The organism is Nonomuraea angiospora, from assembly GCF_014873145.1.
Taxonomy (GTDB): domain Bacteria; phylum Actinomycetota; class Actinomycetes; order Streptosporangiales; family Streptosporangiaceae; genus Nonomuraea; species Nonomuraea angiospora.
Map to the genome: position 1 here is coordinate 7,321,940 of NZ_JADBEK010000001.1, position 114,085 is coordinate 7,436,024.

The 114,085-nt window shown below is 71.0% G+C and carries 102 protein-coding genes and 1 pseudogene (2 of these 103 cut by a window edge); 51 read left to right on the forward strand and 52 right to left on the reverse strand.

Translation table 11 applies throughout. The features are described 5' to 3' along the window. Positions 1–148, forward strand: the end of a protein-coding gene (locus H4W80_RS33260) for a hypothetical protein (protein ID WP_225963809.1). Its footprint begins 239 nt before the window's first position; only the last 148 of its 387 coding nucleotides appear in the window; its start codon lies off the left edge, out of view; its stop codon occupies positions 146–148. A gap of 6 nt (positions 149–154) precedes the next feature. Further along, positions 155–439, forward strand: coding sequence for a hypothetical protein (locus tag H4W80_RS33265; protein ID WP_192788694.1), 285 nt, complete (start codon positions 155–157; stop codon positions 437–439). Here the strand turns inward: H4W80_RS33265 and H4W80_RS33270 are convergent. Beyond that, the gene (locus H4W80_RS33270) at positions 423–1,964 is read right to left on the reverse strand and encodes an FAD-dependent monooxygenase (RefSeq protein ID WP_192788695.1); all 1,542 of its coding nucleotides are present in this window, start codon (positions 1,962–1,964) and stop codon (positions 423–425) included. The two genes, H4W80_RS33265 and H4W80_RS33270, sit on opposite strands and share 17 nt — an antisense overlap. 107 nt (positions 1,965–2,071) lie before the next feature. Here H4W80_RS33270 and H4W80_RS33275 point away from each other — a divergent pair, with 107 nt between their 5' ends. From H4W80_RS33275 to H4W80_RS33285, 3 genes are all read left to right on the forward strand, one after another. Beyond that, on the forward strand, positions 2,072–3,265 hold the full coding sequence (locus H4W80_RS33275; protein WP_192788696.1) for a cytochrome P450: 1,194 nt from the start codon (positions 2,072–2,074) through the stop codon (positions 3,263–3,265). A gap of 78 nt (positions 3,266–3,343) precedes the next feature. Then, positions 3,344–5,737 carry a M28 family peptidase gene (locus H4W80_RS33280; RefSeq protein ID WP_192788697.1) on the forward strand — a complete coding sequence of 798 codons (2,394 nt, stop codon included), beginning with the start codon at positions 3,344–3,346 and terminating at the stop codon, positions 5,735–5,737. A gap of 42 nt (positions 5,738–5,779) precedes the next feature. Beyond that, positions 5,780–6,241: a hypothetical protein gene (locus H4W80_RS33285; protein ID WP_192788698.1), complete on the forward strand. Its 462-nt coding sequence runs from the start codon at positions 5,780–5,782 to the stop codon at positions 6,239–6,241. A 34-nt stretch (positions 6,242–6,275) separates the two neighbouring features. Here H4W80_RS33285 and H4W80_RS33290 read toward each other — a convergent pair whose 3' ends face one another. Further along, complete coding sequence (locus tag H4W80_RS33290; protein ID WP_192788699.1) at positions 6,276–7,229, reverse strand: NAD-dependent epimerase/dehydratase family protein; 954 nt, start codon at positions 7,227–7,229, stop codon at positions 6,276–6,278. A gap of 78 nt (positions 7,230–7,307) precedes the next feature. On the opposite strand from H4W80_RS33290, the gene H4W80_RS63880 reads away from it, so the two are divergent. After that, a complete protein-coding gene (locus tag H4W80_RS63880; RefSeq protein ID WP_192788700.1) occupies positions 7,308–8,231 on the forward strand; it encodes an AEC family transporter in 924 nt (307 codons plus the stop codon). Positions 8,232–8,374: 143 nt separating this feature from the next. Here H4W80_RS63880 and H4W80_RS33300 read toward each other — a convergent pair whose 3' ends face one another. From H4W80_RS33300 to H4W80_RS33315, 4 genes are all read right to left on the reverse strand, one after another. Next, positions 8,375–9,907 carry an ATP-binding protein gene (locus H4W80_RS33300; RefSeq protein WP_192788701.1) on the reverse strand — a complete coding sequence of 511 codons (1,533 nt, stop codon included), beginning with the start codon at positions 9,905–9,907 and terminating at the stop codon, positions 8,375–8,377. A 65-nt stretch (positions 9,908–9,972) separates the two neighbouring features. Next, positions 9,973–11,103 (reverse strand): ATP-binding protein, encoded by a 1,131-nt coding sequence (locus H4W80_RS33305; protein ID WP_192788702.1) that lies wholly within the window; start codon positions 11,101–11,103, stop codon positions 9,973–9,975. 130 nt (positions 11,104–11,233) lie between these two features. Next, positions 11,234–11,938, reverse strand: a complete 705-nt coding sequence (locus H4W80_RS33310) for an ATP-binding protein (protein ID WP_318787178.1) — start codon at positions 11,936–11,938, stop codon at positions 11,234–11,236. 177 nt (positions 11,939–12,115) lie between these two features. Then, positions 12,116–12,301, reverse strand: a complete 186-nt coding sequence (locus H4W80_RS33315; protein WP_192788704.1) for a hypothetical protein — start codon at positions 12,299–12,301, stop codon at positions 12,116–12,118. Positions 12,302–12,575: 274 nt separating this feature from the next. On the opposite strand from H4W80_RS33315, the gene H4W80_RS33320 reads away from it, so the two are divergent. From H4W80_RS33320 to H4W80_RS33345, 6 genes are all read left to right on the forward strand, one after another. Further along, the gene (locus tag H4W80_RS33320; RefSeq protein WP_192788705.1) at positions 12,576–13,403 is read left to right on the forward strand and encodes a helix-turn-helix domain-containing protein; all 828 of its coding nucleotides are present in this window, start codon (positions 12,576–12,578) and stop codon (positions 13,401–13,403) included. After that, entirely contained in the window at positions 13,394–13,600 is a 207-nt protein-coding gene (locus H4W80_RS33325; protein ID WP_192788706.1) for a DUF397 domain-containing protein, read from the forward strand. Before H4W80_RS33320 ends, H4W80_RS33325 begins: the two co-directional genes overlap by 10 nt. Positions 13,601–13,805: 205 nt before the next feature. Continuing rightward, entirely contained in the window at positions 13,806–14,936 is a 1,131-nt protein-coding gene (locus tag H4W80_RS33330; protein ID WP_318787179.1) for a sensor histidine kinase, read from the forward strand. A 20-nt stretch (positions 14,937–14,956) separates the two neighbouring features. Further along, complete coding sequence (locus H4W80_RS33335) at positions 14,957–15,628, forward strand: response regulator transcription factor (protein WP_318787180.1); 672 nt, start codon at positions 14,957–14,959, stop codon at positions 15,626–15,628. 99 nt (positions 15,629–15,727) lie between these two features. Further along, positions 15,728–16,711: an NAD(P)-dependent alcohol dehydrogenase gene (locus H4W80_RS33340; RefSeq protein WP_192788707.1), complete on the forward strand. Its 984-nt coding sequence runs from the start codon at positions 15,728–15,730 to the stop codon at positions 16,709–16,711. Positions 16,712–16,768: 57 nt separating this feature from the next. After that, on the forward strand, positions 16,769–17,518 hold the full coding sequence (locus H4W80_RS33345; RefSeq protein WP_192788708.1) for a sulfite exporter TauE/SafE family protein: 750 nt from the start codon (positions 16,769–16,771) through the stop codon (positions 17,516–17,518). On the opposite strand, the gene H4W80_RS33350 is transcribed toward H4W80_RS33345, so the two are convergent. Together H4W80_RS33350 and H4W80_RS33355 are read right to left on the reverse strand one after the other, a co-directional pair. Further along, on the reverse strand, positions 17,519–18,220 hold the full coding sequence (locus H4W80_RS33350; protein WP_192788709.1) for a hypothetical protein: 702 nt from the start codon (positions 18,218–18,220) through the stop codon (positions 17,519–17,521). It abuts the gene before it with no gap. A gap of 124 nt (positions 18,221–18,344) precedes the next feature. Further along, positions 18,345–19,679, reverse strand: coding sequence for an RNA-guided endonuclease InsQ/TnpB family protein (locus tag H4W80_RS33355; protein ID WP_192788710.1), 1,335 nt, complete (start codon positions 19,677–19,679; stop codon positions 18,345–18,347). Between the two features lie 67 nt (positions 19,680–19,746). Here H4W80_RS33355 and tnpA point away from each other — a divergent pair, with 67 nt between their 5' ends. From tnpA to H4W80_RS62955, 5 genes are all read left to right on the forward strand, one after another. Continuing rightward, positions 19,747–20,163: an IS200/IS605 family transposase gene (gene tnpA, locus H4W80_RS33360; protein WP_192788711.1), complete on the forward strand. Its 417-nt coding sequence runs from the start codon at positions 19,747–19,749 to the stop codon at positions 20,161–20,163. A 168-nt stretch (positions 20,164–20,331) separates the two neighbouring features. Continuing rightward, positions 20,332–21,675: an ATP-binding protein gene (locus tag H4W80_RS33365; protein WP_318787181.1), complete on the forward strand. Its 1,344-nt coding sequence runs from the start codon at positions 20,332–20,334 to the stop codon at positions 21,673–21,675. After that, on the forward strand, positions 21,672–22,874 hold the full coding sequence (locus H4W80_RS33370; protein ID WP_192788713.1) for a tetratricopeptide repeat protein: 1,203 nt from the start codon (positions 21,672–21,674) through the stop codon (positions 22,872–22,874). Before H4W80_RS33365 ends, H4W80_RS33370 begins: the two co-directional genes overlap by 4 nt. Positions 22,875–22,985: 111 nt before the next feature. Next, positions 22,986–24,551, forward strand: a complete 1,566-nt coding sequence (locus H4W80_RS33375; protein ID WP_192788714.1) for a cellulase family glycosylhydrolase — start codon at positions 22,986–22,988, stop codon at positions 24,549–24,551. 336 nt (positions 24,552–24,887) lie between these two features. Beyond that, positions 24,888–27,758, forward strand: a complete 2,871-nt coding sequence (locus H4W80_RS62955; RefSeq protein WP_192788715.1) for an ATP-binding protein — start codon at positions 24,888–24,890, stop codon at positions 27,756–27,758. Here H4W80_RS62955 and H4W80_RS33385 read toward each other — a convergent pair. After that, on the reverse strand, positions 27,755–30,301 hold the full coding sequence (locus H4W80_RS33385) for a M4 family metallopeptidase (protein WP_192788716.1): 2,547 nt from the start codon (positions 30,299–30,301) through the stop codon (positions 27,755–27,757). The genes H4W80_RS62955 and H4W80_RS33385 overlap by 4 nt on opposite strands. Before the next feature lie 251 nt (positions 30,302–30,552). Here H4W80_RS33385 and H4W80_RS33390 point away from each other — a divergent pair, with 251 nt between their 5' ends. From H4W80_RS33390 to H4W80_RS33400, 3 genes are all read left to right on the forward strand, one after another. Then, on the forward strand, positions 30,553–33,810 hold the full coding sequence (locus H4W80_RS33390; protein WP_192788717.1) for an AfsR/SARP family transcriptional regulator: 3,258 nt from the start codon (positions 30,553–30,555) through the stop codon (positions 33,808–33,810). Positions 33,811–33,889: 79 nt separating this feature from the next. Beyond that, entirely contained in the window at positions 33,890–35,032 is a 1,143-nt protein-coding gene (locus H4W80_RS33395) for an FAD-dependent monooxygenase (RefSeq protein ID WP_192788718.1), read from the forward strand. A 33-nt stretch (positions 35,033–35,065) separates the two neighbouring features. Next, complete coding sequence (locus H4W80_RS33400) at positions 35,066–35,638, forward strand: hypothetical protein (RefSeq protein ID WP_192788719.1); 573 nt, start codon at positions 35,066–35,068, stop codon at positions 35,636–35,638. Here H4W80_RS33400 and H4W80_RS33405 read toward each other — a convergent pair. Continuing rightward, positions 35,628–36,446 carry an SAM-dependent methyltransferase gene (locus H4W80_RS33405; RefSeq protein WP_192788720.1) on the reverse strand — a complete coding sequence of 273 codons (819 nt, stop codon included), beginning with the start codon at positions 36,444–36,446 and terminating at the stop codon, positions 35,628–35,630. The two genes, H4W80_RS33400 and H4W80_RS33405, sit on opposite strands and share 11 nt — an antisense overlap. A 139-nt stretch (positions 36,447–36,585) precedes the next feature. After that, the gene (locus H4W80_RS33410) at positions 36,586–37,533 is read right to left on the reverse strand and encodes an NAD(P)H-dependent flavin oxidoreductase (protein WP_192788721.1); all 948 of its coding nucleotides are present in this window, start codon (positions 37,531–37,533) and stop codon (positions 36,586–36,588) included. Between the two features lie 155 nt (positions 37,534–37,688). Here H4W80_RS33410 and H4W80_RS33415 point away from each other — a divergent pair, with 155 nt between their 5' ends. Further along, complete coding sequence (locus H4W80_RS33415; RefSeq protein WP_139629749.1) at positions 37,689–37,874, forward strand: hypothetical protein; 186 nt, start codon at positions 37,689–37,691, stop codon at positions 37,872–37,874. Between the two features lie 21 nt (positions 37,875–37,895). On the opposite strand, the gene H4W80_RS33420 is transcribed toward H4W80_RS33415, so the two are convergent. After that, a complete protein-coding gene (locus H4W80_RS33420) occupies positions 37,896–38,996 on the reverse strand; it encodes a serine hydrolase domain-containing protein (protein ID WP_192788722.1) in 1,101 nt (366 codons plus the stop codon). Positions 38,997–39,091: 95 nt separating this feature from the next. Here H4W80_RS33420 and H4W80_RS33425 point away from each other — a divergent pair, with 95 nt between their 5' ends. Beyond that, the gene (locus H4W80_RS33425) at positions 39,092–39,739 is read left to right on the forward strand and encodes a TetR/AcrR family transcriptional regulator (RefSeq protein ID WP_192788723.1); all 648 of its coding nucleotides are present in this window, start codon (positions 39,092–39,094) and stop codon (positions 39,737–39,739) included. Here the strand turns inward: H4W80_RS33425 and H4W80_RS33430 are convergent. Continuing rightward, positions 39,720–40,514 (reverse strand): N-acetylmuramoyl-L-alanine amidase, encoded by a 795-nt coding sequence (locus H4W80_RS33430; protein ID WP_192788724.1) that lies wholly within the window; start codon positions 40,512–40,514, stop codon positions 39,720–39,722. The genes H4W80_RS33425 and H4W80_RS33430 overlap by 20 nt on opposite strands. 151 nt (positions 40,515–40,665) lie before the next feature. Between H4W80_RS33430 and H4W80_RS33435 the strand changes: the two genes are divergently transcribed. The 9 genes from H4W80_RS33435 to H4W80_RS33475 all read left to right on the forward strand — a co-directional run bounded on the left by H4W80_RS33435 (position 40,666) and on the right by H4W80_RS33475 (position 50,673). Next, the gene (locus H4W80_RS33435) at positions 40,666–41,259 is read left to right on the forward strand and encodes a GNAT family N-acetyltransferase (protein WP_225963811.1); all 594 of its coding nucleotides are present in this window, start codon (positions 40,666–40,668) and stop codon (positions 41,257–41,259) included. Positions 41,260–41,356: 97 nt separating this feature from the next. Next, on the forward strand, positions 41,357–43,867 hold the full coding sequence (locus H4W80_RS33440; RefSeq protein WP_192788725.1) for a glycoside hydrolase family 9 protein: 2,511 nt from the start codon (positions 41,357–41,359) through the stop codon (positions 43,865–43,867). A gap of 77 nt (positions 43,868–43,944) precedes the next feature. Next, positions 43,945–44,265, forward strand: coding sequence for a PadR family transcriptional regulator (locus H4W80_RS33445; protein WP_185069235.1), 321 nt, complete (start codon positions 43,945–43,947; stop codon positions 44,263–44,265). Continuing rightward, entirely contained in the window at positions 44,262–45,173 is a 912-nt protein-coding gene (locus H4W80_RS33450) for a hypothetical protein (RefSeq protein WP_192788726.1), read from the forward strand. The genes H4W80_RS33445 and H4W80_RS33450 overlap by 4 nt, the downstream gene beginning before the upstream one ends. 34 nt (positions 45,174–45,207) lie before the next feature. Continuing rightward, positions 45,208–46,119 (forward strand): hypothetical protein, encoded by a 912-nt coding sequence (locus H4W80_RS33455; RefSeq protein ID WP_192788727.1) that lies wholly within the window; start codon positions 45,208–45,210, stop codon positions 46,117–46,119. Between the two features lie 29 nt (positions 46,120–46,148). Further along, a complete protein-coding gene (locus H4W80_RS33460) occupies positions 46,149–47,036 on the forward strand; it encodes a hypothetical protein (protein ID WP_192788728.1) in 888 nt (295 codons plus the stop codon). A gap of 7 nt (positions 47,037–47,043) precedes the next feature. Next, entirely contained in the window at positions 47,044–48,756 is a 1,713-nt protein-coding gene (locus tag H4W80_RS33465; protein WP_192788729.1) for a peptidoglycan-binding protein, read from the forward strand. Then, positions 48,749–49,495, forward strand: a complete 747-nt coding sequence (locus tag H4W80_RS61370) for an ABC transporter ATP-binding protein (RefSeq protein WP_318787182.1) — start codon at positions 48,749–48,751, stop codon at positions 49,493–49,495. The genes H4W80_RS33465 and H4W80_RS61370 overlap by 8 nt, the downstream gene beginning before the upstream one ends. Next, positions 49,495–50,673 carry an ABC transporter permease gene (locus tag H4W80_RS33475; RefSeq protein WP_192788730.1) on the forward strand — a complete coding sequence of 393 codons (1,179 nt, stop codon included), beginning with the start codon at positions 49,495–49,497 and terminating at the stop codon, positions 50,671–50,673. The genes H4W80_RS61370 and H4W80_RS33475 overlap by 1 nt, the downstream gene beginning before the upstream one ends. On the opposite strand, the gene H4W80_RS33480 is transcribed toward H4W80_RS33475, so the two are convergent. From H4W80_RS33480 to H4W80_RS33500, 6 genes are read right to left on the reverse strand one after another with little or no spacing between them, the layout of a single operon-like run. After that, the gene (locus H4W80_RS33480) at positions 50,666–52,081 is read right to left on the reverse strand and encodes a pyridoxal phosphate-dependent decarboxylase family protein (protein ID WP_192788731.1); all 1,416 of its coding nucleotides are present in this window, start codon (positions 52,079–52,081) and stop codon (positions 50,666–50,668) included. The genes H4W80_RS33475 and H4W80_RS33480 overlap by 8 nt on opposite strands. Beyond that, positions 52,078–52,728, reverse strand: coding sequence for a TetR/AcrR family transcriptional regulator (locus H4W80_RS33485; protein WP_192788732.1), 651 nt, complete (start codon positions 52,726–52,728; stop codon positions 52,078–52,080). Before H4W80_RS33485 ends, H4W80_RS33480 begins: the two co-directional genes overlap by 4 nt. A gap of 57 nt (positions 52,729–52,785) precedes the next feature. Beyond that, positions 52,786–53,205 (reverse strand): hypothetical protein, encoded by a 420-nt coding sequence (locus tag H4W80_RS33490; protein WP_192788733.1) that lies wholly within the window; start codon positions 53,203–53,205, stop codon positions 52,786–52,788. A gap of 47 nt (positions 53,206–53,252) precedes the next feature. Continuing rightward, complete coding sequence (locus tag H4W80_RS61375; RefSeq protein WP_225963812.1) at positions 53,253–54,158, reverse strand: D-ribose ABC transporter substrate-binding protein; 906 nt, start codon at positions 54,156–54,158, stop codon at positions 53,253–53,255. An 11-nt stretch (positions 54,159–54,169) separates the two neighbouring features. Beyond that, positions 54,170–55,135, reverse strand: a complete 966-nt coding sequence (locus H4W80_RS61380; protein ID WP_318787183.1) for an ABC transporter permease — start codon at positions 55,133–55,135, stop codon at positions 54,170–54,172. Next, positions 55,125–56,627 (reverse strand): sugar ABC transporter ATP-binding protein, encoded by a 1,503-nt coding sequence (locus tag H4W80_RS33500; RefSeq protein ID WP_192788734.1) that lies wholly within the window; start codon positions 56,625–56,627, stop codon positions 55,125–55,127. Before H4W80_RS33500 ends, H4W80_RS61380 begins: the two co-directional genes overlap by 11 nt. A gap of 89 nt (positions 56,628–56,716) precedes the next feature. Between H4W80_RS33500 and H4W80_RS33505 the strand changes: the two genes are divergently transcribed. Continuing rightward, on the forward strand, positions 56,717–57,691 hold the full coding sequence (locus tag H4W80_RS33505) for an ABC transporter substrate-binding protein (RefSeq protein WP_192788735.1): 975 nt from the start codon (positions 56,717–56,719) through the stop codon (positions 57,689–57,691). A gap of 67 nt (positions 57,692–57,758) precedes the next feature. Here H4W80_RS33505 and H4W80_RS33510 read toward each other — a convergent pair whose 3' ends face one another. The 4 genes from H4W80_RS33510 to H4W80_RS33525 form a co-directional block, all read right to left on the reverse strand. Further along, positions 57,759–58,898, reverse strand: a complete 1,140-nt coding sequence (locus H4W80_RS33510) for a monooxygenase (protein ID WP_192788736.1) — start codon at positions 58,896–58,898, stop codon at positions 57,759–57,761. Positions 58,899–58,990: 92 nt separating this feature from the next. After that, positions 58,991–60,082: a tetratricopeptide repeat protein gene (locus H4W80_RS33515; RefSeq protein ID WP_192788737.1), complete on the reverse strand. Its 1,092-nt coding sequence runs from the start codon at positions 60,080–60,082 to the stop codon at positions 58,991–58,993. A 36-nt stretch (positions 60,083–60,118) separates the two neighbouring features. Beyond that, positions 60,119–61,039: a hypothetical protein gene (locus tag H4W80_RS33520; protein WP_192788738.1), complete on the reverse strand. Its 921-nt coding sequence runs from the start codon at positions 61,037–61,039 to the stop codon at positions 60,119–60,121. Further along, on the reverse strand, positions 61,030–61,350 hold the full coding sequence (locus H4W80_RS33525) for a hypothetical protein (protein WP_192788739.1): 321 nt from the start codon (positions 61,348–61,350) through the stop codon (positions 61,030–61,032). The genes H4W80_RS33520 and H4W80_RS33525 overlap by 10 nt, the downstream gene beginning before the upstream one ends. Before the next feature lie 139 nt (positions 61,351–61,489). On the opposite strand from H4W80_RS33525, the gene H4W80_RS33530 reads away from it, so the two are divergent. Both H4W80_RS33530 and H4W80_RS33535 read left to right on the forward strand, forming a co-directional pair. After that, positions 61,490–61,876, forward strand: coding sequence for a YbaB/EbfC family nucleoid-associated protein (locus tag H4W80_RS33530; RefSeq protein WP_192788740.1), 387 nt, complete (start codon positions 61,490–61,492; stop codon positions 61,874–61,876). Positions 61,877–61,890: 14 nt separating this feature from the next. Next, on the forward strand, positions 61,891–62,268 hold the full coding sequence (locus H4W80_RS33535) for a YbaB/EbfC family nucleoid-associated protein (RefSeq protein ID WP_192788741.1): 378 nt from the start codon (positions 61,891–61,893) through the stop codon (positions 62,266–62,268). A gap of 1 nt (position 62,269) precedes the next feature. Here H4W80_RS33535 and H4W80_RS63885 read toward each other — a convergent pair whose 3' ends face one another. Further along, the gene (locus tag H4W80_RS63885) at positions 62,270–63,346 is read right to left on the reverse strand and encodes a sensor histidine kinase (RefSeq protein WP_192788742.1); all 1,077 of its coding nucleotides are present in this window, start codon (positions 63,344–63,346) and stop codon (positions 62,270–62,272) included. Positions 63,347–63,399: 53 nt separating this feature from the next. Beyond that, the gene (locus H4W80_RS33545) at positions 63,400–65,343 is read right to left on the reverse strand and encodes a family 10 glycosylhydrolase (protein ID WP_318787184.1); all 1,944 of its coding nucleotides are present in this window, start codon (positions 65,341–65,343) and stop codon (positions 63,400–63,402) included. 248 nt (positions 65,344–65,591) lie between these two features. Between H4W80_RS33545 and H4W80_RS33550 the strand changes: the two genes are divergently transcribed. After that, positions 65,592–67,106, forward strand: a complete 1,515-nt coding sequence (locus H4W80_RS33550; RefSeq protein ID WP_192788743.1) for a golvesin C-terminal-like domain-containing protein — start codon at positions 65,592–65,594, stop codon at positions 67,104–67,106. Between the two features lie 135 nt (positions 67,107–67,241). On the opposite strand, the gene H4W80_RS33555 is transcribed toward H4W80_RS33550, so the two are convergent. From H4W80_RS33555 to H4W80_RS33565, 4 genes and pseudogenes are all read right to left on the reverse strand, one after another. Continuing rightward, a complete protein-coding gene (locus H4W80_RS33555) occupies positions 67,242–67,607 on the reverse strand; it encodes a DUF2809 domain-containing protein (RefSeq protein WP_192788744.1) in 366 nt (121 codons plus the stop codon). A gap of 186 nt (positions 67,608–67,793) precedes the next feature. Further along, positions 67,794–67,929, reverse strand: a pseudogene (locus H4W80_RS64700) (helix-turn-helix domain-containing protein); the annotation flags it as partial. Between the two features lie 64 nt (positions 67,930–67,993). Beyond that, positions 67,994–68,218, reverse strand: coding sequence for a DUF397 domain-containing protein (locus tag H4W80_RS33560; RefSeq protein WP_192788745.1), 225 nt, complete (start codon positions 68,216–68,218; stop codon positions 67,994–67,996). Then, complete coding sequence (locus tag H4W80_RS33565) at positions 68,205–68,996, reverse strand: helix-turn-helix domain-containing protein (protein ID WP_192788746.1); 792 nt, start codon at positions 68,994–68,996, stop codon at positions 68,205–68,207. The genes H4W80_RS33560 and H4W80_RS33565 overlap by 14 nt, the downstream gene beginning before the upstream one ends. A 235-nt stretch (positions 68,997–69,231) precedes the next feature. Between H4W80_RS33565 and H4W80_RS33570 the strand changes: the two genes are divergently transcribed. Beyond that, complete coding sequence (locus tag H4W80_RS33570; protein WP_192788747.1) at positions 69,232–69,615, forward strand: ATP-binding protein; 384 nt, start codon at positions 69,232–69,234, stop codon at positions 69,613–69,615. A 50-nt stretch (positions 69,616–69,665) separates the two neighbouring features. On the opposite strand, the gene H4W80_RS33575 is transcribed toward H4W80_RS33570, so the two are convergent. From H4W80_RS33575 to H4W80_RS33595, 5 genes are read right to left on the reverse strand one after another with little or no spacing between them, the layout of a single operon-like run. Continuing rightward, positions 69,666–70,424 carry an SDR family NAD(P)-dependent oxidoreductase gene (locus H4W80_RS33575; protein WP_192788748.1) on the reverse strand — a complete coding sequence of 253 codons (759 nt, stop codon included), beginning with the start codon at positions 70,422–70,424 and terminating at the stop codon, positions 69,666–69,668. Positions 70,425–70,444: 20 nt separating this feature from the next. Further along, positions 70,445–71,023: a TetR/AcrR family transcriptional regulator gene (locus H4W80_RS33580; protein ID WP_192788749.1), complete on the reverse strand. Its 579-nt coding sequence runs from the start codon at positions 71,021–71,023 to the stop codon at positions 70,445–70,447. Positions 71,024–71,060: 37 nt separating this feature from the next. Then, positions 71,061–72,284, reverse strand: coding sequence for a hypothetical protein (locus tag H4W80_RS33585; RefSeq protein ID WP_192788750.1), 1,224 nt, complete (start codon positions 72,282–72,284; stop codon positions 71,061–71,063). Next, positions 72,281–72,796: a SigE family RNA polymerase sigma factor gene (locus H4W80_RS33590; RefSeq protein ID WP_318787185.1), complete on the reverse strand. Its 516-nt coding sequence runs from the start codon at positions 72,794–72,796 to the stop codon at positions 72,281–72,283. The genes H4W80_RS33585 and H4W80_RS33590 overlap by 4 nt, the downstream gene beginning before the upstream one ends. A gap of 59 nt (positions 72,797–72,855) precedes the next feature. Beyond that, positions 72,856–74,394 carry an IucA/IucC family C-terminal-domain containing protein gene (locus H4W80_RS33595; RefSeq protein ID WP_192788751.1) on the reverse strand — a complete coding sequence of 513 codons (1,539 nt, stop codon included), beginning with the start codon at positions 74,392–74,394 and terminating at the stop codon, positions 72,856–72,858. Positions 74,395–74,475: 81 nt separating this feature from the next. Between H4W80_RS33595 and H4W80_RS33600 the strand changes: the two genes are divergently transcribed. Next, the gene (locus H4W80_RS33600; protein WP_192788752.1) at positions 74,476–76,080 is read left to right on the forward strand and encodes an IucA/IucC family protein; all 1,605 of its coding nucleotides are present in this window, start codon (positions 74,476–74,478) and stop codon (positions 76,078–76,080) included. A gap of 4 nt (positions 76,081–76,084) precedes the next feature. On the opposite strand, the gene H4W80_RS33605 is transcribed toward H4W80_RS33600, so the two are convergent. Then, positions 76,085–77,173, reverse strand: coding sequence for a sialidase family protein (locus H4W80_RS33605; RefSeq protein WP_192788753.1), 1,089 nt, complete (start codon positions 77,171–77,173; stop codon positions 76,085–76,087). A 167-nt stretch (positions 77,174–77,340) separates the two neighbouring features. Here H4W80_RS33605 and H4W80_RS63890 point away from each other — a divergent pair, with 167 nt between their 5' ends. Further along, positions 77,341–78,747, forward strand: coding sequence for a dihydrolipoyl dehydrogenase family protein (locus H4W80_RS63890; protein WP_318787186.1), 1,407 nt, complete (start codon positions 77,341–77,343; stop codon positions 78,745–78,747). Positions 78,748–78,753: 6 nt separating this feature from the next. On the opposite strand, the gene H4W80_RS33615 is transcribed toward H4W80_RS63890, so the two are convergent. Genes H4W80_RS33615 through H4W80_RS33630 form a run of 4 tightly spaced genes read right to left on the reverse strand, consistent with a single transcriptional unit; the run spans position 78,754 to position 82,012 of the window. Further along, on the reverse strand, positions 78,754–79,167 hold the full coding sequence (locus H4W80_RS33615) for an STAS domain-containing protein (RefSeq protein WP_318787187.1): 414 nt from the start codon (positions 79,165–79,167) through the stop codon (positions 78,754–78,756). A 30-nt stretch (positions 79,168–79,197) separates the two neighbouring features. Continuing rightward, complete coding sequence (locus H4W80_RS33620) at positions 79,198–79,719, reverse strand: MarR family winged helix-turn-helix transcriptional regulator (RefSeq protein ID WP_192788755.1); 522 nt, start codon at positions 79,717–79,719, stop codon at positions 79,198–79,200. Between the two features lie 41 nt (positions 79,720–79,760). After that, positions 79,761–80,759, reverse strand: a complete 999-nt coding sequence (locus H4W80_RS33625; RefSeq protein WP_192788756.1) for a hypothetical protein — start codon at positions 80,757–80,759, stop codon at positions 79,761–79,763. Then, a complete protein-coding gene (locus H4W80_RS33630) occupies positions 80,756–82,012 on the reverse strand; it encodes a hypothetical protein (RefSeq protein WP_225963813.1) in 1,257 nt (418 codons plus the stop codon). Before H4W80_RS33630 ends, H4W80_RS33625 begins: the two co-directional genes overlap by 4 nt. A gap of 333 nt (positions 82,013–82,345) precedes the next feature. Between H4W80_RS33630 and H4W80_RS33635 the strand changes: the two genes are divergently transcribed. The 5 genes from H4W80_RS33635 to H4W80_RS33655 all read left to right on the forward strand — a co-directional run bounded on the left by H4W80_RS33635 (position 82,346) and on the right by H4W80_RS33655 (position 88,742). Next, the gene (locus H4W80_RS33635; RefSeq protein WP_318787188.1) at positions 82,346–84,490 is read left to right on the forward strand and encodes a transglycosylase domain-containing protein; all 2,145 of its coding nucleotides are present in this window, start codon (positions 82,346–82,348) and stop codon (positions 84,488–84,490) included. A 202-nt stretch (positions 84,491–84,692) separates the two neighbouring features. Continuing rightward, the gene (locus tag H4W80_RS33640; protein ID WP_192788759.1) at positions 84,693–85,664 is read left to right on the forward strand and encodes a LacI family DNA-binding transcriptional regulator; all 972 of its coding nucleotides are present in this window, start codon (positions 84,693–84,695) and stop codon (positions 85,662–85,664) included. Beyond that, entirely contained in the window at positions 85,651–86,907 is a 1,257-nt protein-coding gene (locus H4W80_RS33645; protein WP_192788760.1) for a serine/threonine-protein kinase, read from the forward strand. Before H4W80_RS33640 ends, H4W80_RS33645 begins: the two co-directional genes overlap by 14 nt. A 243-nt stretch (positions 86,908–87,150) precedes the next feature. Further along, on the forward strand, positions 87,151–88,218 hold the full coding sequence (locus H4W80_RS33650; protein ID WP_192788761.1) for a lytic polysaccharide monooxygenase: 1,068 nt from the start codon (positions 87,151–87,153) through the stop codon (positions 88,216–88,218). Next, complete coding sequence (locus H4W80_RS33655) at positions 88,215–88,742, forward strand: hypothetical protein (protein ID WP_192788762.1); 528 nt, start codon at positions 88,215–88,217, stop codon at positions 88,740–88,742. Before H4W80_RS33650 ends, H4W80_RS33655 begins: the two co-directional genes overlap by 4 nt. Positions 88,743–88,863: 121 nt before the next feature. Here the strand turns inward: H4W80_RS33655 and H4W80_RS33660 are convergent, their stop codons facing one another. The 3 genes from H4W80_RS33660 to H4W80_RS33670 all read right to left on the reverse strand — a co-directional run bounded on the left by H4W80_RS33660 (position 88,864) and on the right by H4W80_RS33670 (position 95,971). Then, positions 88,864–90,447, reverse strand: coding sequence for a cellulase family glycosylhydrolase (locus tag H4W80_RS33660; protein ID WP_192788763.1), 1,584 nt, complete (start codon positions 90,445–90,447; stop codon positions 88,864–88,866). 65 nt (positions 90,448–90,512) lie between these two features. Further along, a complete protein-coding gene (locus H4W80_RS33665; protein ID WP_378526790.1) occupies positions 90,513–93,020 on the reverse strand; it encodes a glycoside hydrolase family 9 protein in 2,508 nt (835 codons plus the stop codon). Then, the gene (locus tag H4W80_RS33670; RefSeq protein WP_318787189.1) at positions 93,017–95,971 is read right to left on the reverse strand and encodes a glycoside hydrolase family 48 protein; all 2,955 of its coding nucleotides are present in this window, start codon (positions 95,969–95,971) and stop codon (positions 93,017–93,019) included. The genes H4W80_RS33665 and H4W80_RS33670 overlap by 4 nt, the downstream gene beginning before the upstream one ends. Positions 95,972–96,238: 267 nt before the next feature. On the opposite strand from H4W80_RS33670, the gene H4W80_RS63895 reads away from it, so the two are divergent. Further along, on the forward strand, positions 96,239–98,593 hold the full coding sequence (locus tag H4W80_RS63895) for a glycoside hydrolase family 6 protein (protein WP_192788764.1): 2,355 nt from the start codon (positions 96,239–96,241) through the stop codon (positions 98,591–98,593). Between the two features lie 118 nt (positions 98,594–98,711). Here the strand turns inward: H4W80_RS63895 and H4W80_RS33680 are convergent, their stop codons facing one another. From H4W80_RS33680 to H4W80_RS33700, 5 genes are all read right to left on the reverse strand, one after another. Further along, positions 98,712–99,107 (reverse strand): DnaJ family domain-containing protein, encoded by a 396-nt coding sequence (locus H4W80_RS33680; RefSeq protein WP_192788765.1) that lies wholly within the window; start codon positions 99,105–99,107, stop codon positions 98,712–98,714. Positions 99,108–99,117: 10 nt separating this feature from the next. Continuing rightward, positions 99,118–100,017: a dihydropteroate synthase gene (gene folP, locus H4W80_RS33685; RefSeq protein WP_192788766.1), complete on the reverse strand. Its 900-nt coding sequence runs from the start codon at positions 100,015–100,017 to the stop codon at positions 99,118–99,120. Between the two features lie 43 nt (positions 100,018–100,060). Continuing rightward, entirely contained in the window at positions 100,061–100,531 is a 471-nt protein-coding gene (locus tag H4W80_RS33690; protein WP_192788767.1) for an ATP-binding protein, read from the reverse strand. 95 nt (positions 100,532–100,626) lie between these two features. Next, a complete protein-coding gene (locus tag H4W80_RS33695; protein WP_192788768.1) occupies positions 100,627–101,682 on the reverse strand; it encodes an NAD-dependent epimerase/dehydratase family protein in 1,056 nt (351 codons plus the stop codon). A 52-nt stretch (positions 101,683–101,734) separates the two neighbouring features. Beyond that, positions 101,735–102,916 (reverse strand): zinc-dependent alcohol dehydrogenase, encoded by a 1,182-nt coding sequence (locus tag H4W80_RS33700; protein WP_192788769.1) that lies wholly within the window; start codon positions 102,914–102,916, stop codon positions 101,735–101,737. A gap of 195 nt (positions 102,917–103,111) precedes the next feature. On the opposite strand from H4W80_RS33700, the gene H4W80_RS33705 reads away from it, so the two are divergent. From H4W80_RS33705 to H4W80_RS33720, 4 genes are all read left to right on the forward strand, one after another. Next, the gene (locus H4W80_RS33705; RefSeq protein ID WP_192788770.1) at positions 103,112–104,161 is read left to right on the forward strand and encodes a polyprenyl synthetase family protein; all 1,050 of its coding nucleotides are present in this window, start codon (positions 103,112–103,114) and stop codon (positions 104,159–104,161) included. A 12-nt stretch (positions 104,162–104,173) separates the two neighbouring features. Continuing rightward, positions 104,174–105,115: a 4-hydroxy-3-methylbut-2-enyl diphosphate reductase gene (locus H4W80_RS33710; RefSeq protein ID WP_192788771.1), complete on the forward strand. Its 942-nt coding sequence runs from the start codon at positions 104,174–104,176 to the stop codon at positions 105,113–105,115. A gap of 30 nt (positions 105,116–105,145) precedes the next feature. Further along, positions 105,146–106,564: a family 2B encapsulin nanocompartment shell protein gene (locus H4W80_RS33715; protein WP_192788772.1), complete on the forward strand. Its 1,419-nt coding sequence runs from the start codon at positions 105,146–105,148 to the stop codon at positions 106,562–106,564. 68 nt (positions 106,565–106,632) lie between these two features. Then, a complete protein-coding gene (locus H4W80_RS33720; RefSeq protein WP_192788773.1) occupies positions 106,633–108,774 on the forward strand; it encodes a terpene synthase family protein in 2,142 nt (713 codons plus the stop codon). On the opposite strand, the gene H4W80_RS33725 is transcribed toward H4W80_RS33720, so the two are convergent. After that, complete coding sequence (locus tag H4W80_RS33725; RefSeq protein ID WP_192788774.1) at positions 108,759–109,100, reverse strand: STAS domain-containing protein; 342 nt, start codon at positions 109,098–109,100, stop codon at positions 108,759–108,761. The two genes, H4W80_RS33720 and H4W80_RS33725, sit on opposite strands and share 16 nt — an antisense overlap. Positions 109,101–109,374: 274 nt before the next feature. After that, a complete protein-coding gene (locus tag H4W80_RS33730) occupies positions 109,375–109,641 on the reverse strand; it encodes a hypothetical protein (RefSeq protein ID WP_192788775.1) in 267 nt (88 codons plus the stop codon). 429 nt (positions 109,642–110,070) lie between these two features. Here H4W80_RS33730 and H4W80_RS33735 point away from each other — a divergent pair, with 429 nt between their 5' ends. Next, positions 110,071–110,592 carry a C40 family peptidase gene (locus H4W80_RS33735; RefSeq protein ID WP_192788776.1) on the forward strand — a complete coding sequence of 174 codons (522 nt, stop codon included), beginning with the start codon at positions 110,071–110,073 and terminating at the stop codon, positions 110,590–110,592. A gap of 179 nt (positions 110,593–110,771) precedes the next feature. Here H4W80_RS33735 and H4W80_RS33740 read toward each other — a convergent pair whose 3' ends face one another. Further along, positions 110,772–111,038 carry a hypothetical protein gene (locus tag H4W80_RS33740; RefSeq protein WP_185069285.1) on the reverse strand — a complete coding sequence of 89 codons (267 nt, stop codon included), beginning with the start codon at positions 111,036–111,038 and terminating at the stop codon, positions 110,772–110,774. A gap of 405 nt (positions 111,039–111,443) precedes the next feature. On the opposite strand from H4W80_RS33740, the gene H4W80_RS33745 reads away from it, so the two are divergent. Next, a complete protein-coding gene (locus H4W80_RS33745) occupies positions 111,444–111,908 on the forward strand; it encodes a SirB2 family protein (protein ID WP_192788777.1) in 465 nt (154 codons plus the stop codon). Between the two features lie 204 nt (positions 111,909–112,112). Here the strand turns inward: H4W80_RS33745 and H4W80_RS33750 are convergent, their stop codons facing one another. Together H4W80_RS33750 and H4W80_RS33755 are read right to left on the reverse strand one after the other, a co-directional pair. Beyond that, positions 112,113–112,559 carry a MarR family winged helix-turn-helix transcriptional regulator gene (locus tag H4W80_RS33750; protein ID WP_192788778.1) on the reverse strand — a complete coding sequence of 149 codons (447 nt, stop codon included), beginning with the start codon at positions 112,557–112,559 and terminating at the stop codon, positions 112,113–112,115. Further along, positions 112,556–113,173, reverse strand: coding sequence for a type 1 glutamine amidotransferase family protein (locus tag H4W80_RS33755; RefSeq protein WP_192788779.1), 618 nt, complete (start codon positions 113,171–113,173; stop codon positions 112,556–112,558). Before H4W80_RS33755 ends, H4W80_RS33750 begins: the two co-directional genes overlap by 4 nt. Positions 113,174–113,234: 61 nt before the next feature. Here H4W80_RS33755 and mads6 point away from each other — a divergent pair, with 61 nt between their 5' ends. Next, positions 113,235–114,085 carry the 5' portion of a methylation-associated defense system protein kinase MAD6 gene (gene mads6 / locus H4W80_RS33760; protein ID WP_192788780.1) on the forward strand. It continues 496 nt past the right edge of the window, so the window shows 851 of its 1,347 coding nt (coding positions 1–851); it begins with the start codon at positions 113,235–113,237; its stop codon lies off the right edge, out of view.

The following is a 114,085-nucleotide window of genomic DNA, read 5'->3' on the forward strand; positions in this document are numbered from 1 at the left end:
CGGTAACTCCACCAACAGCGGGAACTACCACAATGAGGGAAATCCCATCAACAGCGGCAACTTCGAGAATGCGAACGGCTCCGTGGACAGCGGCAACACCATCGGCGGCGGCAACAACGCCGACGGCTCCCAGTCCATTTCCCGGTGACCGGCGATGAGCGTCTTCAGGCGGCGAACCGGGACGGTCGCGGCACAGCTCGCGCTGATGTTGGCGCTGCCGCCCGCCCTCCCCGCTCTCGGGCACGGGATCCCCAAGGACAGCGGCAACTCCTGGAAGAGCGGCAACTACCGGAGCGTGGGCCGGCAGCTGAACAGCGGTAACTTCGCGAACACGAACGGCTCCGTGAACAGCGGCAACACCATCGCCGGCAGCAGCAACAACGCCAACGGGCCCCAATGCGTCGTCGTACGCAGAGCCGTCGTCAAGGGCGGCTGCTGACAGCGGGGCCGTGACCGAGCGCCCGCCTCAGAGCGCCGTCGGGGTGCTCGCCGCGCCAGGCCACGTGCTGGTCGGGGCGGACCAGCGTCAGCGGCGTGCCCGGCAGGTCCACCGCCCGCAGCGGCACCCCCAGCTCCCGCGCCTGCTCGGCCAGCGCGGCGGCCCCGGGCAGGCGCTGGTCGCCGACCACGCTGAAGCCCCGGCCCAGCCGGTCGTACAGGGAGACGCCGGGAGCCAGCCACCGGTGCGGCAGCCGCTCCCCGGCGCCGTCGGCGACGATGGGCGAGCCCTCGTACGTGTAGCCGAGCACCAGGTCGAGGCTGTGGAACTCGCTGTCCTTCGTCCTGCGCACCGCCTGCGCCACGGCGGGCCGCACCCTCTCGAACTCGGCCTCCTCCCCCATCAGCGCCGGATCGGCCAGCTCGGGGGCGAGGGTGGCCATGTTCGCGGCGGCGGCCTCGATGGTGTCGGCGGCCACCGGGCGGCGCTCGGTCTCGTAGGTGGCCAGCAGCGTCGCGGGCGCCCATCCGTGCAGCACGGCGGCCAGCTTCCAGCCGAGGTTGACCGCGTCCCCGATCCCGGTGTTGAACCCGTGCCCGCCGTACGGCGGATTCTGGTGCGCGGCGTCGCCCGCCAGGAACACGCGCTCGCTCCCGTACCGGTCGGCCAGGAGCATGCGCGCGGTCCACGGGTCGGTGGCCAGAATCTCCGCCTCGATGTCGGCGCCCGCCAGGTTGCGGACCAGCCGCGTCGGATCCGCACCGGCGGCGGGGACGCCCTGGGCGATGCACCACCAGGTGTCCGCCAGGTCGAGGCGGCCGACGATGCCGGGCTGGGCCGGGTTCAGGACCCAGTAGTGCACGGCGGGGCCGTGCGGCATCCGCTCGGCCAGGCCGGGGGCGCGGAAGACGATGTTGAAGTTGGGCCTGGCGTCCTGGCGGCCCTCGTAGCGGGCGCCGATGGCCTCCCTGGTCACGCTGCGCGGGCCGTCGCAGCCGACCACGTACCGGGCGCGCACCTCACGCTCCTCGCCCCTGGCTGAACGGTCCTCGCCCCTGGCGGACACGAGGCGCACCGACACCCCGTCGGCGTCCTCCCGCAGCCCGGCCACCTGCCATCCGGTCAGCAGCGCGTCACCGACGGCCTCCCGCAGCACCTCCTCCACCAGCGGCTGCGGCACCTGCTGGCCCGGCTCGGCCGCCAGCTCCGAGCCGGCCAGGTCCAGCCCGAAGCACCCGCCGATCCTGGTGATCTCCCGTCCGAGCAGGCTGCTGACGAACACCGCCTGGTCCGACCACCCGACCGCCAGCGGGGCGCGCTCCCGCACCCGCTCCGCCAGGCCCCATCTGCGCAGCAGCTCCATCGAGCGCGCCGACGTCGTCTTCGCGCGCGGCCGCAGCCACGACACCTCCTCGCGCGGCTCGACCACCAGGCACCTCACGCCCTGGTACGCCAGCTCCACGGCGACCGCCAGCCCCACGGGCCCGCCTCCGGCGACCAACACGGGCACATCCACAGGGGGCATGTTGTCCCTTCCCTCACACCACCGCAACCCCGTGCGGGGGCCTATGGAGACCGGGCCAGAGGGTTGTTACGGTTTACGCCTCAACCGACGATCATCAAGGGGTTTGCATGACCGAGTCCTCGACGATGCCGCTGCACATGCGGCGGGTGGGGTTCGACCCGGCTCCCGAGCTGGCGGCGCTCAGGGACGAGGAGGGGATCAGGCGGATCACGACCCCGTTCGGCCTGGACGTCTGGCTCGTCACCAGGTACGCGGAGGTCCGCGCGGTCCTCGGCGACGCCGAGCGGTTCAAGATCGCCCAGCAGACGGTGGCGCGCCTGCCCGGAGCGCCCGAGATGACCCCCGAGCAGTTAGCCAAGATCCAGGCGGGCAACCTCCTCGGCGTGGATCCGCCCGAGCACACGCGGCTGCGCAAGATGCTGACCCCCGAGTTCACGAACCGGCGCATGCAGCGGCTGGAGCCCCGGATCAGGCGCATCGTGGACGACCACCTGGACGCCATGGAGGCCGCCGGTTCGCCGGCCGACCTGGTGCCGTCGTTCTCGCTGCCGATCCCGTCGCTGGTCATCTGCGAGCTGCTCGGCGTCCCGTACGAGGACCGGGACGGCTTCCAGCGCCGCACCAGCAGGATGCTCGACCTGTCGGTGCCCGGCGAGGAGCGGCTGGGGCTGCAGTTCGAGGCGCGCGCGTACATGGAGGCCCTGGTCCGCCGCATCCAGCAGGACCCGGGCGAGGAGCTGCTCGGCATGCTGGTGCGCGAGCACGGCGACGACCTGAGCACGGACGAGCTCGTCGGCATCGGCAGCCTGCTGCTCTTCGCGGGCCACGAGACCACCTCCAACATGCTGGCCCTGGGCACCCTGGCCCTGCTGCGCCACCCCGAGCAGCTCGAACTCCTCAGGAAGGAGCCCGAGCGCATCGACGCCACGGTGGAGGAGCTGCTGCGCTGGCTGAGCATCGTCAACTCGGGCACGACCAAGGTCGCGACGGCGGAGGTCGAGCTGAGCGGCCGTACCATCCAGCCCGGCGAGCTGGTCCTGTGCGCCCTGCCCGCCGCGAACCGCGACCCCGCGCTCATGCCCGACGCGAGCACGTTCGACATCTCCCGCGGCGCTCCCGGCCACGTCGCCTTCGGCCACGGCATCCACCACTGCCTGGGCGCCCCGCTGGCGCGCATGGAGCTGCGGATCGCCTTCCCTGCGCTGCTCCAGCGCTTCCCGGGCCTGCGCGAGGCGGGCGCCGCGGACTTCCGCGCCTCCCACATCGTGTACGGCATGAGCTCCCTGGAGGTCGCCTGGTAGACCTGCGGAAAACCGCAGGTCGATCCGGGCACGCGCATCATTCCGCCGCCATGGCCCGCGTACCTAGCGTTCCTGGCCATGACGGGAAAGTTGTTCGACGTCCCCCGCCGGGCGCTGGCGGGGCTGTGCGCCCTGCTCGCGCTGGCCGGCGTGATCGTGCTGTCCGCCATGGCGGACAGCACCATGCAGCCCCTGCCCGCCTCGGCGCCGGACGGGGAGTTCAGCGCGGAGCGGGCGCTGCGCCACCTGGAGAGGTTCGCCACCGAGCCGCGCCCGATCGGCAGCCGGGCCGGTGAGAAGGCCAGGGACTACCTCACGGGGCAGTTGCGCGCGGCGGGGCTCGACGTGCGGGTGCAGCGGGCCATCGGCGCGAACACCTCGGCCGGGCTGGCGTCGTTCGGGCAGGTGAACAACATCGTGGCCACGGCGAAGGGCAGCGACCCGACCGGGACCGTGGTGATCGCCGCGCACTACGACTCCGCGGCCATGGGCCCGGGCGCCTCCGACGACGCCGCCGCGGTCGCGGCCATGCTGGAGACCGTACGAGCCCTCAAGGGCACCGCGCTCCGCAACGACCTCGTGCTGCTGATGTCGGACGGCGAGGAGGACGGCGTGCTGGGCGCCGAGGCGTTCGTCAGGGAGCACCCGCTGGGCCGCAAGGGCGGGGTGCTGCTCAACTGGGAGGCCCGGGGCGTGAGCGGCCCGTCGCTGATGTTCCAGACGTCCAGGAACAACGCCGGGCTGGTCGAGACGTTCGCCGACGCCGTGCCGCACCCGCGCGGCGACTCCACGCTGGGCGAGCTGTACCGGCTGCTCCCGAACAACACCGACTTCACCCCGATGGCCGGGAGCGGCTTCACCGGCATGAACTTCGCCTATATCGAGGGCTCCTCCCGCTACCACACCGCCGACGACTCCCTCGCCCACCTCGACCGGGGCAGCCTGCAGCACCACGGCTCGAACATGCTGGCGCTGACCCGCGCGCTCGGCGGCGCCGACCTCGGCGCGCTTGCCGCGGACCACGACCTCACCTATTTCCGGATCTTCGGGACCATGGTCACGTACCCGAACGCGCTCGTCTGGCCCCTGGCCGGGCTCGCGGCGGCGGCGGTCGCGGGCCTGGCGGTGCTGGCGCGCAGGCGGCGGCTGCTCAGCCTGCCCCGGCTCGCCGTCGCCGCCGTGTCGGGGGTCGTGCCGCTGCTCCTCGCGGCGGCCCTGGCGCAGGGGTTGTGGGAGGTGCTGGTGGCCTGGCGGCCCGCGTACGACGGGATGGGCGGGCTGCTGCACCGGCCGCAGGCGTTCCAGGCGGCGGTCGTGGTCCTGGCCGCGCTGGCGCTGCTCTGCTGGTACCTGCCGCTGCGCCGCCTCCTCGGCCCCGCGGCGCTGAGCGTCGGCGCGCTGGCCTGGCCGGCCGCGCTCGGCCTGCTGTGCGCCCAGGTCGCGCCGGGCATGTCGTACGTGCTGGCACTGCCCGCGCTGTTCTGCGCGCTCGGCGGGACGGCCGCGATCCTGCTACGCGGCGCGGCCCCCCAGGTAACGGCCCCCCAGGTGACGGCCCCTCAGATGGCGGCCCCTCAGATGGCGGCCCCTCAGATGGCGGCCCGCCATGCGGCCGTGTTCCAGGTGGCGTCGGTGACGCTGGGCGCGGTCGTGGCGGCGGCGCTGCTGCCCGCCCTGGCCAGGACCGCGTTCGACGGGATGGGCCTCGCGCTCGGCGGGGTGCCCGCGCTCGTGCTGGCGGTCTTCGGGCTGACGCTGCTGCCGATCGTCGAGCTGTGCCTGCCGGAGCGCCGGCAGTCCCTGGTCCCGCTCGCCGCCGCCGGGCTCGCGGTGCTGCTGGTGCCGATCGGCCTGGCCCGGGACGGCTTCGACCCGGCCAACCCCTTGCGCACGCACCTCGCGTACGTGATGGACGCCGGCACCAGGACGGCGAGCTGGGTCAGCGCCGACGCCGAGCCGCCCGCCTGGACCCGGAGGTACGTGTCCGGCCACGACACCACGCCGCTGCCCCCCGGCTACGCCCGCGGCACCTCGCTCTGGACGGGCCGGGCACCTGCGGCCCCCGGCGCCGCCGAGCCCCGCGTGACCGTGCTCGGCCGCGACGGCGACACGGTCCGGCTCCGCGTGACCGCCGGCAGGGCGGCGCGCTCGGTCACGCTGCGGGTCGAACGCCCGATCGCCGCGGCGACGGCCGCCGCCGACGGCCTGACCCCGGTGAGCGTGGACGTCACGGGCGTGCGGGCCAACACGTGGCCGGGCGAGATCCGCTTCCGCGGCCTGCCCGCCACCGGAGCGGAGATCTCGCTGCGGGTGCCGGGGGCGGACCGGTTCCGGCTGACCGCCGTCGCGGAGACCGACGGCCTCCAGCGGGTGCCCGGATTCGTCCCGAGGCCGAAGGGCGTGGTGGCGGCGACCCGGGAGGACGGCGACCTGGTGGCGGTCACCCGTACGTACGAGATCGGCGCGAGGTGATAGGACCTCACTATGAGTGCCAGGATTACGCGGTTCAGCCGGATGGCGATCGCCGTCGTTCTGGCAGTCGCGACTGTCGCGATCTCGTTCCAGGTGCTGCCGGTATTACGGGTCGAATGGTGCAAGCTTTTTCCTGAAAAGCGGTCCGCCGTCACCGTTCCACCCATGGACGCCGGTCCGAAACAGGTCGTCGTGGCATATCTCAACGCCGTGGCGGCCAGGGACCACGACACCGTGCACGCGCTGGCCGCTCCCTCCTTCCTGGCCAGACACGGCGGCGACGGCATCGGCTGCTCCTATCGCCGGCTGGATCTGGCCTGGGTGGGCGAACCCCGTGCCGACAGTTCGCCCTACGCCCGGCAGGTGTTCTCCGTTCCCACCCGATACAGGGTCGAGATGGAGGAAGCGGGGCCGGAGTCGGACGGGGAACGTCGTTACGACGTCCTGGTCGGCAGAAACGCCCCCTCCGAACGGTGGCGGATCATCGATTACGGAAACGGATAGGAAGACGCGGCCCGGGGTGAGGGCCGCACCGGCCTCAGCGGGTGATGGTGCCCGCCCGGACCAGCCAGTCGACCGCCTCGGAGATGGCCTCGAGCGGCGTGTAACGGGGCCGGTGCCCCAGCAGCCGCTCGGCCTTCTCCATGCTGCAGTGGGGGCTGTAGGAGATGTGGTCGAGCGTGATCTGCGCGTCCCGCTCCGACACCGTCTCCCGCCACCGCTCCCACGGCAGGAACGTCAGCCGCGCCTCCTGCCCGAACCAGCCCGCCACCGCCTCGGCGTAACCGCGCAGCGTCAGGGCGCTGGTGGCGACCGAGTGGAAGCTCTCGCCCACGGAGGCCGACGGGTTGGCCATGGCGTCCACGAACAGCCGCGCCACGTCGTCGGCGTGCACGTGCTGGACGGTCTCCATGCCGAAGTTCGGCAGCGCCAGCTCGCCGCCGTCGGCCAGCGTCTGGAACACCGCCGGATCGACGTTGCCCGCCGGGTTGACCGGCACCCAGCCGGGGCCGGTGATGTGGCCGGGGTGGATGATCGTGGCGGGGAAGCCGTCGCGGTGGGCGCGTTGGAGGAGGTGGGCCTCGATGGCGGCCTTCTGCTTGCCGTACTCGCCGAGCGGCCGCTTGGGCATGTCCTCGGTCGTCGGCACCCGGCTGCTCGGCCCGTGCGTCCAGATCGTCCCGCAGTGCAGGAACTGCCGGACCCGTCCGGTCAGCGCCGCCGCCAGGTCGCGGGCGCTGGTCTCGGTGAAGGAGATGAGGTCGATGACGACGTCGGCCTCCAGCTCCACGATCCGCCGCCCGAACGTGCCGTCGGCATCCTCCGCGTCGCGGTCGGCGGTGACCTGGGTGACCCGCTGCCAGGCCCCGTGCGGGGTATAGGGCTCCCGCTTGCCGCGGCTCACGGCCACGACGTCGTGTCCGCCGTCGACCAGCCGGGGGATGAGGTACGTGCCGATATGACCGCTGGCGCCAATCACCGCTACTCGCATGCGCACAGCGTAGACCCGCCGCTTCGCCGGTCAACCATCCCGATACGCTGCTGAACGTCCCATTTCGGAGGTTGGTCAGTGTCGGGGGTTGTCGCGGCGTTCGCCGCCCTGGTGTCCGTTGCCGTGATCGGCTACCTGATCGGGATGGGGGGCCTGCTGCGGGCCAGCGACGAGCTGGTGCTGTCGCGCCTGGCCTTCTTCGTGGCCACCCCGGCGCTGATGTTCGCCACCGTGTCGAAGGCGGATCTCCACATCCTCTTCTCGCCGGTGCTGCTGACCGAGGTGGTCGCGGTGGCGTGCGTCCAGCTCGTGTACGTGCTGGTGGCGCGGCTGGCCTGGGGCCGCGACCGGCGCGAGGCCACGATCGGCGCGCTGGCCTCGTCGTACGTGAACGCCGGCAACCTCGGCGTGCCCATCTCGATCTACGTGCTGGGCGACGGCGCGCTGGTCGCCCCGATCCTGCTCTTCCAGCTGATCGTCCTCACCCCGGTCTCCTTCCTCATCCTCGACAAGGGGGCCCGCTCGGTGCGGTCGGCCCTGCTCCTCCCGTTCCGCAACCCCCTCACGGTCGCCTCCCTCCTCGGGCTCGTGCTGGCGGTCACCGGGATCTCCCTGCCCGTCCTGGTCATGCGCCCGGTCGAGCTGCTCGGCGGCGCGGCCGTGCCCGTCGCGCTCCTCGCCTACGGCCTCAGCCTGTACGGCTCCCAGCACGCCCCCGCGGCCCCCGAGGCGAACGGCATCGGCAAGGACATCTTCCTCGCGGTCACGCTCAAGGCCTTCGTCCAGCCGGCCGTCGCCTACCTGACCGCGCGCCTGGTCCTCGGCCTCGACGGCAGCGCGCTCCTGGCCGCCACCCTCTTCGCCGCCCTGCCGACGGCGCAGAACATCTACGTGTACGCGGTCAACTATGACACCGCCCGGCGCCTGGCCCGCAGCGCGGTGCTGCTGACCACGGGCCTGTCCATCCCGATCATGACCGCCATCGGCGCGGTCCTCGGGTGACGGCATTCCGCATCACCCGCGGCTGAGCCCGCACACCACTTGGCGCTACAGACGCTTGCGACGGAGTGATCCAATCCTGCGGGCCGGAAGCCGGCACATCGTCCAAGCGGCAGAATCAGTTCCGAACGAAACTCGAACACCCGTCACACGCGCAGGACAGTGACCTGGCGGCCGGACGGGGTGGTGGCCTGGTCGAAGCCGCCGCGTTCCTTCCAGGGCGGGGCTTCGGGGCGGCGGTCGAAGATGACCAGGACGCCGGTGGGCAAGGTCAGCCGGTCGAGGTAGCGGTCGAGCTGGGCCAGACCCTCGGGCTTCGGGTCGTCCGCGCCGGGCCGCCACACCTTCAGTTCCATGGCCTCGCGTTGCATCAGCCGTTCGCCGTCGGGGCCGCTGTAGGGCCAGCGGACGAGGACGTCGAGGCGTTTTGTGCCGGCGGCGTACTCACGGTCGAGGTAGCCGCCGCCGTTGACGAGGCGGTGCAGGAAGGCCATGAGGATGATCTGGCAGGCGGCCTCGTGGTATCCCTCCTGCTGGATGAGGACCTCGCCGTGCTCGCGCCAGAAGACGACGAACTCCTCCAGCAGGCGTGGCAGGTCGAACCGGCCGTCGGGGAGCACGAAGCTGTGCGGGTCGGCGTGGACGTTCTGCTCCGTCAGGTCGCCCAGCACGCGCAGGATGACCTCCCGGTAGATCGGGTTGGCCACCTGCGGCGGGGGTGTCTGCGTGATGAGGCCCAGATCGCGGGCGTAGGACAGGTCATCGGAGTTGTGACGGTCGATGTAGGGGCCGCCCGCCACGATCGGTTCCATCACCCGCTTGACCCGGGGCTCGTACAGCCGAGCCGCCAGGGAGTCCAGGTGGGTGGCGCGCGCCCGGATCAGCCGTTCTTTCGCGTCCTCCACCTGCCCGGCGGTGATTGTCCCGGTCACCCCCATCTCGGTGATGATCTCATCGGCGAGGGCGTTGACCAGCCAGGGTTGTCCTTGGGTCAGCTCGAAGACGCGGTCCACCGCGTCCTTGGTGAACTCTTGGTCGGTCGCCTGGGTGTGCTGGTCGTAGAGTTCGGCGATCTGGTCGGTGGTGAAGTCGCCCAGGCGTAGCGATTTGCGGATGATGTTGAACGGGCTGGCCGCGTTGTACCGGTCGGGGGCGCCGCCCGAGGCGACCTTGTACTCGCGCAGGTCGCGCAGCCCGCAGAGCATCACCGACGCGGGGAAGGGATAACCATCTGGCCGTATGTTGTGACCGTCGCGGAGTTGGCTGAGGATGCTGATCAGGCTCTCGCCTTGCAGGGCGTCGATCTCGTCGAGGAACAGCACGACCCGGCGCGGGCAGCGGCTGCACCACGCGCTCAGTGCCTTACCGAACCGGGTGCCCGCTTGCTCCTCCGGCCAGGAGTCCGGTGGCAGCAGTTCTTTGGGCCATCCCGACAAGTCGGCGGCCCTGCGGAGCGAGTCCAGCAGAATCGTCTCCGTGGCGGCGATGTCGTCGCTGAAGATTTTGGCGCGCTCACAGGAGAGCGACAGCGCGGCGATGTCGCCCTCGGCGGTCAGGTCGGAAGCCAAAGTGCGCAGCATGGTCGTCTTGCCGGTCTGCCGGGGCGCGTGCAGTACGAAGTAGCGGTCCATCTCGACGAGCGCCCGCGCCTCGGGAAGCCGTGGTGTGGGGGGCAGCATGTAGTGGAGCCGCGGATCGCAGGGGCCGGTGGTATTGAAATATCTTGCTCGCGGTGGCGGCATGGTCACATCCTGCCACTCTTCTGATCTGAGGACCCGAAGATCCTCAGGCAGGCTTCGGCCAGCTCCTCGTCGGTGAGAGGTCCGTACTTTTCCCGGTTCAGCAGGTCGGCGAACAGGAACCAGTGCCGCAGCAGGAACTCTCGGTAAATCGGGTTGGCGATCTCCGGTGCTACGGTTCCCCGGATGAGGCCCAGATTGCGAACGTAGGAGACGTCGTCGAAGGAAGCGCCCGTGCTCGGCGGTGTTCCCTCCATGATCGCCCGAATTACCCGTTCCACCCGGGGCTCGTACAGTCGCGCCATGAGGGCGCCCAGGTGGACGGGGCGCTCCTGGATCAGCCGTTCCTTGGCCTCATCGACCTGTGCGGTGGTAATAGCGCCGCTTGCCCCCATAGGGAAAGTGATTTCGTAGGCGAGGGCGTTGACCAGCCACGGTTGTCCCTGGGAGAGCTCCAAGACCCGGTCCAAGGCGTCTTGGGTGAACTCCTGGCCGGTCGCCTGCGTGTGCTGGTCGTACAACTCGGCGATCTGATCGGCGGTGAAGTCACCCAGGCGCAGCGACTCGGTGATGATGGTGAACGGGCCGGCCGGATCCGACCAATCGGGGTTGCCTCCGGAGGTGACCTTGTAGTCGGGCACGTCGCGCACCCCGCACAGCACCACGGACGCGGGGAACGGACGGCCTTCATGCCGGGCGTTGTGCCCGTCGCGCAGCTGGCGGAAGATGTTGACCATGCAGGCGCCCTGCAGGGAGTCGATCTCGTCGAGAATCAGGACCATCCGGCGCGGGTTGCGGCGACACCATTCGCTCAGTGCGGCGCCGAACCGGCTGCCCGGCGCGACCTGGGGCAAGGGATCCGGCGGCAGCAGTTCCTCCGGCCATCCCGACAACTCGGCGGCCGTCCGGAGAGAATCCAGCAGAAACGACTCGGTCCAGTCGACATCGTCGCCGGCCGTTCTGGCGACCTCGCAGGAGAACATCAGGGCGGCGATGTCGCCCTCGGCGTTCAGCTCGGACGCCAGCGTGGACAGCGCGGTCGACTTCCCGGTTTGCCGGGGCGCGTGCAGCACGAAGTAGCGGTCCGACTCGATGAGCTCGCGCACCTGCGCGAGCTGCGCCGTAGGCGGCAGCATGTAGTGGCGCCTCGGGTCGCAGGGACCTGCGGTATTGAAGAATTTCGCTCGGGGTGGTCGCATGGTCACAGCCTGCCATCTCCTTGATTGTTGCGCCGGGTACAAGCCCTCTCTGACGTCGACGACTCGTTCATGAAGCCTGACGTTCCTCGCAGACAAACCAGACGATCTTGCCGAACGGTGCGGGATCGACGCCCCATCGCTCGGAGTAGGCCGAGACGATGGCCAGTCCGCGTCCGTGCTCCTCGTTCGGTCCCGCCGGTAGCGAGGTCGGCCAGACGGGGCTGTGGTCGGCCACCTCGCCCCGGACGCTTCGGTCCTGACGACGCAGGGAGAGGGTCATTGCGGACTTCGCGTGCACGATCGCGTTGGTCACGACCTCGGAGACGACCGTGGTCAGGTCGTCGGCCAGGTCGGACAGGTCCCACGCTGCGAGGGCTTCGCGTACGAGCCGGCGCGCGACGCTCGCCGTCTCGGGGGCGGCGGGCAGGTCCCAGCAGGCCTCTCCGCCATCTCGTGCGAGGGGCGGGGCGGACAGGTTCGCTCGTGCAGAGCCGCCGGGCCGGCTCGTGGCCGGATGGCGCGTGCCTCGATCGGAAGGGTAGGAATGCCTGTTCGCCGTGCCCGTCCCTCCAGCAGTGCTGTCCAGAGCTTGTCCGCCTCTGCTCTTCGCAGCCAAGGGCTGTCGCTGACGTGGGTGCCCGCGGACGAGCGCACGGTGCGGCGGATGAAGGCCAGACCTGCCGCCTCGCACAGCTCGTATGACGTAGGGGTGCAGTCGCAGGTGTGGCTTCTGACCCTGATGGAGGCGGCTCTGGCTATGGACGAAGACCACCTGATTCTGGTGTGACCGTCCTTGAGGGGTTCGGGGCGTGCGCTGTGAAAATCCTCGACGCTCATGCCGACCGCCCCTCGCAGACAGTTATTCTCGTCGCCGGGATTTTCGCGAGACCAACCATATGCGGCGCTTTCGGGACTGCCGTTTCTGTGTCGTCATGGTGAAGGTGTCTTCTCATGCGTTCACCTCTGCGACGATGATTGCGGCGGCATTTTCGGCGTGGGCCACCACCCATTTGTCGCGCCGCCATAGCCGCGCCCACCAGGGGCGCCAGGTGAACACCCAACCGCAGTAACGGCGCAGGTCCCGGCCCAGGCGGGCGAGATGATCGAATCTCGCGCGCTCTTCATGTGCTGCCATGCTCCTGCCCTCCCGGCTGGTCTCCCGGCGGTGCGCCCGAAGCGATGAATAGCGCTGAGGGGTTATTCGCGCCCGGCCGAGGAATGTTGTCGGCAGTTTTCTGTGTCTGCCGTCGAAGAAGTGTGCGTCCAGCGTGCCTTCTCGAGGCCGGCGCGAACAATCAATTGGCCAGGCCAAGGCAGCATGACTGATGACAGCGGTTGGTCAGGTGTGGTTTAAAGGTGTTATCGGCCGGCAGAGGTTTCCGTTTTTCTCTAATATGAGAGGAAATGCCATGGACGTTGTGCCGTCTCTCAGCCCGGACTCTCCTCGCGTGCGCTTCGGCGCGGAGATGCGGCGGCTGCGGGAGGCCGCCGAGTTGTCGCAGGCGGCGGTGGCGGCCCGGCTCGGCTGCACGCAGACGCAGGTGAGCCGCCTGGAGAAGGCGACCCGTACGCCGTCGCGGTCGGACGCCGAGCGGCTGGACCTGCTCTTCGGCACGTCCGGCGGCGTCTCCTTCGCCCAGCTCCACGAACGCATCGTCAGTCAGCCGGGCAACCCGCCCTGGTTCAGGAACTGGACCGAGGAGATCGAGCCCACCCTTCTTGTCCTGCGCTCATGGGACCCTCTGCTCGTCCCCGGCCTTCTCCAGACCGAGGCATACGCCCGCCAAATCTTCAGCATGGAACCTGGAGTCGGCCCCGACGAGGTGAAGGAGAGAGTGGAAGCCCGGATGCGGAGGCAGCGCATCCTCGAACGGAGCAGACCGCCCCTGATCTATGTCCTCTTCGATGCCGGAGTGCTGCGCCGGCGGGTCGGTGGGCCAGAGGTGATGCGTGAACAGCTCGATCGCCTGCTGGAGTTCGCGGCGTGTCCCTCCGTATTCATCCAGGTCGTCGACCCGGACTGCCTCCCCGGCCTGGCCGGTCCCTTCATGATCGCCAAACTTCCCGATGGGCAGCCCGATGTCATCAGCTCCGACGCCCCGGCTCAGGCGCAGATCACTGCGGACTGTGACGTCGTGGCCGCGATTTGGGCACGCTATGAGGCCATCCGCCTCTGGGCGTATCCTGAGCGGGAATCCCGCAGGATAATCGAGGAAGCGAGAAGAGAATGGACTTGAGTAACGCTGTGTGGCGGAAGTCGACTTACTCTTCTGGAAATGGCGGCCAGTGCGTCGAGGTTGCGATGAACCTTCCCGGGATGATTGCCGTTCGTGACAGCAAGGACCCGGCTGGACCCAAGCTGCTGTTCACTCGCGATGAGTGGAAGGCATTCATCGGCGGCGTCATGAATGGCGAATTTGATATACGGGCCTAGCTCTCTCGGTTGCCCTTCATCTCGCCAATAAGTGTGGAGACGAAGTCCACCGGTCTCCGACTGGAAGGACTCCAGAATGTAGTCCTCGGTCTCCGCGCTGTGCGTGGGGTTCTGCCAAGTGTCGTCACGATCGAGGTGGCCACGGGCCTGTCCATCCGATCATGACGACGATCCGGCGCGGTCCTCGGGTGATTACCATGAAGGCGTGTATCGCTCCTTGTGGAACGAGCCCCGTCCCCCCGACCCACCGCCACGCGTCTGGCGGGACTGGGCGCTCGTAGGGGTGCTCGTGCCGCTCGCGGTGCTCGAAGGGGTCGTCCGCCCCGACCTCCCGTGGCGGGCCGTCTCCGTGACCGTCACGGTCGGGCTGGTGTTCACGCTGCTCTGGCGGCGCACCAGGCCGCTGCTGATGCTCGCGATCCCCTTCGTCACCACGATGCTGGCCCCGCTGGTGACGGGCGGTCACCGTGCCGAGACGTACACGATGGCGTTCCTGCTGATCATCGTGTACGCGCTCTTCCGGTGGGGGTCGGGGCGCGAGATGGTGCTCGGGTTCGGGATCATGCTGCTGTCCGTCGGCGTCTCGGCCTCCTTCTACGACCTCGCCCCGGCCGACGCGGTCGCCGCGTTCGCCGTCATCTTCTCGGCCGTCGCGCTGGGGACGGCGTTCCGGTACCGGGCCAGGGCGCGGATGCGCGAGCTCGACCAGGTCAAGCTGCTCGAACGCGAGCAACTGGCCCGCGACCTGCACGACATCGTCGCCCACCACGTCTCCGCCATGGCGATCCGGGCGCAGGCGGGCCTGGCCACGGCGCCCTCGAAACCGGAGGCGGCCATCGACGCGCTCCGCGTGATCGAGGCCGAGGCGTCGCGTACCCTTGCCGAGATGCGCGCCATGGTCCGTGTCCTGCGCCGCAACGAGCCGGCGGAGCTGGCGCCCGGACGGCGGATCACCGATCTCGAAGAGCTCGCCGGGCGCGCCCGCCTCGGCCCGTCCGTGGAGGTGGAGATGCTGGGCGACCTCGACGACCTGCCGCCGGCGGTCGACGCCGCGATCTACCGCATCGCGCAGGAGTCGGTCACCAACGCCCGGCGGCACGCCCGCCACGCCACCCGCATCCAGATCCGCGTCGCCGCCGACGACACGTCGGTGCGCCTGCGCGTCAGCGACGACGGCGAGACGAGCACCGCCGACCCGATGCCCGGCTACGGGCTCATCGGGATGATCGAGCGCGCGGGCCTGCTCGGCGGCACCTGCGAGGCCGGCCCCGACCCCGGCCGCGATCGCGGCTGGACCGTCACCGCCGTGCTCCCCCGCACCGGAGCGGCAACGTGAGCGCGCACGGGGGTGGCGACGTGAGCGCCCAGGACCGCGACATCCAGGTGATCGTCGCGGACGACCAGGAGATCGCCCGCACCGGGCTCAGGATGATCCTCGACGCGCAGCCCGGCATCGAGGTCGTCGGCGAGGCCGGCGACGGGCGGCGGGCCGTCGAGCTCGCGCAGCGGCTGCGCCCCGACGTGTGCCTGTTCGACATCCGCATGCCCCGCCTCGACGGCATCGAGGCCACCCGCCGCGTGGCCGGGCCGGGCGTCGCCGATCCGCTCGCCGTCGTCGTCATCACCACCTTCGACCTCGACGAGTACGTCTACGCCGCCCTCAGGGCGGGCGCCCGCGGCTTCCTGCTCAAGGACGCCGGCCCGGACCTGCTCGCCCAGGCCGTCCGCGCCGCGGCCGACGGCGACGCGCTCATCGCCCCCAACATCACGGCCCGGCTGCTGCAGACCTTCGCCTTCTCCGGGCGCGCCACGCCGCCGGCGCAGCCCCGCGAGGCACTGACCGGCCGGGAGGAGGAGATCCTGGCCACCGTGGCCCGCGGGCGGACCAACAACGAGATCGCCGACGAGCTGCACATCTCCCTCAGCACGGTCAAGAGCCACATCGCGAGCCTCATGCTCAAGCTCGGCGTCCGCAACCGCGTCGAGATCGCCATGTGGGCGTACGAGACCAAGCGCGTCCGGCTCTGATCGGGCCGATCGGCCAGGGAAGAGGTCGTACTTTCGGCTGTAGAGGGCGGGTGGCGGGCCTGGCGACACTGGTCGCAAGTCCCCCCGAAGGAGAGAGCGATGAAGGCGTTCGTCCTACCCTCGTACGGCTCACCCCTCGTCCTGACCGACGTCGACCAGCCCGTGCCCCGCGACGGCGAGGTGCTGGTCCGGGTGCGCGCCACCTCCGTCCAGCCCTACGACTGGCACTACCTCCGCGGCGAGCCGTACGTCGCGCGCGTGATGGGCGGTGGCGGCCCGGGGCTGCGCAAGCCGCGGTTCGGCGTCCTCGGCGCCGACGTGGCCGGGGAGGTGGAGGCGGTCGGCAAGGACGTGACCGGGTTCCGGCCCGGTGACGAGGTGTACGCGATGCCCAAGCAGGGCGGTTTCGCCGAGTACGTGTGCGTTCCGGAGAGCGAGCTCGCGCTCAAGCCCCGGAACGTGTCGTTCGAGGAGGCGGCCGCGGTGCCGATGGCGGCCTGCACCGCGCTGCTGGCCCTGCGCGACGACGGCCGCGTCCAGGCCGGGGACCGCGTCCTCGTCAACGGGGCCTCAGGCGGCGTGGGCACGTTCGCCGTCCAGCTCGCCAAGGCGTTCGGCGCGCACGTCACCGGCGTGTGCGGCTCCAGGAACGTCGGCCTGGTCAGGTCGATCGGCGCCGACGAGGTCGTCGACTACACCAAGGAGGACTTCACCCGGAGCGGGCGGCGCTACGACCTGCTGCTGGACATCGCGGGCAGCCGCTCCGGCTCCGCCTGCCGGCGGGTGATGACCCGCAAGGCGGCCCACGTCCTCGTCGGCGGCCCGGCCGGCCGCTGGTTCCAGCCCGCGAGCCACGTGTTCGCGACGGTCGCGGCGGGGTTGTTCGTGTCCCAGCGGGTGGCCGTGACGGACGTGGTGCACTGCACGGAGACCAGGCAGAACCTCGTGACGCTGGCCGAGCTGATCGAGGGCGGCGAGATCCACCCGGTCATCGACCGGACCTATCCGTTCGCGGAGATCCCCGCGGCTGTCAGCTACCAGGAAGAGGGCCACGCATCCGGCAAGGTCGTCATCTCCATCTGATCCCACATCGTGAGATGATTTGTCTTAGCAATAGAGACATGTCCTAGAGTTCCGAGCATGACACCACTGGAGATGGTCGCGGTGCTGGCGGCGGGGGTCGCAGGCGGAGGCATCAACGCCATCGTCGGCAACGGGTCGCTGATCACGTTCCCCACGCTACTGGCTGTCGGCCTGCCACCCATCACGGCGAACGTCTCCAACAACATCGGCCTGGTCCCAGGCGGCCTCACCGGCGTCATGGGCTACCGGCCCGAGCTGAAGGGCCAGCGGGAGCGGCTGCTCAGGCTGGCCCCGGCCTCCGTCATCGGCTCTCTGGCCGGCGGGCTGCTGCTGCTCACCCTGCCCGAGAGCAGCTTCAACGTGATCGTGAGCGTGCTGATCGCGATGTCCTGCGCGCTGGTCCTCATCCAGCCCAGGCTCAGCAGCCTGCTGGCCGCCCGGCCCGGGCGCGAGCACGGCGGGCCGTGGCTGTGGCTGGGCGCGCTGGCCGCCGGCGCCTACGGCGGCTACTTCGGCGCGGGCCAGGGCATCCTGGTCATCGGGCTGATGGGCATCATGCTGGACGAGAAGCTGCAGCGCATCAACGCGGCCAAGAACGTGCTCGTCCTGCTGGTCAACTTCACCGCCGCCGTCCTGTACACCCTCGTCGCGGACGTCGACTGGCAGGCCGTGCTGCTGGTGGCGCTGGGCTCGACGGTGGGCGGCTTCCTCGGCGCGCGCCTGGGGCGCAGGCTGCCCGCGCCGTTCCTGCGCGGCCTGATCGTCTGCATCGGCGTCGTCGCGATCGTCAAGCTCCTGGCCACCTGATCAACCGGCCAGCCCGAAGAAGAAGGCGGCCGGGACCAGCGCCACGACCAGGGCGGCGGCCCACCACCGGGGAGCGGGGCCGGCGCGCAGCACGGCGACGCCCAGCGGCACGAACGCGACCGCCAGCCCGGCCAGCGCGACCAGCGAGATCGGGTCGCTGCTGCCCTTGAGCACGCCCAGCGGCAGCCCGGCCGCCAGCGCCAGGCAGACGCACCGGACCACGCCGAGCGCCCTGGCGCGGTAGGCGCCGGCGGCGAGCACGACCCAGCCGGCCATGATGCAGAGGTTGACCGCCTTGAACACGTGGAAGGCGCCGTAGGTGGCCTCGACCGCCCGCCGCGCCGCGTCCAGCCCGAGGGCGTCCACCAGCTGGAAGGCCAGGTGGCTCACCCCGGCGTGGAAGACCCGTCCGAAAAGGCCGAGGATCACCAGCGTGGCGCCCCATCGCGCCCAGCCGGGGTGCGACCTGCCGATCAGGCGGGCCAGCGAGGTCACCGCGGGCCACAGGAGCACGACGCCGGCGGCGTACAGGCTGTAGGACAGGACCATCCGCTCCGGGTGGGCGGCGTAGGCGGCGAGCTGGTCGGGGAAGAAGTCGCCCACGCCCGCCCGGATGAGCACCCCGGCGAGGAGCAGCGAAGGGCCGAGCACCAGGCCGGCGCCCTCGACCCAGCGCCCGGGAAGCGTGTTTGTGATCGTCATGCCACCGATCCAAGCGGCGGGCGCGCCCGCGCACACGGGCGCTGTCGCGAGAACCGGCGGTAGAGCCAGCACTACCAGGATTTGACCTGCTCCTCGCCCTTAGGGGACGGGGATTCCCGTGCCGCTATGCGGCAGCTCGTGCCGCTTGCGCGGCCCGTGCTGTGGAACGGGGTGCTTGACGTTTCGCGGACCCGGGTGGGTCTCCACGCCCTGAGACGACCAGCCCGGCCGCCTGTCCTTTGCTCTTGATGTTCCTGGCCCCGACGATGTCGGCGTGCTCGGTGTGCCCGCAAGAAGTGCAGGAGAAGATCGCTTGGCTCTTGCGGCTCTTCTCGTCCACCTTCCCGCACGCAGGTTCCGGGCACGTCTGGGACGTATACGCGGGGTTGATCTTATGGATGACGCTGCCGGTGTAGCGCGCCTTGGAGCGGAGAGCGACTTCCAGGCCGTACCAGCCCTTGTCGAGAATCGCCTTGTTGAGCCCGGATTTCGCTGCCGCGCCGTTGCGCAGGAACCTGCCCGGCTGGCCGGGGTCGGGCTTGGGCTTGACGGCCGCGCTCATGCCCTTGGTGTTCAGGTCTTCGATGACCACGTGCCCGTACATGCGGGTGAGTCGGTGCGCGGCTTGGGCGTTGAAGTCAGCGCGCCGCCACCGGACTCGCCGCATGATCTCACTGATGGCGGCCATGACCGTCTTGCGCCGTTTCGATCCCTTCTTCGTGCGGGCGAGTCGGCGTTGCAGCCGTAGATACCGTTCCGCTTCGCCGGGCGTGAGATACCCGAGGTCGCCCTTTCGGTCCCGTTTCGTCTCCCGTGGCAGCTGCCTGGAGGAGACACTGTCGCTTCCGGCGTGGCGACGGTCGAAGAACTCCCCATCCGACGTCACGGCGGCCGTGACCACCCCCCGGTCCACGCCCACCCATTGAGGGCAGGGGTGTTGCTCACGCTCGGCGATCCCATCGTCGAGCAGGAAGCTGATGAACCAGTGTTTGCCGTCCCGGGAGACGGTCGCGGACTTGACGCTTCCCCCGAGCCGGCGCGACATCCGAAACCGCGTCCACCCGAACTTGGGCAGGAAGACTCGCCCCCACGTGCGGTTGATCCGCTCTACGGGCAGGTGTTTGGCGGTGGGGAACCGAAACGAGGGCCGCCACTTCGCCTTCGACTTCCAGTGCACCTTCCAGGTGCCATGCTTGCGGCACGCCTGGTCCAGGTCTTTGAGGGTCTGCTGGATCACCTGGGCGGGGGCGTCGGCGAGCCAGTCGCAGTAGGGGTCCTTCTTGGCGTCGGCGAGTTGCCTGCACTGCTCGGCATAGTTGATCCACTGCCCGCGTCGCCGGTATTCCCGCCGTTGTTCGAGACCGGTGTTCCACACGGCTCGGCAGATTCCGTCCAGCCTTTCGGCGAACGCCCGCTGCCCGAAGTCGAACTCCAGGCGGTACTTCCGGCCCGCCAGCATGCGCAACACCCCGCTCTTCCACGGGACGCTCACGTCTCGCCGATTCGAACACATTATCATCTGGTCTATGGACCAGGAAGTGGAGTATCGACGAGGCAGGCAAGTGGTTTCCGCGATGCACGTCCATCTGGTCTTTGTCACCAAATATCGCACAAACGTGTTCGATGACGCGATGCTGCGCCGCTGCGAAGACATCATGATCGAGGTGTGCGACAGTTTCGAGGCCGAACTCCGCGAGTTCAACGGCGAACACGACCACGTCCACCTGCTCATCCACTACCCGCCCAAGGTTGCGATCAGCAAACTCGTCAACTCGTTGAAAGGCGTCTCCTCGCACTACCTGCGCAAGGAGTTCACCGGCCAGGTCAACCGCGCCATCATGCACGGCCACTTCTGGTCACCCAGCTACTTCGCCGCTTCCTGTGGCGGAGCGCCGCTATCGATCATCAAGGCGTATATCGAACAGCAGCGCCGCCCGACCTGAGGTTCCAGGGTCCGCGCTCCGTGCTCCGGGCTGCCCCGCCTACGGTGGGCCATCCCGCGAAGGGGGACCGCATTCATGCCCGGCCTGAAGGCCGAGGCTTTCTGCGGACCTTCGGTAATCTGCGTAGTTTTAGTACGACCGAATCCTGCGACAGAAGGGACCAGGCACGTGCTCGACGATGCCGGCCTCCAGGCACTACGCGAGGCGGCGCGCCTGTCTCCTGACAACCTCCCGCTCCGCCGGCATCTCGCCGAGCAGCTGCTGACCAAGGGATACCTGGCCGACGCCGAGGCCGAGTTCCGGGCCGCGCTCCTGCTCGCGCCCAAGGATCCGGACATCTCGGCGGGGCTGGCGGAGGCGTTCGTCCGGCAGAGCGCCCACGGCGCGGCGCTCTCGGCGCTGGAGCCGTTCCTGGCCTCGCCCGGCTACCCGCCGCGGATGGGCGTGCTCGCGGCCCGGGCGCTGCTCGGCGAGGGCGACTTCGGCCGGGCGGCCTACCGCTACCACGAGGCGATCTCCCGTGACGCGTCCGTCGCCGACCCCGAGCTGGCCGCCCGCCTGACCACTCCGGTCGCCCCGTCCGTGCCCGCGGCGCCCGCCCAGCCCGCGACGTCACCGGCGGACGCGTCCTCCGGCGCGGAGGTGGAGAGGTCGAAGGTCACCTTCGCCGACGTGGCCGGGATGGACGCGGTCAAGGAGGCGCTGCGGGTGAAGCTGCTGCTGCCGCTGCAGCAGCCCGAGCTGTTCGCCGCGTACGGCAAGCGCGCCGGCGGCGGCGTCCTGATGTACGGTCCGCCAGGAGCGGGCAAGACCCACCTGGCCAGGGCCGCGGCCGGCGAGCTCGGCGCGGCGTTCGTCAACGTCGGCCTGTCCGACATCCTCGACATGTACGTAGGGTCGAGCGAGCGCAACCTGCGCGCGACGTTCGACCTGGCCCGCCGCAACCGCCCGTGCGTGCTGTTCTTCGACGAGGTGGACGCGCTGGCCGCGCGCCGCTCCGACATGCGCCAGGCCCACACCCGGCAGCTGGTCAACCAGTTCCTGGCCGAGCTCGACGGCGTGGACCAGGACGCCAACGAGGGCGTCCTGGTGCTGGCCGCCACGAACGCGCCCTGGTACATCGACGTGGCGTTCCGCCGCCCCGGCCGCTTCGACCAGCTCGTGTTCGTACCGCCGCCCGACACCTCGGCGCGCGCGGCCATCCTGCGCCTGCTCTGCCGTGACAAGCCGCTGGCCGAGATGGACTTCGACGCGGTGGCGCGGGTGACCGACCACTTCGTGGGCGCGGACCTGAAGGGCGTGGTGGACCGCGCGGTGGAGGTCAAGCTCCAGCAGTCGATCAGCGCGGGCCGGCCCATCCCGATGAACACCCACGACCTGCTGGCCGTCGCCCAGAACAGCAGGCCCACGGCTGTGCGCGAGTGGCTGGCCACCGCGCGCAACTACGTGCTGCACGCCAACGAGTCCGGCGCGTGGGACGAGCTGATGCCCTGGATCAAGGGCAAGTGGTGAACCCGCGCGAGTCCGTCCTGCGGGCGGGCACGCTGCTGCAGATGCGACGCCCGGCCGACGCGGAGCGGGAGCTGCGCGGCGTGCTCGCCGTACAGCCCGAGCACTTCACCGCGTTCTCGCTGCTCGGCCTGGCCCTCGTCCAGCAGGGCCGGACCGCCGAGGCCGTGTCCGCGGCACAGGAGGCGGTACGGCTGGCGCCCGACCAGTCGTACCCGCACTACATGGCCGGGCAGGTCTACCTCCGCGTCCAGCGACCCGACCTGGCCGTCACCGCCGCCGAGACATCGCTGGCGCACAACCCCGAGTCGGCGTCGACCTGGGAGCTGCTGGCCCGCGCCCACCTGCGGCTGGGCCGCTACCGCGAGGTGGTCGAGGCGGCCCGCCGGGGGCTGGCCATCGATCCGCAGGAGTCGGACCTGGTGAGCCTCCTGGCCATGGCGCACGTCCAGCTCGGGGAGGCGGAGCAGGCCAGGGCCGCCGCCGCGAACGCCGTACGGCTCGATCCGGAGAGCGAGACCGCGCACCTGGCGTACGGGCACGCGGCGCTGGCCGCCGGCGACGCGAAGACGGCCGCCGCGGCCTTCCGCGAGGTGCTGCGGCTCGACCCCGGTTTCGACCCGGCCAGGGACCTCCTCGTCACGGCGCTGAAGCAGCGCAACCCTCTCTACCGGGTCCTGTCGAACCTGCGCGGCCGGTTCCTGGGCGGCTGGCGGATGGTCCTCCTGCTGCCCGCGGTGCCGCCGCTGATCGCCGTGTTCGTCCTCATCGCGGTGCTGCACTGGGCGGCGTGGGTGGCCGAGGCGGTGACCGTGCTGCGGCTGGCCCGCGCGAAGGCGACCAGGCTGCTGTTCGAGGGCGTCGAGGCGCGCGTGGCCCTCGCGAGCTGCGCGCTGCTCGCCGCCGGGGTGGGCGTGCTCGCGCTGGGCATCGCGCTCGGCCAGGACGCGCTCGGCACGGCCGGGGCGGCGGTCATGGCGCTGGTCACCCCGGTGCAGGAGGCCGCGCACACGGGCTCGGCACGTGGCCGCCGCGTGCTGTACGGCTGGACGGGGCTGCTCGTGGTCGCGATCGTCGCGTCCGTGGCCCTCGGCTCGACAGGCGTCGCGCTGCTGGCCGTGTACGCCGGGATCGGCACGATCTGGGTGGCCGCGGGCGTACGCCGGTTGTCCCCCGCTCCGGAGCGTCCGCCTGCCGGGTGAAACTTTCAAGCATTCTGCCTGGTCACAGCCGTAGCACCCAGGGTGCGTTGACGAGCGCGAAGGCGGCAGCCGAGCATGACGCCGCGTTCTCCCTCTCCGAAAGGCACCCCCATGCACTTGTCCAAGGCGCTGACGGCCGCCCTGGCCACGCTGGTGGCCGGAGCGGCAGTCGCCGTCGCGGTGACCACCGCCGCCCCGGCAGGCGCCGCCGCCGGCACGGGCACCGGCTACCTGCACACCAGCGGCAACAAGATCGTTGACAGCACGGGCGCGACCGTGCGCCTGACCGGCCTGAACTGGTTCGGCATGGAGACCGACAACCGGACCTTCCACGGCCTGTGGTCGAGCACGCCCTGGAAGGGGCACATCGACAAGATGGCCTCGCTGGGCTACAACACGATCCGCGTGCCGTACTCCAACGACGCGCTCAAGCCCGGCGCCACGGCCACCGGCATCAACGACTACGTCAACCCCGACCTGATCGGCCTGTCACCGCTGCAGATCCTGGACAAGATCATCGCGTACGCGGGCGGCAAGGGCATGCGGATCATCCTCGACCGCCACCGACCGACCGCCGCGGGCCAGTCCGCGCTCTGGTACGTCCCCGCCACCCCGGAGAGCACCTGGATCAACGACTGGAAGGCGCTGGCCCAGCACTACGCGAACAACCCCACCGTCATCGGCGCCGACCTGCACAACGAGCCGCACGCCGAGGGCACCAACCCCAACGCGACCGGCTCCTGCTGGGGCTGCGGCGACCAGGCCCGCGACTGGCGGCTGGCCGCCGAGCGGGCCGGCAACGCGGTCCTGTCGGTCAACCCCAACTGGCTGATCTTCGTGGAGGGCGTGAGCTGCCCGAGCGGCGGCCTGTCCAACGTGTGGGACGGCGATCCCAGCAACGACGAGGACTGCGGCTGGTGGGGCGGCAACCTGTCGAAGGCGGGCCAGTATCCGGTACGGCTCAACGTGGCCAACCGCCTGGTCTACTCGCCCCACGACTACGCGACCTCGGTCTACCACCAGACCTGGTTCGACGCCCCCGACTACCCCGCCAACCTGCCGGCCATCTGGGACAAGTACTGGGGCTACCTCTACAAGCAGAACATCGCGCCGATCATGATCGGCGAGTTCGGCACCACCCTGGCCGCGAACGTGGACAAGATCTGGCTGCAGGAGCTCCTGAAGTACACCGGGACCGGGGTGAACGGGATGTCGTTCACCTACTGGTCGTGGAACCCGAACTCCGGTGACACCGGCGGCATCCTCAACGACGACTGGACCACCGTCAACCAGGCCAAGCAGGCCATCCTCCAGCCGTACCTGATCCCGCCGACCGGCGGCGGCACCGGGCAGCCCTCCGACACGCCCACGCCCAATCCTCCCGGGCAGTGCGCGGTGACGTACAAGCAGACCAGTTCCTGGCAGGGCGGCTTCCAGGGCGAGCTGACGGTGAAGAACACCGGCACCGCCACGATCAGCGACTGGGCCGCCACCTGGACGTTCCCGTCGGGGGTGACGCTGGTCAACGGCTGGAACGCGGTCGTGACCCAGTCGGGCACCACGTGGACCGCCAAGGGCCCCGACTACGCGAAGAGCCTCGCCCCCGGCGCGTCGGTCGCGGTCGGCTTCACCGCCAACGGCCCGGCCGCCCAGCCCGCCAACGCCACCTGTTCCTGATCCCGTCGAGGGCTCCTGGCCCCTCCCCCGCCGTCGCGGGCGGACGCGCTCCCGCCCGCGGCTCCCGAACGAGCGCCCGCCCCGCGATCCACGACCGAGCACCGTGGGGCGGGCGCTCGCCTTCCCTTCCCCAAGGGAGCGCATCCTCTTCCACGGCCCTCCCCCAAGAACAGCGCCCCTAACGTCTCCCCCTGAAAGGACAGCAACCCAACGGCAACCCCAGCGGCCCTCCCTCTCCCCAAAAGGACGGCGGGAAGGAGGGTTGACCACGGGTCCCACGTAGTGGATAACGGATTCCGACAAAGGGAGTAAACCTGCACTGTTACGGAGACCCCGATGGCAAGCGCGGCTTCTCCCGCATTGGTCGGGCGCGACACCCAGTTGCGGCTGCTCACCGCCGCCATCACGGAGCCGCCCTCCGTCATCCAGGTGCAGGGCGAGGCGGGCATCGGCAAGACCAGACTCGTCAGAGCGGCCATCGACCCCCTGCGCGAAGCCGAAGGCGGCCCGACCGTGCTGCTCGGCCACTGCCACCAGATCCGCGAGCCGCTCCCGTACGGCCCGGTGCTCGACGCGCTCCGGGACGTCGCCCCGGCGCTCCCGCCCCAGGACCGGCTCAGCCCGCTCACCGGCGTTCTGATCGGCCACCTGCCCGAGCTGGCCGGCCATCTCCCGCCCGCCCCCTCGCCGCCGGTGTTCGACGATCCGCGGGCCGAGCGGCACCGGCTGTTCCGGGCCGTCCACGCGCTGCTGGCCGCTGCCGGTCCCGTCGTGCTCGTCGTGGAGGACCTGCACTGGGCCGACGACGGCACCCGTGACCTGCTGCGCTTCCTCACCGACCAGCCGCCCGAGGGGCTGGCGCTGGTGGTGACGTTCCGGCGGGAGGAGCTGCCGGTGCCGGGGCTGCCGTTCGGGCACGCGTACCGGCGGACTCCCGGGGTGCGCGGCGAGGTGATCTCGCTGAGCCCGCTCGACGTCGAGGGCGTGCGCAGCCTCACCGGCGCGCTGCTCGGCCGCTCGGCGCCGACCCCCGAGTTCGCCGCCCGGCTGCACGAACGCACCGCGGGCGTGCCGTTCGTGATCGAGGAGGTGGTGCGCTCGCTCCTCGACGACGAGGGCCGCTTACCCGAGCCGGACGCGCTCGACCGCATGGCCGTGCCGCTGCTGCTGCGCGAGGCGATGGCCGAACGGCTCTCCGGGCTGTCGCCGGCGGCGCTGCGCGTCGTGCGCGCCGCCGCCGTCCTGGGGCTGCCCGCCGACGAGATCCTTATCGCCGCCGTCTCCGCGCCCACCCCGTCCGAGCTCGGGCTGGGCCAGGCGCTGGAGGCCGGCGTGCTGCTAGAGCACAAGGACGGCCAGTACGGCTTCCGCCACACCCTCGCCCAGCAGGCCGTCTACGACACGATCCCCGGCCCCGAGCGCCGCCAGATCCACCACCGGGCCATGACCGCGCTGTCCGGGCTCGACCTGCCGCCCCTCGTCCAGCTCGCCCACCACGCCCGCCGCGCCGGCGACTACGCGGCCTGGCAGCGCCACGGCTCCGCCGCCGCCGACCACGCCGCCGCGCTCGGCGACATCCCGCTCGCCGTCGAGGTGCTCGAAGGGCTGCTCGGCGACCCCAAGCTCCCCCACGACGCCCGCGGCCCGCTGGCGCTCAGGCTCAGCAGGGTCGCCGCCATCGGCCTGTCCCACCGCCGCGTCGTACGCATCCTGCGCCACCTGCTGTCGGACGACTTCCTGTCCCCGCAGGTACGCGGCCAGGCCCGGCTCAACCTGGGCGTGCTCCTGTCCAACCAGGCGGGCGCGGTCGCCGCCGGCCGCCAGGAGATCCTGGCCGCGCTCCCCGACCTGCACGACAACCCCAGCCTGGCCGCCCGCGGGCTGGCCCTGCTGGCGATGCCCGCGTGGGGCGGCGAGCCGCTCTCCATGCACCAGGAGTGGATGGTCCAGGCGGAGAAGCTCCTCGACGACCGCGACCCCGAGCTGACCGCCGCCGTGCTGGTCAACAAGGTCACCCTCGCCATGCTGGTCGGCGCGCCCGACGCCTTCGAGCTGGTGGGCGAGCTGCCGGTCAACGACCCGGTCCCGGCCGTGCGCCGCCAGGTGGCGCGCGGCTACTCCAACCTGTACGACGCCGCGGTGGCGCTCGGGCACTACGCGGCGGCCGAGCGGTTCGCGGACCAGAGCAGGCGCATCGCCGAGGAGACCGGCGCGCTCTACCCGGAGTTCCTGGTGGAGATGTCGTCGATCCGGCTCGACCTGCTGACCGGCCGCTGGAAGGGGTTGCGCGAGCGCGCCGTCGCCGCCGTCGAGATGAGCTTCGAGGCGCCGCTGCTGGCCGTGGACGCCCGGCTGACGCTCGGCATGCTGGCCCTGGCCAGGGGCGAGTGGGACGAGGCCGGCGAGCACCTGGAGGCGGCCGGCGTACGCGACCTGGACTCGGGCTTCCTGCCCGTCGCCGCGGCGGCCTCCAGCGGGCTGGTGGAGCTGCACCTGATCCGCGACTCGCCGGAGTCGGCGCTGCGCGAGGCCGATCTGGCGGTGGGCAGGCTCCGGCGCAAGGGCGTGTGGGTGTGGGGCGACCAGCTCGTGCCGGCCGCCGTCCTCGCGCTGCTCAAGGCGGGCAGGCGGGGTGCGGCGGCGGATCTGGTGGCGGAGTTCGCGGCGGGGATCGAGGGCAGGAACGCGCCGTCGGCGGAGGCCGGGCTCGACGCCGCCAGAGGGGCACTGGCCCAGGACGCGGAGGAGGCGGCCCGACACCACGCCAGGGCCAGGGGCGCCTACGAGGCGATGCCGCGGCCGTACGGCGCGGCGCGGGCGGCCGAGTCCGAGGCGGGCGCGCGGTTCGCGCTCGGCGACCGGGCGGGGGCCGCCGACCTCGTCGCCGAGGCGGGCGAGCGGTACGCGGCGCTCGGCGCCACCCACGACGCGGCCCGCTGCCGCCACCTGCTGCGCGAGATCGATCCGACCGGGGCGCGGCGCAGGGGCCGGCGGGGCCGCAGCGGGGTGCTGTCGCCCCGGGAGAGCGAGGTGGCCAGGCTGGTCGCGCTCGGCCGGACGAACCGGGAGATCGCGGAGGTGCTGTTCCTGTCGCGCCGCACGGTGGACACCCACGTGGCCAAGGTGTTGCAGAAGCTCGGCGTGCGGACGAGGGCGGACGTGCGGGAGCCCCGGCCGGACGACCGGCCGGGGCTCGTGGAGAGCTAGACGGTGATGCTCCAGGAGTCGATGAAGCCGGTGTCACCGGCGTAGACGTCCTCGATGTCGAGCACCCAGGTGCCCGCCGCCTGCTGGCTCACCGGGACGGAGAACGTCCTGGTGCCGTACTGCGTGCAGGTCGTGCCGCCGTACCTGTCGACCGCGTACCAGGTGCCGCTCGGCCCGCGTACCCAGATGTCGAGGTCCTCCGCGCACGTGTGGCTGATCGTGATCGAGATCTTGACCGGTGTGGTCGCGGTGCCCGTCGCGGTGGAGGTGATCGAGCTCTGGGTGTTGTTGAAGTCGGTGATCGGATAGTTGGTGTCGTTGGTGAACGTCCGGCCGCCCGAGGTGCTCTGGACGGTCAGCGCGTACGTCGCCGTGTGCGTGCCCGTCACGCCGGTGCCCGTCACCGTGACGGTGTAGCTGCCGGCCGGTGTGGTGGGCGCGGTCGAGACCGTCAGCGTGGACGAGGCGCCCGAGGTCACCGAGGCCGGGTTGAACGCGGCCGTGGCGCCGGTCGGCAGGCCGCTGGCGGACAGGTTCACCGTCTGGGCGGTGCCCGCCGTGGTGGCGGTGCTGATCGTGGTGGTGGCCGCCGAGCCCGCCTGCACCGTGCCGGACGTCGGGCTGAGCGAGATCGAGAAGTCACGCGTCGGCGGGTTCGAGCTGACGGTGAGCGCGTACGTCGCCGTATGCGACGTCGAGCCGGCCCCCGTGACGGTGATGTTGTACGTGCCCGCCGCCGTCGACGAGCCGACCGAGAGCGTCAGCGTCGAGGAGTTGCCCGAGGTCACCGACGACGGGCTGAAGCTCGCCGTGGTGCCGCTGGGCAGCCCCGACGCGCTCAGGCTCACGGTCTGCGCGCTGCCGGAGGTGGTCTGCGTGCCGACCGTGACCGTCGCCTGACCGCCGGGCGCCGCGCTGCCGGAGGCCGGGCTGAGCGAGATCGAGAAGTCGCTGGTCGAGGTGCCGCACGCGGGCTCGCCCGAGGCCGCCGCCACGCTGACCGCGCTCCACGCCGCCTTGGTGGTGTTGCACTGGGCGCTGTTGGCGCCGAACAGCTCGATCGCGGCCGCGACCGAGGCGGCGCGGACGTTCGTGTAGCGCCAGGACGAGGTCTTGCGGGCCAGCGCGCCCATGTAGATCTTGCCCGCGTTCTGGATGCCGACGCCGGTGACCGACGAGGGGCCGCCGGAGCAGATCGGGCTGGACGGCTTGCCGCCGCCGGGGTTGTTGCCCTCGGCCAGCAGGTAGAACCAGTGGTTCAGCGGACCCGCCGCCGCGTGCACCTCGGTGCTCGGGATCGAGGAGGAGTAGCAGTTCGGGTCGCCGAGCGCGCTCGGGTTGTACATGTTGCGGATCGGCCCGTCGCCGACCAGGTCGACCTCCTCGCCGACCAGGTAGTCGGCCGGGTCGTTCGGGTTGGCGGCGTACGCCTCGGTGAGCGCGCCGAAGATGTCACCGGTGCCCTCGTTGATGCCGCCGTTCTCGTTGCCCGATCCGGCGCCGCCCGGCGTGGTCTGGAAGATCGCGTGCCCGAACTCGTGCGCCACGACGTCGATCGGGGTCGCCTGCCGGGCGTTGTCCTGGCTGTGGCCGAAGTTGGTGTAGCTGCCGTTCCAGTAGGCGTTCACGTCGGCGAGCCCGACCCGCGCCGGGAAGCCGCGGCCGCTGCCGTTGATGCCGTTGCGGCCCAGCCAGTCGCGCAGCATGTCCCACTCGCGCTGCACGCTGTAGAGCGCGTCCACGCAGGCGGTCTCCAGGTTGGTGCCGGAGGCGTTGCCCCACGCGTCGTCGGTGCCGGTGTAGGCGCTGCCGTTCTGGCCGCCGCACTGGATGCCGGGCCTGGAGGTGTCGGTCATCGAGTACGAGCTGCCGGAGCCGCTCGTACCGATGGTGACCTGGCCGTAGTAGTAGCCGTTGCCGGTGCCGGCGCGTACGAGGTCGTACGAGTCGGCGATCTCACCGGTACGCGCGTCCACGAACACGTGCTGGATGCTCGGCTTGCCGTCGGCGATGCCGCTGACCATGGCGTCCCAGGCCAGTCTCGGCTTCTCGCCCCAGGCCAGCACGACCAGGCGGGGCGCCGCGGTGTCGTCCACGCGCGAGAGCTTCGTCCTGGCGACCTCGGTGGCCTTGCCGGCGCTGACCGTGGCCCTGGTCGGCACGTCGCCCGGGGTCGGGCCCGTCGCCGCGACCGTGTCCCGGACGTTCCCCGCCGCGTCGGTGACCACGACGGCGTCGCCGCCGACCATCGGCAGGCCCTTGTAGGTGCGCTCGTACGACACGTAGAACATGTCGGCCGCGCCCGGGGTGACCGCCACGCGGCTGTAGGCCTCGTCGGGGCCCCGGGTGAGCTCGTCGAGCTGGCTGGAGACGGCCTTGTCGGCCACCTGTGCGGCGAGCGAGGCGGGGTCACCCACGCGCGCCGTCTGCTGCTGCTGCTGCGGTGCGGCTCCCGGAGGGGCGGCGTTCGCGGGCGGCGTCTGTAACGCCAGTGTCGTGGCCGTGGCCACGCCGACGACCGCGAGTAAGGCTTTGCGTTTCACGGCTGTGCTGCTCCTTTCGAAGATCTCCCTCGGGATCGGCGCGCTTCGTGAGCGCACGACGGCCCGCGCGCCGCACGGGGATCGCCTCGGCGGCGGGAGTGCAGGGAGATTGGGGGGTGGGAAGCTAGCAGTGCTGTTGCGCCTTGATGCCGCGACGCTAAACGGTCACTCCCGACTGGGAAATACGTATACGCATCGGTAGGTATACCGATAATTCCGTTTCAACTGCTCAGTTGGGGGACAATCGGGGCGTGCAATTCGGCATCCTGGGCCCGCTCCTGGTGCGCTCCCCCGATGGCGAGCCCCTGGCGATCGGCGGTCCGCGCCCACGTGCCCTGCTCGCGCTGCTGCTGCTCGACGCCGGGCGGATGGTGAGCGTCGAACGGCTCATCGACGGCCAGTACGGCGACCGGCCGCCCGCGGAGGCCGCCAACGCCATCCAGGCGCAGATCTCCCGGCTCAGGCGGAGCCTGCCGGCCGGCCTGATCGAGTTCCACGGGACGGGATACCGGCTGGCGGTCTCGCCGGACGACGTGGACGCGCACCGGTTCGAGCGGCTGTCCCGCGAGGCACGCAGGCTGCTGGCGGCCGGTCGTTCCCAGGGAGCCGCCTCCTCGCTGCGGGAGGCCCTGGAGCTGTGGCGGGGGCCGGCGCTCGCGGACGTGGCCGACGCGCCGTTCGCGGGGCCGCAGGCGCTCCGGCTGGAGGAGCTGCGGCTCTCGGCCACGGAGGACCTGATGGAGGCCGAGCTGGGTCTGCCCGAGGGCAGCCCGGTGGCCGCGCTGCAGGACCTGGTGGCCGCCCATCCGCTGCGCGAGCGGCCACGCGGGCTGCTGATGCGCGCGCTGGAGGCGGCGGGGCGGCCGTCGGAGGCGCTGGCGGTCTTCGACGAGACGCGCCGCCTGCTCGCCGACGAGCTCGGCACCGACCCCTCGCCCGAGCTGGCGGCCCTGCACCTGGCGATCCTGCGCGCCGAACGGCACCAGGTCCGGCGGGTCGCGCCGCCGGCCCAGCTGAACCGGCTCGTCGGTCGGGAGGAGGAGCTCGCGCGGCTGACCGCCCTGCGCGGCGTCCGCCTGGTGACGCTCGTCGGGCCCGGCGGCATCGGCAAGACCCGCCTGGCCATCGAAGCCGCCACCCACCTCCTCCACCCCCTGCCGACCGCCACCGCCGAACACCCGGAGACGGCCGCCGCCGACAGGGGCGCGGTGCAGCGCGCCCGGGAGGCGTGCTTCGTGGACCTGTCGCTGGTGGAGGGGACCGGGCAGGTGGCCGGGGCGGTGCTGGTGGCGCTCGGGTTGCGCGACTCGGCGCTGCGCGGCCTCCCCGACCCCACCGAACGCCTGCTGGCGGCGCTGGCCGAGCAGGACCTCCTCCTCATCCTGGACAACTGCGAGCACGTGCTCGCCGAGGTCGCCACGCTGGCCCGCCGCCTCCTCGCCGCCGCCCCCGACCTGATGATCATGGCCACGAGCAGGGAGCCGCTGGGCATCACCGGCGAGCACCTGGTCCCGCTGGCACCCCTGCCCACCGACCCGGCCGTCACGCTGTTCGCCGAACGGGCGGCGGCCGTCCGGCAGGGGTTCGCGGTCGGGCCCGGCAACCTGGACGCCGTCCTGCGGATCTGCGCGGCGCTGGACTGCCTGCCGCTGGCCATCGAGCTGGCGGCGGCCCGGATGCGCACGTTCGGCGTGGAGGAGATCGCCACCCGGCTGGCCGAGCACGACAGGTTCCGGCTGCTGTCGCGCGGCGACCGTACCGCCCCCACCCGCCACCAGACGCTGCACGCCATCGTGGAGTGGAGCTGGAGCCTGCTCGACGCCGAGGAGCAGGCGCTGGCCAGGCAGTTCTCCGTGTTCGCCGGGGGCGCGAGCCTGGAGGCGGTGGAACGGGTGTGCGGCGCGGACAGCGCCGACCTGCTGGCCGACCTGGTGGACAAGTCGCTGGTCGAGACCGACGGCGAGCGTTACCACATGCTCGACACCATCCGCCTGTTCTGCGCGGAGCGGCTGGCGGAGGCGGACGAGGAGGACCGGCTGAGAGCGGCCCACGCCGCCTGGTTCCTGGAGTTCGCGCGCCGCGCCGACGGCCACCTCTACAGCGCCGAGCAGCTCCGGTGGCTGGCCCTGCTCTCGGCCGACAACGCGAACCTGCAGGCGGCGCTGCGGTGGAGCGTCGAGCACGACCCGCCGCAGGGGGCGCGGCTGGTGGCGGCGCTGGCCATGTACTGGTGGCTCAGCGGGCGGCGGGGCCAGGCGACCGGGCATGCCGCGCGGCTCCTCGACGCGATCGGCCCCGAGCTGGGGGAGGAGTACCTGCTGGTGGTGCTGCACGCCGTACCCGACGCCGACTCCCCCCACTGGAAGCAGGCCCGGACGGTCGTCGGCTCGCTGGGCCGGCCGATGCGGTCCAGGTTCGGCCCGGCCCTGTGGGGCATGCTCGCGGGGCCGCCCGCGCCCGGGGAGGCGACCGCCATCCACGTGATCGGGTCCGACCCGTGGAGCAAGGCGCTCGAACGGCTCAGCGGCGCGCTGCTGGAGCTGCTGAGCGGCGGCGTTACCGGCGCGGAGCGGGGCCTGGAGTCGATGCTCGCGGAGTTCGGCGCCTTGGGCGAGCGCTGGGGCAGGACGCAGGGGCTCGACTGGCTCGGGCTGATCGCGAGCTGGCGCGGCGAGTGGGGGCGGGCCATGGGGCTGTGGCAGGAGGCGGTCGGCCTGCTCGAAGAGCTCGGGGCGATGGAGGAGCTGGTGGACGTGCTGCACCGGCGCGCCGAGGCGCACTGGCGGGCCGGGGACGCCCGAGCCGCCCGCGCCGACTGCGAGCGGGCCGGGGATCTGGCGCGCCGGCTCGGGCGGCCGGAGCAGACGGCGTGGGTGAGCCTGCGGCTGGGCGAGATGGCCCGCCTGGAGGGTGACCTGGCGGGGGCCTCCCGCCACCTGGAGGCCGCGTTCGCCGCCTCCGAGACCGGCCTGTTCCAGGCCCACGGGGCCAGGTCGCACGTGCTGACGGCGCTCGGCCGCCTGGCCGAGGCGACCGGCGACGCCCCCGAGGCCGCGCGCCGGCACGCGGAGGCGCTGGCCATGACGCTGAAGTCGCCGCTGGCCATCGACCTCGCCGACGCCGCGGAAGGCCTGGCGGGCCAGTGCCTGCTGGACGGCGCGGCACCCCCGGCGGGCCGGCACCCGGACGCCGCGGAAGATCCGGCGGGCCGGCACCCGGACGCCGCGGAAGATCCGGCGGGCGGGCATCTTGACGGCGCGGCGGTGGGCAGTGGGCCGGCGGTGCGGGCGGCGGAGCGGGCGGCGGTGCGGGCGGCGGTGCTGCTGGGGGTGGGGGTGGCGCTGCGCGGCATGGCCGTGGCCGGGGATCGGGACGTCGCCAGGATCGCCGCCGCCGCCACGGAGGTCCTCGGGCCCGCGGGATTCGCGGCCGCGTACTCCAAGGGGGCGTCGATGAGCAGGCACGACGCGCTCGCCACCCTGATCGCGACCGCGAGCCCAGAGCACTGACCCAGCCGCTGACAGGGCCTGCCCCGGCTGTCAGCCGGCAGTCGCCCCGCTGTCAGCGGCGCTCGCGAAGCTGGCGGACATGAAGAACACCAACGTCCTCATCTCCGGCGCCAGCATCGGCGGCCCCGCCCTCGCCCTCCAGCTCTCCCGCTACGGCTTCAACGTCACCGTCGTCGAGAAGGCCCCGTCGCTTCGCGCCGGCGGCCAGGCCGTCGACTTCAAGGGCCACACCCACCGCACCGTCCTGACCCGCATGGGAGTGCTCAAGGACATCGAGGCGCTCCAGACCGGCGGCTCCGACCAGGTGATCGTCGACGCGGACGGCCACAAGCTGACGGTCATCCCCGGCGAGTTCACCGGCGGCGAGATCGAGATCAAGCGCGGCGACCTGTCCAGGGTCTTCTACGAGAAGACCGCCGCGAGCTGCGAGTACGTCTTCGGCGACTCGATCACCTCGCTCACCGAGACCCCCAGCGGCGTGCACGTCACCTTCGAACGCTCCGCCCCCCGCACGTTCGACCTGGTGGTGGGGGCGGACGGCATCCACTCCAACGTCCGCCGCCTCGCCTTCGGCCCCGAGGCCGACTACGTCAAGCACCTCGGCTACTACTACGCCCTGGTCGGCGTCGAGGGGGACTTCGGCACGGTCTCGAAGATGTACAACGAGCCCGGCAGGATGGCCGCCGTCGGCGGGCCGAAGGCGCCCGCGTTCTTCGTCTTCGCCTCCGAGCGCCTCGACTACGACCGGTACGACATGCGGCAGCAGAAGGACCTGCTGACCCGCGCATACGCGGGCCTGGGCTGGCAGGGACCGGCGCTCATGGAGGCGGTGCGCCGCTCCCCGGACGTCTACCTCGACTCCATCAGCCAGGTCTCCATCGACCGCTACAGCCAGGGCCGCGTAGTGCTGCTCGGCGACGCCGCGTACGGCAACACCCTGGCCGGATTCGGCACGGGCCTGGCCGTGGTCGGCGCGTACGTGCTCGCGGGCGAGCTCAAGCGGGCCGGCGGCGATCACCGCGTGGCCTTCGCGCAGTACGAGGAGCAGATGCGCGGATACGCCAAGATCGCCAAGAACGGCAACGCGGGCCCCTTCCTCGCCCCCCGCACCCCGAGAGGGATCCGGATGCGGAACTGGATCTTCAAGTACAACTTCCTGTTCGGTTGGATGATGAAGATGACCGACAAGTTCGCGAACGACATCGCGCTGAAGGAGTACTGAACCTTTCTCGCTCCTGTCGCATCCAACCCCCACATGAACAAGATTCAGCAGCTTGCCGCCCTGTCCGTGCTGCCCGTCGCCGCGGCCCTGATCGCCTTCCCCGCCCAGGCCGCGGAGCGCCCCACCTGCCCCGTCCCGACCAAGGCGGAGGTGAAGCGGTCGGGCGACAGCGACGTCGACCAGCCGGCCAGGGGCGCCACCGCCATCAAGGGGGTCCGCGTCAACCACATCCCGAAGGGCTTCACGTACGGCGGGGTCGTCATCAGCAAGCACGACGGCATCAGCGAGTACGGCTACCAGTGGGGCGACGACCGCCCCAACGCGGACAGCAAACAGCGCTCACTCTGGGTCAGGGTCGTGTGCTGGCCGCAGGCGAGCAAGCTGGCGCAGCTCAAGAACGGGCCGTTCGACATGGGGACGTTCTCCGGCGACACCGAGACCGTGAAGATCGGCGGCCGTCAGGTGCTCACCCAGGAAGGGGACGGCGCGCTCGGCGACGGCCGGTACGCGGGCTGGGTCGAGCGCGAGGGCGTCGTCGTCACCGTGATGGCCAGCACGCCCCTCGTCCCCGAGCTGTCGAAGATCATCAAGGGGATCAAGCTCTGAGCAGGCCGACCCCGCCGTCGATGCGCAGCTGCGGGGTGCCGTCCAGCAGGGGGATGTGGGGCTCGTCGTCGCCGAGGTGCCAGTCCTGGACGGGCACCAGACCCGGCTCCATCAGCTCGAACCCGTCGAACAACTCCAGCACCTCCTCCCGCGTCCGGAACCGCGCCTGCGCGGGGGTGCCGGCCGTCGCCATCGTGAGCTGGGCGATCGCCTCGGGGTCGCTCTCCGCCATCCCATGGGTGGCCACCAGACAGCTGCCCGGCACCATGCGCTTCCTGAAGGCGGCCACGATGCCGCCGGGGTCCTCTTCGTCCATCACGTAGTGGAGCACCCCGACCATCAGCACGCACACCGGCTGCTCGAAGTCGATCAGGCCGGTGACGCTGGGGTCGGAGAGCACGTCTTCGGGGCGGCGCAGATCGGCCTGGATGCTGGCGACGCCCGGCGAGTCGGCGAGCAGCACCTGCGCGTGCAGCCGCACCACCGGGTCGTAGTCCACATAGACCACCCGGCAGGCCGGGTTCACCGAGCGGACGGTCTCGTGGATGCTGGGCGAGGTGGGGATGCCGGTGCCCAGATCGATGAACTGCCGCAGGCCCTGCTTCGCCAGATGGCGGACGGCCTCGACCTGGAACTTACGGTTGGCCCTGGCCACCAGGCGGGTGTCCGGGGCGACCGCGAGGAGCTTCTCCGCCACTGCCCGGTCGACCGCGAGGTTGTCCTTGCCGCCGAGCAGATAGTCGTACACCCGGGCGGAGCTGGGAACCGTCGGGTCCACTCCGGGCGGAACGCGTTCTAGCTCGGTCACTGGGGGCCGTCTCCTTCCACGCGTGCGACTCCGCACGCCATACTACTCGGCAGTCACGTACGTAATAGGGCAGATTGGGCACGCCTCCTCCAGCCGGGGCCGGCAGCCCGAACAGAACAGGTTCTCACCTGCCCGATGATCAGGCGAAGCGGGCCAGGAGCCCCTCGGCGGCGGCGAAGCCGGCGACCACGTCGGCCGCCGTGCGCCGCTCGCGCACCATCCCCACGGCCTGCCCCGCGTAGATGCAGGCCGTGTCGAAGTCTCCCTCGGCCCGCGCCGCCGCCTGCCGGACCGGGGCGTCCTCATCGACGGCCAGCTCGTCCTCCCGGCCGGCCCACCGGTCGAAGAACGCGTTACGCAGGGCCCGCCCGCCGAACTCGGGCGGCCAGTCCAGGCGCTGGGCGATGTCGAAGACCCGCCCGTACGCGGTGTCCGTCTCCTCGGCGGCCAGCAGGCGCTCGGTGGCCGGCTCCGACAGGGCCGTCTCCGCACACCCCATGAAGGCCGTCCCCACCCAGGCCCCGGCGGCGCCGGCGGCCAGCACGGCGGCGAGCCCGCGCGCGGTCGAGATGCCGCCCGCCGCGAGCACCGGGACGCTCACCGCGTCGAGCACGCTCTGCAGCAGCGGCAGCGTGCCCACCGCGTCGCGCCCGTGACCGCCCGCCTCGGCCCCGCGCGCCACGACCGCGTCCACCCCGGCCTGCTCGGCGGCGCGGGCCTCGTCGGTCGTGCCCGCCTGGGTGACGACCGTGATGCCGGCCTGCCGGAGCTCCTCCACATAACGCGCATATGGCCCGAAGCTCACGGAGACGATCGTGGGCCGCAGCTCCAGCACGGCGTCGAACTGGGCCGGGTTGCCGGTCAGCGCCCAGGCCATGAGCCCCACCCCGTAAGGATCGCCGCTCGCGACGGCGGCCTCCTTGGTGATCCACTCCCCTGTGGCCGCGGCGGCGACCCCGATCATGCCGAGCGCGCCCGCCTCGGAGACGGCGGCGGCCAACCGGCCCGCGCCCACCCCCGCCATCGGCGCCCCCACCACGGGCACCGCCAGGCCGAACCGTTCGGTGAGCCATGTGCGCAAGGTCATCCCCCCTAGAAAACCCCTGTTAGGCCAGTCTTCCACGGCCTTCCCGACCCCCGGACCGGAAAATAGAGCCGGATGACCGATGCGCTCGCGGCACACACCTGTGCATCCTGGTGGGGAACGGCTTTCGTTCCGCAGCGGAGAGGAGTCACGAGGGCATGGACAACGCGGCAGGCCGCCCGACCGTGGTCTTGGACAATGGCGTGGTCGGCAGGGTCATGCTGGCTCATCCCTCCAGGCGCGACCTCGTGCTCGTGCTCGGCATGGACGGCACCCTGCTCAGCTGCCAGCTCGACGACATCGCCTGCGTGGTCGGGGGCAAGCCCCTCTGCCGCGACGGCTGACCGGCGGGCCCGGACAGCACTCTAGGCACCGGTCACGATGCCGCCGATCAGGCTCGCGGCCGCGAAGTCGTTGGTGAGCCGGTTCTTGGTGAGCGCGAACGCGGTGCCGGTCGCCGTGTCGGCCCAGGCCGCGCTGCCGCCCGCCCCGGGCACCCCGAACACCGTCGGGCTCGCCTCGGCGGTCGAGCCGGGGCCGCCGATGCCGTACCCGAGCCCCCAGGTCGTCGGCATGCCGAACACCTCGTCGAGCCCGCTGGAGGCCACCGCCGTCACCTCGCGCAGCCGGTCGGCCGAGATCAGCCGCGTCCCGTCCACCTCGCCGAGCAGCGCGGCGTACATCCGCGCGATGGCCCGGGCCGAGGTCTTGCCGCCCGCGGGGATGTCGGAGGACAGGTAGTCACCGCGGTTGCCCAGCTCGGCGGTCGGCATCAGCGTCATCGGCCCCGCCTTGAACATCGGCAGGTCCGCCGGCATCTCGCCCCACGCCGCCGGGTCCACCGGCGCGTCCTCCAGCCTGGCCAGCCGGTGGTGCTCGGTCTCCGGCATCCCGAAGTAGAGCTCGCCGCCCACGCCCAGCGGGCCGGCCACGTCCTCCAGCAGCACCTGCGAGATGGGCTTGCCGGTGACCCGCCGGACGATCTCGCCGACCAGGAACCCGAACGTGTACGCGTGGTAGCCCACCTTCGTGCCCGGCTCCCACCACAGCTCTGCGTCCTCCAGCGCGGCGACCATCTTGTCCCAGTCGCAGACGTCCTCCGGCGTGGTGTCGAGCGGCACGCCCGGCACGCCCGCCGTGTGCGACAGCACGTGGCGCACGGTCACGCCCTGCTTGCCGTGCCGCCCGAACTCCGGCCACAGCTCCGCCACCGGGGTGTCGTAACCGAACAGGCCCCGCTCGGCCAGCACGTGGGCCACGGTCGCGGTGGCGCCCTTGCCGATCGAGAAGTTGTAGAAGGGCGTGTCAGCCGTGACGGGCCGCCCGGTCCCGGGGTCGGCGACGCCCGCCACCACATCCACCACCTGGACGCCGTCCCGGTAGACGGCCACCTGGAGCCCGCGCTCCTCGCCTGACTCGACGAGTCTGTCGGCGGCTTCCTGCACCTGCTGCTGAAGATCACTCATGATGCTTTATGTCCTTTTCGTTTGGGAACTAGACGGTACCGTACTCACATAAGTACGGAACTGTCTAGTACTGTGATGTCGTCGAAGGGATGAGCATGGCACCTGAAGAGGACGGCCGCACGGCCCGTAAGCGCAGGCAGATCATGGATGCGGCCCGGCCGGTGTTCCTGCGCAACGGCTACGTGGGCGCGAGCATGGACGAGGTGGCGGCGCTGGCGGCGGTCTCGAAGCAGACCGTCTACAAGCACTTCACCGACAAGGAGCAGCTGTTCACGAGCATCATCCTCGACACGACGACCCAGGTCGAGGGGCTGGCCAGGCTCATCTCCGCGGCGCTCGACGACAGCGACGACCTGGCGAAGGACCTGGGCGGGCTGGCCCGCCAGTTCCTCGGCGTGCTCATGCGGCCCGACGTGCTCCGCCTGCGCCGGCTGGTGATCGCCGAGGCCGACCGGTTCCCCGACCTCGGCCGCACCTGGTACCAGCAGGGCTTCGAGCGCTCGCTGGAGACCCTGGCCGCCGCCTTCGAGCGCCTCGCCGGCCGCGGCCTGCTCCGCCTGGACGACCCCGACCTGACCGCCCAGCACTTCGTGGGCCTGCTGCTGTGGGTCCCGGTGAACAAGGTCATGTTCTGGGGCGGCGGCGACCACTACACCGAGGCCGATCTCGAACGGCTCTCCGAGTCCGCTGTAGCCGCCTTCCTGCGCGCCTACGGGGCCGAGGCTAGGTCAGATAGCTCCTGAGCCCGGCGGCCAGCGCGACGGCCATGCGCTCGCGGAAGCGAGGGTCGGACATCTTGGCCGCGTCGCCGCGGTTGCGCATGTTGCCGCACTCGATGAACACCGCAGGGCGCGTGGAGAGGTTGAGCCCGCCCAGGTCGGTGCGGGTCTGCAGCCCGTCCACGCCGGTATAGCCGGCGTACGGCAGGCCCGTGCCCTCCCGGTAGGCGTTCCTGATGTCCACCCCGAGGCGCCGGGACGGCTTGACGATCTGGTCGTTGTGCCCGGAGACCAGCCCCGGCATGATCACGTGGAACCCGCGCCCGCCCGGCGCGGCGCCGTCGCCGTGGATCGACAGGACCGCGTCCGCCCTGGCCTCGTTGCCGATGGCGGCCCGCTCGGTGACGCACGGGCCGACGCCCTTGTCGTCGGGCCTGGTGAGCACGACCTTGGCGCCCAGCTTCTCCAGGATCGGCTTGAGCCGGTTGGCGACGTCCCAGGTGAAGGCGTGCTCCGGGTATCCGGCGTCCGTCTCCGTGCCGGTCGTGTTGCAGGGCTTCCTGCCGGTGATGATGTCGACCTGCCGGTTGATCTCCGCCGGATGCGCGGCGTTGCCGCCGTTGTGGCCGGGGTCGATCACCACGATCTTGCCCGCGAGCGCGCCTCCGGCCGGCGTCCGGCTCGCGGACGGCGCCGCCGGCAGCGCCGCCTCCCGCGAAACGGGCACGGCGGTGCCGCACGCCGCGGTCAGCGCGGCCAGCGTGACGACCGCCACGAATCCGGTCCGGTACGCGCTCATGATCCCGACCGTACCGGCTGCCGCGCGGCGAACCCAAGACCCGTCTGACCTGCACCTTCGTGTCTCACCGGGGAATTCCTCATTGTTTATCCGGCTCTTTGACCATAAATTCAAATTCGACTCGTACTGGTGCTGGTGAGGAGCCTGGGCGATGAAACAGCAGACGTGGGCGATGCGGCCGGTCATCCGCCACGCGACGGCGGACGACGCGGAACGGGTGGCGGAGCTCATCGCGACCGCGTTCTCCGGGCTGAGGGTGGTGCACTACCTCGTGCCGGAGCGCAGGGAGCGACACCGGGTCATGACCGCCAACTTCCGCATCCTCGTCGACCACGCCGTGGAGCACGGGGAGATCCACCTCATCGACGACGGGCCCGCGGTCGCGGTCTGGTTCGCGCGCACCGCGCCGCTGCCCGAGCCGCCCGACTACGACCGCCGCCTGGCCGAGACGACGGGCGAATGGGCCGACCGCTTCCGCGCGCTCGACGAGCTGTCCCAGGCGAACCATCCGGCGGAGCCGTACCACCATCTGGCCTTCCTGGCGGTCCACCCGGACCGCCAGAACGAGGGGCTCGGCTCGGCGCTGCTGCGCTACCACCACGCCCGGCTGGGCGGCGTGCCCGCGTACCTGGAGGCCAGCGATCCGCGCAACCGCGACCTGTACGCGCGCCACGGCTACCGGCAGGGTGAGCCGTTCGCGCTGCCGGACGGGACCCTGTTCTGGCCGATGCGGCGCCCCGCCTGAAAGTTTCACAGTTTCCGCAGGCCGTTGACGGGACGGCGGCGGGAAAGGAGGATCGGAGGGCTCCGATTGGGAGCGCTCCCAACCCCCGAGGACCTCCATGACCCGAAGCCGGGCCGCCTTACTGGCCCTCCTCACCATGGTCGCCCTGTCCCCCGCCACGACGGCACTGGCGGACGAGGGACCCGAGCAGATCGTGAACGGCACCTTCGACTCCGGCACCGCCCCGTGGTGGAGCACCGGCAACACCACCATCGCCATAGACGCGGGCCGGCTCTGCGCCGACATCCCCGGCGGCACCGCCAACCCGTGGGACGTGATCATCGGCCAGAACGACATCCCGCTGGTGGCGGGCGACACGTACGCCTACCGCTTCAGCGCCTCGGCGACCCCCGCCAAGGTCGGCAAGGCGCTGATCCAGCTCCCGGTCGACCCGTGGACGCAGTATCTGTCGGCCAACCCGGAGCTGAGCGTCTCGGGCAACGACTACTCCTACACGTTCACCGCCCCCGTGTCGCTGCCGAACTCCCAGGTCGTCTTCCAACTGGGCGGCAGCGCCGAGCCTTGGAGGTTCTGCATGGACGACGTGTCGCTCAAGGGCGGCGCCGAGCCCGAGGTGTACGAGCCCGACACGGGCCCGCGCGTCCGCGTGAACATGGTCGGCTACCTCCCCCAGGGCCCCAAGAACGCCACCGTCGTCACCACCGCGACCACGGCCCTGGACTGGGAGCTCAAGAACGCCGACAAGCAGACGGTCGCCAAGGGCCGGACCACCCCCAGGGGCGTGGACGCCAGCTCCGGCCAGAACGTGCACACGCTCGACTTCGGCTCCTACCGCAGGCCCGGCAAGGACTACACGCTGACGGCCGACGGCGAGACGAGCCGGCCGTTCGACATCGCCGCGGACCTCTACGACCAGCTCCCCACGGACGCGCTGAAGTTCTACTACACCCAGCGCAGCGGCATCGAGATCCTCGACAGCCTCAGGCCCGGCTACGGCCGGCCCGCCGGGCACGCCGGCGTCGCGCCGAACCAGGGCGACGCGAGCGTCCCCTGCCAGCCGGGCGTCTGCGACTACTCCCTCGACGTCAAGGGCGGCTGGTACGACGCCGGCGACCACGGCAAGTACGTCGTCAACGGCGGCATCTCGGTCTACCAGCTCATGGCCGCGTACGAGCGGGACAAGGCGGCCTTCAAGGACGGCCAGCTCGCCATCCCGGAGAGCGGCAACGGCCGGCCGGACATCCTGGACGAGGCCCGCTGGGAGCAGGAGTTCCTGCTGAGCATGCAGGTGCCGGAGGGCAAGCCGTTCGCGGGCATGGCCCACCACAAGATCCACGACCGGAACTGGACGGGCCTGCCGCTGCTGCCGCACCTGGACCCGCAGCCGCGCGAGCTGCACCCCACCTCCACGGCCGCCACGCTCAACCTCGCGGCCACGGCGGCCCAGGCGGCCAGGCTGTTCGCCCCGTACGACCCGGCGTTCGCGGCCAGGAACCTCAGGGCCGCCCGCACGGCATGGGCCGCGGCCAAGGCCAACCCGGCCAGGTACGCCGACCCCAACGACGGCACCGGCGGCGGCGCCTACAACGACGCCGACGTGAGCGACGAGTTCTACTGGGCGGCGGCGGAGCTGTTCATCACGACGGGCGAGAAGGAGTTCAGGGACTTCGTGCTGGCCTCGCCGCACCACACGGGCGACATCTGGCGTGACCGGGGCTTCGACTGGGGCAACACCGCCCAGCTCGGCCGCCTCGACCTGGCGACGGTGCCCAACGCCCTCCCCGACCGGGCCCGGGTGCGGCAGTCGGTGGTCGAGGGGGCCGAGAAGTATCTGGCGGTCCAGCGGGCGCACCCGTACGGGCTGCCGTACAACCCGCCGGACTTCGACTGGGGCTCGAACAACCTGGTGCTGAACAACCTGGTCGTCCTGGCCACGGCGTACGACCTGACCGGCCACGAGAAGTACCGGGCGGCCGTGCGCGAGGGCATGGACTACCTCCTCGGCCGCAACGCGCTCAACCAGTCGTACGTGACCGGCTACGGCGAGGTGGCCTCGCACAACCAGCACAGCCGCTGGTACGCCCACCAGCTCGACCCGGCGCTGCCCAACCCGCCGCGCGGCACGCTGGCCGGCGGCCCGAACTCCGGCATCCAGGACCCGCTGGCGCAGCGGCTGCTGAAGGACTGCAAGCCGCAGTTCTGCTACATCGACGACATCGAGTCGTGGGCGACGAACGAGCTGACCATCAACTGGAACTCCCCGCTGGCCTGGGTCTCCGCGTTCCTGGCCGACAAGAGCGGGCGGTCTGACTGCCGGGTGCGCTACACGGCGCACGGCTCGGGCACGTTCACCGGCCAGATCGTGATCGAGAACACCGGCAGGCAGACCGTGGACGGCTGGACCCTGCGCTGGTCGTTCGCGGGCGGCCAGCGCGTCCGGCAGGACTGGGGCGCGGCGCTGTCGCAGTCCGGCCCGGTGGTGACGGCCAGGAGCACCGGCAAGATCAAGCCGGGCAGGTCCGTGACGTTCGGCTTCGTGGCCACCAACCCCTCGGGCCCCAACCCGTCCCCCGAGGTCTTCCACCTCAACGGCGAGCGCTGCGGGTGACCCCGCCCGCCCGGCGGCCTCTCCGCGAGGGGCCGCCGGGCGTTGCGGACGCTCCGTTGAACGTAATAATCTGGGCCATGCCCAGGGGAACCTCAGAAGTCAGCGAGCCGATGTTCTTCGTGCTCGCCGCCCTACGCGCCGGGCCGCTGCACGGCCACGCGATCAGCAAGTCGATCAAAGAACTGTCGGCCGGCCGGGTGCAGCCGTCGGTCGGCACCCTCTACGGCATCCTGGAGCGCCTGAACGAGCGGGGCGTGATCACCGTGGACCGGGAGGAGACGGTCAACGGCCGGAACAGGCGTTACTTCCGGATCACCGACGAGGGACAGTCCCTGGTCGAGGCCGAGGCCAGGCGCATGCAGCAGGCCGCCTCCCTCGTGCTGCGCCCCATCACATGACGGCCATCGCACCCCAGCCCATGACGTCCCTCGAACGGCGCTACCGCCGGCTGCTGCTGGCCTACCCGAGGCAGTACCGCGCGGCGCACGGCGACGAGCTGATCGACGTCCTGCTGGAGTCGGCCGACTCCGGCAGGAGCGTCCCGGTGCTCAGGGAGGCGTGGGGCCTGCTGGTGGGCGGCGTGCGCAGCCGCATCGTCCACCTGGCGACGGGCAACGCGTGGGAGGACGGCCTGCACCTGGGCATCACGGCCGTGGCCGCCGCCAACCTGGCGGCGCTGCTCCCCTACGCGGGCGCGGTGCCGCTGTGGACGCTGCTGTCGGCGCTCGCTCTGCTGGCCGTCCTGCGCGGACGGCTGCCGGTGGCGTTCCCGCTCACGCTCGTCGCGGGCGTGAAGGCGGTCGCGGTCGCGGGTGGCTGGCAGGTGTTCGAGCCGACGCTGTTACCGGTGTACCCGTCGGTCCTCACCGGGCGGGCCCTGTTCGAGGACAGCAGCCCCTTCGCCGTGGCCTTCGGGTACGCGGTGGTGCTGATCGGCCTGCTGGTGCTCATGTCGAGAAGGCGGCAGGCGCCGCGGATCCGGTCATGGTGGTGGCCGGCGGCCGTGGTGGCCGTCGCATGGGCGGGCCCCCAGTGGATGGAGGCGGACACCTGGTATCCGCTCAGCCTGAGCCGGCTGGCGACGGAGGCGGCGGCGTTCGGCCTGGCCGTAGCGGGCTGCTATCTGGCGCGCGACCACCGGTGGGCGCTCGCGTCGGGCATCTACCTGCTGGTGAGATCGGTCGAGCTGACCGTGAACTCCGATTTCCTGACCAGGCAGCACCTGGCCTACTGGGGCCTGCTGGCCGTGCTGGCCCTCGGGGCCGCCTCCGTGCCGTTCCGGAGGCGGCGGCACTGCCTGGATTGACCATGCTCCGTTAAACGGAGTATGGTCTCCCGCCATGACGAGGAAGACGCTGCCTACCGCGCTGCTCGCCCTGGCCGTCCTCTGCGGCTGCGGGGGCGCCGCAGAGACCGCCACGGAGACCGCCGCCGCGCCCTCCCCCAGCGCGGCCGCGGCGGCCAAGGACAAGAAGCACCAGCTCGAAGCGGCCAAGGCCGACTGCATGAAGCAGAAGGGCTTCAAGTACGTCGCGTGGGTGAAGCCAGAACAGCCCCAGAGCGACGAGGACCGCCGCCGGGACGCGGGCGACTACCAGGCCATGCGGAAACATCGCGAAAAATACGGCTTCGAGATCTTCGCCGAGTTCATCTACCCCAAGGAGCTGAACGCCCCGGCGGCCCAGATGGCAAGCCCCAATCAAGATCCGAACATGAAGCTCCAAGAGGCGCTCTCCGAAGCTCAGCTGGGCGCCTACCACAAGGCCAAGGACGCCTGCATGGTGACGGCGGGCAAGCAGGTCCTCGGCGTGACCCTGAAGTCGAACATCGACTACTACAACCAGATAGCCCTGACCAGGAGGCGCCTGACCGCAAGCACGCTCGACAGCGACCCCAAGCTGATGGAGCTGGCGACCGCCATGGCCACCTGCCTGAAGGGCAAGGGCTACACCGTCACTGACACCGCGCCGACGGCCCTGTCGAAACGCGGTCAGGACGCGTTCATCAAGGAGCAGGACAAGATCGGCCGGGAGCAGGACGACACCGTGCCCGATGTCGCGCCTCCGGCGAAGAAGAACGGGAACCAGCCGATCCACATGCCGTCGCTCACCGCCGAGCAGGCCAAGCCCTACCTGGCCAAGGAGATCAAGGCCGCGCTCGACGACCTGGAGTGCGGCAAGGACTTCTACCCGGTCTTCACACCGCGCAAGTCGGCGATCGACGCGCAGGTCAAGGCCCAGTTCGCCTTCTGACCTCCACGACCGGAAAGACGAACTTCGCCATGCTCACCAGATTCACCGTGACCGCCACCGCCCTGCTGGCGCTGGCCGCGCTCTCCGGCTGCGGGGGCGCCGACGAGAGCGCCGCGCCGCCGACGAGCCCGACCGCACAGGACAAGGAAGTGCAGATCGAGGCGGCCAAGGCCGACTGCATGAAGCAGAAGGGCTTCAAGTACGTCGCGTACGTGACGCCGCACAAGCCGGCCACCGAGGACGACAAGAGCCGCGCATCTGGCAACTACCAGGCAATGCGGAAATATCGCGAAAAATATGGCTTCGGGGTCTTCGCCGAGTACATCTACCCTGACACCTTCGGCACCCGGGACGCCGGCCCCGACAGCAACCCGAACGGGAAGATCCAGTCGTCGCTCTCCAAGGCGCAGATGCAGGCGTACCGGAAGGCGATGGACGCCTGCCAGGTCTCGGCGGCCAACAAGGTCCTCGGCCTGAAGCTGAAGTCGACGGACGACTTCAACCGCGCGCAGTTCCGGGCCTCCGTCCGGGCCCGCAAGACCACGCTGAACACCGACCCCGAGCTGGTCGAGCTGGCCACCGCCATGGCCACCTGCCTGAAGGGCAAGGGCTACGCCGTCGGCGACACCGCGCCGGTCGCCATGTCCGATCAGGGACAGAAGACGTGGCTCGCCAAGCAGGACAAGCTGGGCCGGGAGCAGATGGACGACGTGCCCGACGTCGCTCCCCCCGCCAAGGACGACGAAGTGCCGATGTACTACATGCCGACGCTCACCTCCGACGAGGCCAAGCCGTACCTGGCCAAGGAGATCAAGGCCGCGCTCGACGACCTGGAGTGCGGCAAGGACTTCTACCCCGCCTACCTGCCGAAGGAAATATCGGTCCAACGGCAGGTCAGCGCCCAGTTCGGCATGTGACCGCCGCATGAAGTCACCGCGCAAGCTCCTCGCCGGCGTCGTCGCCGGAGTCGTGGTCATCGCGGGCGCCGGCTGGGCCGTGGGCTCCCGGCTGCGCTCCCCCGCCGACGAGGCGGCCCGCCGCGCCGCGCCGCGGGCCTCGCTCGTCACCGCCGCCGTCGAGCGCCGCAAGCTCGTCAGCACCGTCGTGGTCAGCGGCACGCTGGAGTACGGCTCGCCCCTGCCGGTCAGCCTGGCCGGGGCGGTCGGCGGCACGTCCGAGCAGCAGCGGGCCACCCGGGCCCCGCGCCAGGGCCGGCTCGCGGAGGGCGCGGTCTTCCTGGAGGTCAACGGCCGCCCGGTGTTCGCGCTGCGCGGGTCCGTGCCGATGCACCGCACGATCGCCCCCGGCAGCAAGGGTGACGACGTCAAGCAGCTCCAGCGGGCGCTGCGCAGGCTGGGGTACGGCGGTCCCGTCTCCGGCGTGTTCGACCAGGCCACGATCGCCGCCGTCACCCGCATGTACACGAAGAAGGGGTACGAGGCGCAGCAGCCGACGCTGACCGACCGGCAGGCGTACGACACGCTGCGCAAGGCCGTGCAGACCGCCCAGGAGACCCTCGCCGCCGAGAAGAAGGCGCTGGACCAGGGGCGCGACGTGCTGCCGCTCAAGATGAGGCTGGCCAACGCCAAGGCGGACCTGAAGGCGGCCGAGCGCGCCCTCCAGGAGGCCGAGGCCCGGCTGGTGACGCCGGAGGACGAGACCAAAATGGCGGCGGCCGAGGCGGCCGTGCGCGCGGCGCAGGAGAAGCTTGCCGAGGCCGAGCAGGCGCTGGCCGAGGCCAGGAGACCGCCGCCCACGCCGGCGGCCACCGCCACCCCCCAGCCCACGGCCTCCACCGACACGAGCCTGCTGGAGCTGCGGGTCCAGAACGCCCAGGCCGACCTGGCGGCGGCCCTGGAGTCGCGCGAGCGGGTCGCGGAGGAGGCGCGGCAGGCCAGGGAGAAGAGCCTGGTGGAGCTGCGCAAGGCCGTGCGGACCGCGAAGGAGGCCAAGGCCACCGCCGAGCAGGCGCTGCGCCAGGCCAGGCAGCTCTCCCCGACCAGGCTCAAGGTGACCAACGCCGGCAAGGACGTGGCGGCGGCCAAGGGGATGCTGGCGGAGTTCGCGCGTACGTACGGGACCTCCATCCCGCCCGGCGAGGTGGTGTTCCTGCCGAAGCTGCCCGCCCGGGTGCGCAAGGTCTCGGTCAAGCAGGGGCAGCAGGTCGAGAAGGAGGTCGCCACGGTGACCAGCTCGGCGTTCACGGTGACGGGGGCGGTGGAGGCGACCGAGGCCGAACTGCTGCGCACGGGCATGGAGGCGGCCATCGAGCTCGACACGGGCAAGACGTACAAGGCGCGCCTCACCGCGGTCGGCGAGCAGGCCAAGGTGCCCGGCGCCGAGGAGGCCAAGGACGGGTCGGAGCCCGTCCTGATCACGCCCGCCTCGATGAAGGGGCTCAAGCCGGGCACGGCGGTGACCGCGCGGGTGACGGTGGGGGCCACCAAGGAGGCGGTGCTGGTCGTGCCGGTGGCGGCCGTGATCACGGGGGCCGACGGGCGGGCCCGGGTGCGGGTCGAGTACGCCACGGACCGGACCAGGGACGTCGAGGTGCGCACGGGCCTGACCGCCGACGGGAACGTCCAGGTCGCCGGCGCGCTCAAGGAGGGCGACCGGGTGGTGGTCAGCGGTGCCTGAGCCGGTGATCTCGCTGGCGGAGGTCAGCAGGGAGTTCGCCTCCCAACCTCCGGTCCGGGCGCTCGACCGCGTCACGCTCCGGGTGGACAGGGGCGACTACCTGGCCATCGTCGGCCCGTCGGGCTCGGGCAAGTCGACCCTCCTGAACGTGCTCGGCCTGCTCGACCGCCCCAGCTCGGGCAGCTACCGCCTCGACGGCACGGAGACCACCACCCTGCGCGACGGGGCCAGGACCAGGTTGCGCGGCGACCGGATCGGCTTCGTCTTCCAGTCCTTCCACCTGCTCTCCCACCGCAGCGTGGTGGAGAACGTCATGCTCGCCGAGATCTACCGGAGCAGAGGAGCTCGGAGGGAGAGAGCGAAGCCAACGAGCTCCGAAGCGGCTGCGACCATGAGCGCAGTCAGGCAGGCGCGTAAGGGCAGGCGGGAGCGGGCCCTGGCGGCGTTGGAGCGAGTCGGCCTCGGCCACCGGACCGGGTTCGCACCCGACCGGCTGTCGGGGGGCGAGCGCCAGCGCACGGCCATCGCCAGGGCCCTCATGGGCGAGCCGTCGCTGCTGCTGTGCGACGAGCCCACGGGCAACCTCGACAGCCGCAACACCGAATCGGTGCTCGGCCTGTTCGACGAGCTGCGGGGGCAGGGGATGACGATCGTGGTCATCACCCACGAGCGGGAGGTCAGCGAGCGGGCCGGGCGCCGGGTGCGGATCACCGACGGCGTCCTGGTGGAGGAGGGGTGATGCACGTACGCGACCTGCTCGGGGAGGCCGTGGCCGGCATGCTCGCCCGGCCGGTGCGCTCGGCGCTCACCACCCTCGGGACCGTGCTCGGCATCACCACGCTGGTCGTCACGCTCGGCGTGGCCGCCACCGCGGGCAACCAGATCGTCGGCCGCTTCGACGCGCTGGTGGCCACGGCCATCACGGTGCAGGTGCCGCAGTCGCCGAACACGCCGCTCGTGGAGTGGGACTCGATCGACCGGCTGACCAGGCTGCGCGGCGTCGAGTCCGCCGCCGCGCTGGCCGAGTCGGACGACAGCGCGAACCTGTCGGTGCGCTCCAACGACATCGTGGACCCCACCAGGGTCACCGCGCAGTCGTTGACCGTGCTGGCCGCGACGACCGGGCTGCCCGAGGCGGCGCGCGGCAGGATGGTGCAGGGCAGGTTCTACGACCTCGGGCACATCGAGCGGCGCGACCGGGTGGCGGTGATCGGCGACCAGGCGGCCAAGCTGCTCGGCGTCGGCCGCCTCGACCGGGCGCCGGCCATCTTCATCGGCAAGCACGCGTACACGGTCATCGGCATCCTGGGCGACCTGCGCCGCGAGCGGAACCTGAGCACCGCCGTGTTCGTGCCGCCCACGGTGGGCAGGCAGTTCGGGCTGCGGGACGTCACCAGGGTGCTGGTCAACACGAGCCTGGGCGCGGCGGACCTGGTCGCCCGGCAGGCGCCCACTGCGCTCAGCCCGGGCAACGGCGACATGCTGCAGGTGATCTCCCCGCCCAGCGCCACCAGGGCGCGCGACCAGGCGCAGGACGACGTCAACGCGCTCTTCCTGATCCTCGGCCTGGTCTCGCTCGTGGTCGGCGCGGTCGGCATCGCGAACGTCACGCTCGTCACCGTGATGGAACGCGTGCCGGAGATCGGCCTGCGCCGCTCGCTCGGAGCGGCCAGGCGGCACATCGCCGCGCAGTTCCTGCTGGAGTCGACGCTGATCGGCCTCGCGGGCGGCGTGATCGGCGCCAGCCTGGGCGTCGTCACGGTGGTCGCGGTGTCGGCCGCCAAGCAGTGGACGCCGCTGCTGGACGTGCGCCTCGCGGTCGCGGCGCCGGTGGCGGGAGCCCTGGTGGGCCTGCTGGCCGGGCTGTATCCGGCGCTGCGGGCGGCCAGGATGGAGCCGGTGGACGCGCTCAGGTAGCGTAGACGGCCGACAGGAACCGTACGAGCACCGCCTCCCTGGCGGCCGCGGGCAGCGCGTCGAGGATCGCGTTGACCGTCGCCATCTCCGGCTGCCCCGCCTCCGGCCGCAGGTCCACCCCCACGGAGGAGGCCAGCTCGGCGAAGTCCGCCTCGTCGAGCGCCTCCAGGTCCGTGGCCGCCACCAGCTCGACCAGCCCTTCGGGCAGCACGACGGGCCCCCGCTCCCGGGCGGCCTCGGCCGACTCGGCGATCACCTTCAGCAGGTCCTCGACCCCCGCGAGCGTCACCCCGGTGACCGTGATGTGCAGGTTGGCCGGGATCCCGGCGTAGGAGAGCTGCGGCTGCAGGAACCAGCCCCGCTCCCGCGCCTCGTCCGCCAGCACGAACACGTCGATCCCGTCCCCGGCGAAGGCCACCAGCGACGACTCCGGCTCGCCGAGCACCCGCAGCCCGGGGATCCGCGCGAGCCCTTCGCGCAGCCTGACCGTCGCCTCCAGGGTCGCCCGGCCCAGCTCCAGGTAGCCCTCCCTGCCCAGCGCCTGCAGCGTGGCCCAGGCGCCGCCGAGCGGCCCGGCCGACCTGGAGCTCTGCACGGTCGCGTTGACGATCGTGTAGCCGGGCCACGCGGCGGAGGCGAAGTACGCCTTGCGCCGCATCGCGGGATCGGCGAAGAGCACGACCGAGGCGCCCTTGGGGGCGTACCCGAACTTGTGCAGGTCGCACGAGAGCGACGTGACGCCCGGCACGGACAGGTCGAACGGCGGGACCGCCGCGCCCGCCGCGCGCAGCCACGGCAGCAGCCACCCGCCGACGCAGGCGTCCACGTGGCACGGCACGCCGGCCGCCGCGGCCACGGCGGCGACCTCCTCGACCGGGTCGATCACCCCTTGGGGGTAGGAGGGCGCGGAGGCGACGACCATGATCGTGTTCTCGTCGATCGCGTCCGCCACGTCCCGCGCCCGCACCTTGTACGTCTCCAGGTCCACCGGCACGGCCACGACCTCGACGCCGAGATAGTGGGCCGCCTTGTGGAAGGCGGGGTGGGCGCTCACGGCGAGCACCAGGTTGGGGCGGGCCCTGTGGGCGGCGTCGCGGGCGGCCTTGACCGCCAGCATGATCGACTCGGTGCCACCGCTGGTGAAGATGCCGTGGCCGCCGCCGAGCAGGTCCGCGACCGCGCCGACGACCTGCCGCTCCAGCTCGACCACGCTGGGGAAGGCGGTCGGGTCGAGGCAGTTGACCTCCAGCAGCTCGAAGTACGCCCGCGCCGCCGCCTCGTGGACCTCGGCCCGGCCGGTGTCGTAGACGTAGGCCGTCACCTGGCCGCCGCGCACGGGTAAGTCGCGCGACCTCAGCCTGGCCACCTCGGCCAGCAGCTCCTCGGTCGTCCTTCCAGCGGGGTTCACGTGGACTCCTTCGTGGGTCGGGCCCTCGTCCGGGGCTCGCCCGGGAGGCCGAGCGTGCGGTGGACGCTCAGGTGCAGGTGGGAGCGGAAGCGGCGCAGGGCGGCCCGGTCGCCGGCGGCCCTGCGGCGGCCCTCCGCGTCCAGCACGCCCCCCTTGGCGAACCCGTGCACGGACCAGATGACCATCCACATCGTGTACTCGAGATCGACCTTCTCGTCGATCAGCCCGCCCTCGACCGCGGGCCGGACGGCGGCGGTCACGGAGGCCACCAGCGGCTGCACGTACTCGCGCTCCAGCTCGGTGATGTCGCTGGCGTCGGAGAGCCAGCGGTGCATCCACAGGGCGGGCACCTCGGGGTTGTCCACGCAGAAGTCGAGGTAGTCGTCCAGCAGCCGGTGGATGGCCGCGAGCGGGTCGTCACCGGGCAGGCGGGCGAGCGCCAGGTCGAGGGCCGCCTTCTCCGCCCGGTGCGCGCGCTCCATGACGGCGAGATACAGCTCGCGCTTGCCGCCGACGTGGTAGTTGACGGTGGCGATGTTCATCCCCGCGGCCTCGGCGATCTGGCGGGTGGAGGTGCCGTCGAAGCCGAGCGCGGCGAACAGCTGTGTCGCGACCTTCAGGATCAGGTTGACCTGTCCGCTGTCCATGCGGCCGAAGGTAGTGCCACCCTCACCTTTCGGTCAATCACTTGATGGAGAGCCGGCTCAGTCCGGCGCCCAGTACTTCACCATGAACTTGTCGAGCTGCTGCACCACCGGCTCCCAGCTCGGCGGCAGCGTGTAGCGGCTCACGCGGTGCTTCTCATAAACAAGCGTGTACTTGAGGAAGTCGGCCCCCTGCGGGGTGGGCTCGGACCGCCCGAGCTTCAGCCCCTTGAGGTACGTGTGCAGCCTGCGCTGCTCCTTGCCGGTCAGGCACTTGTCGACGACCGGCCCCGTACGGTGGCTGAGCCGCACGCAGCCGTTCGCGTAGACGATCACATGGTCGTCCAGCCCCGCGAACCCGCCTTGCTTGCGGTAGTCGATCAGCACCTTCTTCGGCGCGACCGCCGCCTGAGCGGCAGCCGGGACCGCGGACAGGGTCAGGGCCGGCAGGAGCACCGGCACGAGCACGATTCGCCACATCTTCTTCACACCTACTTGGACGGATGGGAACGCCGAACGGCTCAGCCTCAGCCGAACTGGTCGGCGTTCTCCTTGGTGGCCGGTTTCACGGGCACGGCCACCGCCTTCGGGATGCCCTCCCCCTTGGCGGCCTTCACCGCGGCGTCCACCGCCTGCTGCCCCAGCAGCCTGGGCTGCTGTGCGATGGTGGCCGAGAGCGTGCCGGCCCGGACCGCCCTGATCGCGTCGGGCGTGCCGTCGAACCCGACCACCTTGACCCGCTGCCCGGCCCGGGCGCCCAGGGCCTTGACCGCGCCCAGGGCCATCTCGTCGTTCTCGGCGAACACGCCGGCGAGGTCGGGGTGCGACTGGATCAGGTTCGTCATGACGTCCAGGCCCTTGCTCCGGTCGAAGTCCGCCGGCTGCCGGGCCACGACCTTGATGTCCGGGTACGCGGCGACACCCTCGTCGAACCCCCTGCCCCGGTCGCGGGAGGCGGAGGTGCCCGGCACGCCCTGGAGCACGGCCACGTTCCCCTTCTCCCCGAGCAGCCTGGCCAGCTCCTGGGCGGCGAGCCGCCCGCCGGCCACGTTGTCGGAGGCCACGGTCTGGGCCACCTCGGCGCCGTCGATGCCCCGATCGGCGGCGATCACCGGGATGCCGGCCCGGTCGGCCGCCTTGACCGCGGGGACGGCCGCGTCGGAGTCGACCGGGTTGATGATGATCGCTTTCATGTTCTGGCCGGTGAAGTTCTGGACCTGGTTCACCTGCTGCGACGGGTCGTTCTGGGCGTCGGTGACGGTCAGCCTGGCGCCCAGCTTCTTCGCCTCGGCCTGCGCGCCGTTCCGGAACTGCACGAAGTACGGGTTGTTCAGCGTCGACACCGACAGGCCGATCCTGACGTCGCCCGTGGCTCCCCCGCCGCCGCACGCGGCCAGGCCGGCCAGCGCGACCCCCGCTATGAGCATCCGCATGATCTCTCCCCCTAAGTGGTTCCCCTGCGCCGCAGGGTGTCGACGAGCACCGCCAGGGCGATGACCACACCGATCACGACCTGCTGCCAGAACGCCGAGACCGACAGCAGGTTCAGGCCGTTGCGCAGAACGGCCAGGATCAGCGCGCCGACGAACGTGCCGAGCGCCCTGCCCTTCCCCCCGGACAGGCTGGCGCCGCCGATCACGACGGCCGCGATGGCGTCGAGCTCGTACCCGGCCGCGGCCTGCGGCTGCGCCGAGGCCAGGCGGCTGGCCAGCACGATCCCGGCCACCGCCGCGAAGCCACCGGACAGCGCGTACGTGACCAGCTTCTGGCGGCCGACCTTGATGCCCGACAGGCGGGCGGCCTCCTCGTTGCCGCCGATGGCGTACATGGCGCGGCCCGCGTACGTGCGGTTGAGCACCACGGCGGCGATCACCCCCATGACCACCATCACGATCACGGGGACCGGCAGGACCCCGCCGACCGTGTCGCCCAGGTGCGAGACGGCGTCCGGCATCGGGATCGGGCTGCCCGCCGAGATGACCAGGGCCAGGCCGCGGGCGACGCCGAGCATGGCCAGCGTGGCGATGAACGGCGGCAGCCTGCCGTACGCGATCAGGACCGCGTTGACCAGCCCGCACGCCACCCCGACCACGAGGGACACCAGGGTGGCCAGTGGCCACGGCAGGCCGGCGACGGTGGCGGTCCAGGCCAGGACGATCGCGGAGAGCGCCGCGACCGAGCCCACGGACAGGTCGATGCCGCTCGTCACGATCACGAACGTCTGCCCGAAGGCCAGGATCGCGGTGACGGCGGCCTGGACGCCGACGTTGAGCAGGTTCGTCACGCTCAGGAAGTCGGGCGACAGCAGCGACAGCGCCACGACCAGCGCCACGAGCGCCGCCAGCGCGCCGTTCTCGGCGAACCAGGCGGCCGCCGGTGACCGGCGGCCCAGGAGCGCGTCACTCGGCACGGGGACCCGCCACCTCCGCGACGGCCAGGGCCATCACGTCGTCCTGCGTGGCCCCGGCCGCGCGCAGCTCGCCGACGAGCCGCCCCCGCGCCATGACCAGGATCCGATCGCTCATCCCGAGCACCTCCGGCAGGTCGCTGGAGACCATCAGCACGGCGTCCCCCTCGGCCGTGAGCTCGTTGACGAGCTCGTAGATCTCGACCTTGGCGCCGACGTCGATGCCGCGCGTCGGCTCGTCGAGGATGAGCACGCGGGCGTCCGCCACCAGCCACTTGCCGATGACGACCTTCTGCTGGTTGCCGCCGGAGAGCGTGCGCACCTCCTGGTCCAGCCCGGCCATCCGGATGCCGAGCCGTTCGGCCGCCTTCGCGGCGGCCGAGCGCAGCCTGGAACGGTCCACGAAACCGGCCCTGGTGGCGTCGCGCATGGTGACCAGGCCGAGGTTCTCGGCGACGCCCGCGCGCGGCACCAGGCCCTGGCCCTTGCGGTCCTCGGGCACGAGGCCGAGCCCGGCCTCCATGGCGGCGTGGACGTCGCCGGGCGGCAGCCGCGTCCCCCGCACGGTGACCTCGCCCGCGTCGTAGCGGTCGGCCCCGAACACCGCCCGCACCACCTCCGTGCGGCCCGCGCCCACGAGCCCGGCCATCCCGACCACCTCGCCGGCCCGCACCTCGAACGACACGTCGCCGAACGCGCCCCTGCGGGTCAGCCCGGACACCGTGAGCAGCGGCCTGCCCCGCCGGGCCGGCCGCCGCGGGTACTGCTGCCCGACGGGCCGCCCGACCATGAGGGCGACCAGCTCGTCCCGGCCGGTGTGCGCCGAAACCCGGGCCACGGACCTGCCGTCGCGCAGCACGGTCACCCGGTCGCCGATCTCGGCGATCTCCTCCAGGTGATGGGTGATGAACACGACCGCCACGCCCTCCTCGCGCAGCTGCCGCACGATCGCGAACAGCCGGGCGACCTCGCCGGTGGTGAGCACGGCGGTGGGCTCGTCCATGATCAGCACCCGGGCGTCCAGCGCCAGCGCCTTGGCGATCTCGATCATCTGCATGCGCGCGATGCCCAGCCCGGCGACCGGCGTACGCGGGTGCGCGTCCACGCCGACCCGCTCCAGCAGGGCCTTGGCCTGCTGCTCCATGCGCCCGGTGGCCACCAACCCGAACCTGCGCGGCGGGCGGCCGAGCGCGAGGTTCTCCGCGACCGTGAGCTGCGGGACGAGGTTGAACTCCTGGTAGATGGTGGAGATCCCCAGCCGCTGCGCGTCGCCCGCGGTGCGCAGGTGCACCGGGCGGCCGTCCATCAGGATGCGGCCCTCGTCGGGGCGGTAGGCGCCGGAGAGGATCTTGATCAGCGTGCTCTTGCCCGCGCCGTTCTCGCCCAGCAGGACGTGCACCTCGCCGGTGCGCAGGCTCAGGTCCACGCCGTCGAGGGCGACCACGCCGGGGAAGGTCTTGCGCAGCCCCTCGGCCTTGAGAATCTCCTCGCTCACGTGGTGGTCCCTATCCGCTCACGAGGCCGGCGAACCACCGAATGCCCAGGTCAGGGTTATTGCCTTGCTGAGTGGGGAGTGAGAACGGGATGACGTCCTCGCCGCTCCGCATCGGGGTGCCCGCCTCCCTGTCAGGCAAGCACTCCCGTTTCGGCGGGCAGGTCCGGCTCGGCCTCGAAGTCTGGCAGTCCTTCCACCCGTCCGTGGAGCTGATCATCGAGGACGACCACAGCGAGCCCGGCTCCCTGGACGTCGTGCTCCCCCGGCTGGCGGGCCAGTGCGATCTGCTGCTGGGGCCGTACTCCACGCAGCTCATGCGGCGGGCGGGGCACATCGGGGCGGCGCTCGACATGCTGATCTGGAACCACGGCGGTTCGGGCGACGACGTGCAGGCGGCCCACCCCGGACATGTCGTCTCCGTCCAGACGCCGGCCGGCCGTTACGCCGAGCCGTTCGTCCGCCGGCTCGCGGAGAGCGGCGACCACAGCCCGCTGCGGATCGTGAGCGGCAAGGGGCGCTTCGCCCTGCAGGTCGCGGAGGGCGCGGCGCGGGCCGCGCACGCGGTGGGCATCCCGGTGGTCTTCGGCGGCCCGGTGGACGACCCCTGGAATCTCTTCTGCGCCGGGACCTTCGACGAGGACGTCGAGGTGGTCAGGCGGGCCGCCCGCGCCCGCACCATCTGCGCCGTGGCCGCCGGGGTGCGGGAGTTCGGGGCGGCCGTCGACGATCCGCGCGGGATCTACGGGGTCGGCCAGTGGTTCCCCGGCGGCGCGGGCGAGGCGGCCTTCGGGATCTCCGAGCGGGAGTTCGTCGCGGCCTACGAGAAGCGGACCGGGGTGCCGCCGAACTACATCGCGGTCCAGGGGGTCGCCGCCGCGATCGTCGCGACGCACTGCGCCGACCGGGCGGGTGGCACCGGGCGGGCGGAGCTGTGGTCGGCCGCCGCCGGCCTGGAGACGGCGACCCTGTTCGGCGACTTCGCGATCGACCCGCGCACCGGGCTGCAGACCGGGCACCGCGCGGTGCTCACCCGGTGGGAGAGCCAGGGACCCGTCGCCGCCTGAGGCCAGGCGGCTCGGGGGATCAGGCAGCTCGGGGGTCAGGCGGCTCCGGGGTCGGGCAGCTCCGGGGTCAGGTGGCTCCGGGGGTCACGATCGCGATGCCCAGGCACATCTCGTCGCTGGTCCCGTCGCCCCACACCACGTACCGGGGCGGCAGCTTCTGCAGCTGGGGCAGCAGGGCGCGCAGGCCCGCGTCGTGCGTGCACGTCACCCGTACGACGTCGCCCTTGTTGACCGTGACGGGCTTGGGCAGGACCCGCAGCGACTGGTCGTCGAAGTTGTAGTCGGGCACGTCCAGGAGCGTCCGGGCCTTCGGCGTGCCGGGGTTGAGCTCGACCTTGATGGCGCGGCCGAGCAGGTGCATGTGGCCCGCCATGGCGTGGACCGTGGCGGTGCCCCTGATGGGCATGTCACAGTGCTGGGTCGGCCCCGGCTCGACCGGGCCGCAGTACTTGGTGAGGATCGCCACCTGGTCCTTCAGCTCCTCGCCGAACCTGGCGCCGACGTCCTCGACCGCGGCGGCCCGGTCGCAGAGCGGTCCCGACTCCTTCGACGTGCAGGGGAGCTCCACCGGGGCCTGGAACAGGGCGGTCTCCAGGGGCCGCAGGGGCTGGTCGGTCACGCGGAGGCGGATGCCCGAGCGGTCGGTGCCCGGCTTGCCCTCGACACCCAGCAGGTTGTAGTGGACCTGCATGACGAGCTGGCTGCCCGGCGGCAGCTCGTAGCCGTACTTGGGGTCGAGCAGCGTCTCGCTGGTGCCGGGGGCCCAGTGCGCCACCCATGAGGAGTCGCCGACGCCGTCGTCGCCGAAGCACGTCCAGCCCTGGCCGGGGGTGCGCTGGTCGATCTCGCGCGCCTTGGCGGCGTGCTCGGGGTCGATCCTGAAGAAGATCGCGTGGTGGACGAGGTCGAGGTTCTGGGGCTGGAACTGGGCGCCGGTCAGGAACACCTTGCTCGCCAGCTTGGGGTCGATGAGGAAGCAGCGGTAGTCGTCCGTGCCGCCGTTGGGCGGGTTCGGCGTGTACGGCTCCGCCATCGTCAGGTTGACGAACCGTTCACCGGCCCGCAGCGGGGGCGCCGCGACCGTGGCCTTGGCGGCATGACCGGTGTGACCGGTATGACCGGCTGGCGTGGCGGTGCTCCGGGCGCCGCAGGAGGCGAGCAGGACGACCGCGAAGAGTAAGGCGGCCGTCCGGGCGAGTCGATTCATACCTCAACACTCGCCCGGCAAGCGGCTCCGGGCATCCTTCCATGGGACGCTTCCGCTCGTCCCCTGGTAGGACTCCGGCCTCCGACCTCGGGCTAACCGGTGAGCTCTTCCAGCTGCTCAGCGCTGGCGCCGAGGCGCTCCGCCTCGGGCACCAGGGCGGCCACCTCGTCGCCGCGGCCCTCCTGCCTGAGCAGCTCCGCGTACGCGTAGACGGCGCTCAGCCAGCCCGCGGCGATGCTCTCCTTGAAGTGCTCCTCGGCCGCCTTGGTGGCCCCGCGGCTCTGGTAGATCAGGGCCAGCTGCTCGTGCGCGGCGTTGGAGCCGTCCTCGACCGCCTGGTTGAGGTGCCCGACCGCCTCGTCCACCCGGTCGTTGGCCGCGAGGAACTCGCCGTAGTAATAGTGGGCGCCCTCCTCGTCCTCGTCCAGGCCCGTCCGGAAGTCGGCCTCCGCCGCCTCCGTCTCGCCCTGGTCGGCCAGGAACCTGGCCCGCGTGACGTGCGCGTTGGGCACCCCGTCCGTCACGGCGCGGTCGTAGAGCGCGCGGGCGGCCTCGGTGTCGCCCATCTGCTCCTCGGCCGCGGCCAGCTTCAGCAGCGCCGTGGACCCGGTCTGGTCCCCGAGCTCCAGGCCCCTGCGCAGCCAGGCGGCGGCCGCCTCCGGGTCGCCGCGGTCGAGCTCCATCCCGCCCAGGTTGCTGAACGCCAGCGCGTCGCCCTGCTCGGCGGCCCGGCGGAACAGCTGCTCGGCCTCCTCCCGGCGGGAGTCGTCCTCGCTGAGGAACGAGCCGAAGTCGTTCAGCGCGCCGCGCTCGCCTCGCTCGACCGCCTTCCGGTACCACGCCTCGGCGCGCTCGCGGTCGCCCACGGCGTCGGCCCAGATGGTGGCGGCCCGCAGCGCCCGGTCCGCCTGCTCCTGGAGCAGGGCGGCCTCGGCGCCGCGCCCGGTCTCGACGAACAGGTCGGAGAGCCAGTCGAGGGCGTCCGGCTCGCCCTTGGCCAGGGCCTCGCGCAGCACGGACTCGGCCGCCTCGTCCTGCCCGAGGTGGAACAGCATCTCGCCGTGGCGCGTCGCCGCGCCGGGCGCCCCCTGCCGCGCCGCCTCGGCGTAGAGGGCGGCGGCCGCCTCGAGGTCGTCCTCTTCAGCCAGCCGGTCGGCCCTGGCGAGCAGATCGTCAACGCTCACGTCGCACCTCCCGGATGGCGCTGTCGCGGTCAGCCATTAGTTTTTCTTCCGCTTGTTCGGGTTCGGCGGAATCTTACGCCGCCCGCCGTGACTGGCGGCGTTCTCGTGCTTGTCCTTGGAGGAGCTGCGCGCGTTGCTGTCATGCGGATTGCGGTTCTGCTGGTTGAGCCCGTAGTCGTCGCTCTTCTTGCCCCGGCCGCGACGCCCTCCGCCCTGTTGTCCCTGGTCGCCATTGCCATTGTTATTATTATTATTGTTGTTATTGTTATTATTATTATTATTGCGATTCTTGCGACCGAAAGTGGCGACGTTGGGGTTGTCCAGGTGGTCGCGGCCCGCGGCGGCCGGGCGCATCGGCACGTTGCGGCCGCCTGCGCCGGCGAGTGCGGGAGTGCCTCCGGGACCGCCGGGGCGGCGGAGGTTGTCCAGGACGCGGCGCATGGGTTCGGTGATGCGGCGGCGGATGATGGGGGCGATGACCTTGCCGGTGCCTTCGCCGCCTTCGTGCAAGATCTTGCCGACGGCTTTGCGGGCCATCAGGGTGCGGGCGGTGGCGTAGCTGACGCCGACTGCGCCGCCGAAGGCCAGCGCTTTGTACACGGCGACCGTGGTGAAGACCGCCTGGGTGCCGGCGGCGACCTTGACCGCCGAGACGACCGCGGCGCCGGCGTCCAGCGCGGCGGGGGCGAGTTTCATGGCGTTGCCGGCCTGGGCAAGGTGGCCGCCGTCGGCTCCGGTCCTGGCCCAGTGGGCCTGGGCGCTGGCGCCGCCCTCGCCGCGGTAGACCTGCTGCACCCCGCGCATCGAGGCGTCGGCCCCGCTCGCGGCCGGCACACTCGCGGCCTGCGCCACTCGGGACGCGTTCCCCTCAGCCCTTACGTCGTCCTCGTCGAGGTTCGGCCACGGGCCCAGCATCGCCATCATCCCGGCCGCCGCCGGGGGCAGCACTACACCCATGTGCGGCCGAGCTGCTCGGTGTTCTGGACGTTCGCGGCCTCCGTCCCGGCCGTGTTCCTGACCACGGCGTGCAGGCCCTCACCGGTCCCGCTCATCTCCATGGACAGTCCGGAGAGCGCGGCCATCGCCGTCGCGCGGCATTCGGCGTACGCGTTGGTGAACACGGCGAAAAGGCCGTCATCCCCCCAGGAGGACACCCCGTCCCCACGTGCCTTGAGCGGCTGGAGAGCGGCGTCGTAGTCCTCCCCATGGGCCGTGATCCGCGAGGCTTCCTGCCCCACCGCCCCCAGAGCGATCTCGAGTCCCGTCATGGCGAATGACCATATAGTGACGTATCACGGTCTGCGCAAGATTTGGCGTTAATGAGATCTACATCGCCGAGTAATGATCTTGTTGGGGTGTGTCTAGACTTGGCCACCTGGTCCGCTCTCCTGACCACCGGAGGTCGCCATGTCCTTCCCCACGCCCGAGAACGACGCCGCATACCTGGAGGATTACTTCGCCCAGGGCCGGCGGGCCATCCGTGACCTGCGCGCCGCACAGGCCGCGATCCGGCAGCTGGAGGGCCTGGCCAAGAGCAAGGACGGGCTGATCGAGGCGGCCGCCGACGGCCAGGGCGGGCTGACCCGCCTGCGCATCGACCCGCGCGCCCTGCGGCTCGGCGAGGCGGCGCTCGGACGCGAGGTGACCGCCGTGCTCCAGGCGGCGCAGGAGGACGCGGCTCGCAAGGCGGCAGTGCTCGCGGACGAGGCCATGGGCGCCGCGAACCTGCCCGAGCCGCTCGACGAGACGTTCGTACGCCGGCGGGTCGAGCAGGTGACCCGCGATCTTCTCTAGGCTCGGAGGCAAGTGTGTTCGGCCATCCCTACGACCCGGCCAACATCAGGGAACAGGACGTGGACGAGGTCGCCCGCCAGGGTGAGCGGATGCTGGCCTGGCTGGAGGCGGCCCAGGAGGACCTCGAAAAGATCGTCGGCGCCGGCGAGGCTGCCGCCGGCCAGGTCAAGGCGACCGTCGACGTCAACGGGCGCGTCCTGGACGTCCGGTACGGCCCGCGCGCGATCCGCCTCAACAGCCACGAGCTGGCCGAGCAGACGCTCGCCGCGGTGGGCGAGGCGTGCGCGGACGCCCAGCGCCAGACCGAGGACCTCATGCGCGAGGCCCTGCCCGGCTACGACCCGGCGGAGGCGAACGCCCAGTTCGAGCGCCTGCTGAACGACTGGCGGTGACCTACGAGGTGGGGAACGTCGCCTCGACGCGGAAGCCGCCCTCCCGCTCCTCCCCGGCCTCCAGCGTGCCGCCCACCAGCTCCACCTGCCGCCGCAGGTCCAGCAGCCCCATCCCGGGCCCGGCGCCGCCGACCCACGCGTCCGGCTCGCCGGGGGTGTTGCACACGGCGATCCGTACCGATCCCGGGCGATAGCGCACCCGCACCCGCGCCTCCGCCCCGGGCGCGTGCTTGCGGACGTTGGTGAGGGCCTCCTCGACCACCAGGTACGCGGTGCGCCCCACCACGCCCGAGACCGGCACCGGCGTGCCGTCCACCACCAGCTCCGCGGGGACGCCCGCGCAGGCCGACTCGGTGACCAGCGGCCGCAGGTCGGGCAGCGGCAGCCCCAGGTCGAAGCCCTCGCCGGTGCCGCGCCGCAGCAGCGCCACCATGTGACGCAGCTCGTCCAGCGCCTCGAACCCGGTCGCCCGGATCTCCTCCGCCGCCGCCCGCGCGCGCTCGTCGCGCGCCGCCATGGCCAGCACCCCCGCCTGCAGCACCATCCGGCTGACCCGGTGGGTCACGACGTCGTGCATCTCGCCCGCCAGCCGTTCGCGCTCGACCCGCTGGGCCCGCTCCGCCAGCTCGCGGCGCAGGCGCTCCCTGACGGCCACGTACATGCCGTACAGGGTGGCCAGGGCGAGCGCCGCCTCGGTGCGCAGGATCAGCGGGAGGCGGTCGGGCAGCGACAGGACGGCCAGGGCCAGGATGATCACCGGCAGCCAGCGCTGGATGCCGCGATGCCGCTCGGCCGCGAACGCCATCGCGCCGTACGCGGCGAAGGCGCACGTGGGCGGCCAGAGCGGCGCCGCGTCCGGCAGCGGCACGTGCCAGACCACCGACAGCACGGGCAGGGCGATCGCCGTCCCCGCGCTGACCCAGGCGACGGTGAGCGGCGCCCTGCGCGTCCAGAGCACCGGCACCGCCGCCGCGAGCAGGACCACGAGGACCGGGCCGGTGTAGCCGGTCGCCAGCGTCAAGCCTCCCGCGACCAGGACCGCGACCGCGTCGATCGGCCGCGGACGGACACCGTCCACCGGCTCATCGTACGATCACGCACCGGCCCTGCCCAGCCTCCGACCGGGGGGCGTCAGACCTTGGTGACGCGGACGGCGTCGGCGATGACGTAGCCCGTCGCCGAGGTCCACCGGCTCACCCCGACCACGTTGTACGTGCCCGCCGCCAGCGTGTACGTGCCCAGCACCCGCCACTGCCCGCCGCCGCTGCGCTGGTCCACGGTGACCGTCTGGTTCCCGCCGGAGGCGGCGACGATGTACGGCGTCGCGCTGTTGTAGCCCGGGTCGGCCGGATACCAGACCTCCACCCGGTAGCTCCCGGCGCTGGGGATGGTCGTCTGGTACCAGGCGGGATCGCTGGCCGAGACCGGGTCGGCGAAGCGGTAGTCGGCGCCGTGGCGCTGCCCGGAGAAGGCGGAGGTGCCCCAGTTCGAGCCGGCGGTGAAGCCCGCGTCCGAGTTGTCGATCACGACGCTGAACGCGTCGCCGGGCGACCCCACGGGCTTGCCCGCGCTGGGCTGGCTCTCCTGGTGGGTGCGGTTGAGAGCGGTCACGTAGTACGTGAACGCCCCGGAGGCGGCGGACGCGTCGGTGAAGGACGTCTTCCGGGTCGTCGTGACCAGGTTCCGGGCGTCGGCGAAGAAGCACGGGTCCGCCGTGGACTGCGACCCGTTCACCCGGTACACCGCGTAGTACGTGCCCGAGCCCGTCCACGCGAGCTGGACGCCGCCCGAGCCCTGGGTGGCCGAGGTGATCGCGGGCGCGGCCGGCGCCGCCGCCGAGCCGCGGGCGGGCAGCAGCGCGGGCTTGGTGTAGTGGGCGTTCATCACCCGGGTGAACGACCCGATCCGGTCCGCCTTGACGTCCTTGGCGCTGAAGAAGATGTCCCCGGCCACCTCGGGATGCCGGCGGTTGTCGGTCAGGTGGTCGCTCAGCTCCGCCGGGTCCTGCCAGGCGGCGTCCTGCCCGGAGGCGCCGGCGCGGTAGGCGGCCTGGCCCACGACGAGCTGCACGCCGGTGCCCCGCACCTGGTCGGACCACCAGGCCGTGAGCACCTCGTAAGCGGCGGCGGAGTAGCCGATGTGCCAGTAGATCTGGGGCGCGATGTAGTCCACCCAACCCTGCTTGACCCATTTCCGGCTGTCGGCGTAGATCGCGTCGTACGACTGCAGCCCGGACGTGCGCGAGCCCAGCGGGTCGGTCCCGGCGTTGCGCCAGATGCCGAACGGGCTGATCCCGAACGACACGTGCGGCTTGGCGGCGTGAATGCGCTGGCCCAGCTCCTGCACGAGCAGGTTGACGTTGTTGCGCCGCCAGTCGGCGACGTTGCCGAACCCGCCGCCGTACTGGCTGAACGTGCCCGAGTCGGGGATGGCCTGGCCGTCCACCGGATAGGGGTAGAAGTAGTCGTCGAGGTGCACGCCGTCCACGTCGTACTTGGAGACGGCGTCCATGATCGCGTCCTCGATGAAGGCGCGGACCGCCGGGATGCCCGGGTTGTAGTAGAGCTTCCCGCCGTACGCGAAGCGCCACTCGGGATGCTGCCGCGCCGGGTGCGTGGACACGAGCTTTGTCGGATCGGTGTGGTTGGCGATCCGGTACGGGTTGAACCAGGCGTGGAACTCCAGGTTGCGGGCGTGCGCCTCGTTGACCATGAAGGCCAGCGGGTCGTACCCGGGGTTCCCGCCCTGGGTGCCGCTCAGCCACTGCGACCACGGCTCGAACGGTGACGGCCAGAACGCGTCGGCCGTGGGCCTGATCTGCACGACCACGGCGTTCATCCGCTTCTGCACGGCCAGGTCCAGCCATGCGCGGAACTCGGCCTGCTGCTTGGCCGCGGTCAGCCCCGTGGCGCTGGGCCAGTCGATGTTCGCGACCGTGGAGATCCACATGGCCCTGAGCTGGCGCTTCGGGGTGGCGGGGTCAGGCGTGCAGGCGGCCGCGGCGGCGGAGGAAGTGGAGGTCACGAGATGGGCGAGTACGGCGAAGGCGGCGAGGAGGGTGCGCAGCGCGATCACGAAGAGAAGTTTCAGCGCATTCACAAGGAATGCGCAATAGTCTTCACAACTTCGGTGGGGCCCAATCTCGGGGCTCGACACCGGACGACTGCCATCAAAGGGCGAAAAGTTTCACCTAACACGCGAGTAATGTCAATTATCGACATATGTCAAGGCGTGCCATACGGTGGGCGCGTCTAGCGGTTCACCGGAGGTAGCGGTTCCGCACCTGCCGGTGCACGCGCTTACCACCAACGAGGAGCGCCCCCATGACTCTCGTCCGCACGCGATTAGCGGCCCTCGCCACCTCGATCCTCGCCGTCCTCCTCATCGCCGCAGGCCAGCCCGCCCTGGCAGTGGCCAAGGACAGCCCGCTCCAGGCGGCGTTCGCCAAGGCGGCCGCCGCGCAGGACGTCCCCCGCGACCTGCTCGTCGCGCTCGCCTACGCCGAGACCCACCTCGACGGCCACAAGGGCGAGCCCAGCGCCAGCGGCGGATACGGCGTGATGCACCTGGTCAGCAACCCGACCAACCACTCGCTCGAGAAGGCCGCCGAGCTGACCAAGCTCCCGGCCGACAAGCTGAAGGCCGACGACGAGGCGAACATCCTCGGCGGCGCGGCCGTGCTGCGCGCCCTCGCCGACGGGCTGGGCCTCGACGAGACGGCCAGGAAGGACGCCGGGCGCTGGTACCAGGCGGTGGCCAAGTACGGCAACGCCTCCTCGCCCGAGCTGGCCCGCCTCTACGCCGACGCCGTGTACGAGCAGCTCGGCCTCGGCATCGACATCCGCGGCGTCCAGGTCAAGCCGCAGGAGGTCACCGCCGACCGCGGCGAGCTCGCCAAGGCCCCCCAGCTGAACGCGCAGGCCGAAGTGGCCAGCCCCGACTACCCGCCGGCCGCCTGGGTGGCCGCCAGCTCCAGCAACTACACCGCCTCCAGCCGGCCCTCGGCCTACGCCATCGACCGGGTGATCATCCACGTCACCCAGGGCTCGTACGCCGGCACCATCTCCTGGTTCCAGAACTCCGCCGCGCAGGTCTCCGCCCACTACGTGGTCAAGTCCTCCAACGGCGCCATCACCCAGATGGTGCGTGACAAGGACATCGCCTGGCACGCCGGGAACTGGACCTACAACACCAGGTCCATCGGCATCGAGCACGAGGGCTACGTCAACGACGCCTCGTGGTTCACCGACGCGATGTACCGTGCTTCCGCGGCCCTGACCAAGGCCATCTGCGACAAGTACGGCATCCCGAAGGACCGCACCCACATCATCGGGCACAACCAGGTGCCGGGCGCCACCCACACCGACCCGGGCCCGAACTGGAACTGGACCACGTACATGAACTACGTGACCGGTGGCGGCACCCCGTCGTGGTCCACGACCATCGACAACACCACCTCCGGCCAGTTCACCGCCAGCGCGAACTGGGGCACCTCCACCTACTCCAGCCAGCGCTACGGCGCCGACTACCGCTTCGCCGACCCCGTCGCCGCCAGCGACCCGGCGTGGTACTCGGCGACCATCCCGAGCGCGGGCACGTACCGGGTCGAGGTCTGGTATCCGGACGATCCCGGATACAACAGCTCGGCGCCGTACATCGTGGCGGCGTCGGGCGGCAACCAGACCGTCTACGTCGACCAGCGCTCCGGCGGAGGGGCCTGGAAGAGCCTGGGCACCTTCTCGCTCAACGCCGGCACGTACAACGCCGTTGGGGTGAGCCGCTGGACCTCGGGCACGGGCCTCGTGATCGCCGACGCGGTCCGCATCAGCCGGGTCTGAGAATCACCTCGTGCGGCCCGCGTCCCCTCCGCAGCGAGGGCGCGGGCCGTACCTTCACGTCTCAGGGCGACATGCCGAGTGGGGTATCCATGGGCATTGGCCAGTCGGCTTCTTCGTCAGAAACGCGACGCGATGTCAGCCGGTCTGATCACCGGATCGGACCGATCGGCGTTCCCAGGCCAGGGCCGCGACCACACCGATCGCATAGGCGACCAGGTCCCATGGGTCGGGGAACGCACCAACCAGGACACCGCCGATCCCTGGCGGGGTCATGCCGACTATTTGGTAGAACTCGACGGCGGCGGCGATCGCGGCCGTGGCCAGGGTGCGGCGTGCGGCGGTGGTGCGCCACAGCAGCCCCAAGAACGCGTAGACCAGCATGGTGGCGCCGACATCGCTCACGTAACCGCGGATGAACGGTTGTCCCGGGCCCCGGTAGAAGAGGGCGAACGCGCCGACGGCGAGGGCGACGCCACCCAGAAGGACCATGGCGCGGCGCATGAGATTGACATCTTCTCCGAATCTCAACGATCAGGACGACCTGATCATAGAGTTCGTCCGGCCGGGAACGGTCGACGTCTGACATTCCGTAGGCGTCGGCCAGGATCCGGCAGCGGCGCGGCACGTCCATCTCCCGCAACAGCGGGTCGGCGCCTACGGGGTCGCGCAGCGGTGACCGGTACATCAGATGAGCGCCTGCCGGCCGCCGGCCTCCCAGGCCCGGGCGCCACCGGTTGGCCGACATCCGGCTGATCCGGAGCTCGACCGCGACCTCGGCGTCCGTCGCGCCCTGTGCCAAGCGGCCGACTGCCTGCATCCTCACCTGTTCACGGCGGGCTGCATGTCAGCGCGCGTCGCTTCCGCCGACTTCATCCGCAAGAGACGGGTCAGAAGTCGAATTCGCCGAGTTTCGCGCCGCCCACGAAGGCGCGGAAGACCCCTCCGCGCACGATCACCGGCGGGACATCGGGCTGCTCGGAATCCCGGATCGCGTAACGGTCGCCGCTCAGCTTGGCCGCGTAGAGGCAATCCCCTCCGTTGGAGCCGGAGAGCGAGGACTTCGTCCACTGAGCCGAATCCAGTTCGGCCCGCAGCTCGTCACTGATCTTCATACCTTGCCGCCACCTCACGCACTAGTCGCTGGCTCACGTGTATGGGGTGTGCCCATGTGTGAATTGCGTCATATCTGACGTTAACGTGCCTTACCGTGTCCTCGCGAGCAGATACGGAGGCTTGCTCAGCGGCTTCCAGGTAGACATGGTCCGGCAGGCCGTCGCCCTGAGCGAGAGCGAAGCCTCCGAGAAGACCTGCGGTGACGCCGATTTCCAGCGGCACGATCTGGAGGGAGATGTTCGGCCGTTCGCCCATCTTCAGTAGGTGCTCTAGCTGCTCTCGCATCACCTCTTTCCCGCCGACGGGCCGAAGGAGGACACATTCGTCGAGCAGCGCCCAGTACATGGGTGGGCTCTCGCGCTCGAATACGGACTGCCGCCGGAGGCGCGTCTCGACGGCCGCTTCGATCCATTGCTCGGTGACCCCCGGCTCGGCAGAGAGGATGGCCCGTGCGTAGCGAGCCGTCTGGAGGAGTCCAGGGACCACGAGCGGTTGCCACGTTCGTATGGTGTGCGCCTTCTCCTCCACCTTCGGCCACTCGCTGAACCACTTCGGAGTGGACATGACGGTGGTGTTGGGCAGGAGCCCGAAGAGCTCCCCGTTCAGCCCCAGAATCGCCTCGGCCGCCAGGGTGAACTTCTTGCTCGGCCTCCGCTTCCCGCGCTCGATCAGGCCGACCAGGCTCTCGCTGCATGAGAGCAGGTCCCCCAGAGCCGTCTGGGAAAGACCTGCCGCGTTGCGCGCCTTCTTCAGTACCTCGCCATAAACCTCTGTCATGTCATCGCCCTTTCGCAGGACCCGGACAAGTGCCGGCACGTCTGTCTGAAAACGGACTGTGACGAGCCGATTACAAAGTAGCCCGGCGGCGGCACCCTGGGAAGTGCTTCCAGACACCTGGTCAGCCTGTTGTCCGAGCTAAATACCGGCGTAACAGAACAAAGGCGGTGATTTTGTGCGGGCAAGAACCACATCAGCAGAGCTCGCCGATGTCGTCCTATGGCGCGATACGACATTGCGCCGCAACGACAAGACGTCGTGGCAGGCGCGGCAGGCGACCGGGCTCTGGCTCACCGACAGCCATCCGACGGTCCGCTCCGACGCGCTCCAGATCGTCTCCGAGCTGGTGGCCAACGTCATCCAGCACGTCCCGGGCGGCAGGCGGCGCGACTGGGTCAAGGTCCGGCTGGGCTTCGGCGACGGCTTCGTCCGCCTTGAGGTGATCGACCCGGGCGCTCCGGAAGAGGAGCCATGCTTCGTCCCCCGCCAGTTGGGCCCCATGGAGGAGTCGGGTCGCGGCCTTGGCATCGTGGCCCGGCTGAGCGCCGAATGCGGCACGCACGTCACCGAGGAGGGTCATCGCGTCGTGTGGGCCGACATCGCAACGAGCATGCCGTGACGGCGGCAGAGCCCGTGATCGAATCGCCTGACCAGCCACAAGCCGGCCGGTCAGGCGGTGGCGCCGCCGTCGATCACGTGGTCCTGGCCCACGGCGAAGCTCGACTCCGGCGACGACAACCACAGCGCCGCCGCGGCGACCTCCTCCGGCGTGGCGACCCGGCCGATCGGCAGCGCGCCCCTCATGCGCTCGTCCCGCTCCTCCCGGGTCTCGCCGGGCCGCGTCGCCATGGGCGAGTCGATCGGGCCGGGGCTGACGGCGTTGATCCGTACGCCGTCGGCGATGTGGTCGCGGGCGGCGGTGCGGGTCAGGAAGCTGACCCCCGCCTTCGAGGCGGCGTACGCGGCGGCCCCGGGCAGCCGCCAGTGCGCGCCCAGGTTGGAGGCCACGTTGACGATCACCCCGCCGCCGTGGGCTCGCATGTGGGCGATCTCGTGCTTCATCGACAGGAACACGCCCTTGAGGTTCACCGCGAGCGTGGTGTCCCAGACGTCCTCGTCGTAGTCGGCCAGCGGCGCGAGCATGCCGAAGACGCCGGCCGCGTTGAGCGCGACGTCGAGCCCCCCGTACCGGGAGACCGCGGCCTCGACCATGGCGGCGACCTCGGCCGACCGCGTGACGTCCACGGTGAACGCGCTCGCCCGCCCGCCCCGCTCCTCGATCAGCTTCACGACCTCGGCGAGCGTGGCGGTGTCGCGCCCGGCGACCAGCACGGAGGCGCCCTCACCCGCGTACGCCAGCGCCGCGGCCCGTCCCAGGACGCCGCTCGCGCCGGTGACCAGGGCGACCTTGCCCTCAAAACGACTCATCTATTCCATACCAATCGTTCTCAAATTTGGACGGCAACCATGGCCTGGTCGACCGCGTCGCGCAGGCGGCGCGGGTCGGGGTCGGCCCTGCCGAGCACCCTGATGCCCTGCAGCAGCACGAGCAGGAACCTGGCCAGCGCGTGCGGGTCCTTGCCCGCCGGGATCTCGCCCTGGGCCCGCGCCCTGACCAGAGTGGCGGCGAGCACGGCCTCCAGCCCCGCCCAGCTCTCCGTCACCTTGCGGGACACGGCGGCGTCGCGTGCGGCGAACTCCACGGCCGTGTTCACCACCATGCAGCCTCGCCGCAGCTCGTCGGCCAGGCATTCCGCGACGTACGAGTCGAGGAAGGCCCGGACGGCGGGCAGCGCGGGCCCCGGCTGGGACAGCCGCTCGACCACGTCGTGCTGCTCCAGGTAGCGCTCCAGCGCCTTCAGGTAGAGCTCGCGCTTGCCGCCGAAGGTGCCGTAGATGCTCGCCCGGGCGATCCCGAGGTGCTCCACGAGGTCCGCCATCGACGTCGCCTCGTATCCGCGCTCCCAGAACAGCTCGAGCGCCTTCTGCAACGCGACCTCGGGATCGAACTCCTTGCTCCTTGCCACGGGGCCAAGCTAGCACATTCGAGAACGATCGATCCAGTTACCTAGGGGTCAGCACCCACCGCCAGGAGCCGTCCCTGTCGGATCGGCTGTTCGCGCCGAGCTGCGTCGTCCGCTGACCGTCCACGCTCACGAGGACCAGCCCGTTCTTGAACTCGCTCTCGCACGACCCCGCGCACCCCAGGGCGATGACGTTGTCGTCGTCGGCCCAGGCGTGCAGTTGCAGCACCCTCTGCTGCCCGACGACCTGGCCCGTCCCCGCATCCGTGATCTTGGTCGGCAGGCCGTTGGGGCCCAGGACCAGGCGCCCGTTCGGGGAGGTCGCCGAGATGCGCGAGTAGCCCACGTACCGGTCCCCCTTGGGCCACTCCGCCTGCCGGCCGTCGAGCGTGTAGAAGACCCGGTCCGGCCTGGTGTCGGTGGGCGCCCAGAGCATCGTGCCGTCCAGGCTCCAGCCGAGGTCCTGGCGGCTGTTGATGTTGGAGGGCTTGTCGTCGTTGCGCATCCCGTGGCCCATCGGCGGCAGCTCGCGGTAGTCGGCCGTGCCCGCCTCGACGTCGACGATGTAGTAGCCCGTACGTGGGCTGCTCCCGGGAACGGGGGCCGCATCGTCGCCCTTCCCCTGCGCGACGTCCGGGTAGCTGGAGTACGCGGTGGCGAGGACCCTGGTGCCGTCGGGGGACCACGCGACCGACCCGACCGGGTGTTCCAGGTCGATCCACTTCAGGATCTGCCGGGTGTTCAGGTCGAGGATGCCCAGCCGCTTGCTGATCAGCTCCCCTTCCAGCACGGCGGCGACCTGCAGCCCCGGAGCCACGTCCACCCAGGCCCACGAGGTCTGCTCGTAGCCGTCGGTGCGCGGGTCGTACAGCGACCACGTGCGCACGACCCGCTGCTCGTTGTCCGAGACCTCCTCCCTGCGGGTGGTGTAGTACGCGGACACGGCCATGCGCCCCGCGGCGATCAGCTTGACCGGCGGGCTGTGCTCCGTGTCGGTCCGCACGTCGGTCGGCGCGGGCGACGGGCGTGGGGGCAGCGTGACGCCGGTGGCCGCGCGCATGGTGGCCTGCGGGTCGCGTACGTCCGCTCCGGTGCCGCGCAGGCCCACGGCGGACACGGCGATCGCCGCCACCAGCCCCACGGCCAGCACCACCATGCCGACGGGCTTCCAGGCGCGCCTCCGCAGCGCCCGGTCCGCCAGGTCGTGCGGCACCCTCGTCTCGTCGGCCCACTCCTGCAACGTGTCCCGAAGCAGTCGTGTCATTGGGCCACCTCCAGTTCCCGGGCCAGTTCGGGGGCGATCTCGCGCAGGCGGGCCAGCGACCTGTGCGCCGTGCTCCTGACCGTTCCGACGGAACAGCCCAGCGCCCGCGCGACCTCCTGCTCCGGCAGGTCCTCGAAATAGCGGAGCACCAGCACGGTGCGCTGCCGCGCCGTGAGCCGCGCCAGCGCCGACCGCAACACCATGCGCAGCTCGCTCTGGTGGTTGAGGTCCCGGTCCGCCAGCTCGGGCGGCGTCGCCTGCACGACCTCGCCGCGCCGCCTGCTCGCCCGCCACCAGCTGATCTGCTGGCGGTACATGATCTGCTTGGCGTACGCCTCGGGCGCGTCCACCCGCCGCCACCGGCCGGCCAGTTTCGCCAGCGCGGTCTGCACCAGGTCCTCGGCCGCGTGCTGGTCACCGCCGGTGAGCAGGAACCCGAGCCGCATGAGTGCGGGGGAGCGCGCAGAGACGAACTCGCGGAAACGTTGCTCGTCCGCGACGTCCACGATCACCTCCAGGGGATAGTCGTCACCCTCTCAGACGCCCGCCGGACACCCCGCTATGCGTCGGGTCACTGGGCCAGGGGGTTGGGTACGGGCACGGCCCGCATGTCGCCGCCCCCCGCGTCCAGCCAGCGCAGCAGCAGGTTGGCCTTGGCCGGGATGTGCGTGGCGGCCAGCAGATCGCGCAGCTCGTCCGGATCCCCGTGATCCTTGCCGCACCCCGTGAACACCGTCCTGGCCCGTGCCCACAGCTCCCCCCGCAGCCCCGGGTGACGCTCGGCCAGAGCGCCCGCGATCTCGCAGAGGTTGTTGGTCACCAGGCAGTACACCAGCCGCTCCCACGCCCGCGCACTCCCGACGCCGCTCAGCGACGGGTGCCGCTCCGCGACGAGCTTGATCCCCTCGTGGTCTCGGAAGACGGCCTGCGCGGGAAGCCCGCGCTCGTCCACCGCGACCAGCACGTTCTGCAGGTGGCACTCCAGCACGACCCCGTGGCGGAAGTAGGCGTGCAGGAGCGGGGGCACCACGTGGTCCAGGTACCGCTCCCACCACACGAGCGCCAGCTCCTCGCCCAGCCCGTCGAGCGGGTTGCCGGGGAAGCCCTCGCTGATCCCCGCCGCGAGCAGCACCGTCAGCCCCGGGCGCACGTGTTCGCGCAGCCCGTCGCGGACGATCACCGCCAGCGCCTCCCCGCCGTCCCGGTCCAGCTCGGCGCTGCGGTAGCCGCGGTCGCGCAGCACGGCGGGCCGGGCCACGTGGTCGGGCAGGTCGTCGAACGCCTGTCCGACGACCTCGGCGACCACGGCCAGCCGGCTCAGGTCGCGCAGCCACAGCCGGCGGATGTCGTTCGTGATCCGCACGTCCAGGCTGAACTTGCAGAACAGGTCCAGCTCGGGCAGGTACACCGTACGGATCGACGAGGTCGGCGACGCGAGGACCCGGGTTGCGCCCACGCGGCGCAGCGGCGGCGGGCCGCCCAGCAGCTCCACCTGCCAGGGATGCGCGGGCAGCAGGGCCAGGCCGTCGCCGGGAGGCGGCCCGAGCCGGTCGAGCGCGCCCGTCTCCCCCATCTCCACCAGCCGCTCGGCCGGCACGCCGAACAGCGGCAGCGCGAAGCTCGCGTACGCCTCCGGCGCGTACGGGAGCCAGGCCCCGGGACCGGAACCGCCGCGGGCCTTGGGGGCGGGGTGGTAGCGATGGCCCGCGACGAGGGCCTGTTCGGAACGCAGGTAGAGGTCCGCGGGCGGCGTCGCGGCCCGCCGGGCGGCCAGCAGGGCGGCCATGACGTCCCGGCTGTGCGTGATCTCTGCGGGCAGCGTGTCGTTGTCGACCCCGGTCCCCGCACGGAGTTCGGCGGCCGTCAGCGCGACCAGGTCGTCCAGGGAGAGGGGGCGCCAGCCGCCGGGCGTCCGCTGCTCGGCCCGGTCCGGGAACCGCCCTCCGGCGACGCGCAGGAGCCGGCCGGTCGCGGGCAGCAGGAACTCGCCGGCGCGGGCGGGCCGGGCCACTTCGCGGATCAGGCAGTTGAGCAGTGCCGTCGTCGCGAGGTTCGCGGCGTCGGTCCGTGCCTCTCGCGGGAGAGGAAGAAGGCCGTCGGTAGGTGCCATGGCGACCTTATCCCTACCCTTTGTCCCTATTGGTGCCAACAGGGTAGCCACTGGGCGGGTTCTCTGGAAATGGTGGGAAATATGAGGCGTTGGGAGGCGGAATTCGCGGCTGACCTGTCCCTGGTGCGCCCGGAGCTCTCGGCGGCGTACGTCGCGGCCCTCCCGGACGCGCGGGCCGCCGTGCTCGGCCGCCTCTGGCGCAGCCTCCTCTACGAACCGCTCCCCGGCCTCCTGGACACACGGGGACAGCCCGACGACCGCCCGCTCGCCACCGTGGACACGCGAGGGCAGGCCCGCATCCCGCCGGCCGACGGCCGCCTGCTCGCCACCGTGGACGCGCGGGGACAGGCCCGCGTCGGGTTGGCGGACGGCCGGGTGCTCATCGGGCGGGCGCGGGAGCCGTACGACCTCGGGGGCGAGCCGGCGCTCTGGCTGGACGGCCACCCCCACACCCACCCCGCCGAACTGCTCGCCGCCCTCGGCCTGCCCGGCACCGCCGGGCTGGTCGAGGACCTGGACAACAGCGTGGCCTCGCTGGCGCTGTCCCGCGCGGAGCCCGGCCGTGTCCCGGCCACCCCGGAGGAGTACGAGCAGAGCGTGGTGGACGGCCATCCGTACCACCCGGGCTGCCGCAGCCGCCCCGGCGTCTCCGTGGCGGAGCAGCTCGCCTACATGCCGGAGCACCGCCCCGTCGTCCACCTGGACCTGCTCGCGCTGCCCGCCGCCGACTGCCTGGTCTCGGGCCCGTGGCCGGCCGCGCTCACGGACGGCGACCGGCTCCTGCTCCCCGTCCACCCCTGGCAGAGCGCCCACGTCCTGCCCGCGCTGGGCCTGCGACCGCACGTCACCGGCGCCGTCCCGGCCCGCCCGCTGATGTCCGTACGGACCCTCGCCCCCCTCGACGGCGGCCCGCACGTCAAGACGGCGTTCAGCACCCGGATGACCTCCGGCGTCAGGGACATCTCCCCCGGCTCGGTCCGCGACTGCGTCCACCTGTCGGACCTGCTCTCCACCCTGTCCGCCAGGCTGGGCGGGCGGCTCGGCATCGCCCGCTATCTGGCCGGCGCCGCCGGGAAGGTGAACGGCGAGCACAGCCCCGACGTGTCGGCCATGCTCCGCGAACCGGCCGGGAACGCGATCCCCGTCGGCGCCGTCACCCGCGCGACCGTGCGGGACCCGGCGGCCTGGCTGGCCACGTTCGCCCGCCTGGCCTGGAGGGAGCTCCTGGGCCTGCTGGCGCTCGGCGTGGCGCTGGAGGCGCACGGCCAGAACCTGCTGGTGGAGCTCGACGGGGACGGCCTCCCGCGCCGGCTGGTCTACCGCGATCTGGCCGACGTCAGGATCAGCCCGGCCAGGCTCGCCCGCCACGGGATCGAGGCGCCGCCGGTCAGCGCCCGGCTGCTCACCGACGACCCCGGGGCGCTGCACGCCAAGCTCTTCGGCGGGCTCGTCGGCACCACGTTCGGCAGCCTGATCGCGCTGTTCGGCCAGGGCGACCGGGCCGCCGAGTCCCGCCTCTGGGACGACGTGGCCGCGGCCGCGCGCGCCGCGGACTTTCCGTGCGCCGAGGACCGCCGGGCCCTGTTCGGCCCGCGCCTCACGGTCAAGGCCCACCTGCTCGCCCGGCTGGAGGGCGCGCCGCCCGGTGACAGCTGGACCAGGCTGCCCAACCCGCTCGGCTCGTGACGGATCAGGGGGCGAGCTCGGCGATGGGCAGGCGGCGGAAGGCGATGCTCTCGTACGCGCCGAAGTCGCCGGTCTCGAACAGCAGGCCCACCGTGTCCCCGTCCACCCGGACCAGGTCGGAGTAGGCCGCCGGCAGCCCCGACACCGTGTGCGCGACCCGCCAGGTGATCCCCAGGTCGTCGCTCGCGCGTACGGTCATCAGCGCCCGCGCGTCCGGAGCGGCCGGCCCGGAGAACAGCAGCACGTCCGGCGACGAGCACCACAGCGTGCTGCCCTCCACCACCGGCCCCACCAGCCCCGCCTGGGGCCGGAAGGGCAGCAGGAGCGTCTGGCCGCCGTCGGCCGAGTAGGCGTCGGCCCTGGTGCCGGGGGCGGTGGACTCGGTGCGCGTGTTGAGGTAGAGGCGCCCGTCCGGCAGCTCGGTGGCCGTGGTCTCGTTGACGTTGACGTATCCGTCCGGGTTGTCATCGACGTACCCGATGCGCCAGGTCTGGCCGCCGTCGTCGCTCAGCAGCCCGTGCCCGCCGTTGTACTTGCCCTCGGTCCCGTTGTCGGACCCGGCGGGCGGCAGCGAGTGGTTGGCGGGCACCACGATCCGCCCGCTGCGCAGCGCGACGGCGTGCCCGGGAGCGGTCGCGTACCAGCGCCACTCGGAGCGCTTGACGCTGCCGGTGATCTCGCGGGGCGCCGACCACGTGACCCCGTCGTCCGAGCTGACCTGCACGAACACCCGTCGCCCGTCGGCCGCCGCCACCTGGCCGCGCCGGATCTTGTCCTCGGTGGCCTGCGGCCCCTGCCTGACGAAGACCAGCACGATCCGGCCGTCGGCCAGCGCCACGGGCGCGGGGTTGCCCGCGGTGCCCCGGCGCGGCTCCGTGGCGACCACCTGGAGCGCGCCCCACGTCCTGCCGCCGTCCGTGGAGCGCCTGAGCACGACGTCGATGTGGCCGGAGTCCCCGGCCGAGGCGTGCCGCCCCTCCGCGAACGCCAGCACGGTGCCCGCCTTCGTCACCACCGCCGCGGGGATCCGGTACGTGTTGTAGCCGTCCGTCCGCTGCCGGTACGGCACTGACGTCGGGTAACGATCCGCCATGCGGGCACGCTACGGCCGCCGGGTGAACGCGGCGTGAAGACGAGTGTGACAGGCGGTGGAGGAGGGATGTAAGGGACATAGGGGGCGCTCAACCGGCCTGCCCCCGGCATGGCCGGGCCGGCGGCATGAAAGAGTTCAGCTCATAAGCGAGTGCTTCTGGAGGCGTGGTGGCTGACGAGTTCGACGTCATCGTGATCGGTGCCGGTCCCGCCGGTGAGAACGTCGCGGACCGGGCCGTCCGCGGTGGCCTGACCGCGGCGATCGTCGAGGAGCGGCTGGCCGGCGGCGAGTGCTCCTACTGGGCGTGCGTCCCGAGCAAGGCGCTGCTGCGGCCGGTCGACCTGATGGGCGAGGTGGCGCGGGTTCCCGGGCTGTCGATGGGGCCCGTCGACGTGGAGGCCGTGCTGGCCCGGCGCGACGAGGCCGTCTCCCACTACAGCGACTCCGGTCAGGTGGGGTGGATCGAGGGCGTGCCGGCCGAGTTCGTCCGCGGGCATGGGCGGCTCGACGGCCCCAAGCGCGTACGCGTCACCACCGAGGACGGCGGCGAACGGGTGCTGACGGCCCGGCAGGCCGTCGTCCTGGCCACCGGCAGCACGGCGGCCCTGCCCCGGGTAGCCGGGCTGATTGAGGCGGAGCCCTGGACCAGCCATGAGGTGACCGCGGCCCGCTCCGTCCCCGAGCGGCTGGCCGTGCTCGGCGGCGGCGTGGTCGCCTGCGAGATGGCCCAGGCCATGCACGGGCTCGGCGCGCGGCAGACGACCGTGCTGGTGCGCGGCGGCGGGCTGCTGGCCAGGATGGAGCCGTTCGCGGGAGAGCTGCTGGCCGATTCGTTCGCGGAGGCGGGCATCGAGGTGCGCACCCGTACCGACGCCGTCAGGATCGAGCGCCCCGAGCGCGGCGGGAAGGTGACGGTCCACCTGTCCGAGGGGCCCCCGGTGGAGGCCGACGAGCTGCTGGTCGCGACCGGCCGCCGGCCCGCGACCGGCGACATCGGGCTGGGCTCGGTCGGCCTGCCCGACGGGAAGTACGTCGAGGTGGACGACAGCATGCGGGCGACCGGCATCGCCGACGGCTGGCTGTACGCGGTCGGCGACGTCAACGGGCGCGCGCTGCTCACTCACATGGGCAAGTACCAGGCCAGGATCTGCGGCGACGTGATCGCCGCGCGGGCGCGTGGCGACGAGCTGCCCGCGATGCGGGACCTGGCGGACGGGTTCGGCGCGCCGCAGGTCGTCTTCACCGACCCGCAGGTCTGCGCGGTCGGCAGGACCGAGGCGGTGGCCCGGGAGGAGGGATTCCGGGTGCGCGTGGTGGACTACGAGCTGGGCTCGGTCACCGGGGCCTATCTGCTGGGCGACGGCTACCGCGGCCGGGCCAGGGCCGTGGTGGACGAGGACAGGAAGGTGCTGCTCGGCGTCACGTTCGTCGGGCCGGGCACGGCCGAGCTGCTGCACGGCGCCACCATCGCGGTGACGGCCGAGGTGCCGCTGGAGCGCCTGTGGCACGCCGTCCCGTCCTTCCCGACGGTCAGCGAGGTGTGGCTGCGCCTGCTGGAGGCGTACGGCCTCTGACGCCCGTCAGCGGCGGGTGGAGAAACCCTGATGCGCGGACGACGGCGAGCCGCGGGCCGCGTCGTCCAGCATCAGCTCCGCCACCGTCTCCTCGACGCTCTCCCGCAGCTCCACCCGCGACAGCAGGTCCGTCAGCCGCAGCACCGACAGCAGGTGGTCCGACGGCCGGACCAGGATGATCCGGCCGCTCCCCTGCTCCTCCATCCGCTGCATCGCCATCGCCAGCACCCCGATGACGGACGAGTCGTAGAAATCCAACTCAGCAAGATCGAATACGAGTACGGGTCCGGCACTCCAGTCCCACACCGCGTTGATGTGGGCGCTGAAGCGGACCCGGCCCGCGTGGTCGAGCTCGCCACCGGCGCGCAGGACCGTGCAATGGAGGTGCCGGATCGTCTCGATGTACAAGCCGTTCCTCACGTAAGAACGACTGCCCCAGGAGCGGGGATATCACGGATTTTCGCGATTTTTTGGGAGCTCCGGGTTGCCGAGCGGCCCGTCCAGCAGCTTGCGCAGGATCTCGGCGAGCGTCTCGGTGTCCTCAGGGGTGAGCGGGGAGGCCAGGCGGGCCAGATTGGCGGCGTGCTCGGTGAGCGTCTCGTCGATGATCCGCAGACCCTCGCCGGTCAGCCGGACATGGAAGCTGCGCCGGTCGGCGGGGTCGAGGCTGCGCTCGACCAGCCCCGCCGCCTCCAGCCGGTCGAGCCGGTTGGTCATGCCGGCCCGCGACATCATCAGCACCGCCGACAGCTCCGACGGGATCAGCGTGTACGGCGGCCCGGCCCGGCGCAGCGCGGCCAGCACGTCGAACTCCCCCTGCCGCAGCCCGCGCTCGGTGAGCACCCGGTCGACCCGCGGCTCCAGGACGCGCATCACCTGCGCGAGCCGCCCGAAGACGCCCATGGACGTCAGGTCGAGATCGGGCCGCTCGCGCCGCCACTCACCGAGGATCCTGTCGACCGCGTCGCCCATGACCCCGCAGTTTATTCGAGCAGCGATAGTTCAGGCCCGTACTAGTGCGTGGCGCCCGACTCCAGCGTCGGCACCGCGCCCAGGCACTGACCCATGATCACCAGGTACGGCGAGTTCGTCGGGCTGGGCAGCGTGAGCTCGGTGATGTTGCCGTCCGTGCGCAGCTCGGGCAGCCCCACTTCCCCGTCCCTGATGCTGATGACGCGCTCCACCGGCGGCGCCGCGATGCCCAGCAGCTTCCTGGTGGCGTGGCGCATCCAGCGCCACTCGCTGTTGACCCGCCGCCACGTCGCCGGGATGAGGCTGGCCGGCTCCGCCTTCGTGCCCAGCCTGAGCGTGAGGCTGCCGCTCGAGCCGAACGTGTCCTTCAGCACCGGGTTGACCACGAACATGCCCGCGCGCAGCACGCGCGTGCCCTGCCGGTTGCGGTTGGCCAGGCCGCCCGCGCTGATCAGCGAGGACACCTCGCAGCGCAGCCCGTCGAGCGTGTCGGGGTCGAAGTCCACCGCCGGCGGCTCCTCGAACACCACCTTGTCCAGCCGCAGCCCGCCCACGCCGTCGGGCATGACGTGCCCCGACACGGCCTGGCGCACCTCCTCGCAGACCCCGTCGCCCTCCGTGATGTCGAGCACCTCGATGCAGATCAGCCCGTCGTCGGGGATCTCCTCCGCCGTCAGGTCGAAGGCCACCCGGGCGTGCGCCCGCCGCCCCCTGAGCAGCACGCACTGGCGCAGCCGCCCCTGGGAGCGCACCTGCACCAGGCGCGGCTGCAAGCTGAGCACGTCGGTCTTGCCGGTGTACCAGCCGCTCACGGACCGGTCGTCGGTCGACAGCGACACCAGCACCCGCAGCGGGCGCCCCTGCGCCGAGACCTTGAACCCGGCCAGCCCCGAGGTCTCGAACCTGCCCACGACCGAGCTGCCCCGCTGCAGCCTGTCGATCACCTGCAGCGCGGCGATCTGGCCGCTGCGCACGTGGACGGGCGGGATCGCGGGGAGGATCAGCTGGTCCAGCTCGGTGGCGGATCCTGGGGTGCTCATGGGGTGCTCCTCGTGAATGACGACTCTTCCGGCTCGTGGAAAGTGCTCATGGGGTCTTCGTCGGGGCTGACGACATCGCCGAACCGCGGGAACCGGTCAAAGGTGTTCCTGATGAACGGCCCCGCCGGGTCGTGGAAGTCGAACCGCGTGAGCATGGGTTCGCGCCTGGTCCACATGCGGGCGACCGCGCTGTAGAGGGGGTCTCCGTCGCGCTCCACGTGCCACAGGTTCACGGCCAGCGCCCGCGCGTAGTCGACGCCGTACTCCCAGTGCGGCAGGAGCTGGGTGGGCACGTCCGCGCCGCAGCGGCGCAGCCAGAGCCACAGGCGGGCGCGGTCGCGCTGCTCGGGCTCGAGGATGGACTCGCCCTTCTCGTGCTTGGCGATGGCCTCGTCCAGCCACAGGCGGATGTCCGACGGGTCGCGCGCGATGTGCGCGCCGCCGCAGGTGCTCCCCACCGACCAGCCGGCCTGGACGACCGGGATGCCGAACGCGGGCAGGTCGCTGTCGCTGAACGTGACGCACACGTCCGCCATGCTCCACAGGAGGTTCGTGGACAGGGCGCCCGTCACGCACCTCACCCGGGAGTGCGGGTAGCCGACGGGGTCGAGGAACAGCCAGTTCGCCGACGGGTCCGACGAGGCGAAGTCCACCGTCGACTGGAACAGCTCGGTGTCCTCGCCCGGGGTGTGGCCGAAGACCGCGATGGTCGGCCGCCTGGGGTCCAGGCCCAGGCGGGCGCAGCCGTGGTCGCGCAGCTGGCGGCGCTCGGTCTGCGTGCGGATCTGGTAGCCGCTCTTGGCCCGCCAGGCCGTCCGCTCCGCGCCCGGCCTGATCGCGTCCCGGTACGGCCAGACGTGCCGCTCGAAGAACGCGCCGACCCTGGCGGGCAGCTCCTCGCGGAACGAGCAGGGCCCCTGGTCGGGGAAGATCGCGTACGCCTTGAGCGACCCCGTCCCGTGGACGTGCACGACCGGGATGTCCCTGGTCACGTACGGATCGGCCCGGCTGGTGACCAGCGCGGCCGGCGGCACCCGCGGCCGCCCGTCCCCCTCGGCCCCGAAGACCTCCGCCAGCTTCCGCCACTCGGGCTCGACCAGCGCGAACAGCCGCGCGGAGAGCAGCTCGCAGACCGCCTTCGCGACCATGAGCGTCCGTACCACGACTCTGATGTCCTGGTCGAACGCCTCGGCCACGACGCAGCTCTCACCGCTGGGGCTCTCGCCCCAATATGTCCTGGCAGCAGCGAGCAACCGATCGAAATGCTCGCCATCTCCGGCACGACGCATAAGTCCCCCCACCACGACCGGCAGGAAACAGACATTGCCAGACGGGCGCACGCCCACCCGCGCGTCAACACGCTTCTTTGCCCGCACCTGGCAGAAACTGAAGATCGTCACAGGCGCCACAGGCGCCCCACCCGGCCCGATCCGGCGTTACGGCGCCAGAGCCGGAAAAATCCCGCTTCCCGCGCGAACAAACTCGCCCCAAGCGGCGTCCAAGCTTTTACCGAGAGCACGTCATGGCGGGGTTTAGGATGCACCCTAATGCCACGAGGGGGAGGTTTTACAACCATGGGTTCCCGTTTGTCGAGTATCGCGCGCCTGACCGGGGCGGCGGCAGCGGCCGGTGTAGTGGCCGCGGCCATCGCACTGCCCGCGGTCGGAGGCACCGGAGCGATGTTCGTCTCGGCATCCGAGGACCTGGGCCTCAAAGCGCGGGACCTCAAGGAGCCACCCCTCGCGGAGAAGACGACGGTGCTCGACGCCACGGGCAAGCCGATCGCGACGTTCTACGAGGAGTACCGCGAGAACGTCAAGCTCGAGGACATCGCCGAGATCATGAAGACGGCCATCATCTCGATCGAGGACTACCGCTTCTACGAGCACGGCCCGATCGACATCGAGGGCACCGTCCGCGCCCTGGCCAAGAACTTCGCCTCGGGCGGCATCGCCCAGGGCGGCTCGTCCATCACCCAGCAGTACGTCAAGCAGGTGCTGCTCAACTCGGCCACCACCGCCAAGGAGAAGAACAAGGCTCTCGAGGCCAGCTACGCCCGCAAGCTCAACGAGCTGCGGTACGCGATGGCGATCGAGCAGAAGTACACCAAGGACCAGATCCTCGAGAAATACCTGAACATCGCGTACTTCGGCGCCCGGGCCTACGGCATCGAGGCGGCCGCCAAGCGCTTCTTCGGAGTCAAGGCCGCCGACCTGACCCTGCCCCAGGCCGCCACCCTGGCCGGCGCCGTGCAGGACCCGCTGCAGACCGACCCCAGCCGGGGCAAGGAGTTCAAGGAGCGCCTGCTGCTCCGGCGCAACGTCGTGCTCGACCGGATGGCCGAGCTGAAGAAGATCACGCCGGAGCAGGCCGCCGAGGCCAAGAAGACCAAGCTCGGCTACAAGGGCACCCTGCTGCCCGGCGGCTGCGAGGCCAGCGACTTCCCGTACTTCTGCATGTACGTCCGCAACGAGATCCTCAGCAACACGGACTTCGGCAAGACGAAGAAGGCCAGGACCGCGTTCCTCAACCGGGGCGGCCTGACCATCCAGACCACGCTCGACCCGAAGATGCAGAAGGCCGCCGAGCGGGCGATCAAGAAGCACGTGTTCGCCTCCGACAACCCGGTCGCCTCCGAGGCGCTCGTCCAGCCGGGCACGGGCGCGATCAAGGCCATGGCCGCCAGCCGCAAGTACGGCACCAACAAGCGCAAGAACGAGATGTCCTACAACCTCGTCGCCAACGCGGTGCACGGCGGCGGCACCGGGTTCCAGGCGGGCTCGACGTTCAAGACGTTCACCCTGCTCACCGCCCTCAAGCAGGGCATGAAGATCAACGACGGGATCTCGGTCGGCGAGGGCTACCGCGCTCCCGCCTACTGGTCGTTCAAGAACTGCAAGGGCCAGAACATGGGCGAGCCCACCTTCACGGTCACCAACGCCGAGGGCGGCGGCGGTGGCTTCAAGTCGCTGGCCACCGGCACCTGGGGCTCGGTCAACACCTTCTTCATGGCGCTGGAGCAGAAGGTGGGCCTGTGCAACGTGGTCAAGACGGCCAAGTCGCTGGGCATCGAGCGCTCCGACGGGCTGGACCTGCAGGAGTACGAGACGTTCACGCTCGGCATCAACGAGATGGACCCGGTGACGGTGGCCAACGCCTACGCCGCGATCGGCGCGCGCGGCAAGTACTGCGAGCCGATGGCCATCTCCTCGATCAAGGACCGCGACGGCAAGGTCACGAACTACAAGCCCAAGTGCAAGCAGGCGCTCGACCCTGAGGTCGCGGACGCCGCCTCGAGCATCCTGTCCGGCGTGTTCACCAGGGGCACCATGAAGGGCGTCGGCGGCATCGGCCGACCGGCCGCCGGCAAGACCGGCACCACGGACGAGCAGTCCACCGCCTGGTTCGCCGGATACACCCCCGACCTCGCCGGCGCGGTCAGCATCGGTGACCCGCGCGGCGCGGTGACGCACAAGCTGAACAACATCACCATCGGCGGCAAGTACTACGGCTCGGTCTTCGGGGCCTCCATCCCCGGCCCGATCTGGAAGGACACCATGCTGTCCGCGCTCAAGGGCATCCCGGCGACGGACTTCACCCCGGTGAACACCGCGCGCTTCGGCGGCTGCGGTTCGAACTGCCAGCCCCGGCAGCCGGTCCGCCCCCAGCCGGACAGCAACACGGACGGCGGACTCGACGAGGCACAGATCGACACAACGGTGACTCACTGACCGGATACGGCGAAAACAGACACGCAAATATTGCGGGATCAACCTTCGGCACAAAAACAACTGTCGGTTATCAGGGCCTCTAGCTGAGCAAATTCGGAGTGCGTCCGCACAGTGGGACGCACTCCCAGCAAAGGCCCTATTAACAGCGACGAAACATTGGTAACGTGGGAGCGCTCCCAGGATCTTTTCCGCGAGGTGCTCCATGACCGAGCAGCCCACACTGGCACAGGTGGCGGCCGCTGCAGGGGTTTCCCCCGCGACCGCATCTCGAGTCCTCACGGGCTCGGTGCGGGTCAGTACCTCGACCCGCCGGCAAGTCTACGACGCCGTGTCCCGAATGGGATACGTCCGCCAACGAGCCCCCCGGGGAACGGCCGCCAAGACCATGGCCGACGGCGTCACGGCGGTGATCTGCGACCACCTCCCACGCCTGTTCTCCGAGCCCTACTACGCACGGCTCCTGTCCGCCGCAGGAGCCGTGATCGCCGAACACGGCACCCATCTCATGGTGACCACCGTCACGCCCACGTCGTCCGTACTGCCCGCATTGTCCGGGGCGGTACTGATCGTGGGCGCGCGCGAGCGTCACCCCCTGGCGATCAAGCTGTCCACCTCGGGCGTCCCCGTGCGCAACATCGGCCGCCCGCCACACGATCTCAAACTCCCGTACGCCGACGTGAACAACCTCGACGGCGGCCGCCAGGCGGCGGAGCACTTCCTGTTGTCCGGCCGCCGCAACGTCGCCGCCATCGGGGGGCCACCTTCCTTACCCGGCGCGCGGGACCGATTAGAGGGCCTGGTACGCACCCTGCAGGCGGCGGGCGCGCCCGACGTGCCCGTGGCCTACGGGGACTTCACCGCGGCCTCCGGCACCCATGCCATGCAGTGGCTGTTACGCCACGCCCCGGGTCTGGACGCCGTCTTCGTCGCCTCCGACCTGATGGCGGCAGGGGCGATCCAGGCCCTGCGCAGGGCCGGGCGCAAGGTGCCGGCGGACGTGGCGGTGATCGGGTTCGATGACGCCCCGGTCGCCAGGCACACCGTCCCGGCCCTGACCACCATCCGCCAGCCCGTCGAGGAGCTCGCCACCGTCGCCACCCGGCTGCTCCTGACGGGGGCCGCGGGGATCGACCCCGTACTCCCTACGGAACTGGTCGTCCGTGAGTCGGCTTGAGCCGGGGGACATACTGGCCCGCAGGTATCTGTTGCTGGATCCGCTGGCCCGGGGGGGCATGTCGGTCATCTGGCGTGCCTTCGACCAGTCGCTGCACCGGATGATCGCCGTCAAGGTGCTCACCGCCTCACTTCATGCCGGCGGCGGCGAGCGCATCAGCGCCCGCAGCGAGGCGCGCGCCGCCGCCCGGTTCATCCATCCCGACTCCATCGACATCTACGACTACGGCGAGACCGTCACCACGAACGGCGGTGTGGCCGCCTACGTGGTGATGCCGCTGCTCGACGGCACGCCGCTGGCCGAGCGCATCGAGCAGGGGCCGCTGCCGTGGACCGAGGCGGCGGCCATCGCGCTGCGGCTGGCCCGGGTCCTGATGGCCGGGCACGCCCGCGGCCTGGTCCACCGGGACGTCACGGCCGAGAACGTGCTGCTCACCGCCGACGGGCCCAAGCTGCTCGACTTCGGCATCGCGGCCTGGGCCGGGGACCCCGACGACGGCCGCGGCACCCCTCCCTACGTCGCCCCGGAACGGCTGCTCGGCGCGCCGACCCATCCCGCGGTCGACGTGTACGCCCTCGGCGTGCTGCTGCACACCATGCTCACCGGGCGGACGCCGTACCCGGAGACGACGTGGGAGGAGATCGAGGCGGCGCGCAGGACGTATCCACCGCCCCGCGTCGCCGGCGTGCCGTACTCCCTGGCCTCGCTCTGCCAGCGCTGCCTGGCGGACCGGCCGGACCGGCGGCCGACCGCGGCCGAGATCGTCTCGGCGCTGACCTCCGCGCTGGGCGCGGCGAGCCTCGGGCGGCATGTCCGCCGCGGCCTCACGGTCGCCGGTTCGGCGGCCGTCGCGCTCTCGGCCCTGCTGTGGTTCCAGCAGACGGGGCTCCAGCAGCAGCCGCCGCCGAGGCCGCAGCCGGAGGTGGCGGTCAGGACGTCGCCGACCGCCAAGCTGCTCGAGAGCACGCCGGCCTCGGCGATCAGCGTCGAGCAGGCCGTGGACGGCTTCAACACGGTGCTGGAGGCCAGGACGCCGTGCGGCGCGACCGACGCGGACGTGGTGCTGGACCTCAAACAGGTGCTGCGCGGCGCGGTGGGGCCGCACGGCCCGACGGTGTCGAGGACGGACAACCTGCGCCAGAAGCTGTCCGTCCGCTTCGGTGAGGGGCGGCTCGCACCCGCCTGCCTGAGCGAGCTGCAGGCCAGGCTCGACGACATCGACGCCGCGCTCGACCGGGATTGAGGAGGGGTACGGCAGCACCCGCCGTACCCCTCTAAGACGCGGTCCGTACCCCTCGCAAAGCACGCCGCGTGCCACATCCCCTGATGGGAGCGCTCCCAGAGTAGCGCCTGCACCGGCTATGACCAAGATCGAATGAAAGTTTCACGGCCCGTTGTCGATGTCGTGCGGGGCGTGATTCAATGCGCTGGCCGGGCGGGCCGCTCGTGGGCAGGTTTCCTCAGTCGTCAGCGCAAGGGAATCCCCATGAGGTTATTCAAGTCGGCGGCGATCACCGCCGTCATGGTTCTGATCACGTCTGTCCTGATGGTGCCCACGCAGGCACTGGCGCACGGGGTGTCGATGTTCCCCGCGGCGCGGACGTTCCTGTGCTGGCAGGACGGCCTGCGGGAGAACGGCCAGATCATCCCCTACAACCCCGCGTGCGCGGCGGCCGTCGCGCAGAGCGGCACGACCCCGCTGTACAACTGGTTCGCGGTGCTGCGCTCCGACGGCGGGGGCAGGACCACCGGGTTCATCCCCGACGGGCAGCTCTGCAGCGGCGGCACCGGCGGTCCCTACGACTTCTCCGCCTACAACGCGGTGCGCAGCGACTGGCCGCTGACGCACCTGACCTCGGGCGCCACCATCCAGATGCGGCACAGCAACTGGGCCAAGCACCCCGGCGCCTTCAACTACTACATCACCAAGAACGGCTGGAACCCCAACGGGCCGCTGAAGTGGTCCGACCTGGAGCCGTTCGGCAGCGCCACCAACCCGCCCGACACCGGCCCCGCCGGCGCGCTCAACTACTACTACTGGAACGCCCAGCTCCCGTCCGGCAAGACCGGCCGGCACATCATCTACACGATGTGGGTGCGCTCCGACAGCAACGAGAACTTCTACAGCTGCTCCGACGTCGTCTTCGACGGCGGCAACGGCGAGGTCACCGGTGTCGGCCCGGGCCAGAGCACGCCCACCGCCACCCCGACCGTGACCCCGACGGTGACGCCCACGGCCAACCCGGGCGCCTGCACCGCCACGTGGAAGGCCACGGACACCGGCTGGGCCGGCCACTTCCAGGGCGAGGTGACCGTGAAGAACACGAGCGCCTCCTCCATCAACGGCTGGACGGTCAAGTGGGCCTACTCCGGCGGCCAGGGCTTCGACGGCTCGCCGTGGAACGGCGTGCTGTCCGGGCAGCCGCCCAACGTGGCGGTCAAGAACGCCGCCTACAACGGGCAGCTCGCGCCGAACGCGACCACCACGTTCGGCTTCAACGCCACCGGTTCGATCCCCAACCCGGCCCCGGCCCTGACCTGCACCAGCCCGTGATCAAGTCACGTCGCGGGCTTGCCGCGGCACTCGTCACCCTGGCCAGCCTGACCCTGGCCGGGGTGATGTTTTTCGCCGCCCGCCAGCCGTCCTCCCAGCTGAACCAGGAGCTCGCCGCCCAGGTGACGCTCATCCTCGAACAGTCCTCGCCCGACGAGCACCACGCGCACGGCCACGACTTCGACTCGCGCGTCGTGTGCGCCGTGGAGCCCTTCGGGTTCGACCCGCCCGACGCGACCTCCCTCGTCGAGGTGAAGTGGGTCTACGCCCGCCACATGTGCGCGGTCACCGGCGCGGGCACCGACTGGGCCACCTCCGTACGGGCCTCGGGCCCGATCGCGGTGCGCGTCGGCATCCCTCCCCTGGTGCGGGTGCCGGAGCCGGGCGCCGGCTATCCGGACCGGGTCAGGCGGCTCATCCCGGCCCGCTACCACGAGGCGGCCTTCGCCGAGTTCCAGGACGAATCCGCCATCGACGCCGCCCGCGAGCGCTTCACCGAGGCCGTTAAGACCCAAGCCAAGTAATACAACGGACGCGGCCGAGTGGAGGTTTCGGCCGCGTCCGTCCCATCCGGGCGGGATGGTGTCGTGGGGCAGGGATGTTGTTTCGCCTCACCTCCTCATACGCTGCAGTACGACGGGCGGTTCAGTTGGCACATGTGTAGCCGGACGGCACGGACGTGTTGCCGCTCGGCCGGCTCGCCTGCACCCCGAAGCTCGTGCCGGCGTTGGGCGCGAGTGTGCCGTTGTAGCTCAGGTTCTTGGCCGTCACGGTCTGGCCGCTGACCGTCACCGTGGCGTTCCAGGAGCCGGTGAGCGTGTGGCCGGCCGGCAGCGTGAAGGTCACCGTCCAGCTCGACTTGGTGGAGGTGCTGGTGTTGGTCACGGTCACGGGCTGCACCACGTACCCGGTGCTCCACTGGCTCTGCACGGTGCCGGTGGCCGTGCAGCCGCCGCCGGTGCCGCCGCCGCTGAGCGTGGTGAACGACGCCGTCGGCGACGCGGCGGACTGGTTGCCGGCCGCGTCCCTGGCCTTGACGTACACCTGGTACGCGGTCGCCGGCGACAGCCCGGTCAGGGCAATCGAGTTCGTCGCGGTCGAGCCGAGCGGGGTCCCGGTCGAGGTGTAGACGTCGTAGCCGGTCACGCCCACGTTGTCCGTGGAGGCCGTCCAGGACAGGTTCGCCCCCGACGAGGTGATGCCGGAGGCCGACGGGGTGCCGGGCGTGCTCGGCGGGGTCGGGTCGGTGGTGCCGCCGCCGTAGATCGAGGCCTGCTTGGAGGTGGCGGCGATGCCGTTGGCGCCGTTGAACAGCCGCCGGCCCCAATCGGTGAGCTGGGTGACGTCGAAGTTGGTGACCTGGTCGAGGTATTCGACGCCGCCGCCGTTGCCGCTCCACGACCAGCCCAGGTAGCCGAGGCCGCGGCTCACGGCCTGGGCCATGATCGTGTCCTCGTCCGGGTTGCCGTCGGAGTGGTTGAAGCCGAACTCGCCGACGACCAGCGGCAGTCCCGCGGTCTTGAACGCGTCCATGTACGCGTTGATCTCCGCGGCCGTGTCGAAGACGCCGTACATGTGGATGGAGAAGATCGTGTTCTTGGCCGGGTCGCTGTCGAAGACCGCCCGCGCGTTGTCGCGCATGCCGAACTGCCAGTCCTGACCCCAGTTGGGCGCGTCCACCATCAGCGCGTGCTGGAAGCCGTTGCTGCGCAGCTTCTGGATCGCGGCCGTGGTGGCGGCGGCCCAGCCCGGGGTGACGGCGTTGTTGCCGATCGGCTCGTTGCCGATGTTGACGATGACGTAGTCCTCCTGGCCGACCAGGGCGGACTTGACGCTGATCCAGTAGTTGGCGGCCTGGTCGAGGGTGTAGGCGCCGCTCTGCTCGCCGTACCCGGTGGTGTCGTGGTTCTCCAGCACGCAGATGAGCTTGTTCTGCTTGCAGAGGGAGACGACGTTGGCCACGTCGGAGACGCTGTTGGGGGTCCAACGGCCGCCGCTCAGCACGACCCGCACGGTGTTGGCCTTCAGCGACTTGATGTCCGCGAACGCCTTGGTCTGCGTCGCGTACCACGTGTGCGCGTGGCTGGTGCCGCGCATGACGAACTCCTGACCGCTGGCCTCGACGATCTTCGTGCCGCTCACGTGGATGCCGACGGCGGCGTCCGCGGGGGCGACGGGGGCGACGAAGAAGGCGAGGAGGCAGGCCAGCGCGGTGATCAGTGGTCTCATGTGCTGCCTTTCACTGAGCTGTGGAACCGCCCCCGCCGCTACTGCGGCGGGGGCGGAGTCTTCACTCAGGCGGGAGTGCAGGTGATCGGGTCGGGGACGGTGGGTGTGCCGTTGGCGATGAAGCCGAACGTGGTGGTGGCGCCCGGGGCGAGCGCCCCGTTGTACGCCTCGTTCTTGACGGTGACGCCGGACCCCGACTGGGTGTGCTTGCCGCCCCAGAGCTGGGTGATCTGGTTCGCCGACGTCCAGGCGACCGTCCATCCGGTGGTCGCCGAGGTGCCGTTGTTCTTCACCGTCACCTCGGCCTGGAAGGCGCCGCCCCACGAGCTCGTCACCTTGTACGTCGCCGCGCACCCGCCGGTGGGCGGCGGCGTCGTGTTCGTCGTGGTGAACGCGGTGCCGTCGGACGACGCCGAGGCGTTGCCCGCCGCGTCCCGCGCCACCACGGAGGCGGTGTAGGAGGTGCCAGGGGTGAGCCCGCTCAGGCTGAAGGACGCGCTCGGGGCCGTGCCTACCTTTTGGGACCCCAGGTAGACGTCATAGCCGCTCACGCCCACGTTGTCCGTGGAGGCGGTCCAGCTCAGCTTCGCCGTCGAGCCCGTGATCTCGGAGACCGCGGGCTTGCCCGGCTTGCTGGGCGCTGTCGTGTCCTGCTCCTCCGGACCCGGGGGCTCACCCCAGATCTTGGTCGCGCCGCTGTAGAGAGTGATGTTCCCGGTGCGCACCGGCGTCGCGCCGGGCGTGGTGGGGATGTTCCGGTACGACCAGTCGTTCGCCGGGTCCCACGTGCCCGCGCTGGCGATCCTGAACTGCACCTCCCTGCGGTGCTGCGACTGCCCGGCCGGGGCGATGGCCTGCCCGGAGCAGTCGATGTTCACGTAGTACGTGGTGCCGCCCGCCTGGTGCAGCGTGGGCGCCTTGCACTGCGTGTAGGCCGACGACACGGTGATCTGCGAGGCCGTCGTCGTGCCGTCGAGCGTGAAGTAGTAGCGGAACGAGCCGTCGGACAGGACCCTGGCGGGCCAGGCCGACTGGTTGCGGACGATGGCCTTGATCTCCGTGAAGCCGGTGCCCGAGGCGTTCACGCCCGCCTCGACGAAGAGCTCGGGGCCGTCCGGGGTCTCCGCCACCGGGAAGTTCCCCGCGGGCGCGCCGCCGTACTCCTTGTAGAGCCGGGCCAGCGCGCTGGTGAAGCCGGCGTTGTAGTCGGTGGCGACCTCGTTCATGACGTAGTCGTCGCGCTTGTCGGTGTAGGCGTCGTTCGGGTCGGGCGGTCCGCCGACGAGCGCGCCGTACAGGGTGTGGCGGGTCTGCTCGGGGTTGGTGATCTGGTCGGTCCACGAGCCGTGCGCCGTGCGGTGATGCGGGTTCTTGGGCGGGTTGGCGCCGAACCCGATCAGGTACGAGGAGTTGCGCGGGTTGTCACCGAGCGCGTAGTTGATCTGCCGGACCGCGAAGTCGTGGTAGCGGGCCTTGCGCGTGGCGTCGGTGATGGTGTCGCTGTGCACGAGCGCCGCGAACGAGGTGTTGGCCGCGTACCGCAGCGAGCCCCACCGGTCGAGCACGGCCTGGCCACCCGGCGAGTACGCCACCTTCGCGCCGTTCACGCCGACCGTCCACCAGTCGAGCCAGCGGTTGGCGTCGTCCAGGTAGCGCTGCTTGCCGGTCAGCTTGTACAGCAGCACGTACGCGCCGTACGACTTGTCGTCCCACGCGATCGTCCACTTGTATGACTTTGTGGTGGTCTGCGGCTCGTTGCCGAGGTTGTCGTACCCGGTCTCGGCCTTGGCCAGGTAGGCGGCGTCGTTCGTGGCCCGGTAGAGCCAGATCGCGCCCCACACCAGCTCGTCGTTGTAGCCGCTCCACGAGTTGTAGTAGCCCTGCGCGTCGGTGATGCAGTCGCTGTACTTCTTCCTGACCGTGTCGGCGAAGGAGTACAGCTGCTTGGCGTGCGTCAGCAGCGTGTCAGCATAAGTCGGATTTGTCGGGCGGAAGACGATCGAGGAGGCGGCCATCGCCGCCGCCGTCTCGCCCGCCAGGTCCGACCCGCCGCACGACGCGTCGATCTTGTACGCGGGCCGCGACATCTGCATGGCCTCGGCCGGGCCCCACCAGGCGTGGTCCGTGCCGCCGTTGCCGACCTGGCCGTAGAGGACGTTCGCCGACGGGTGGGCCTTGATGAAGTAGTCGTTGACGAACTTGAGGTTGTTCAGCAGGTGCGTGAGCTGGCCGGAGCTCGCGTACGCGTCGCGGTACTCGACCGCGCCCCAGGCCAGCATGGTCGTGGAGAACGCCATCGGGAAGCCGAACTTGACGTGGTCGCCCGCGTCGTACCAGCCGCCCGTGAGGTCCACGCCCACGTCCTTGCCGTCGTTCATGCCGGAGTCGCCGCGCCAGCCGACGCGGTTCCAGCTCGGCAGGTCACCCGACTGCTGGGCCTCGTAGAACCACAGCGACTTCTGCAGCGCCTCGCCGTACGCGAACGCCGGCGCGGCGGCGTGGGCCGCCGGCCCCGCCCCCATCGAAATGAGGGGCAGGACCAGCGACGCCACGGCGATCAGTGCTTTTCTCACGGGAAGAGCCGCCCGTACTCACCCAGGGCGACGGCCACGTCCACCTGCGCCCAGAACCGGTGATAGTTGAAGACCGGCGCGGGGCCCGTGCCCTTCAGGAAGGCGTCGACCTTCGGCCAGTCGGGGTCGTTCTTGTAGAAGGACCTGATCGAGATGAACGTCGAGCTGGAGTTGATGGCGTCGCCGTTGGGCATCTTGCCGCTCCAGCCGGACGGCACGTAGACCGGGTCGTCCACGCGGTTGTAGTCGGTCTTGGTCTCGGGGACCGACACGCCCTTGGCGTCGCGGTTCTTCCACACGCCGTCGAGCAGCGCCTTGGCCATGTTCTTGGCCGCCGTGTTGTTCGCCTTGGCCGCGTAGTACATGAGCGTCTTGGCGTACGCGCCGGCCACGCCCACGTCGTTCGTGTAGTCGGCGATCGTCACGTGCAGGCCGGGGTTGGCCGGGGGCATCCCGGAGTTGGCGCTGAAGTCGGCCACGGGCTGGCCGGTCCACCGCAGCGTGGACGGGATCTGGTACGAGCCGTCCGCGTTGATCGTGGTGTTGTTCATGGCCCAGGTGACCCACTTGTCGAGCAGCGCCTTGGCGTCGGTGTTGCCGGAGGCGTAGTACAGCTCGGCCACCCGCTCCATCGTCCACGCCTGGAAGCCGAACCACTGGTTCGACGGCGGGTCGTGGTAGACGGGCTGCCAGTCGTAGGTCAGGCCGTGGAACTTCGGCAGGCCGGCCGGCGGCGTCGCGTAGTGGCCCTCCCAGCTGTTGGTCGCGCCACCGGCGATGGCGCCCTCGGCCGACTGCAGCCAGCCGTAGAACTGCAGCTGCCGGGTGAGGCTGGTGCTCCAGTCGGCCACGCCGGTGCTGCTCTTGGGCTTCAGCTCGGCCACGTTCGCCAGCGCCCAGGCCGCGAGCGGGTTCTGGTAGCCGGAGTGGTTGTGGCTGGAGCCGATGCGCCAGGCCCAGCCGGCGCTGGAGTCGGTCGCGCCGCCCCAGGCGTAGTACCAGCTCAGCAGGTAGTTGGAGGAGTCCTTGCCGGTGCCGGCCGCGCACTGCGGGCTCGTGCAACCGGGCTTCTTGAAGTACTTGTCGTACATCGCGTAGCGCAGGTAGTCGCCCATCTTCGCGGCCTTGGCGACCGACCCGGAGATCTGCGACTCCTTGCCCTGCGCCTTGGCCCACGTCTGCGCCCAGTACGCGGCCTGCACGGCGCGCGCGTCGGCGTCGGGGGCGTTGGTGTACCTCCACTGCTTGGCGTAGGAGCTGTCCTTGATGAACAGGTCCAGGTAGCCGTTGGTGCCGCCGTGCTTGAAGGTGTCGCAGGACGGCTGCGGGATCGTCTCGAAGACCGACTCCTCCGGGCCGCGCTGGTAGGTGTTGATGTAGGCGGGCTTGGTGGTGCCGTCGCCGCAGCGGCCGAAGCCGTAGGTGTTGTCGACGTCGAGCAGCCAGTGCATGCCGTAGATGTCGCGGGTGCCGTACGCGCTCTGCAGCTCGCCCGCGATCGGGTCGACGCCGGGCGTGACGCTGGAGTCGAGCGGGCTCGGGTAGTTGCTGATCTGGTTCGACTCCGGCGCGTACGTGGCCGGCTTGTTCGGCGTGTAGAAGGAGTTCGTCGGCTGGTCGGCCGTGGCCGGGATGATGTACTTCTCCATCGAGGCCCAGGCGTTGTTGAACTTCGTCCAGTCGCCGGTGACCTGCCCGTAGACCGCCTCCAGCCACAGGTAGTAGCTGTAGGCCTCGGACGTGGTCTCGTGCCCGTGGTCCGGCGCCTCGACCATGAACGTCTCGATCGAGTGGTACGGCACGCCCTCGGGCGAGAAGTAGCCGTTGGCCGGGTCGTGGAGCTCGTTGTACATCTCGACGAAGCGCTGGACGTAGGTGTTGTCGCCGCCGACGTCGTCGTCCGCCTCGGTGGCGGTGACGTCCACCGCGGTGTAGCCGGTGGCGCTCACCCGGAACACGGCGGAGCCGGCGGTGGTGTCGCTGTCGTTGGCCGCCGCGAGCGTGACGTTCTGCGCGGTGTTCCAGTTGGACGGCGTGAAGGTCAGGCTGGCGCCGCCGGAGACGGTCAGGTCGGTGTCACCGCTGGCGCGTGCCGTCGTGACGGTCACGTTGGCCGAGGGCGCCTGCGACAGCTTCACGCTGAAGCTCGCGGTCGCCGCCTCCGGCACGGACAGGCTCGTCGGGCTCACCACGAGCGCGGGGCCCGTGTTCTGGGAGACCGTGATCCCGACCGGCGTCGAGGTGGTGGTCGCGCCGCCGTTGTCGGTGGCCCGCGCGGTGATCGAGTAGCTGCCGGCCGCCACGTTCGTCCAGCTGTAGCTGTACGGGGCCGAGGTGTCGGTGCCCAGCAGCGTGGTGCCCTGGTAGAAGTCGACCTTCGAGATCGTGCCGTCGGAGTCGGCCGCGTTCGCCGCGATCGGCACGGTGGCCGGGGCGGTGAACGTCTGCCCCGCGGTCGGCGAGGTCAGCGACACCGTGGGCGCGGCGTTGGGGTTGCCGCCGCCACCACAGGTGACCCCGTTCACGGTGAACGCGGTCGGGTTCGGGTTGCTGCCGGTCCAGGTGCCGTTGAAGCCGATGGACACCGAGCCGCCGGTGCTCAGGCTGCCGTTGTAGGGCATGTTGGTGCCCGTGACGCGCGTGCCCGACTGGCTCCAGTTGGCGCCCCAGCCCGTCGGGGTGTACTTCTGACCCGTGGTCGGGAAGTCGAAGCCCAGGTTCCACGAGGTGATGGGGTCACCGGTGTTCTTCAACGTGATGCTCGCGGTGAAACCGCCCTGGCCGGGGCTGCTGGTCCATTGATTGGCCGTGTACGTCACGTCGCACGCCACGGCCGCCTGCGCGGGTCCGGCCGACACGGCCGAGGTCACACCCGCCACGAGGACAAGCGTCGCGGCCACGGCCAGCCGCCGCGATAAGCGGGAGAGAAGGGAAGGAGGTCTGTACTTCACGGGGTCTCCATGGGAGTAGAGGAGTGGGAGCGCTCCCAAACGGGATTGTGGGTGCCCTCACGCGTATGTCAACGGAATGGCGGTCCGGTAACCCCCGTGTTTCCTCTCACCAGGCTGCCCGGGATGAAAGTTTCATCCGCGTTCCGGGGCATTCAACGAGCATGCGGCCCGGCGGACACCTCCGCGAGCACCGCCCTCTGTACACGGATGGAACCACGACAGACCATGGGAGCGCTCCCAGCCCTCTAACACTGGAGATGATCGCTCGTGAGACTCCAACGCGGCCTCCGCAAATGGGCCGTGACCGTGACCGCCGCGAGTGTCGCGGCCTTAGGGCTCGTCGTCGGCCAGAGCACGGCAGCCAGCGCCGCCGTCGCCTGCGACGTGACCTACTCTGCCAATTCGTGGACGAGCAGCCCCGGCCAGGGCGGTTTCACCGCGAGCATCACGTTGAAGAACACCGGTGACCCCATCACCTCGTGGAACCTGGGCTTCGACTTCCCGACCACGGGGCAGAAGTACACCCCGACGGGCTGGGGGGCCAACTGGAGCCAGTCGGGCACGCGGGTGACCGGGGCGAACATGCCGTACAACGGCAGCCTGAGCACCGGCGGCTCGGTGTCCATCGGCTTCAACGGCACCTGGACCGGCAGCAACCCGAACCCGACCGCGTTCACCGTGAACGGGGTCAACTGCGGCGGCGGCGGGAACCCCACCACCCCGTCGGTGGTCACCTCGGCCAGCTCGGTCGCGGTGAACGAGGGCGGCACGGCCACGTTCACGGCCCGGCTCTCCTCGGCCCCCTCCGCCAACGTGACCGTCACCACCACCCGGACCAGCGGTGACACCGACCTGTCCGTCAGCTCGGGCGGCTCGCTGACCTTCACCCCGTCCAACTGGAACACCGCCCAGACCGTCACCCTGGCCGCCGCCCAGGACGCCGACACGACGGCGGGCACCGCCTCCTTCACCGTCGGCGGCACCGGCGTCACCCCGGCCACGGTCTCGGCCACCGAGGTGGACGACGACGCCGTGGTGGAGCAGTCGATCATCGTGACGCCGACCGCGGTGACCGTGCCCGAGGGCGCCACCGCCACGTACACCGTGCGCCTGGCCGCCGCGCCGGCCTCGAACGTGACCGTCACCTCGACGGCGGGCACCGGCGACACCAACATCACCGTCTCCAGCGGCGGCAGCCTCACCTTCACGCCGTCCAACTGGAACACCCCGCAGACGGTCACCCTGGCCGCCTCCGAGGACTCCGACACGGCCAACGGCAGCCGCACCATCACCGTCGCCTCCACCGGCCTGACCTCCAGGACGGTCACCGCCACCGAGGCCGACAACGACGGCGGCACCACCCCCGGCGGCCACGTCGAGAACCCGTACGCCGGCGCCACCGGCTACGTCAACCCCGACTGGAAGGCCAAGGCCCAGGCCGAGCCCGGCGGCTCCGCGGTGGCCAACACCTCCACCGCCGTCTGGCTGGACCGCATCGCGGCCATCGCCGGCTCCTCCTCCGCCATGGGCCTGCGCGCCCACCTGGACGAGGCCGTCAGGCAGGACGCCGCCAACGGCTCCACGCCGCTGACCGTCCAGTTCGTCATCTACGACCTGCCCAACCGCGACTGCTCGGCGCTGGCCTCCAACGGCGAGCTGCTCGTCTCCGAGAACGGGCTCAACCGCTACAAGACCGAGTACATCGACCCGATCGCGGCGATCATGAGCGACTCGGCGTACGCGAACCTGCGCATCGTCACGGTCATCGAGCCGGACTCGCTGCCCAACCTGGTCACCAACCTCAGCTTCGCCAAGTGCGCCGAGGCCAACTCGTCCGGCGCCTACGTCGACGGCGTCCGCTACGCGCTCAACAAGCTGCACGCCATCACCAACGTCTACACCTACATCGACGCCGCCCACCACGCGTGGCTCGGCTGGGACTCGAACTTCAACCCGACGGTCAACCTCTTCTACAACACCGTGGCCGGCGCCACCGCCGGTGTGGACAGCGTGGACGGCTTCATCGTCAACACCGCCAACTACGGCGCGACCACCGAGCCGTACTTCACGATCAACTCGTCCGTGAACGGCACCTCGGTCCGGCAGTCCAAGTGGGTCGACTGGAACTGGTACGTCGACGAGCAGTCCTTCGCCACCGCCCTGCGCAGCGCCCTCGTCTCCAAGGGCTTCAAGAGCGGGCTCGGCATGCTGATCGACACCTCGCGCAACGGCTGGGGCGGCTCCGCCCGCCCGAGCGGGCCGAGCACCTCGACCAACGTGGACGACTTCGTCAACCAGTCGCGGACCGACCGCCGCATCCACGCCGGCAACTGGTGCAACCAGAGCGGTGCCGGTCTGGGCGCGCGGCCGACCGCCAGCCCGGCGGCCGGGCTCGACGCCTACGTCTGGATCAAGCCTCCGGGCGAGTCGGACGGCGCCAGCTCGGACATCCCGAACGACGAGGGCAAGAAGTTCGACCGGATGTGCGACCCGACCTACCACGGCAACAACCTCAACGGCAACAACCTGAGCGGCGCCCTGCCCGACGCGCCGCTGTCGGGGCGCTGGTTCTCGGCGCAGTTCCAGGAGCTGCTGAGGAACGCCTACCCGCCCGTCAACTGATCGTCGTCACGACGACATGAGCCCGAGAGACCCGCCTGACCCGGGTCTCTCGGAGGGACCCGCCTGACCCGGGTCCCTCGATTCACCCGAAGGGGCCCCGTCCGCGGGGCCCCTTCACCTACCTCTGAGACTTGCGCCACTCCGAAATGACCTTGTCGACGTCGAACGGCATCAGGTTGAGCGGCGGCCCGGACAGCCCCGTCCTGATCGCATCGCGGATCTTCTGGTTGATCTCGTCGAGGATCCGCCGCACCTCGGCCTCCGAACGGGCCCCGCGCGCGTCGGCCAGCGCCTCCTCCGCCTGCTTGCGCAGCGCCAGCGTGGGCGGCAGGGGCATCGACAGCCCTTCGCTCTCGACCTTCTGCTTGATCCACCACATCTCGTCGTGCGGCCGGTCCGGCAGCGGCTTGCCGGCCCCGGGCAGGTCGTCGAACTCGCCGCGCTCCTGCGCCTCCCGGATCTGCCGGTCGATCCAGCTCTCGAACGGCATGCCCAGGGGTTTCCGTTCGGTCAAGACGCCCTCCTCAGGCCAGGTTGTGACTCGGGGTCAGCGGGCCACGCCAGCCGAGCATGGCCTCGGTCATGCGGACGGACGCGGCCGTGGCCGCCACGTCGTGAACCCGCAGGATGCGGGCGCCCTTGACGATCGAGAAGACGTTGGCGGCGATCGTGCCCTCCCTCCGCTCCCCCTGGGGCCGGTCGAGCGTCTCGCCGATGAAGTCCTTGTTGGACAGGGCCACCAGCGTCGGATAGCCGATCGCGGTGATCTCCTCCAGCCGCCGGGTGAGCTCCAGGGAGTGGAAGGTGTTCTTGTTCAGGTCGTGGCCGGGATCGATGATGATCCGGTCCGGGGCGATCCCGGCCTCCAGCGCGTACGCGACCCGCTCGCGCAGGTAGCCGGACACCTCGGCGACGACGTCCTGGTAGCTCGGCCGGAAGACGCGCCTGCCCGGGCCGCCGAGGCTGTGCGTCACGATCACGCTGACCCCCGACTTGGCCGCGAACTCCGCCATGCCGGGCTCGCGCAGGCCGTTGGTGTCGTTGATCACGTCGGCGCCCGCCTCGACCGCCGCCCGCGCCACCTCGGGCCGGTGGGTGTCGACGGAGATGACGGCGTCGGTGGCCTTCCTGACCTCGGCGATGACCGGGGCGACCCGGTCGATCTCCTCGTCCGCGCCGATCTGGGCCTGGGCCGCGCTGAAGGCGAACCCGCCGATGTCCACCCAGTCGGCCCCGTCGTCCACGGCCCGGCACGCGGCCGCCACGGCGCTGTCGAGCTCGTACGTGCTGCCCTGGTCGTGGAAGGAGTTGGGCGTCCTGTTGACGATGGCCATGATGGCGACCTGACGCGCGAAATCGAACTCCCGCCGCCCGATGCGCCGGACGGGCGAGATGATCCCAGGAGAAAGCGCTTCGCCGCTCACGTAGCGAGCCTACCTGCCCATCCCCCACCCGGGGCGGAGCGGGTCAGGCGGTGAAGCGGCCGAAGGGGCGGCAGCCGGCCATCACGCGGATGCGTTTCATGACCTCGTGGGCCGCGCGATCCGGGCCGCCGGGCAGCCGCATCGTGAGCAGGACCGTCGTCCCGTCCGGACCGGTGTCGAAGTCGGCCGTGTCGCACAGCCGGCGGATGAGGAAGATCCCCCTGCCGCCCTGCGCGAGGTCGAGCGGGCTGATGCTGCCGTTGACGTAGCCGTCGGGGATGCCCGCCCCCTTGTCTGACGTCTCCGAGCGGATGACGCCGTTCACCGTCCACAGCTTGAAGTACCCATGCCCGCCTCCGTGCTCCACGGCGTTGACGACGCTCTCGTGCACGGCCAGGACGAAGTCGTCCAGCCGGGGGCTGCTCAGCCCGCAACTCCTGGCGCACACGGCCACGGCGCGGCGCAGCCTGGTGACGTCGTCGAGGGTGAAGGGCTGGGCCATCAGGGTCCGCATGCGCTCCCTCCGTGTCGTCCGACAGGGCGGCTACAGGGCGGCTCTCGCGCTTCAGGACCTCGCGTCAGGTGTCACGTTCCCCCGGAGGAGACGACTTACACCCCGGACGTCCCACCGACACCGGCGGCGAGCTCCTTGACGCGGCCGACGGGCCCGCCGTCGGGGGCCAGCGGCGCGGTGTCCATGCCGGCCCCGTCGTGCAGCCCCTCGAACAGCTCCCGCACGGCCTCCCACGACGGGTGCCGCGGCGTCCACCCCAGCACGTCCCTGGCGCGGTCGGTCTTCATGATCGGGGCCCGCAGGACCAGGTCCAGCAGGCCGGGCGCGGCCGGCAGGAGCCGCAGGTGCCAGGCCGCCGACATGACCGTCCTGGCCACGGCGGGCGGGACCGGGACCGTACGGGTGCCGAGCAGCTTGGCCAGGTCGGGCGGGTCGAGCACGGGTGCGGCGGCCAGGTTGAACGCCCCCCGCACCTCCTTGGTGACGGCCAGCCGGTAGGCCTCCGCCGCGTCCTCCGCGTGCAGCGCCTGCAGCCGCAGGCCCGGGATGTCCGGCACGAACGGGATCCGCCCCTCCTTGATCAGCCACCCCGGCACGAACGGCCCGCCGAACAGCCTGCGCTGCTCGGTGGCGGCCGCTCGCTGGAAGATGAACCCCGGCCGCATCCGCACCACCCGGATGCCCGGGTGATCGTGCTCGAAGACGTCGAGCACCCGCTCGACGTACGCCTTCTCCCGCCCGTACGCGGCCCCGGGCCAGCCGTGGGTGGGCCAGCTCTCGTCCACCGCCCGGTCGTCGGGCCCCGGCGAGTACGCGCCCACGGACGAGGCGTGGACGAGCGCGGGCACGCCCGCCTCGGCGGCGGCGCGGAAGACGCGCATGCTGCCCAGCACGTTCGCCCGCCAGGTCGTCGCCGGATCCCTGGTGGGCTGGAACAGCCACGCGAGATGGACGACCGCGTCCGCCCCGTCGAAGATCCGCGTCAGATCCGCGGTCGCGACGTCCGCCTGCCGCCAGTCGGTGCGGTCGATCCGCCAACCGGGCAACCGGCGGGCGACCCCGACGATCGAGGTCACGCCGTCGTCGGCGGCCAGCGCCCGCACCAAGCTGGTGCCGACGTTGCCGGTCGCACCCACCACCACGACTCTCATGGGTGCTTCGCTGCCCGCCGATCGGGCAGCGAAACCCCTCTGACCTGCCAGATCATGGCTGGAGCAGGATCTTGACAGCTCCGTCGGACTTCTTCTGGAACATCTCGTACGCAAGGGGCGCCTGCTCCAGGGGCATCCGATGGGTGGCGAGGTCCATCACGCCGAGCGGATCCGACTCGTCGGTCACCAGCGGCATCAGCGCGCTGGTCCACCGCCGGACGTGGGCCTGCCCCATGCGCATCGTGATGCCCTTGTCGAACATGCGCAGCATGGGCATGGGGTCCGTCATGCCCCCGTAGACGCCGATGACGGAGATGACGCCGCCGCGCCGTACGGAGTCGATGGCGTGGTTGAGGGCGGCGAGGCGGTCCACGCCCGTGTGCGACATGAGCGGCGCGGCCACCGCGCCGGGCAGCATCGTGGTGAGCGTCTGGGCGAGTTTGGCGGCCGGGGAGCCGTGGGCCTCCATGCCGACCGCGTCGATGACCGAGTCCGTGCCGCGTCCGGAGGTCCGCTGGCGGACCTCCTCGGAGACGTCGGTGACCTCGCTCGCGTCGATGACCTCGACGCCGTGGCGGCGGGCCATCTCCAGGCGCTGCGTGACGCCGTCCACGCCGATCACCTGGTGGCCGAGGTGGCGGGCGATGCGGCAGCACATCTGGCCGATGGGACCGAGGCCGAAGACGGTGACGCTGCCGCCCTCGGGGACGTCCGCGTACTCGACGGCCTGCCAGGCGGTCGGCAGCACGTCGGACAGGTAGATGAAGCGCTCGTCCGGCGGCCCCTCGGGCACCTTGAGCGGGCCGAACTGCGCCTCGGGCACCCGAAGGTACTGGGCCTGCCCGCCGGGCACCTGCCCGTAGAGCTTGGTGTAGCCGAACAGGGCCGCTCCCATGCCCTGCTCGCGCACCTGCGTGGTCTCGCACTGCGCGTAGAGCTGCATGCCGCACATGTGGCAGTGGCCGCAGGAGATGTTGAACGGGATGACCACGCGGTCACCCGGCTTGATGTTCTCGATCGCGGGGCCGACCTCCTCGACGACGCCTATGGGCTCGTGCCCGAGGATGTCGCCCTCGGCCATGAACGGCCCGAGCACCTCGTACAGGTGCAGGTCGGAGCCGCAGATCCCGGTGCTGGTGATCCTGATGACCGCGTCGTTGGGCTCCTTGATGGCCGGGTCGGGAACCTCCTCGACCCGGACGTCGCGCTTGCCGTGCCAGGTGACTGCCTTCATGGTGTCTCCTTACGGAAGGGGCACAAATGCCGCATACCCCCGCATAAGCCGCCAAACAGGCGGCGACTCAGGGCGACCTCCCGACACGCCTAGATCTCGGCAAAGGGCGAACCCTCCGCGCCAAAGCGCTTTACACGCTCTGTGTTGAGTGAGTAACTATTGGTAGCTGACGCCCTGACAGAAGGAGCCGCGCGCATGCCGGTGAGCTTCACTCAGCACAACGTTGGATCACGCATCGACCGTCGCCTGGCCGGTTTCCTCGAGACCTGGCGAGCTCCCGTCGACGACCCCGACGTCGAGGCGGCGTACCAGTTGCTCACCGACTTCGTCCTCAACGGCGGCAAGCGCGTCAGGCCGCAGCTCTGCTACTGGGGCTGGCGGGGCGCCGGCGGGGGCGACGGCGACGAGATCATCACCGCCGCCGCGTCCCTGGAGCTCTGCCACGCCGGCCTGCTCATCCATGACGACATCATGGACGGCAGCGAGCTGCGGCGCGGCCGGGCCACCGTGCACAGGAGCCTGGCCGGGCTGCACCGCGGCCCGGGCTCGGACGCGTTCGGGCAGGCGGGCGGCATCCTGCTCGGCACGCTGAGCCTGGCCTGGTCCGACACCATGCTGTCGTCGTGCGGCGTGGAGCCGCACCGGCTGCGGGCCGCGCACCACGTGTTCGACACGATGCGCACCGAGGTCATCAGCGGCCAGTATCTCGACGTCCTGGCCCAGCTCCGCTCGGGCGCGAGCGTGGACGAGGCGCTCACGGTGATCCGGTTCAAGACCGCCAAGTACACCGTCGAGCGGCCGCTGCAGATCGGCGGCGCGCTGGCCGGGGCCTCGCTGGAGCTGCTGGAGTCCTACTCGCGCTTCGGCCTGCCGCTGGGCGAGGCGTTCCAGCTCCGCGACGACGTGCTCGGCACGTTCGGCCTGGAGTCGGAGACCGGCAAGTCGGCGCTGGACGACCTGCGCGAGGGCAAGCACACCGTGCTCGTCGCGCACGCCGTACGGCGGGCCACCCCCGCCCAGCTCACCCACCTCAGGAGGTGGCACGGCGACCCGGAGTTGACCGAGGAGCGCGCCGAGGAGCTGCGGGAGATCCTGCGCGACACAGGAGCGCTGGCCGAGGTCGAGGAAATGATCGAAGACCGGGTGCGCGAGTCCGTCACGGCGCTGGCCGCGGCGCGGATGGAGCCGGAGGCCGCCAGAGCGCTGGCCGTGCTGGCCGACCAGCTCGCGCACCGCACCAAGTAGGGGGTTCCCCAGATGGGACAGGTTCTTCTCGCGGCCCCGCGCGGCTTCTGCGCGGGCGTCGAGCGTGCGATCAGCACCGTCGAAGAGGCGTTGAGACGCTTCGGTCCACCGGTCTACGTGCGCAAACAGATCGTGCACAACACATACGTGGTCGACGACCTCACCCGGCGCGGCGCGATCTTCGTCGAGGAGCTCGACGAGGTCCCCGACGGCTCGCTGGTCGTCTTCTCCGCCCACGGCGTCGCGCCGGTGGTCAAGGAGGAGGCGGGGCTGCGCGGCCTGCGGACGATCGACGCCACCTGCCCGCTGGTCACCAAGGTCCACAAAGAGGCCGTGCGCATGGCCGAGGCGGGCTACGAGATCGTGCTCATCGGCCACGCCGAGCACGAGGAGGTCGAGGGCACGTTCGGCGAGGCCCCCGAGCGCATCCACGTGGTGGACCCGGCCAGGCCCGACGAGCTGACGGCGGGCGGCTCGCACCCGATGAGCTGGCTGTCGCAGACCACGCTGGCCGTGGACGAGACCATGCAGGCCGTCGCCGAGCTGCGCAAACGCTTCCCCCAGCTGGTCGACCCGCCCAGCGACGACATCTGCTACGCCAGCCAGAACCGCCAGGAGGCGATCACCAGGATCGCCCCTCGGTGCGAGCTGGTCATCGTCGTCGGCTCCGCCAACTCCTCCAACTCCCGGCGGCTGGTCGAGGTGGCACTCAACGCGGGCGCGGGCGCCGCCTACCTGGTCGACCGGGCCGCCGACGCCGACGAGCGCTGGCTCGACGGCGTGCGGACCGTCGGGGTCAGCTCCGGTGCCTCCGTCCCCGAGCGGCTGGTCGGGGAGTTACTCGGCTGGCTCGCCGCCCACGGATACGACGACGTGGAGCCGGTGACCGTGACCGAGGAGACCCTCACGTTCTCCCTGCCGCTCGAAATCCGATCCACCCGCAACCCCGGCTAGGTCCCAAACCCAGATTGGTGGTGCAGCACGATGACCGAAACGACCAACTCGTCCACACCTGAGGCTGTCAACGGCAACGGCCAGCTCAGCCTCAGCACCGAGGCCGCCAGACAGCTCTCGACCACGACCAAGACGCCGCCGCAGATGCAGGAGATCACCTCCCGCTGGCTGCTGCGGCTGTTGCCGTGGGTGCAGTGTTCGGGCGGTGTGTTCCGGGTCAACCGGCGGCTGACGTACGAGCTGGGTGACGGCCGCATCACGTTCAGCACGACCGGTTCGGACGTGCGGGTCATCCCTGCGGAGCTCACCGAGCTGCCCATGCTGCGCGGCTTCGACGATACGGAGGTGCTGGGGGCGCTGGCCGATCGTTTCGCCCAGCGTGAGGTGGAGGCGGGCGAGGAGATCGTCTCCGAGGGCCGCCCCGTTGACCGGCTGGTGCTGATCGCCCACGGCCGGGTGGCCAAGGTGAGCCGCGGCGCGTACGGCGACGAGCAGAACCTCGGCGTCCTGGCCGACGGCGACTATCTCGGTGAGGCGACGCTGACGAGTGGCGGCAGTTTCGACTTCACCGCGCGGGCCAAGACCAAGACCACCGTTCTCACGCTGTCCCGGCAGGACTTCGAGCAGCTCGCCGACCAGTCGCCCGGCCTGCGCGAGCACCTGGACCAGTGGCTTTCGGCGAGCGGGGAGCACGCCCACAACGACTACGGCGAGGCGGCGATCGACCTGGCGGCCGGCCACAGCGGCGAGCCCGTGCTGCCCGGCACGTTCGTGGACTACGAGCAGAGCCCGCGCGAGTACGAGCTGAGCGTGGCGCAGACGGTGCTGCGGGTGCACACCCGGGTCTCCGACCTGTACAACCAGCCGATGAGCCAGCTCGACCAGCAGCTCCGCCTCACCATCGAGGCCCTGCGCGAGCGGCAGGAACACGAGATGATCAACAACAAGGAGTTCGGCCTGCTCCACAACGCCGACTTCAGCCAGCGCATCCGCACCCGCTCCGGCCGCCCCACCCCCGACGACCTCGACGACCTGCTGGCCACCGTGTGGAAGGACCCGGCGTTCTTCCTGGCGCACCCGCAGGCCATCGCGGCCTTCGGCCGGGAGTGCAGCAAGCGCGGCGTCTACCCGCAGTCCATCGAGGCCTTCGGGCACAAGGTGCCGGCCTGGCGGGGCGTCCCGATCTTCCCGTGCAACAAGATCCCGGTCTCCTCCACGTACACGACGTCGTTCCTGCTCATGCGGACCGGCCAGGAGAACCAGGGCGTCGTCGGCCTGCACCAGACCGGCATCCCCGACGAGTACCAGCCGAGCCTGTCGGTCCGGTTCATGAACATCAACGAGAAGGCGGTCATCTCCTACCTGGTGAGTGCGTACTACTCGCTGGCGGTGCTCGTGCCTGACGCGCTCGGCGTGCTGGAGGACGTCGAGGTCGGCAGGAACGGCTGAGCGAGGGACCGGACGGCCGGCACCGCCTGCGCGCGGTGCCGGCCGATTACTTACCTGAAGGAGTTGGCATGAGCCAGCCGTTCGAACTGCCGGACTTCTACATGCCGTATCCGGCGCGGCTGAACCCGCATCTCGAAGAGGCTCGCGCGCACTCCAGGCAGTGGGCGCTCGAGCTGGGCATGTCCGAGGGCTCGGGCATCTGGGAGGAGGCCGACCTCGACGCCCACGACTACGCGCTGCTGTGCTCGTACACGCATCCCGACTGCGACGCCGTCGAGCTCTGCCTGATCACCGACTGGTACGTGTGGGTCTTCTTCTTCGACGACCACTTCCTGGAGGTCTTCAAGCGCACCGGCGACCTGGCGGGCGGCAAGGCGTACCTCGACCGGATCGCGCAGTTCATGCCGATGGGCGATGACCTGACCATGCCCGAGCCCACCAACCCGGTCGAGGCGGGCCTGGCCGACCTGTGGGTGCGCACCGTGCCCAGCAGGTCTGCGGACTGGCGGGCGCGCTTCGCCGAGAGCACCAGAAACCTGCTGAACGAGTCCCTCTGGGAGCTGGCCAACATCAACCGGGGGCGGGTGGCCAACCCGGTCGAGTACATCGAGATGCGCCGCAAGGTCGGCGGGGCGCCCTGGTCGGCGGGGCTCGTCGAGCACGCGGTGGGCGCCGAGGTGCCCGCCCGGCTGGCCGGGACCCGGCCGCTGCGGGTGCTGAAGGACGCCTTCGCGGACGGGGTCCACCTGCGTAACGACCTGTTCTCCTACGAGCGGGAGGTCGGGGACGAGGGCGAGCTGAGCAACGGCGTGCTGGTGCTGGAGAGGTTCCTGGGGTGCGGCACGCAGGAGGCCGCCGACGCGGTCAACGACCTGCTGACCTCGCGGCTGCAGCAGTTCGAGCACACGGCGCTGGGCGAGCTGGGCCCGCTGTTCGTGGAGTACGGCGTCGACCCGCTCACCGCGGCCGGCGTGCTGGCCTACGTCAAGGGGCTGCAGGACTGGCAGTCGGGCGGGCACGAGTGGCACCTGCGCTCCAGCCGCTACATGAACAAGCGGGTCGCCGCCCGCAAGCCGCTGGGCATGCCGTCGATCGTCAACATGCTGGGGGCCAAGCGGCTGCGTAGCTTCACGTACGTGCCGTACCAGCGGGTGGGGCCCTCGCGGATCCCCGGCCTGCAGATGCCCTTCCAGGTCCGGCTGTCGCCGCACCTCGACGCCGCCCGGCGCAACACCGTGGCCTGGTGCCGGGAGATGGGGATGCTCGACTCGACCCTGTGGGACGAGCGACGGCTCCTCGACCTCGACCTGCCGCTGTGCACCGCGGGCATGCATCCCGACGGCAGTCCCGAGGAGCTGGACGTGGCGTCGTACTGGATGGCGTGGGGCACGTACGCGGACGACTACTTCCCGGCCGTCTTCGGCCGGTCACGCAACCTCGTGGCGGCCAGGATCGCGGTGGAGCGGTTCTCGGCGTTCATGCCGCTGGACGGATCGCCCGCGCCGGCGCCCACGAGCGTGCTGGAGCGGGGCCTGGCCGACGTCTGGGCGCGCACGGTGGGGTCGATGCCGCCGGAGGGGCGCCGCGAGCTGCGCGAGGCGGTCGAGACCACGTGCCTGGCCTGGCTGTGGGAGCTGGGCAACCAGTTCGCCAACCGCATCCCCGACCCTGTGGACTTCATGGAGATGCGCCGGCAGGCCGCCGGCAGCGAGCTGACCATGAGCTTCAGCCGGCTGCGGAACGGCCGTCGGCTCCCCCGCGAGCTGCGCGAGAGCGGGCCGATCCGGTCGCTGGAGAACACCGCCGCCGACTGCGGGACGCTGCTCAACGACGTCTTCTCCTACCAGAAGGAGATCGAGTTCGAGGGTGACCTGCACAACGGCATCCTGGTGGTGCAGCACTTCTTCGACTGCGACTACCCGACGGCGCTCGGCATCGTGACCGACCTGCTGGACTCGCGGATGGGCCAGTTCCAGCACATCGTCGAGCACGAGCTGCCGGTCGTGCGCGACGACCTCGACGCGGACGCCCGGCAGGACCTCGACGCGTTCGTGGACGGGCTGCGCAACTGGGTGGCCGGGGTGTTCCACTGGCACCACCACTGCTCCCGGTTCGACGAGGACTCGCTGCTGCGCCACAACCGGGTGCCCGAGCGGCGGCTGGGCGGCCCGACGGGCCTCGGCACCTCGGCGGCCTACGCGGGCAGGTGATGGGTGCGGGGCTCGTAGAACCAGCCCATCATGCGGAGCAGTCTCCGCTGGTACGGCGTGACGTTGTGCAGGCGGATCCACCGCTCCGCGGGCGGCAGGGTGGGCATGACGAGCACCCGCAGGCCGGAGACGTCGATGAAGGTCAGCTCGCCCGTGTCGACGACGATGTACGCGCCCTGGCGGCACCCCGCCAGGGCGCGGGCCACCGCGGGGCTGTTGGAGGCGTCGATCTCGCCGACCAGCGCGACAGCCGGCGCTCCGGGCGCAGCGCGCACCGTGATCGTCAGCTGCCCATCCTGGTAGAGCAACCGCTCTTGGACGCTCACGCTCTTCGCCCCCCCAACACGCACGCTCTGGGGGTGTAATCCTGCTCTGGCAAATAACCAGAACCCAGGTTACACGAAGTATGTTTGCCTATGTAATTTTCGCCGGAAAATGACCGAATTACGGGGAAATTATGAAGGGCACGGCATGGCCGTGCCCTTGACTGCTGCGGAAGATCCGACTCGGACGGTGCCGCCCCGGCCCGGGGAGCGCTCCGGTAGGGTGCCGCCACGGGGGCCGTGGCTACCGGAGCGCCCTCACGTCAGGCGTACGCGCTCAGTTGTTGTCGCCCACGTTGGACTGGTTGTTGAGCAGGTTGATGTCGAGATCCTGCAGGTGACCGACGGTAACGAGATCGATGTACTTCACGGAGTCGTTGAGGACGTCGTTGGCCAGCGTGAGGTCGTCGAGCAGGCTCAGCTGGCTGAGGATCTGCGCCTTCTTGTTGAAAGCGTTGGGGCCGACGTCGGCGGAGGCGCTCGTGGCCGAGAACCCGAGCAGGCAACCCGCGATCGCTGCACCAGCGAGAATGCGACGCATCATTTCTTGTTTTCTCCTTCGTCGGAATTTGCGCGGGATGCGCGTCATCGTGAATCACTCGCACCGGGCTGCGAGATTCCAGGAATAACATTCTCGCGGCGTCTCGACGGGTCGCAACCCGACTGTGCCAATCCGGAGTCAAATGCGCGCCCCATTTCCTTGATTGCTGATCATGGATCGTCCCGATATATACGATTAATCAGGACTTGCCCTGGGGTGGTGTGGGGGCAGTTTTTCAGCTTATGGCCATACGGACGCCCCGTATGGCCAAAGTCCGTTTTATCGCTATAGAGAAGGAGGAATGTTACCGGGAGAACGGGCCGGCGGAGGCGCGTCGACGGGAGCGCTGAATATGTCATGAATGGAACACGGCGGCTGCTGCCGATAGCACTGGCACCGGTGATTCTGTGCGCGGTTCCGGCCATTCCCGCGATGGCCTGGCGATCGGCGGGCGGGGCGATCGCGGTGCGGGCGGCGATAGAGATGATCGGCGTCCCGTACTCGTGGGGCGGCGGCGGGGTGAACGGCCCCGGATTCGGCACCGGAAGAGGCGCGAAGACGTGGGGATTCGACTGCTCGGGGCTCGCGGAATACGCGTGGGCGCGGGCGGGGGTGTCGATCGGCTCGACCACGCGGGAGCAGTGGCGCTCCGGGATCCGGATACCCAAGGAGCAGGCGGAGCCGGGGGATCTGGTCTTCTTCGACAACGACTCCCACAGTCCCGGGCCCGAGCACGTCGGCATCGTCGTGGACGCGACGCGGATGGTGCACGCCCCGTACACCGGGCAGTCCGTCCGGGTGGACCCGCTCGGCAGGCGTACCCTCCTCGGCGTGGTCCGGCCGAGCACCACCTGGATGAACGGCCACGTGCGCGGTTCCGCGGCCCCGGACGGCGGCCACGCGCCGAGCTCCGCCGCCGTGAACGGCCACGCGGCCCAGGTCGTCCTGCAGTGATCGACCTGGGCCGCGGGACGGAGAGCTCGGTGCGCACCGGGCCCGTGCCGTGGGCTCGCGAGCGTCCACGGCCCGTTTTCGCGGTTCACCTCAAGGCACCAGGAAGACGACCTTGGCCGGACGGAATCCCCTCCCGGGAACCGCCGATCGGCTTCCTGCCTACGCCACGAGAGGAGCCGTCAGTTGTTGTCGCCCGTGTTCTCCTGGTTGTTCAGGATGTTGGCGTCGATGTCCTGCAGGTGGAGGAGGGTCAGGATGTCGACGTACTTCACGGAGTCGTTGAGGACGTCGTTGAGCGCGGTCAGGTCGTCCAGTGCGCTCAGCTGGCTCAGGATGGACTGCCCGCTGTTGTGCGGGTTGGGGCCGACGCTGGCCGAGGCTCCCGTTGCGGCGAAGCCGAACGCGGCGGCCGCGATCGCTGCACCGACCAGAATGCGACGGATCATGTGTGATTTCCTCCATGGATCGGCGCCGGAATTCAGCGCCTAGTCGTTTGTGCAGGGCTGTGAGGTGCCGGAAATAACCATCGCGGCAGGCGGCCGGAACTGCAACTCAAAAAGCCCACCCCGAGGTCAAGGCGGAACGTCGCTTTCTTGGCGCGGAGTTTTCGCACCCGTCACCGGACCGCTACTCGCGTCCGAGGTTCGGTGTCCTTTTGGCGGGATTTATTTTGGCTCGTCGCGCACCTGGCGGGCCGGTCCCGCACTGCCGTTTAGGAAACGATCGCCCGAAACTTGAGCAGCGCTCCTACGCCTGCCGGCGTACCCGGAGAGCCCTCCGGAGGCTGACGTGCCGGGCGAACAAAGCGGCGATGATGGCCGGCGAGTTCGCTGAATGCGGAGGTGAGATCGATGCGGCCGCGTATCCGCAAGACGGTCATGGTTATCCATGTCATCGCGTCCGTCGCGCTGGTCGGCGAGGTGTGGGGGCTGGTCGTGCTGAATACGGCGGCGGCCCTGACAAAGGACGCCGGGCTGGCGCACGCGGCCTATCGGTTGATGCCCGCCCTGGTCTTCGCGGGCGGCATACCGCTCAGCCTCATCGCATTGATCAGCGGCATCACACTGGGGCTGACCAGCCATTGGGGGCTGTTTCGCCATTACTGGGTGGCGGCCAAGCTCGTACTGCTGGTGGCCGTGATCTGCGTGGGCATGTTCCTGTTCGACCCCGAGGGAATGGCGGCCGCCACCGAAGGCGGCGCCGCCGTCCCCGCCACCCGCCAGTGGGGGCAGGTGGCCGCGCTGGGGACGCAGATCATCATGCTGATGACCGCGACCACGCTCTCGGTCTTCAAACCCCGCCGCAGACTCCGGTGACGGCGGGCGGGCTACGGGACGGCGTGGCTACCACCGCCTCCCCCAAGGTGCCGGGCGCTGACCTCGTCCAGGCACCTCGCCCCAGGACGCCCGCATGCGACTTCGGGGGGCGCGGCCGAGGGCGTCGGGGCCAGGAGCGGAGTGGAGAGGTGGACGAAGGCGTCGGGGCTGCAAGGGGGTGAGAGGTGGACGAAGGCGTCGGGGCTACGAGGGGGTGCTGATGTGGTCGAGGGCGGTGGAGAGACGGTGGAGGGCGGCGAGGCAGTCGCGGGCGCCGTCCACCCCCAGCTCCTCCACCAGCCGATCGGCGAACGCCTGATGGCCGGGGTTGATCTTGGCGATGGCCTCGCGCCCGGCGGCCGTGGGCTGGATGAGCTTGGCGCGCCGGTGCGCCGGGTTGGGCTGGTATTCGGCCAGCCCCCGCTCCACCAGCAGGTCCGCGATCCGCTGCACCCCCTGCCTGGTCATCCCCATGACGCGGGCCACCCCCGCCACCGGGAGCGGCTCGCGCAGGACCGCCCCGAGCACCTGCCACCAGGCCGCCGTCATCCCCGCCGGGCGAGCCAGCCCCTCCGCCACGTGCATGAACTGCCCGTTGAGCCGGAACGAGCCCAGCGCCAGGCCCGAGGCCAGCTCCCCCGTCTCGCTCATGCCGCCATCAACACCTCGAACGCGGACGGGTCGCTGTTCGCGAACAGCCGGAACCACGCGTCCAGCACCTCCGGACGGTAGATGTCGAGCCGGCGGAAGATCTCCCGCGCGAACGCCACCGGCTCCGTGGGACCCGCCGTGATGAGATCGCCCCCGAGCACCGCGTCCCGGTCGAGGTAGTGCTTGGCGCCCGCGTAACCCTCCTGCGCCTCCAGATACTGCACCACCGCGCTCGTGTGGTCGCGCGAGTCCAGGAGCCCCTCGCGGGCGAGCCCGGCGGTGGCGCCGCAGATGGCCGCCACCGGCACCCCCGCCTCCAGGAACTCCCCGGCCTTGACGGCGAACGGCGCCAGCGACGGGCCGGCGTCCCACAGGTCGGCGCCGGGCAGGACGAGCAGCGCGCTGGCGGCGGGCGAGAGCTGGTCGAGCGCCAGGTCGGGGGTGACGCGCAGCCCGCCCATGCTGACGACGGGGTCCGTGGTCAGCCCCACGGTGACGATCTCGTAGCCGCCCGGCTCGCGGTGGTAGCGCCCGTTGCGCAGGTGCGCGGTCGCGTGACCGGTCTCCCAGTCGGCGAACGTGTCGTAAACGGCGTGGTGCACAATTTTCTTCATGACAACATCTTGTCATTTCGACAACATGCTGTCAATGCGCAATCGTGGGAGGATACCCCTCATGGCAGAGATCGTCGGCGGGGGACGTCCGGTCAACGACGCCGAACGGCGGGTGATCGCTTATCTGCGCGACCAGGCGCCCGCCGACTGGCTGCTGCTGCACAACATCGAGGTTCCGCGCGGCCACGACGTCTTCGAGGTCGACCTGATCGTGCTGACCGGCCACTCGATCGTGGTCGTCGACGTCAAGGGCACCAGGGGCCGCATCGAGGTGTCGGGCACGCGCTGGTTCCCGCCGCGCAGGGAGGCGTTCGGATCCCCCGTGGCCAAGCTGCGGGGCACCGCCAAGGCGCTGAAGGGCCTGCTGGTGTCCAAGGCCACCCAGCTGGAGCGGGTCTACGTCGACAGCCTGGTCGTGCTCTCCTCGCCCGACGCCGAGCTGATCGACCCGGCCGGGCGCGACGCGATCAACGTCACCGACCTGCCCCGCCTGCTCGCTACGCTCAGCGACGTCTCCAGGGTCAGGCGCGGCTGCAGCCCGGACACCAAGCCGTACCTCACCGCGATCCTCGACGCCCTCAACCAGAGCGTGCGCCGCAGCACCGCGCCGCCGAGGTTCGGCAACTGGGAGGTCGAGGAGCAGCTCGGCGGCGACACCAAGATCACCGAATACCGGGCGTTCAACGCCACGCTGCCGGGCAGCGAGACCGTGCTGCTGCGGGTCTACCAGGCCGACCCGCTGGCCGACCACCACGCGCGGGCGGCCGAGCGGCAGCGCATCGCCAACGCGTACCAGACGCTGGCCAGGATCCCCCCGCATCCGTGCGTGGTGCGCTCGCGCGACTTCTTCGCCATCGACGACGAGAGCCGGTTCGTGCTGGTGCTGGACGACGTGCACGGCGAGACGCTGCA

Excerpts from the sequence above, each read along its gene's own strand:
- H4W80_RS33265 (WP_192788694.1), top strand. The coding sequence starts at position 155 with ATGAGCGTCTTCAGGCGGCGAACCGGGACGGTCGCGGCACAGCTCGCG.
- H4W80_RS33270 (WP_192788695.1), bottom strand. The coding sequence starts at position 1,964 with ATGCCCCCTGTGGATGTGCCCGTGTTGGTCGCCGGAGGCGGGCCCGTG.
- H4W80_RS33275 (WP_192788696.1), top strand. The coding sequence starts at position 2,072 with ATGACCGAGTCCTCGACGATGCCGCTGCACATGCGGCGGGTGGGGTTC.
- H4W80_RS33280 (WP_192788697.1), top strand. The coding sequence starts at position 3,344 with ATGACGGGAAAGTTGTTCGACGTCCCCCGCCGGGCGCTGGCGGGGCTG.
- H4W80_RS33285 (WP_192788698.1), top strand. The coding sequence starts at position 5,780 with ATGGCGATCGCCGTCGTTCTGGCAGTCGCGACTGTCGCGATCTCGTTC.
- H4W80_RS33290 (WP_192788699.1), bottom strand. The coding sequence starts at position 7,229 with ATGCGAGTAGCGGTGATTGGCGCCAGCGGTCATATCGGCACGTACCTC.
- H4W80_RS33300 (WP_192788701.1), bottom strand. The coding sequence starts at position 9,907 with ATGCTGCCCCCCACACCACGGCTTCCCGAGGCGCGGGCGCTCGTCGAG.
- H4W80_RS33305 (WP_192788702.1), bottom strand. The coding sequence starts at position 11,103 with ATGCTGCCGCCTACGGCGCAGCTCGCGCAGGTGCGCGAGCTCATCGAG.
- H4W80_RS33315 (WP_192788704.1), bottom strand. The coding sequence starts at position 12,301 with ATGGCAGCACATGAAGAGCGCGCGAGATTCGATCATCTCGCCCGCCTG.
- H4W80_RS33320 (WP_192788705.1), top strand. The coding sequence starts at position 12,576 with ATGGACGTTGTGCCGTCTCTCAGCCCGGACTCTCCTCGCGTGCGCTTC.
- H4W80_RS33325 (WP_192788706.1), top strand. The coding sequence starts at position 13,394 with ATGGACTTGAGTAACGCTGTGTGGCGGAAGTCGACTTACTCTTCTGGA.
- H4W80_RS33340 (WP_192788707.1), top strand. The coding sequence starts at position 15,728 with ATGAAGGCGTTCGTCCTACCCTCGTACGGCTCACCCCTCGTCCTGACC.
- H4W80_RS33345 (WP_192788708.1), top strand. The coding sequence starts at position 16,769 with ATGACACCACTGGAGATGGTCGCGGTGCTGGCGGCGGGGGTCGCAGGC.
- H4W80_RS33350 (WP_192788709.1), bottom strand. The coding sequence starts at position 18,220 with ATGACGATCACAAACACGCTTCCCGGGCGCTGGGTCGAGGGCGCCGGC.
- H4W80_RS33355 (WP_192788710.1), bottom strand. The coding sequence starts at position 19,679 with ATGCTGGCGGGCCGGAAGTACCGCCTGGAGTTCGACTTCGGGCAGCGG.
- tnpA (WP_192788711.1), top strand. The coding sequence starts at position 19,747 with ATGGACCAGGAAGTGGAGTATCGACGAGGCAGGCAAGTGGTTTCCGCG.
- H4W80_RS33375 (WP_192788714.1), top strand. The coding sequence starts at position 22,986 with ATGCACTTGTCCAAGGCGCTGACGGCCGCCCTGGCCACGCTGGTGGCC.
- H4W80_RS62955 (WP_192788715.1), top strand. The coding sequence starts at position 24,888 with ATGGCAAGCGCGGCTTCTCCCGCATTGGTCGGGCGCGACACCCAGTTG.
- H4W80_RS33395 (WP_192788718.1), top strand. The coding sequence starts at position 33,890 with ATGAAGAACACCAACGTCCTCATCTCCGGCGCCAGCATCGGCGGCCCC.
- H4W80_RS33400 (WP_192788719.1), top strand. The coding sequence starts at position 35,066 with ATGAACAAGATTCAGCAGCTTGCCGCCCTGTCCGTGCTGCCCGTCGCC.
- H4W80_RS33410 (WP_192788721.1), bottom strand. The coding sequence starts at position 37,533 with ATGACCTTGCGCACATGGCTCACCGAACGGTTCGGCCTGGCGGTGCCC.
- H4W80_RS33415 (WP_139629749.1), top strand. The coding sequence starts at position 37,689 with ATGGACAACGCGGCAGGCCGCCCGACCGTGGTCTTGGACAATGGCGTG.
- H4W80_RS33420 (WP_192788722.1), bottom strand. The coding sequence starts at position 38,996 with ATGAGTGATCTTCAGCAGCAGGTGCAGGAAGCCGCCGACAGACTCGTC.
- H4W80_RS33425 (WP_192788723.1), top strand. The coding sequence starts at position 39,092 with ATGGCACCTGAAGAGGACGGCCGCACGGCCCGTAAGCGCAGGCAGATC.
- H4W80_RS33430 (WP_192788724.1), bottom strand. The coding sequence starts at position 40,514 with ATGAGCGCGTACCGGACCGGATTCGTGGCGGTCGTCACGCTGGCCGCG.
- H4W80_RS33435 (WP_225963811.1), top strand. The coding sequence starts at position 40,666 with ATGAAACAGCAGACGTGGGCGATGCGGCCGGTCATCCGCCACGCGACG.
- H4W80_RS33440 (WP_192788725.1), top strand. The coding sequence starts at position 41,357 with ATGACCCGAAGCCGGGCCGCCTTACTGGCCCTCCTCACCATGGTCGCC.
- H4W80_RS33445 (WP_185069235.1), top strand. The coding sequence starts at position 43,945 with ATGCCCAGGGGAACCTCAGAAGTCAGCGAGCCGATGTTCTTCGTGCTC.
- H4W80_RS33450 (WP_192788726.1), top strand. The coding sequence starts at position 44,262 with ATGACGGCCATCGCACCCCAGCCCATGACGTCCCTCGAACGGCGCTAC.
- H4W80_RS33455 (WP_192788727.1), top strand. The coding sequence starts at position 45,208 with ATGACGAGGAAGACGCTGCCTACCGCGCTGCTCGCCCTGGCCGTCCTC.
- H4W80_RS33460 (WP_192788728.1), top strand. The coding sequence starts at position 46,149 with ATGCTCACCAGATTCACCGTGACCGCCACCGCCCTGCTGGCGCTGGCC.
- H4W80_RS33465 (WP_192788729.1), top strand. The coding sequence starts at position 47,044 with ATGAAGTCACCGCGCAAGCTCCTCGCCGGCGTCGTCGCCGGAGTCGTG.
- H4W80_RS33475 (WP_192788730.1), top strand. The coding sequence starts at position 49,495 with ATGCACGTACGCGACCTGCTCGGGGAGGCCGTGGCCGGCATGCTCGCC.
- H4W80_RS33485 (WP_192788732.1), bottom strand. The coding sequence starts at position 52,728 with ATGGACAGCGGACAGGTCAACCTGATCCTGAAGGTCGCGACACAGCTG.
- H4W80_RS33490 (WP_192788733.1), bottom strand. The coding sequence starts at position 53,205 with ATGTGGCGAATCGTGCTCGTGCCGGTGCTCCTGCCGGCCCTGACCCTG.
- H4W80_RS61375 (WP_225963812.1), bottom strand. The coding sequence starts at position 54,158 with ATGCGGATGCTCATAGCGGGGGTCGCGCTGGCCGGCCTGGCCGCGTGC.
- H4W80_RS33505 (WP_192788735.1), top strand. The coding sequence starts at position 56,717 with ATGACGTCCTCGCCGCTCCGCATCGGGGTGCCCGCCTCCCTGTCAGGC.
- H4W80_RS33510 (WP_192788736.1), bottom strand. The coding sequence starts at position 58,898 with ATGAATCGACTCGCCCGGACGGCCGCCTTACTCTTCGCGGTCGTCCTG.
- H4W80_RS33520 (WP_192788738.1), bottom strand. The coding sequence starts at position 61,039 with ATGGGTGTAGTGCTGCCCCCGGCGGCGGCCGGGATGATGGCGATGCTG.
- H4W80_RS33525 (WP_192788739.1), bottom strand. The coding sequence starts at position 61,350 with ATGACGGGACTCGAGATCGCTCTGGGGGCGGTGGGGCAGGAAGCCTCG.
- H4W80_RS33530 (WP_192788740.1), top strand. The coding sequence starts at position 61,490 with ATGTCCTTCCCCACGCCCGAGAACGACGCCGCATACCTGGAGGATTAC.
- H4W80_RS33550 (WP_192788743.1), top strand. The coding sequence starts at position 65,592 with ATGACTCTCGTCCGCACGCGATTAGCGGCCCTCGCCACCTCGATCCTC.
- H4W80_RS33555 (WP_192788744.1), bottom strand. The coding sequence starts at position 67,607 with ATGCGCCGCGCCATGGTCCTTCTGGGTGGCGTCGCCCTCGCCGTCGGC.
- H4W80_RS33560 (WP_192788745.1), bottom strand. The coding sequence starts at position 68,218 with ATGAAGATCAGTGACGAGCTGCGGGCCGAACTGGATTCGGCTCAGTGG.
- H4W80_RS33565 (WP_192788746.1), bottom strand. The coding sequence starts at position 68,996 with ATGACAGAGGTTTATGGCGAGGTACTGAAGAAGGCGCGCAACGCGGCA.
- H4W80_RS33575 (WP_192788748.1), bottom strand. The coding sequence starts at position 70,424 with ATGAGTCGTTTTGAGGGCAAGGTCGCCCTGGTCACCGGCGCGAGCGGC.
- H4W80_RS33585 (WP_192788750.1), bottom strand. The coding sequence starts at position 72,284 with ATGACACGACTGCTTCGGGACACGTTGCAGGAGTGGGCCGACGAGACG.
- H4W80_RS33595 (WP_192788751.1), bottom strand. The coding sequence starts at position 74,394 with ATGGCACCTACCGACGGCCTTCTTCCTCTCCCGCGAGAGGCACGGACC.
- H4W80_RS33600 (WP_192788752.1), top strand. The coding sequence starts at position 74,476 with ATGAGGCGTTGGGAGGCGGAATTCGCGGCTGACCTGTCCCTGGTGCGC.
- H4W80_RS33605 (WP_192788753.1), bottom strand. The coding sequence starts at position 77,173 with ATGGCGGATCGTTACCCGACGTCAGTGCCGTACCGGCAGCGGACGGAC.
- H4W80_RS33620 (WP_192788755.1), bottom strand. The coding sequence starts at position 79,719 with ATGGGCGACGCGGTCGACAGGATCCTCGGTGAGTGGCGGCGCGAGCGG.
- H4W80_RS33625 (WP_192788756.1), bottom strand. The coding sequence starts at position 80,759 with ATGAGCACCCCAGGATCCGCCACCGAGCTGGACCAGCTGATCCTCCCC.
- H4W80_RS33640 (WP_192788759.1), top strand. The coding sequence starts at position 84,693 with ATGACCGAGCAGCCCACACTGGCACAGGTGGCGGCCGCTGCAGGGGTT.
- H4W80_RS33650 (WP_192788761.1), top strand. The coding sequence starts at position 87,151 with ATGAGGTTATTCAAGTCGGCGGCGATCACCGCCGTCATGGTTCTGATC.
- H4W80_RS33660 (WP_192788763.1), bottom strand. The coding sequence starts at position 90,447 with ATGAGACCACTGATCACCGCGCTGGCCTGCCTCCTCGCCTTCTTCGTC.
- H4W80_RS33690 (WP_192788767.1), bottom strand. The coding sequence starts at position 100,531 with ATGCGGACCCTGATGGCCCAGCCCTTCACCCTCGACGACGTCACCAGG.
- H4W80_RS33695 (WP_192788768.1), bottom strand. The coding sequence starts at position 101,682 with ATGAGAGTCGTGGTGGTGGGTGCGACCGGCAACGTCGGCACCAGCTTG.
- H4W80_RS33700 (WP_192788769.1), bottom strand. The coding sequence starts at position 102,916 with ATGAAGGCAGTCACCTGGCACGGCAAGCGCGACGTCCGGGTCGAGGAG.
- H4W80_RS33705 (WP_192788770.1), top strand. The coding sequence starts at position 103,112 with ATGCCGGTGAGCTTCACTCAGCACAACGTTGGATCACGCATCGACCGT.
- H4W80_RS33710 (WP_192788771.1), top strand. The coding sequence starts at position 104,174 with ATGGGACAGGTTCTTCTCGCGGCCCCGCGCGGCTTCTGCGCGGGCGTC.
- H4W80_RS33715 (WP_192788772.1), top strand. The coding sequence starts at position 105,146 with ATGACCGAAACGACCAACTCGTCCACACCTGAGGCTGTCAACGGCAAC.
- H4W80_RS33720 (WP_192788773.1), top strand. The coding sequence starts at position 106,633 with ATGAGCCAGCCGTTCGAACTGCCGGACTTCTACATGCCGTATCCGGCG.
- H4W80_RS33730 (WP_192788775.1), bottom strand. The coding sequence starts at position 109,641 with ATGATGCGTCGCATTCTCGCTGGTGCAGCGATCGCGGGTTGCCTGCTC.
- H4W80_RS33735 (WP_192788776.1), top strand. The coding sequence starts at position 110,071 with ATGGCCTGGCGATCGGCGGGCGGGGCGATCGCGGTGCGGGCGGCGATA.
- H4W80_RS33740 (WP_185069285.1), bottom strand. The coding sequence starts at position 111,038 with ATGATCCGTCGCATTCTGGTCGGTGCAGCGATCGCGGCCGCCGCGTTC.
- H4W80_RS33745 (WP_192788777.1), top strand. The coding sequence starts at position 111,444 with ATGCGGCCGCGTATCCGCAAGACGGTCATGGTTATCCATGTCATCGCG.
- H4W80_RS33750 (WP_192788778.1), bottom strand. The coding sequence starts at position 112,559 with ATGAGCGAGACGGGGGAGCTGGCCTCGGGCCTGGCGCTGGGCTCGTTC.
- H4W80_RS33755 (WP_192788779.1), bottom strand. The coding sequence starts at position 113,173 with ATGAAGAAAATTGTGCACCACGCCGTTTACGACACGTTCGCCGACTGG.